At 35.0% G+C, this 115,343-nt stretch carries 116 protein-coding genes, 2 pseudogenes and 1 riboswitch (2 of these 119 cut by a window edge); of the genes and pseudogenes, 89 read left to right on the top strand and 29 right to left on the bottom strand.

The window, feature by feature from the left end:
- Positions 1 to 172, top strand: the final stretch of a protein-coding gene (locus tag FHP05_RS05910) for a hypothetical protein (protein ID WP_147666326.1). The gene continues 365 nt to the left of window position 1, outside the view; the window shows 172 of its 537 coding nt (coding positions 366-537); its start codon lies off the left edge, out of view; it ends in the stop codon at positions 170 to 172.
- Positions 173 to 364: 192 nt separating this feature from the next.
- On the opposite strand, the gene msrA is transcribed toward FHP05_RS05910, so the two are convergent.
- Positions 365 to 895 carry a peptide-methionine (S)-S-oxide reductase MsrA gene (msrA, locus tag FHP05_RS05915; RefSeq protein WP_147666327.1) on the bottom strand — a complete coding sequence of 177 codons (531 nt, stop codon included), beginning with the start codon at positions 893 to 895 and terminating at the stop codon, positions 365 to 367.
- Between the two features lie 95 nt (positions 896 to 990).
- Here msrA and FHP05_RS05920 point away from each other — a divergent pair, with 95 nt between their 5' ends.
- The 27 genes from FHP05_RS05920 (at position 991) to FHP05_RS15295 (ending at position 33,931) form a co-directional block, all read left to right on the top strand.
- Positions 991 to 1,701, top strand: coding sequence for an MOSC domain-containing protein (locus tag FHP05_RS05920; protein WP_147666328.1), 711 nt, complete (start codon positions 991 to 993; stop codon positions 1,699 to 1,701).
- Positions 1,702 to 1,808: 107 nt separating this feature from the next.
- Positions 1,809 to 2,369 (top strand): DUF2179 domain-containing protein, encoded by a 561-nt coding sequence (locus tag FHP05_RS05925; protein WP_147666329.1) that lies wholly within the window; start codon positions 1,809 to 1,811, stop codon positions 2,367 to 2,369.
- Between the two features lie 158 nt (positions 2,370 to 2,527).
- A riboswitch (purine riboswitch) is annotated at positions 2,528 to 2,627 on the top strand.
- A gap of 168 nt (positions 2,628 to 2,795) precedes the next feature.
- Complete coding sequence (gene purE, locus FHP05_RS05930; RefSeq protein WP_147666330.1) at positions 2,796 to 3,287, top strand: 5-(carboxyamino)imidazole ribonucleotide mutase; 492 nt, start codon at positions 2,796 to 2,798, stop codon at positions 3,285 to 3,287.
- On the top strand, positions 3,274 to 4,404 hold the full coding sequence (gene purK, locus FHP05_RS05935) for a 5-(carboxyamino)imidazole ribonucleotide synthase (protein WP_147666331.1): 1,131 nt from the start codon (positions 3,274 to 3,276) through the stop codon (positions 4,402 to 4,404). Before purE ends, purK begins: the two co-directional genes overlap by 14 nt.
- Positions 4,401 to 5,696, top strand: a complete 1,296-nt coding sequence (purB, locus tag FHP05_RS05940; RefSeq protein WP_147666332.1) for an adenylosuccinate lyase — start codon at positions 4,401 to 4,403, stop codon at positions 5,694 to 5,696. Before purK ends, purB begins: the two co-directional genes overlap by 4 nt.
- A 43-nt stretch (positions 5,697 to 5,739) precedes the next feature.
- Positions 5,740 to 7,965, top strand: coding sequence for a phosphoribosylformylglycinamidine synthase subunit PurL (gene purL, locus FHP05_RS05945; RefSeq protein ID WP_147666333.1), 2,226 nt, complete (start codon positions 5,740 to 5,742; stop codon positions 7,963 to 7,965).
- A gap of 14 nt (positions 7,966 to 7,979) precedes the next feature.
- The gene (gene purF, locus FHP05_RS05950) at positions 7,980 to 9,353 is read left to right on the top strand and encodes an amidophosphoribosyltransferase (RefSeq protein WP_147666334.1); all 1,374 of its coding nucleotides are present in this window, start codon (positions 7,980 to 7,982) and stop codon (positions 9,351 to 9,353) included.
- Positions 9,354 to 9,366: 13 nt separating this feature from the next.
- Positions 9,367 to 10,383, top strand: a complete 1,017-nt coding sequence (purM, locus tag FHP05_RS05955) for a phosphoribosylformylglycinamidine cyclo-ligase (protein WP_147666335.1) — start codon at positions 9,367 to 9,369, stop codon at positions 10,381 to 10,383.
- Positions 10,380 to 10,943: a phosphoribosylglycinamide formyltransferase gene (gene purN, locus FHP05_RS05960; RefSeq protein WP_147666336.1), complete on the top strand. Its 564-nt coding sequence runs from the start codon at positions 10,380 to 10,382 to the stop codon at positions 10,941 to 10,943. Before purM ends, purN begins: the two co-directional genes overlap by 4 nt.
- Positions 10,944 to 11,050: 107 nt before the next feature.
- Positions 11,051 to 12,583 carry a bifunctional phosphoribosylaminoimidazolecarboxamide formyltransferase/IMP cyclohydrolase gene (gene purH, locus FHP05_RS05965; protein WP_147666337.1) on the top strand — a complete coding sequence of 511 codons (1,533 nt, stop codon included), beginning with the start codon at positions 11,051 to 11,053 and terminating at the stop codon, positions 12,581 to 12,583.
- 20 nt (positions 12,584 to 12,603) lie between these two features.
- Entirely contained in the window at positions 12,604 to 13,848 is a 1,245-nt protein-coding gene (gene purD / locus FHP05_RS05970) for a phosphoribosylamine--glycine ligase (protein ID WP_147666338.1), read from the top strand.
- Between the two features lie 210 nt (positions 13,849 to 14,058).
- Positions 14,059 to 15,798: an adenine deaminase C-terminal domain-containing protein gene (locus FHP05_RS05975; protein WP_147666339.1), complete on the top strand. Its 1,740-nt coding sequence runs from the start codon at positions 14,059 to 14,061 to the stop codon at positions 15,796 to 15,798.
- A gap of 66 nt (positions 15,799 to 15,864) precedes the next feature.
- The gene (locus FHP05_RS05980; protein ID WP_230973940.1) at positions 15,865 to 16,890 is read left to right on the top strand and encodes a DUF3048 domain-containing protein; all 1,026 of its coding nucleotides are present in this window, start codon (positions 15,865 to 15,867) and stop codon (positions 16,888 to 16,890) included.
- Between the two features lie 33 nt (positions 16,891 to 16,923).
- Positions 16,924 to 17,229 carry a YerC/YecD family TrpR-related protein gene (locus FHP05_RS05985; protein WP_147666340.1) on the top strand — a complete coding sequence of 102 codons (306 nt, stop codon included), beginning with the start codon at positions 16,924 to 16,926 and terminating at the stop codon, positions 17,227 to 17,229.
- A 425-nt stretch (positions 17,230 to 17,654) separates the two neighbouring features.
- A complete protein-coding gene (gene pcrB / locus FHP05_RS05990) occupies positions 17,655 to 18,368 on the top strand; it encodes a heptaprenylglyceryl phosphate synthase (protein ID WP_147666341.1) in 714 nt (237 codons plus the stop codon).
- A gap of 70 nt (positions 18,369 to 18,438) precedes the next feature.
- Entirely contained in the window at positions 18,439 to 20,664 is a 2,226-nt protein-coding gene (gene pcrA / locus FHP05_RS05995; protein WP_147666342.1) for a DNA helicase PcrA, read from the top strand.
- Positions 20,665 to 20,676: 12 nt separating this feature from the next.
- Complete coding sequence (gene ligA / locus FHP05_RS06000; RefSeq protein ID WP_147666343.1) at positions 20,677 to 22,680, top strand: NAD-dependent DNA ligase LigA; 2,004 nt, start codon at positions 20,677 to 20,679, stop codon at positions 22,678 to 22,680.
- Between the two features lie 30 nt (positions 22,681 to 22,710).
- The gene (locus FHP05_RS06005) at positions 22,711 to 23,937 is read left to right on the top strand and encodes a CamS family sex pheromone protein (protein WP_147666344.1); all 1,227 of its coding nucleotides are present in this window, start codon (positions 22,711 to 22,713) and stop codon (positions 23,935 to 23,937) included.
- A gap of 152 nt (positions 23,938 to 24,089) precedes the next feature.
- Positions 24,090 to 25,640 carry an L-glutamate gamma-semialdehyde dehydrogenase gene (gene pruA, locus FHP05_RS06010; protein ID WP_147666345.1) on the top strand — a complete coding sequence of 517 codons (1,551 nt, stop codon included), beginning with the start codon at positions 24,090 to 24,092 and terminating at the stop codon, positions 25,638 to 25,640.
- A 640-nt stretch (positions 25,641 to 26,280) separates the two neighbouring features.
- Positions 26,281 to 26,571 (top strand): Asp-tRNA(Asn)/Glu-tRNA(Gln) amidotransferase subunit GatC, encoded by a 291-nt coding sequence (gene gatC / locus FHP05_RS06015; RefSeq protein ID WP_147666346.1) that lies wholly within the window; start codon positions 26,281 to 26,283, stop codon positions 26,569 to 26,571.
- Positions 26,572 to 26,586: 15 nt separating this feature from the next.
- Positions 26,587 to 28,056: an Asp-tRNA(Asn)/Glu-tRNA(Gln) amidotransferase subunit GatA gene (gene gatA, locus FHP05_RS06020; RefSeq protein WP_147666347.1), complete on the top strand. Its 1,470-nt coding sequence runs from the start codon at positions 26,587 to 26,589 to the stop codon at positions 28,054 to 28,056.
- On the top strand, positions 28,056 to 29,486 hold the full coding sequence (gatB, locus tag FHP05_RS06025; protein ID WP_147666348.1) for an Asp-tRNA(Asn)/Glu-tRNA(Gln) amidotransferase subunit GatB: 1,431 nt from the start codon (positions 28,056 to 28,058) through the stop codon (positions 29,484 to 29,486). Before gatA ends, gatB begins: the two co-directional genes overlap by 1 nt.
- A gap of 226 nt (positions 29,487 to 29,712) precedes the next feature.
- On the top strand, positions 29,713 to 30,624 hold the full coding sequence (locus FHP05_RS06030) for a diacylglycerol kinase (protein WP_147666349.1): 912 nt from the start codon (positions 29,713 to 29,715) through the stop codon (positions 30,622 to 30,624).
- 396 nt (positions 30,625 to 31,020) lie between these two features.
- Positions 31,021 to 32,400: a 23S rRNA (uracil(1939)-C(5))-methyltransferase RlmD gene (rlmD, locus tag FHP05_RS06035; protein WP_147666350.1), complete on the top strand. Its 1,380-nt coding sequence runs from the start codon at positions 31,021 to 31,023 to the stop codon at positions 32,398 to 32,400.
- A 755-nt stretch (positions 32,401 to 33,155) separates the two neighbouring features.
- On the top strand, positions 33,156 to 33,422 hold the full coding sequence (locus FHP05_RS06040; RefSeq protein ID WP_147666351.1) for a type II toxin-antitoxin system Phd/YefM family antitoxin: 267 nt from the start codon (positions 33,156 to 33,158) through the stop codon (positions 33,420 to 33,422).
- Positions 33,409 to 33,558 (top strand): hypothetical protein, encoded by a 150-nt coding sequence (locus FHP05_RS15290; RefSeq protein WP_191126265.1) that lies wholly within the window; start codon positions 33,409 to 33,411, stop codon positions 33,556 to 33,558. Before FHP05_RS06040 ends, FHP05_RS15290 begins: the two co-directional genes overlap by 14 nt.
- Before the next feature lie 235 nt (positions 33,559 to 33,793).
- Complete coding sequence (locus FHP05_RS15295) at positions 33,794 to 33,931, top strand: Rossmann-fold NAD(P)-binding domain-containing protein (protein WP_191126266.1); 138 nt, start codon at positions 33,794 to 33,796, stop codon at positions 33,929 to 33,931.
- Positions 33,932 to 34,040: 109 nt separating this feature from the next.
- On the opposite strand, the gene FHP05_RS06045 is transcribed toward FHP05_RS15295, so the two are convergent.
- Positions 34,041 to 34,337 carry a YfzA family protein gene (locus FHP05_RS06045; RefSeq protein ID WP_147666352.1) on the bottom strand — a complete coding sequence of 99 codons (297 nt, stop codon included), beginning with the start codon at positions 34,335 to 34,337 and terminating at the stop codon, positions 34,041 to 34,043.
- 298 nt (positions 34,338 to 34,635) lie between these two features.
- Positions 34,636 to 34,944, bottom strand: coding sequence for a hypothetical protein (locus FHP05_RS06050; protein WP_147666353.1), 309 nt, complete (start codon positions 34,942 to 34,944; stop codon positions 34,636 to 34,638).
- Positions 34,945 to 35,492: 548 nt separating this feature from the next.
- Here FHP05_RS06050 and FHP05_RS06055 point away from each other — a divergent pair.
- Positions 35,493 to 35,924: a GNAT family N-acetyltransferase gene (locus FHP05_RS06055; RefSeq protein WP_147666354.1), complete on the top strand. Its 432-nt coding sequence runs from the start codon at positions 35,493 to 35,495 to the stop codon at positions 35,922 to 35,924.
- A 212-nt stretch (positions 35,925 to 36,136) separates the two neighbouring features.
- Here FHP05_RS06055 and FHP05_RS06060 read toward each other — a convergent pair whose 3' ends face one another.
- Positions 36,137 to 36,844, bottom strand: coding sequence for an SDR family oxidoreductase (locus FHP05_RS06060; protein ID WP_147666355.1), 708 nt, complete (start codon positions 36,842 to 36,844; stop codon positions 36,137 to 36,139).
- Positions 36,845 to 37,868: 1,024 nt separating this feature from the next.
- Here FHP05_RS06060 and FHP05_RS06070 point away from each other — a divergent pair.
- Entirely contained in the window at positions 37,869 to 38,744 is an 876-nt protein-coding gene (locus FHP05_RS06070; RefSeq protein ID WP_147666357.1) for a YitT family protein, read from the top strand.
- Between the two features lie 138 nt (positions 38,745 to 38,882).
- On the opposite strand, the gene FHP05_RS06075 is transcribed toward FHP05_RS06070, so the two are convergent.
- Positions 38,883 to 39,701 (bottom strand): ABC transporter ATP-binding protein, encoded by an 819-nt coding sequence (locus FHP05_RS06075; protein WP_147666358.1) that lies wholly within the window; start codon positions 39,699 to 39,701, stop codon positions 38,883 to 38,885.
- 880 nt (positions 39,702 to 40,581) lie between these two features.
- Here FHP05_RS06075 and FHP05_RS06080 point away from each other — a divergent pair.
- The 6 genes from FHP05_RS06080 to rlmD (FHP05_RS06100) all read left to right on the top strand — a co-directional run bounded on the left by FHP05_RS06080 (position 40,582) and on the right by rlmD (FHP05_RS06100) (position 47,532).
- Entirely contained in the window at positions 40,582 to 42,315 is a 1,734-nt protein-coding gene (locus tag FHP05_RS06080) for a sulfate adenylyltransferase (RefSeq protein ID WP_147666359.1), read from the top strand.
- 251 nt (positions 42,316 to 42,566) lie between these two features.
- On the top strand, positions 42,567 to 43,820 hold the full coding sequence (locus tag FHP05_RS06085) for an L-lactate MFS transporter (protein ID WP_147666360.1): 1,254 nt from the start codon (positions 42,567 to 42,569) through the stop codon (positions 43,818 to 43,820).
- Between the two features lie 432 nt (positions 43,821 to 44,252).
- Positions 44,253 to 44,411, top strand: a complete 159-nt coding sequence (locus FHP05_RS15300) for a hypothetical protein (RefSeq protein ID WP_191126267.1) — start codon at positions 44,253 to 44,255, stop codon at positions 44,409 to 44,411.
- A gap of 271 nt (positions 44,412 to 44,682) precedes the next feature.
- Positions 44,683 to 45,165, top strand: a complete 483-nt coding sequence (locus FHP05_RS06090) for a glutathione peroxidase (RefSeq protein WP_147666361.1) — start codon at positions 44,683 to 44,685, stop codon at positions 45,163 to 45,165.
- Between the two features lie 303 nt (positions 45,166 to 45,468).
- Complete coding sequence (locus FHP05_RS06095) at positions 45,469 to 45,741, top strand: hypothetical protein (protein ID WP_147666362.1); 273 nt, start codon at positions 45,469 to 45,471, stop codon at positions 45,739 to 45,741.
- A 408-nt stretch (positions 45,742 to 46,149) separates the two neighbouring features.
- The gene (rlmD, locus tag FHP05_RS06100; RefSeq protein WP_147666363.1) at positions 46,150 to 47,532 is read left to right on the top strand and encodes a 23S rRNA (uracil(1939)-C(5))-methyltransferase RlmD; all 1,383 of its coding nucleotides are present in this window, start codon (positions 46,150 to 46,152) and stop codon (positions 47,530 to 47,532) included.
- Positions 47,533 to 48,304: 772 nt separating this feature from the next.
- Here rlmD (FHP05_RS06100) and FHP05_RS06105 read toward each other — a convergent pair.
- Positions 48,305 to 48,583, bottom strand: a complete 279-nt coding sequence (locus FHP05_RS06105) for a DUF2383 domain-containing protein (RefSeq protein ID WP_210766926.1) — start codon at positions 48,581 to 48,583, stop codon at positions 48,305 to 48,307.
- Positions 48,584 to 48,910: 327 nt separating this feature from the next.
- On the opposite strand from FHP05_RS06105, the gene FHP05_RS06110 reads away from it, so the two are divergent.
- The 6 genes and pseudogenes from FHP05_RS06110 to FHP05_RS06135 all read left to right on the top strand — a co-directional run bounded on the left by FHP05_RS06110 (position 48,911) and on the right by FHP05_RS06135 (position 53,877).
- A complete protein-coding gene (locus FHP05_RS06110) occupies positions 48,911 to 49,333 on the top strand; it encodes a pyridoxamine 5'-phosphate oxidase family protein (protein WP_147666364.1) in 423 nt (140 codons plus the stop codon).
- Positions 49,334 to 49,466: 133 nt separating this feature from the next.
- Positions 49,467 to 49,762 (top strand): annotated as a pseudogene (locus tag FHP05_RS15525) (spore photoproduct lyase family protein); the annotation flags it as partial.
- A 70-nt stretch (positions 49,763 to 49,832) separates the two neighbouring features.
- Entirely contained in the window at positions 49,833 to 50,783 is a 951-nt protein-coding gene (locus FHP05_RS06120; RefSeq protein WP_230973941.1) for an AEC family transporter, read from the top strand.
- Positions 50,784 to 50,842: 59 nt separating this feature from the next.
- On the top strand, positions 50,843 to 51,250 hold the full coding sequence (locus FHP05_RS06125) for a YugN family protein (protein WP_147666365.1): 408 nt from the start codon (positions 50,843 to 50,845) through the stop codon (positions 51,248 to 51,250).
- 721 nt (positions 51,251 to 51,971) lie between these two features.
- Positions 51,972 to 52,637: a DNA alkylation repair protein gene (locus FHP05_RS06130; protein ID WP_147666366.1), complete on the top strand. Its 666-nt coding sequence runs from the start codon at positions 51,972 to 51,974 to the stop codon at positions 52,635 to 52,637.
- 28 nt (positions 52,638 to 52,665) lie between these two features.
- Positions 52,666 to 53,877, top strand: coding sequence for an MFS transporter (locus tag FHP05_RS06135; protein WP_147666367.1), 1,212 nt, complete (start codon positions 52,666 to 52,668; stop codon positions 53,875 to 53,877).
- Positions 53,878 to 53,942: 65 nt separating this feature from the next.
- Here FHP05_RS06135 and bioF read toward each other — a convergent pair whose 3' ends face one another.
- Genes bioF through FHP05_RS06150 form a run of 3 tightly spaced genes read right to left on the bottom strand, consistent with a single transcriptional unit; the run spans position 53,943 to position 56,345 of the window.
- Positions 53,943 to 55,118: an 8-amino-7-oxononanoate synthase gene (gene bioF, locus FHP05_RS06140; protein WP_147666368.1), complete on the bottom strand. Its 1,176-nt coding sequence runs from the start codon at positions 55,116 to 55,118 to the stop codon at positions 53,943 to 53,945.
- Positions 55,115 to 55,867, bottom strand: a complete 753-nt coding sequence (locus FHP05_RS06145) for a 6-carboxyhexanoate--CoA ligase (RefSeq protein ID WP_147666369.1) — start codon at positions 55,865 to 55,867, stop codon at positions 55,115 to 55,117. Before FHP05_RS06145 ends, bioF begins: the two co-directional genes overlap by 4 nt.
- Positions 55,851 to 56,345: a hypothetical protein gene (locus tag FHP05_RS06150; RefSeq protein ID WP_147666370.1), complete on the bottom strand. Its 495-nt coding sequence runs from the start codon at positions 56,343 to 56,345 to the stop codon at positions 55,851 to 55,853. The genes FHP05_RS06145 and FHP05_RS06150 overlap by 17 nt, the downstream gene beginning before the upstream one ends.
- 359 nt (positions 56,346 to 56,704) lie before the next feature.
- Between FHP05_RS06150 and FHP05_RS06155 the strand changes: the two genes are divergently transcribed.
- From FHP05_RS06155 to FHP05_RS06180, 6 genes are all read left to right on the top strand, one after another.
- Positions 56,705 to 57,160 (top strand): 8-oxo-dGTP diphosphatase, encoded by a 456-nt coding sequence (locus FHP05_RS06155; RefSeq protein WP_147666371.1) that lies wholly within the window; start codon positions 56,705 to 56,707, stop codon positions 57,158 to 57,160.
- Positions 57,161 to 57,390: 230 nt separating this feature from the next.
- Positions 57,391 to 58,119, top strand: a complete 729-nt coding sequence (locus tag FHP05_RS06160; protein ID WP_147666372.1) for an ABC transporter ATP-binding protein — start codon at positions 57,391 to 57,393, stop codon at positions 58,117 to 58,119.
- The gene (locus tag FHP05_RS06165) at positions 58,116 to 58,898 is read left to right on the top strand and encodes an ABC transporter permease (protein WP_147666373.1); all 783 of its coding nucleotides are present in this window, start codon (positions 58,116 to 58,118) and stop codon (positions 58,896 to 58,898) included. The genes FHP05_RS06160 and FHP05_RS06165 overlap by 4 nt, the downstream gene beginning before the upstream one ends.
- A gap of 185 nt (positions 58,899 to 59,083) precedes the next feature.
- Complete coding sequence (gene crcB, locus FHP05_RS06170; protein WP_147666374.1) at positions 59,084 to 59,455, top strand: fluoride efflux transporter CrcB; 372 nt, start codon at positions 59,084 to 59,086, stop codon at positions 59,453 to 59,455.
- Positions 59,456 to 59,463: 8 nt separating this feature from the next.
- Positions 59,464 to 59,841: a fluoride efflux transporter CrcB gene (gene crcB, locus FHP05_RS06175; RefSeq protein WP_191126281.1), complete on the top strand. Its 378-nt coding sequence runs from the start codon at positions 59,464 to 59,466 to the stop codon at positions 59,839 to 59,841.
- 277 nt (positions 59,842 to 60,118) lie between these two features.
- Complete coding sequence (locus FHP05_RS06180; RefSeq protein WP_147666376.1) at positions 60,119 to 61,630, top strand: malate:quinone oxidoreductase; 1,512 nt, start codon at positions 60,119 to 60,121, stop codon at positions 61,628 to 61,630.
- Positions 61,631 to 62,280: 650 nt separating this feature from the next.
- On the opposite strand, the gene FHP05_RS06185 is transcribed toward FHP05_RS06180, so the two are convergent.
- Positions 62,281 to 63,111: an MBL fold metallo-hydrolase gene (locus FHP05_RS06185; RefSeq protein ID WP_147666377.1), complete on the bottom strand. Its 831-nt coding sequence runs from the start codon at positions 63,109 to 63,111 to the stop codon at positions 62,281 to 62,283.
- A gap of 186 nt (positions 63,112 to 63,297) precedes the next feature.
- Complete coding sequence (locus tag FHP05_RS06190; RefSeq protein ID WP_147666378.1) at positions 63,298 to 64,182, bottom strand: fructose bisphosphate aldolase; 885 nt, start codon at positions 64,180 to 64,182, stop codon at positions 63,298 to 63,300.
- 247 nt (positions 64,183 to 64,429) lie between these two features.
- Here FHP05_RS06190 and FHP05_RS06195 point away from each other — a divergent pair, with 247 nt between their 5' ends.
- From FHP05_RS06195 to wrbA, 7 genes are all read left to right on the top strand, one after another.
- Complete coding sequence (locus FHP05_RS06195) at positions 64,430 to 65,191, top strand: AAA family ATPase (protein ID WP_147666379.1); 762 nt, start codon at positions 64,430 to 64,432, stop codon at positions 65,189 to 65,191.
- Between the two features lie 258 nt (positions 65,192 to 65,449).
- Entirely contained in the window at positions 65,450 to 66,487 is a 1,038-nt protein-coding gene (locus FHP05_RS06200; protein WP_147666380.1) for a PTS transporter subunit IIC, read from the top strand.
- A 190-nt stretch (positions 66,488 to 66,677) separates the two neighbouring features.
- Positions 66,678 to 67,130, top strand: coding sequence for a GNAT family N-acetyltransferase (locus FHP05_RS06205; RefSeq protein WP_147666381.1), 453 nt, complete (start codon positions 66,678 to 66,680; stop codon positions 67,128 to 67,130).
- A gap of 276 nt (positions 67,131 to 67,406) precedes the next feature.
- Entirely contained in the window at positions 67,407 to 67,862 is a 456-nt protein-coding gene (locus FHP05_RS06210) for a MarR family winged helix-turn-helix transcriptional regulator (protein ID WP_147666382.1), read from the top strand.
- Positions 67,863 to 68,120: 258 nt separating this feature from the next.
- A complete protein-coding gene (locus FHP05_RS06215; protein ID WP_147666383.1) occupies positions 68,121 to 69,062 on the top strand; it encodes a ring-cleaving dioxygenase in 942 nt (313 codons plus the stop codon).
- Between the two features lie 63 nt (positions 69,063 to 69,125).
- On the top strand, positions 69,126 to 69,728 hold the full coding sequence (locus FHP05_RS06220; protein WP_147666384.1) for an alpha/beta hydrolase: 603 nt from the start codon (positions 69,126 to 69,128) through the stop codon (positions 69,726 to 69,728).
- 241 nt (positions 69,729 to 69,969) lie between these two features.
- A complete protein-coding gene (gene wrbA / locus FHP05_RS06225) occupies positions 69,970 to 70,581 on the top strand; it encodes an NAD(P)H:quinone oxidoreductase type IV (protein WP_147666385.1) in 612 nt (203 codons plus the stop codon).
- Positions 70,582 to 70,813: 232 nt separating this feature from the next.
- Here wrbA and FHP05_RS15305 read toward each other — a convergent pair whose 3' ends face one another.
- The 3 genes from FHP05_RS15305 to FHP05_RS06235 form a co-directional block, all read right to left on the bottom strand.
- On the bottom strand, positions 70,814 to 70,981 hold the full coding sequence (locus FHP05_RS15305; protein ID WP_191126268.1) for a hypothetical protein: 168 nt from the start codon (positions 70,979 to 70,981) through the stop codon (positions 70,814 to 70,816).
- Between the two features lie 277 nt (positions 70,982 to 71,258).
- Positions 71,259 to 72,608, bottom strand: coding sequence for an MFS transporter (locus tag FHP05_RS06230; RefSeq protein ID WP_147666386.1), 1,350 nt, complete (start codon positions 72,606 to 72,608; stop codon positions 71,259 to 71,261).
- Between the two features lie 318 nt (positions 72,609 to 72,926).
- The gene (locus tag FHP05_RS06235; RefSeq protein WP_191126269.1) at positions 72,927 to 73,493 is read right to left on the bottom strand and encodes a cupin domain-containing protein; all 567 of its coding nucleotides are present in this window, start codon (positions 73,491 to 73,493) and stop codon (positions 72,927 to 72,929) included.
- Positions 73,494 to 73,977: 484 nt separating this feature from the next.
- Between FHP05_RS06235 and FHP05_RS06240 the strand changes: the two genes are divergently transcribed.
- The 6 genes from FHP05_RS06240 to FHP05_RS06265 all read left to right on the top strand — a co-directional run bounded on the left by FHP05_RS06240 (position 73,978) and on the right by FHP05_RS06265 (position 78,627).
- Positions 73,978 to 74,919 (top strand): WD40/YVTN/BNR-like repeat-containing protein, encoded by a 942-nt coding sequence (locus FHP05_RS06240; protein WP_147666388.1) that lies wholly within the window; start codon positions 73,978 to 73,980, stop codon positions 74,917 to 74,919.
- Complete coding sequence (locus FHP05_RS06245) at positions 74,912 to 75,775, top strand: hypothetical protein (RefSeq protein ID WP_147666389.1); 864 nt, start codon at positions 74,912 to 74,914, stop codon at positions 75,773 to 75,775. Before FHP05_RS06240 ends, FHP05_RS06245 begins: the two co-directional genes overlap by 8 nt.
- Before the next feature lie 282 nt (positions 75,776 to 76,057).
- Entirely contained in the window at positions 76,058 to 76,999 is a 942-nt protein-coding gene (locus tag FHP05_RS06250; RefSeq protein WP_147666390.1) for an ABC transporter ATP-binding protein, read from the top strand.
- Positions 76,999 to 77,745 (top strand): ABC transporter permease, encoded by a 747-nt coding sequence (locus FHP05_RS06255; protein ID WP_147666391.1) that lies wholly within the window; start codon positions 76,999 to 77,001, stop codon positions 77,743 to 77,745. Before FHP05_RS06250 ends, FHP05_RS06255 begins: the two co-directional genes overlap by 1 nt.
- 27 nt (positions 77,746 to 77,772) lie before the next feature.
- A complete protein-coding gene (locus FHP05_RS06260; protein ID WP_147666392.1) occupies positions 77,773 to 78,222 on the top strand; it encodes a LytTR family DNA-binding domain-containing protein in 450 nt (149 codons plus the stop codon).
- Positions 78,223 to 78,627, top strand: coding sequence for a DUF3021 domain-containing protein (locus tag FHP05_RS06265; RefSeq protein ID WP_147666393.1), 405 nt, complete (start codon positions 78,223 to 78,225; stop codon positions 78,625 to 78,627).
- A 54-nt stretch (positions 78,628 to 78,681) separates the two neighbouring features.
- Here FHP05_RS06265 and FHP05_RS06270 read toward each other — a convergent pair whose 3' ends face one another.
- On the bottom strand, positions 78,682 to 79,614 hold the full coding sequence (locus tag FHP05_RS06270; protein WP_147666394.1) for a DMT family transporter: 933 nt from the start codon (positions 79,612 to 79,614) through the stop codon (positions 78,682 to 78,684).
- A gap of 141 nt (positions 79,615 to 79,755) precedes the next feature.
- Here FHP05_RS06270 and FHP05_RS06275 point away from each other — a divergent pair, with 141 nt between their 5' ends.
- The 8 genes and pseudogenes from FHP05_RS06275 to FHP05_RS06310 all read left to right on the top strand — a co-directional run bounded on the left by FHP05_RS06275 (position 79,756) and on the right by FHP05_RS06310 (position 86,900).
- The gene (locus tag FHP05_RS06275) at positions 79,756 to 80,655 is read left to right on the top strand and encodes a LysR family transcriptional regulator (RefSeq protein WP_147666395.1); all 900 of its coding nucleotides are present in this window, start codon (positions 79,756 to 79,758) and stop codon (positions 80,653 to 80,655) included.
- Between the two features lie 214 nt (positions 80,656 to 80,869).
- Positions 80,870 to 81,826, top strand: a complete 957-nt coding sequence (locus FHP05_RS06280; protein WP_147666396.1) for an acetamidase/formamidase family protein — start codon at positions 80,870 to 80,872, stop codon at positions 81,824 to 81,826.
- Positions 81,827 to 82,191: 365 nt separating this feature from the next.
- Positions 82,192 to 83,556: a glycerol-3-phosphate transporter gene (glpT, locus tag FHP05_RS06285; protein ID WP_147666397.1), complete on the top strand. Its 1,365-nt coding sequence runs from the start codon at positions 82,192 to 82,194 to the stop codon at positions 83,554 to 83,556.
- A 196-nt stretch (positions 83,557 to 83,752) separates the two neighbouring features.
- Positions 83,753 to 83,965: pseudogene (locus FHP05_RS15750) on the top strand (ATP-binding cassette domain-containing protein); the annotation flags it as partial.
- Positions 83,966 to 84,421: 456 nt separating this feature from the next.
- Positions 84,422 to 85,126, top strand: coding sequence for a DUF4176 domain-containing protein (locus tag FHP05_RS06295; RefSeq protein ID WP_147666398.1), 705 nt, complete (start codon positions 84,422 to 84,424; stop codon positions 85,124 to 85,126).
- Positions 85,126 to 85,350 (top strand): hypothetical protein, encoded by a 225-nt coding sequence (locus FHP05_RS06300; protein ID WP_147666399.1) that lies wholly within the window; start codon positions 85,126 to 85,128, stop codon positions 85,348 to 85,350. The genes FHP05_RS06295 and FHP05_RS06300 overlap by 1 nt, the downstream gene beginning before the upstream one ends.
- 189 nt (positions 85,351 to 85,539) lie before the next feature.
- Complete coding sequence (locus FHP05_RS06305; RefSeq protein WP_147666400.1) at positions 85,540 to 85,848, top strand: hypothetical protein; 309 nt, start codon at positions 85,540 to 85,542, stop codon at positions 85,846 to 85,848.
- Positions 85,845 to 86,900: a hypothetical protein gene (locus tag FHP05_RS06310; protein WP_147666401.1), complete on the top strand. Its 1,056-nt coding sequence runs from the start codon at positions 85,845 to 85,847 to the stop codon at positions 86,898 to 86,900. Before FHP05_RS06305 ends, FHP05_RS06310 begins: the two co-directional genes overlap by 4 nt.
- Before the next feature lie 196 nt (positions 86,901 to 87,096).
- Here the strand turns inward: FHP05_RS06310 and FHP05_RS06315 are convergent, their stop codons facing one another.
- The 4 genes from FHP05_RS06315 to FHP05_RS06330 form a co-directional block, all read right to left on the bottom strand.
- A complete protein-coding gene (locus FHP05_RS06315; RefSeq protein ID WP_147666402.1) occupies positions 87,097 to 88,053 on the bottom strand; it encodes a tRNA dihydrouridine synthase in 957 nt (318 codons plus the stop codon).
- A gap of 931 nt (positions 88,054 to 88,984) precedes the next feature.
- Positions 88,985 to 89,179, bottom strand: a complete 195-nt coding sequence (locus FHP05_RS06320; RefSeq protein ID WP_147666403.1) for a twin-arginine translocase TatA/TatE family subunit — start codon at positions 89,177 to 89,179, stop codon at positions 88,985 to 88,987.
- A 113-nt stretch (positions 89,180 to 89,292) separates the two neighbouring features.
- Positions 89,293 to 91,044, bottom strand: a complete 1,752-nt coding sequence (locus FHP05_RS06325) for a GMC family oxidoreductase (RefSeq protein ID WP_147666404.1) — start codon at positions 91,042 to 91,044, stop codon at positions 89,293 to 89,295.
- A gap of 25 nt (positions 91,045 to 91,069) precedes the next feature.
- Entirely contained in the window at positions 91,070 to 91,894 is an 825-nt protein-coding gene (locus FHP05_RS06330) for a gluconate 2-dehydrogenase subunit 3 family protein (RefSeq protein ID WP_147666405.1), read from the bottom strand.
- A 233-nt stretch (positions 91,895 to 92,127) separates the two neighbouring features.
- Here FHP05_RS06330 and FHP05_RS06335 point away from each other — a divergent pair, with 233 nt between their 5' ends.
- Complete coding sequence (locus FHP05_RS06335; RefSeq protein WP_147666406.1) at positions 92,128 to 92,754, top strand: YktB family protein; 627 nt, start codon at positions 92,128 to 92,130, stop codon at positions 92,752 to 92,754.
- A 64-nt stretch (positions 92,755 to 92,818) separates the two neighbouring features.
- Here FHP05_RS06335 and FHP05_RS06340 read toward each other — a convergent pair whose 3' ends face one another.
- The gene (locus FHP05_RS06340; RefSeq protein WP_191126270.1) at positions 92,819 to 92,971 is read right to left on the bottom strand and encodes a hypothetical protein; all 153 of its coding nucleotides are present in this window, start codon (positions 92,969 to 92,971) and stop codon (positions 92,819 to 92,821) included.
- 282 nt (positions 92,972 to 93,253) lie between these two features.
- Between FHP05_RS06340 and FHP05_RS06345 the strand changes: the two genes are divergently transcribed.
- From FHP05_RS06345 to FHP05_RS06360, 4 genes are all read left to right on the top strand, one after another.
- Positions 93,254 to 95,047, top strand: a complete 1,794-nt coding sequence (locus FHP05_RS06345; RefSeq protein ID WP_191126271.1) for an SEC-C domain-containing protein — start codon at positions 93,254 to 93,256, stop codon at positions 95,045 to 95,047.
- A 76-nt stretch (positions 95,048 to 95,123) separates the two neighbouring features.
- Positions 95,124 to 95,411, top strand: a complete 288-nt coding sequence (locus FHP05_RS06350) for a hypothetical protein (RefSeq protein ID WP_230973942.1) — start codon at positions 95,124 to 95,126, stop codon at positions 95,409 to 95,411.
- A 687-nt stretch (positions 95,412 to 96,098) separates the two neighbouring features.
- Positions 96,099 to 96,290 (top strand): helix-turn-helix transcriptional regulator, encoded by a 192-nt coding sequence (locus FHP05_RS06355; protein WP_147666409.1) that lies wholly within the window; start codon positions 96,099 to 96,101, stop codon positions 96,288 to 96,290.
- Between the two features lie 5 nt (positions 96,291 to 96,295).
- Positions 96,296 to 96,769: a DUF3278 domain-containing protein gene (locus FHP05_RS06360; RefSeq protein WP_147666410.1), complete on the top strand. Its 474-nt coding sequence runs from the start codon at positions 96,296 to 96,298 to the stop codon at positions 96,767 to 96,769.
- Between the two features lie 233 nt (positions 96,770 to 97,002).
- Here the strand turns inward: FHP05_RS06360 and FHP05_RS06365 are convergent, their stop codons facing one another.
- A complete protein-coding gene (locus tag FHP05_RS06365) occupies positions 97,003 to 97,701 on the bottom strand; it encodes a Crp/Fnr family transcriptional regulator (RefSeq protein WP_147666411.1) in 699 nt (232 codons plus the stop codon).
- 272 nt (positions 97,702 to 97,973) lie between these two features.
- Between FHP05_RS06365 and FHP05_RS06370 the strand changes: the two genes are divergently transcribed.
- Positions 97,974 to 99,149 (top strand): TIGR04053 family radical SAM/SPASM domain-containing protein, encoded by a 1,176-nt coding sequence (locus FHP05_RS06370; protein WP_147666412.1) that lies wholly within the window; start codon positions 97,974 to 97,976, stop codon positions 99,147 to 99,149.
- A gap of 63 nt (positions 99,150 to 99,212) precedes the next feature.
- Here the strand turns inward: FHP05_RS06370 and FHP05_RS06375 are convergent, their stop codons facing one another.
- Genes FHP05_RS06375 through FHP05_RS06390 form a run of 4 tightly spaced genes read right to left on the bottom strand, consistent with a single transcriptional unit; the run spans position 99,213 to position 101,255 of the window.
- The gene (locus FHP05_RS06375) at positions 99,213 to 99,512 is read right to left on the bottom strand and encodes a metal-sulfur cluster assembly factor (protein ID WP_147666413.1); all 300 of its coding nucleotides are present in this window, start codon (positions 99,510 to 99,512) and stop codon (positions 99,213 to 99,215) included.
- A gap of 28 nt (positions 99,513 to 99,540) precedes the next feature.
- Complete coding sequence (locus FHP05_RS06380; protein ID WP_147666414.1) at positions 99,541 to 100,785, bottom strand: heme-copper oxidase family protein; 1,245 nt, start codon at positions 100,783 to 100,785, stop codon at positions 99,541 to 99,543.
- 4 nt (positions 100,786 to 100,789) lie between these two features.
- A complete protein-coding gene (locus tag FHP05_RS06385) occupies positions 100,790 to 101,008 on the bottom strand; it encodes a DUF2249 domain-containing protein (protein ID WP_147666415.1) in 219 nt (72 codons plus the stop codon).
- Between the two features lies 1 nt (position 101,009).
- Complete coding sequence (locus tag FHP05_RS06390; protein WP_147666416.1) at positions 101,010 to 101,255, bottom strand: DUF2249 domain-containing protein; 246 nt, start codon at positions 101,253 to 101,255, stop codon at positions 101,010 to 101,012.
- Between the two features lie 279 nt (positions 101,256 to 101,534).
- Here FHP05_RS06390 and FHP05_RS06395 point away from each other — a divergent pair, with 279 nt between their 5' ends.
- The 6 genes from FHP05_RS06395 to FHP05_RS06415 all read left to right on the top strand — a co-directional run bounded on the left by FHP05_RS06395 (position 101,535) and on the right by FHP05_RS06415 (position 105,831).
- Positions 101,535 to 101,774, top strand: coding sequence for a DUF2249 domain-containing protein (locus FHP05_RS06395; protein ID WP_147666417.1), 240 nt, complete (start codon positions 101,535 to 101,537; stop codon positions 101,772 to 101,774).
- A 372-nt stretch (positions 101,775 to 102,146) separates the two neighbouring features.
- Complete coding sequence (locus tag FHP05_RS15310; protein WP_191126272.1) at positions 102,147 to 102,284, top strand: hypothetical protein; 138 nt, start codon at positions 102,147 to 102,149, stop codon at positions 102,282 to 102,284.
- Between the two features lie 13 nt (positions 102,285 to 102,297).
- Positions 102,298 to 102,765, top strand: coding sequence for a cytochrome c oxidase subunit II (locus tag FHP05_RS06400; RefSeq protein WP_147666418.1), 468 nt, complete (start codon positions 102,298 to 102,300; stop codon positions 102,763 to 102,765).
- A gap of 25 nt (positions 102,766 to 102,790) precedes the next feature.
- The gene (locus FHP05_RS06405) at positions 102,791 to 104,482 is read left to right on the top strand and encodes a cbb3-type cytochrome c oxidase subunit I (RefSeq protein WP_147666419.1); all 1,692 of its coding nucleotides are present in this window, start codon (positions 102,791 to 102,793) and stop codon (positions 104,480 to 104,482) included.
- 156 nt (positions 104,483 to 104,638) lie between these two features.
- Entirely contained in the window at positions 104,639 to 105,277 is a 639-nt protein-coding gene (locus FHP05_RS06410; RefSeq protein ID WP_147666420.1) for an SCO family protein, read from the top strand.
- Positions 105,274 to 105,831, top strand: coding sequence for a hypothetical protein (locus tag FHP05_RS06415; protein WP_147666421.1), 558 nt, complete (start codon positions 105,274 to 105,276; stop codon positions 105,829 to 105,831). Before FHP05_RS06410 ends, FHP05_RS06415 begins: the two co-directional genes overlap by 4 nt.
- Positions 105,832 to 106,021: 190 nt before the next feature.
- Here FHP05_RS06415 and FHP05_RS06420 read toward each other — a convergent pair whose 3' ends face one another.
- The gene (locus tag FHP05_RS06420) at positions 106,022 to 107,071 is read right to left on the bottom strand and encodes a YkvI family membrane protein (protein WP_147666422.1); all 1,050 of its coding nucleotides are present in this window, start codon (positions 107,069 to 107,071) and stop codon (positions 106,022 to 106,024) included.
- Between the two features lie 368 nt (positions 107,072 to 107,439).
- Between FHP05_RS06420 and FHP05_RS06425 the strand changes: the two genes are divergently transcribed.
- Complete coding sequence (locus tag FHP05_RS06425) at positions 107,440 to 107,691, top strand: hypothetical protein (RefSeq protein ID WP_147666423.1); 252 nt, start codon at positions 107,440 to 107,442, stop codon at positions 107,689 to 107,691.
- 396 nt (positions 107,692 to 108,087) lie between these two features.
- Here the strand turns inward: FHP05_RS06425 and ric are convergent, their stop codons facing one another.
- Positions 108,088 to 108,780 carry an iron-sulfur cluster repair di-iron protein gene (gene ric, locus FHP05_RS06430; RefSeq protein ID WP_147666424.1) on the bottom strand — a complete coding sequence of 231 codons (693 nt, stop codon included), beginning with the start codon at positions 108,778 to 108,780 and terminating at the stop codon, positions 108,088 to 108,090.
- A 169-nt stretch (positions 108,781 to 108,949) separates the two neighbouring features.
- On the opposite strand from ric, the gene FHP05_RS06435 reads away from it, so the two are divergent.
- From FHP05_RS06435 to FHP05_RS06445, 4 genes are all read left to right on the top strand, one after another.
- Positions 108,950 to 109,444 (top strand): hypothetical protein, encoded by a 495-nt coding sequence (locus FHP05_RS06435; protein WP_147666425.1) that lies wholly within the window; start codon positions 108,950 to 108,952, stop codon positions 109,442 to 109,444.
- Between the two features lie 112 nt (positions 109,445 to 109,556).
- The gene (locus FHP05_RS15530; RefSeq protein WP_269144271.1) at positions 109,557 to 109,952 is read left to right on the top strand and encodes an HAD-IC family P-type ATPase; all 396 of its coding nucleotides are present in this window, start codon (positions 109,557 to 109,559) and stop codon (positions 109,950 to 109,952) included.
- Complete coding sequence (locus tag FHP05_RS15535; protein ID WP_230973944.1) at positions 109,906 to 110,052, top strand: hypothetical protein; 147 nt, start codon at positions 109,906 to 109,908, stop codon at positions 110,050 to 110,052. Before FHP05_RS15530 ends, FHP05_RS15535 begins: the two co-directional genes overlap by 47 nt.
- A 182-nt stretch (positions 110,053 to 110,234) precedes the next feature.
- Positions 110,235 to 110,924, top strand: a complete 690-nt coding sequence (locus FHP05_RS06445; RefSeq protein ID WP_230973945.1) for a Crp/Fnr family transcriptional regulator — start codon at positions 110,235 to 110,237, stop codon at positions 110,922 to 110,924.
- A 208-nt stretch (positions 110,925 to 111,132) separates the two neighbouring features.
- Here the strand turns inward: FHP05_RS06445 and FHP05_RS06450 are convergent, their stop codons facing one another.
- Both FHP05_RS06450 and FHP05_RS06455 read right to left on the bottom strand, forming a co-directional pair.
- Entirely contained in the window at positions 111,133 to 111,555 is a 423-nt protein-coding gene (locus FHP05_RS06450) for a DUF1801 domain-containing protein (RefSeq protein ID WP_147666426.1), read from the bottom strand.
- Positions 111,556 to 111,846: 291 nt separating this feature from the next.
- The gene (locus FHP05_RS06455; protein ID WP_147666427.1) at positions 111,847 to 112,419 is read right to left on the bottom strand and encodes a biotin transporter BioY; all 573 of its coding nucleotides are present in this window, start codon (positions 112,417 to 112,419) and stop codon (positions 111,847 to 111,849) included.
- 102 nt (positions 112,420 to 112,521) lie between these two features.
- Between FHP05_RS06455 and bioD the strand changes: the two genes are divergently transcribed.
- From bioD to FHP05_RS06470, 3 genes are all read left to right on the top strand, one after another.
- Positions 112,522 to 113,259 (top strand): dethiobiotin synthase, encoded by a 738-nt coding sequence (gene bioD, locus FHP05_RS06460; RefSeq protein WP_147666428.1) that lies wholly within the window; start codon positions 112,522 to 112,524, stop codon positions 113,257 to 113,259.
- Positions 113,228 to 114,595: an adenosylmethionine--8-amino-7-oxononanoate transaminase gene (bioA, locus tag FHP05_RS06465; RefSeq protein ID WP_147666429.1), complete on the top strand. Its 1,368-nt coding sequence runs from the start codon at positions 113,228 to 113,230 to the stop codon at positions 114,593 to 114,595. Before bioD ends, bioA begins: the two co-directional genes overlap by 32 nt.
- 149 nt (positions 114,596 to 114,744) lie before the next feature.
- Positions 114,745 to 115,343: the beginning of an NAD(P)H-hydrate dehydratase gene (locus tag FHP05_RS06470; RefSeq protein ID WP_147666430.1), read on the top strand. 889 nt of this gene lie beyond the right edge of the window; the window shows 599 of its 1,488 coding nt (coding positions 1-599); the start codon lies at positions 114,745 to 114,747; the stop codon falls past the right edge of the window.

Genomic DNA, 115,343 nt, shown 5'->3' on the forward strand with positions numbered 1-115,343 from the left:
CCGAAAAAGCGCGGAAATCGAGAAATCGGTCACCCAACTGGGAATGGATGCCCGAAACAGCGAGGAACATCCAAAATCGGTCATCCAACCAGAAATGGATGCCCGAAAAAGTGAGGAAGTCGAAAAAACGGTCACCCATAAGTCGGGAAGAATATGCTACCTCTTTTATTGATGAGGAGTATTCTCCCCAGATTGAACACCTTCTTGTTTTACTTTTTCGAAATCTAGGTTAAACTGTAATTGGGTCATTATTAATTCCGCCTACTATGTTTATCGTCGTTGAAAACATTGTATCATAGGAATTAATAAGGGCCTTTTTTTTATGACCTATTTTATTCTTTTTACACAATACAATTATACGGACTTAATCATTCGCCCACATCTTTTGTAAAAACGCGTCTCGACCTGATTTTTTTCTATCTTCTTCATATGTAGCTTTGCTTTTTAAATAAAAATTTTGATGTTCTTCTTCTGCTGGATAAAATGGACTTGCAGCTAAAATTTTTGTAACAATTGGTTTTGTGAATTTACCGCTTCGTACTAAATCTTGTTTTGATTCAATTGCAACTTGTTTTTGGGAATCATCATGGTAGAAAATAGCTGTTCGGTAAGAATCACCGCGATCATGAAATTGTCCATAATTATCAGTAGGATCAATTTGTTGCCAAAAAATATGTACAATTGTTTCATAAGAAATCACTGACTCGTCATATGTAATTTCGACTGCTTCATAATGCCCTGTTGTTCCTTTTTTTACATCATCATATGTAGGGTTTTCAACATGACCACCCGTGTACCCAGATAAAACCCTTTTTACGCCGTCCCATTGGTCGAAGGGTTTTACCATACACCAAAAACATCCTCCTGCAAATGTTGCTTTTTTTATATTTGTCATCGGATCACCACCATCAAAGAATGAAAATTTTAAAAAAATGAAGTAAAATAGAAATTAATTACTAACTATAACATAATTATAAGGGGTTTGACATAATGAATGAACCATTTGTACATAAGCTATTTAAAGGTAGGGTAAAAAAAATTGGAGACCCTAATGCTAAACATGCATTTGATAAACAGTGGGAAACAGGAATGTTTAAGAATGAAATAGAAGACCCTATCTATCTAACAGAAACAGGATTAATAGGTGATGATGTTGCAGACAAGAAGAATCATGGTGGGCCAGAAAAGGCATTGTTCGCTTATCCTGTGGGGCATTATAAATATTGGAAAGAAAAATTACAGAATGATTCCATCGATGTTGGTGGAATGGGTGAAAATCTTGCCATGCTTGAAATGGATGAGTTTACCGTTTGTATTGGCGATACGTATCAATTTGGTGATGCAATTATCCAAGTATCTCAGCCACGTCGCCCATGTTGGAAACCAGCTCGTCGTTATCGGGTGATGGATTTAGCGTTGCAAATTCAAAATAGTGGTAGAACAGGATGGTATTTTCGCGTATTACAAGAAGGAGAAGTCATATCGCGAATTGATTTGGAGTTATTAGAACGCCCTTATCCACAATGGACAATCGCTGCCTGCAATGAAGTTATGTATATTCGAAAAGATGATTTAAAGGCAGCATCTGAATTAGCAGAGTGTAAATATTTAGCAGTGAACTGGAAGAAATCCTTGAAAAAAAGACTTATAGGACGTGAATCATTAATTGATAAGCGAGTATTTGGGCCGAACAAACAATAACAGAAAACCTTAGTCGATATTAATCAACTAAGGTTTTTGTTCCTTTAAATAGGTATATACATGTTTAGAGTAGTTAAACTATAAGATATGGGGATGGGAGGAATCGTATGTTAGATAATGCATTTGCTATGGTAACGATTATATTAACCATTAATATTGTATATGTATCTTTTTTTACTGTTCGAATGATTTTAATGATGAAGGGAAGGCGTTATATTGCCGCTTTTCTAAGCATGATAGAAATTGTAATTTATGTGTTAGGACTTGGATTAGTTTTGGATAATCTAAATCAAATTGAAAATTTAATAGCATACGCAGTTGGATATGGTCTTGGTGTCATTATTGGGTCAATCATTGAAGAAAAATTAGCGCTTGGCTATATTACGGTCCATGTTATTTCATCTAATCCAGATTTAGATTTTACAAGAAGGCTCCGAGATAAGGGGTATGGTGTGACAAGCTGGTTTGCCTATGGGATGGATGGAGACCGTTTAGCGATGCAAATTTTAACACCGAGAAAATATGAATTACGATTGTATGAAACAATCAAATCAATTGACCCGAAGGCATTTATCATTGCATATGAGCCACAACATATACATGGTGGCTTCTGGGTGAAACAAGTGAAAAAAGGAAGTCTATTCCAATCAAAAGAAGGACAAAAGTAAAATTAATATTACTTAAAAAACATCTATTAGATAATAAAAATAACAAAAAGCGAAAAAAATAGAGGAAAGTAACTCAAAACCCGAACAATAAGGTATAAACTTGTAAAAACGTTCAAGAAAATGATTGACATGCATTACTTCCTTTTGTTATGCTTGAAACGTTAATTTGATAATAAACTCATATAATTTCAAGAATAAGGCTTGAAAGTTTCTACCCGTCACCGAAAATGCCGGACTATGAGTGGAGATGAATCATTATAGAACATATAGTGATTAATTTGATACGGTTTCAGGAAGAGAAAATGCTTAGAAACCGGTTTTGGGTATTATTCTATTCATCTTCTCTCATGGTAAGAGGGGGACGAATAGAATTTTTTATTTTAATATACAATTATACAATTTTTTAAGACAGAAAGCAGGGGTTTTATGACTTTGGTCGGTGTTATTATGGGAAGTATCTCAGATTGGGAAACAATGGAATATGCATGCAAAACATTGGATGAGTTAGAAATACCATATGAAAAAGAGGTTATTTCAGCACATCGTACACCAGACATGATGTTCGAATATGCGAAGACAGCACGTGAGCGTGGTTTAAAAGTAATTATTGCAGGAGCAGGTGGAGCGGCACATTTACCTGGAATGGTTGCATCACAAACAAACCTTCCAGTAATAGGAGTTCCTGTTCAGAGTCGGGCATTAAATGGAATGGATTCTTTACTATCTATTGTACAAATGCCTGGTGGTGTACCAACAGCAACGGTTGCTATTGGAAAGGCAGGTGCAACGAATGCAGCTATTTTAGCAGGGCAAATAATCGGTGCATATGATGCGGATGTTTATGAGAAATTAAAAGCATATCGTGAAAACTTACAAGATAAAGTTGCAGAAATGAGGGAAGACCTTGCCAATAAATAATGTCATTTTACCACCACAAACCATCGGAATTATCGGAGGAGGACAACTTGGCCGTATGATGGCTATTGCAGCACGCGAAATGGGCTATCAAATTGCTGTTCTTGATCCAACACCGAATTGTCCAACCGCACAAATTGCTGAACACCATATTCAAGCAGCCTATGACGATATGGATGCAATTAAGAAACTGACAGATATAAGTGATGTTGTCACATATGAATTTGAAAATGTTGATTTACAGGCAGCACAATATATTGAACAAGCCGGTAAATTACCACAAGGTGCCTTCGCATTAGAAATAACTCAAAATCGTGAAAAAGAAAAACAATTAATGAAGGATGCAGGTCTACCTGTACCAATGTTTAAAATTGTCCATGACGGAAAAGCTTGTCAACAATTAATGGAAGATATGCCATATCCAGCAGTAATTAAAACTTGTAGTGGAGGATATGACGGAAAAGGCCAATTAAAGCTTGAGTCAGAAGAAGACCTTCCAGCAGCAATGGAATTTGCTGATAAACATAAACATTGTATTATCGAACAGTGGATTTCTTTTGATAAGGAAATTTCAGTTGTCTTTACACGAAGAAAAGACGGAGAATTAGCGATTTTCCCAATTGGTGAAAATGATCATAAAGACCATATCTTGTATCAAACAACCGTACCAGCAAGTATTTCTAAAACTGTAAAAGAAAAGGCAACTCAAGCAGCGCGTGCCTTAGCAGAGAAGATTGATGTAGTTGGTACGTTTGCGATTGAAATGTTTGTTCGTGGGGATTCCGTTTATATTAATGAAATGGCACCACGACCTCATAATTCAGGACATTATACGATTGAAGCGTGTAATATATCTCAATTTAAGCAACACATCCTCGCCATTTGTGGTTTACCATTAATGGAAATTTCATTATTACAACCATCGATCATGATTAATATTCTTGGTGAAGATTTAGATGGGGCATTAAAGCAAATGCGAACATTTAATCAAGGATTTATTCATCTTTATGGTAAAAAGGAAGCGAAAGAAAAGCGAAAAATGGGACATATCACATTTACTGCTAAGGATACTAAAGCGCTAGTACGAATGATTGAAGGATACAAGGAGGCAATATCGTGATTGAGCGGTATACCAGAAAAGAAATGGGTCATATTTGGTCAGAAAAAAATAAATATGATGCTTGGTTAGAAGTTGAAATCTTAGCATGTGAAGCATGGAGTGAGCTTGGATTTATTCCAAAAGAAGACGTGAAAAACCTTCGTAAAAATGCGTCCTTTGATGTGAAACGAATCGCAGAAATTGAACAAGAAACACGTCATGATGTTGTCGCATTTACTCGTTGTGTTTCTGAAACCTTAGGAGATGAGAAAAAATGGGTCCATTATGGCTTAACTTCAACAGACGTTGTGGATACGGCTCAGTCCTATCGTTTGAAACAAGCAAATGAAATTATCCGGAAAGATTTACATGTTTTCATTGAAATTTTAAAAGAAAAAGCAATCGAACATAAACATACGGTGATGATGGGAAGAACACATGGAGTACATGCAGAACCTACGACATTTGGTTTAAAACTAGCTCTTTGGTATGAAGAGATGAAGCGTAATCTAGCCCGTTTTGAACTTGCAGCAAAGGATATTGAATTCGGAAAATTATCTGGAGCGGTTGGAACATATGCAAATATCGACCCATTTGTGGAAAAGTATGTTTGTGAATATTTAGGATTACAGCCTGCACCAGTATCTACACAAACATTACAAAGAGATCGCCATGCAGCATATATTGCAACACTTTCTTTAATTGCTACATCGATTGAAAAATTTGCAACAGAAATCCGTGGCTTACAGAAAACGGAAACACGTGAAGTAGAGGAGTTTTTCGCTAAAGGACAAAAAGGTTCTTCTGCCATGCCACATAAACGAAACCCGATTGGTTCTGAGAATATGACAGGAATAGCCCGGGTACTACGTGGGTTTATGGTAACTGCCTATGAAAATGTTTCATTATGGCATGAGCGCGATATTTCACATTCATCTGCAGAACGAATTATTTTACCAGATGCTACAATCGCCATCAATTATATGTTAAACCGCTTCTCTAAAATTATTAAAAATTTAACCGTTTTTCCAGAAAATATGAAAGGTAATATTGACAAAACACATGGTGTGATTTTTTCACAAAGGGTTTTATTAACGTTAATTGATAAAGGGATGTCACGAGAGAAGGCATACGACATCGTTCAACCAAAAGCGATGGAAGCCTGGGAAACAGAAACTCATTTTAAACAATTAATTGAAAAAGAAAAGGCAATTACAAATGTATTATCTGAAGAAGAAATAGTGAACTGCTTTGATTACACGTATCATTTGAAAAATGTAGATGCTATTTTTGAAAGAATTGGCTTGAACTAAATCCATTATCCATTCATGTAAAAAAATCATTGGAGGAATAAACATGGAAAATAAAACATATCCAACACCAGAACAAATTGAACAAGAAATGCACTTCTTAGAAATGGGCCTCACTGAAGAAGAATATAACCGCGTAAAAGAACTCCTTGGTCGATTACCGAACTATGTTGAAACTGGATTATTCTCAGCCATGTGGTCTGAACATTGTAGTTATAAATCATCCAAACCTTTGTTGAAAAAATTCCCGACAAAAGGAATAAACGTTCTTCAAGGTCCAGGTGAAGGTGCCGGGGTAGTCGATATTGGTGATGAACAAGCAGTTGTCTTTAAAATGGAAAGTCATAATAGCCCTTCTTTTGTTGAACCATTTGAAGGTGCTGCAACTGGAGTTGGAGGTATTGTTCGTGATGTGTTTTCCATGGGAGCAAAACCAATTGCACTAATGAATTCCCTTCGCTTTGGTAATTTAAATCAAGGTCGCTCCAATGAATTACTAACAGAAGTTGTTCGGGGAATTGCTCATTATGGGAATACCCTCCAAGTACCAACGGTTGGTGGAGAAATTCAATTTGATGATTGTTATGAAGAGAATCCACTCGTTAATGCAATGTGTGTCGGTTTAATTGATCATAAAGACATGCAAAAGGGAATTGCTGCCGGTGTTGGAAATATCGTTATTTATGCCGGAAGAGATACAGGGTTAGACGGAATCCATGGTGCAACATTTTCGTCAGGTGAGGTTGAAAGTGAGGCAGATAATACTTCTGCTGTAGCAATTGGTGATCCACATATTGAGAAACGTTTGATTGATGCTTGTTTAGAAGTGATTCATTCAGATGCATTAGTGGGGATGCAAGATATGGGAGCGGCAGGCTTAACTTCATCTGCAAGTGAGATGGCCAGTAGTGCCGGAACAGGAATGGAAATGAATTTGGATTATGTACCACAAAGAGAAAAAAACATGACCGCATATGAGCTGATGCTTTCGGAATCCCAAGAGCGGATGCTACTTGTCGTTAAAAAAGGTCGTGAACAAGAAATTATTGATACTTTTACAAAATATGATTTAACGGCTGTAGCAATTGGACAAGTTATTGAAGAAAAATCTTTTCGTCTGATTCATCATAATGAAGTGGTGGCAGATGTACCAGTAGATGCTTTAGATAAAAATGCACCTACCTATCATTTACCATCTGAAAAAGCAGTATATTATGAAAAATTCCAACAAATGGAGAGTGCCGTTCCAACTATTGAAAATCATGGAGAAATATTAAAGCAACTCTTACAACAACCAACAATTGCAAGTAAGGAATGGGCATACAATCAATATGATACAAATGCACAAGACAATACCATTGTTGGACCTGGTTCAGATGCAGCTGTTGTTCGAATAGAGGGAAAAGATAAAGCTATTGCAATTACAACCGATTGTAACTCTCGTTATATTTACTTGGATCCTGAAACAGGTGGAAGGATTGCTGTAGCAGAAGCAGCACGTAACATTGTATGCTCTGGTGCAAAGCCGCTTGCCTTAACAGATGGTTTGAACTATGGAAACCCAACAAATCCAGAAGTCTTTTGGCAAATGGAAAAAAGTATTGATGGAATTAGTCAAGCATGTGAAGCGTTACAAACACCAGTTATTAGTGGAAATGTCTCCATGTATAATCAATCAAAAGGAAAGGCAATTTTCCCAACACCGATTATTGGAATGGTTGGATTATATGAGTCACTTGAACATATTACACCGGATCATTTCCAAACATCAGGGGACCTTATTTACCTAATTGGAGAAACGAAAGCAGAATTTGATGGTAGTGAATTACAAAATGTTTTACAAGGGAAATACGAAGGAAAAGCTCCATCTCTGGACTTGGAAGTGGAGAAAACAATGCAAGAACAATTATTATCTGCTATTAAACAAGGAACTATTGTTTCTGCACATGATATAGCAGAAGGTGGCTTGGCTGTCGCATTAGCCGAATGTTTATTTGGTGATAAAATAGTCGGTGCTGAAGTCGAACTAACTGGTGATTTAACAACACAATTATTTAGTGAATCACAATCAAGAATATTAGTCTCTGTGAAGAGGGAACATCAAGAGCAATTTGAAAAAATGGTACAAAATGCGCACAAACTTGGTATGGTAACAGATTCAAAAGATTATATTGTAAAAACAAATGGGAAAACAGTAATTCGAGAAGATGTAGGGACACTTCAAGAATTGTGGAAGAACACAATCCCAACATTACTAAAAAATAAAGCATAAGTGAGGCATCCAATATGTTTGGTATATGGGGACATGAAAAGGCCACGGAAATCACATACTACGGACTTCATGCGCAACAACATCGTGGTCAAGAAGGAGCAGGAATTGTTGTTAGTAATGGAAAAACATTAAAACTTCATAAAGAAGATGGCTTAGTCAATGATGTATTTGAACGAGCTGATTTTGAAAAGCTAGCCGGTTATGCAGCAATTGGTAATATACATTATGTGACAAACGGTAATCGAGGGTTTGATAATGTACAACCCCACCTTTTCCATACGCAAAACGGAAGTATGGCAGTAACCCATGTCGGAAACATTATGAACAGCCACACACTACGGGGCGAGCTTGAGGATGAAGGTAGTCTGTTACAAACAACAACAGATACAGAACTTCTCGCACATTTAATAAAACGAAATGGAAAGGACATCAATGAACAATCCATTATTGAGGCTTTACAAAATCTAGTTGGTGCTTATGCATTTGTTATTTTAACAGAGGAGAAAATGTATGTAGCGCTTGATCCACATGGTATTAGACCTCTTTCTATCGGAAGGCTTCATGATGCATATGTCTTTTCTTCTGAAACATGTGCCTTTGACATTATTGGTGCGAAATATGAAAGAGACGTTCTCCCAGGAGAATTAATTACTATCTCCAAAGAAGGGCTAGAATCGATTCGTTTTGCTATAAGGGAAAAACGTGCATTATGTGCAATGGAATATGTTTATTTTTCTCGCCCAGATAGTGATTTGAATGAGGTGAACGTACATGCTTCCCGTAAACAAATGGGGATTGAACTGGCAAAAGAATCCCCTGCTGATGCGGATGTGGTAACAGGTGTACCCGATTCCAGTATTTCTGCTGCTATTGGGTATGCAGAACAATGTGGACTTCCTTATGAAATGGGATTAATTAAAAACCGTTATGTAGGAAGAACATTTATTCAGCCAACTCAGGAATTACGTGAACAAGGGGTGAAAATGAAACTTTCCCCCGTGAGAGGAATTGTTGAAGGAAAACGTGTCGTTATGATTGATGACTCAATTATTCGAGGAACAACCTCTATGCGAATTGTTCGAATGTTAAAAGAAGCCGGTGCAAAGGAAGTTCATGTCCGTATTGCTTCACCAACAGCTAGACATTCATGTTTCTATGGAATTGATATGTCAACAGAAGAAGATTTAATTGCTGCCAATCGCCCTGTTGAAGCAATTCGTGAATTGATTGGAGCGGATAGTTTGGCATTTTTATCTCCTGAAGGAATGGAAAAAGCGATTGTAAAAGACACATCTATCAATCAAGGTGTTTGCCAAGCCTGTTTTACAGGTAATTATCCGGTAACGATGAAAAGAAAAGGAATATTAAGTGAAAACAAAAGTAAGTAAAGGTGGGAAACCCATGTCCAATGTGTATAAAAGCGCTGGAGTAGATGTAGAAAAAGGGTATGAAGCTGTCGAGAGAATGAAAAAACATGTTCAAAAAACCACTCGTCCAGAAGTTCTTGGAGGACTTGGCGCATTTGCAGGAATGTTTGACCTGTCGTCATTTTCTTATAAAGAGCCTGTGCTTGTTTCTGGCACAGACGGTGTCGGCACAAAGTTAAAACTTGCATTTCAAATGAACAAACATGATACAGTCGGAATTGATTTAGTTGCTATGTGTGTCAATGATATTGTTAGTCAAGGTGCAGAGCCCTTATTTTTCTTAGATTATATTGCCTGTGGGAAGAATAATCCGGAAATGATTGAACAAATTGTTAGTGGAGTTGCAGAAGGTTGTGTCCAATCTGAATCATCATTAATTGGTGGAGAGACGGCAGAAATGCCTGGAATGTACAAAGATGCTGAATATGATTTGGCCGGATTTGCTGTTGGTATTGCTGATAAACAACAATTGATCACTGGAGAGAATATCTATGAAGGAGATGTAATTATTGGCCTTCCATCAAGTGGAATTCACTCTAATGGTTACTCTTTAGTACGAAAAGTGATTGCAGACCTTGATTTAACAAAAAGCTATGATGGATTTTCTAAGCCATTAGGTGAAGTATTATTAACACCTACAAAAATCTATGCGAGAGCCCTAAAAGAAGTGATGGCGACATCTGAAATAAAGGGAGTTTCCCATATTACAGGTGGTGGATTCTATGAAAATATACCTAGAATGCTACCAGATGGACTTGGAGCAAACCTTGAAAAATCAAGTTGGAAAGTGCCAGAAATTTTCACCTTTTTACAAAAGCATGGTGATATACCAACAGAGGAAATGTATGGTGTATTTAATATGGGGATTGGCATGATGGTTGTTGTTTCAAAGGAAGAAGCAACAAAAACATTAGAGAAAGTACAAAAACATGAACCAAATGCATCCATTATCGGGGTTGTTACAGAAGAAGAAGGGGTACAGTTTTCATGAAAGAAAAAGTAAAAGCAGCTGTCTTTGCTTCTGGAACAGGAAGTAATTTCGAAGCAATTATAGAAGAAAAAGACTTAGCTTGTGAAATTGCTTTATTAGTTTGTGATCAACCAGCTGCAACTGTCATTCAAAAAGCAAATAGATATCATGTACCGACTTTCGTCTTTCAACCAAAACAATTTACAAATAAATTATCATTTGAAACAGAAATTGTAAAAAAATTAAAAAAGCATAATATTACATGGATATTTTTAGCAGGGTACATGCGATTGATTGGACCAACTTTATTGAATGCTTATGAAGGAAAAATCATTAATATCCATCCGTCCTTATTACCTGAATTCCCAGGCTTAGATGCAATTGGACAAGCATATCGAGCTAAGGTGAAAAAGACAGGGGTAACGATTCATTATGTTGATGAAGGAATGGATACAGGCCCAATCATTGCCCAAGAAGAAGTGCCAATTTTTCCAGAGGATTCACTAGAACAACTGGAAAATCGGATTCACGAAGTAGAACATCGTCTATACCCACAAGTCATTCAATCATTAATAAAGTAGGGCTGTTTTTAAAAGAATTGTTGCTTTTGAAGGAATAATCGTATAAGTAGCAGCCCTTTAACAATATATGTGAAATCAGCCTAACATTAAATACAAGGAGTCTTACGATGAAAAAAAGAGCTTTAATCAGTGTTTCAGATAAAACAGGGATTGTTGACTTTGCAAAAGGTCTTTCACAATTAAACTATGAAATCATCTCAACAGGTGGTACATTAAAAAAATTACAAGATGCAGGATTACCGGCTATTGCTGTTGACCAAGTAACTGGATTTCCGGAAATCTTGGATGGTCGTGTAAAAACATTACACCCGTTTATTCATGGAGGATTATTAGCTAAAAGGGATCTGCCAGAACATCAAGAACAATTAAAAGAGCATAATATTCAACCAATTGATATGGTTGTTGTGAATCTTTATCCTTTTAAAGAAACATTACAGCGTGAAGGTGCAACAAAAGAGGATATGATTGAAAACATCGACATCGGTGGTCCAACAATGCTTCGAGCAGCAGCGAAAAATTACAATGATGTAGCTGTTATCGTTGATCCAACAGACTATGAAAATGTATTAGCTGCTTTACAAGAAGAAAATCTAGACCTTTCATTCCGTGAACGCCTAGCTGCAAAGGTTTTCCGTCATACCGCACAATATGATGCATTAATTGCTCAATACTTTATGAAAGAAACAAATGAAGTATTTCCAGAGTCATATACCGTTACCTTTGAAAAAGTTCAATCTTTACGTTATGGGGAAAATCCACATCAAGAAGCTGCTTTTTATAAAGATCCAATCACAGCACCGATGAGCATCGCATCTAGTAAACAATTACATGGAAAAGCATTGTCTTATAATAATATCCAAGATGCAAATGCATGTATTGAGATGGTTGCTGAGTATGATAAACCAGCAGCAGTTGCAGTAAAACATATGAATCCATGTGGAATCGGTGTGGCAGATACACTGGAAGTAGCCTTTCAAAAAGCTTATGATGCAGATCCAATCTCCATTTTTGGAGGAATTGTAGCATTAAATCAGGAGGTTACTGCTCCTGTAGCTGAAAAACTAAGTGAAATATTTTTAGAAATTGTTATTGCACCACATTTTACAGAAGAAGCATTTGAAATCTTAACAAAGAAGAAAAATATTCGTTTATTAGAATTGCCAATGGATGAAAACGTATCAATATCAAATAAATTAGTTAGTGTAAATGGTGGCGTACTTATTCAAAATCGTGATCTCGGTGCAATAAATGATGCTGAATTAATTGTTCCAACGAAACGAAAACCAACAGAAAAAGAATTAGAGTCATTGAAATTTGCTTGGAAAGCAGTAAAACATGTGAAATCCAATGCCATTGTTTTGGCGAAGGATGAACAAACAATTGGAGTTGGAGCAGGCCAGATGAATCGTGTTGGAGCAGCAAAAATTGCAATTGAGCAAGCTGGTGAAAAAACAGTTGGTTCAGTAATGGCTTCAGATGCATTCTTCCCAATGCCAGATACAGTAGAAGCAGCAGCAAAAGCAGGTATCAAAGCAATCATTCAACCAGGTGGCTCCAAGCGTGATCAGGACTCTATTGATATGTGTGATAAATATGGTGTCGCAATGGTCTTTACAGGAATGAGACATTTTAAACATTAATGGTAAAAGGGGAAAAATAAATGAAAGTACTAGTTGTTGGTCGTGGTGGTCGAGAGCACAGTATTGTAACCAAACTTGCTGAAAGCAAACAAATTGATGAACTGTTTATTGCACCAGGAAATGATGGCATGCTAGAACAAGCAACATGTGTTGCCATTGATGAAACAGACATCGATGGACTTGTACAATTTGCAAAAGACAAAGAAATTGATTTTACCTTTGTCGGACCAGAAAATCCATTATCATTAGGGATTGCTGACCGATTTGTGGAAGAGGACTTAACCATTTTCGCACCTAAAAAAGAGGCAGCAATGTTAGAAAGTAGTAAAAGTTTTGCCAAAGAATTTATGAAAAGACATCAAATTCCAACAGCAGACTATGCGACATTTACAGATGCTGAGGAAGCAAAAAGGTACGTAGAAGAAAAAGGCGCACCAATTGTTGTAAAAGCAGATGGTCTGGCAGCAGGAAAAGGAGTCATTGTTGCCATGACCAAAGAGGTAGCACTACAGGCGATTGATGATATGATGATTGATAAGGCATTTAATCATGCAGGCTCAAAAATTGTCTTGGAAGAATTTCTAGAAGGACGGGAGTTTTCCTATATTGCCTTTGTTCATAAAAAACGTGTTTATCCAATGATTCCAGCTCGTGACCATAAGCGTGCCTTTGATAATGATGAAGGTCCAAACACAGGTGGCATGGGTTCATTTGCACCCGTTCCAGATATTACGAAGGAAACATTAGCATATGCAACAGAAGTTATTTTACAGAAAACGGCAGATGGAATGGTTGAGGAAGGCCGGCCATTTACAGGAATTCTTTATGCAGGACTGATGATGACAGAAGATGGCCCAAAAGTAATTGAATACAATACTCGTTTTGGTGATCCAGAAACACAAGTTGTTTTACCTTTATTAAAGAATGATTTATTACAAGTCTTATTAGATATTTTACAGGATAAAGACCCACAGCTCACTTGGGAAGACAAAGTATGTGCAGGTGTTGTCTTGGCTGCCAATGGCTATCCAGGAAAATATGAAAAAAGTCATCCAATCCCAACGTTTAGTGGGGAAGATGTATTTACGGTGTATGCAGGAGTGAAAAAAGAGAACAATCAATACGTATCAAATGGTGGACGTGTCCTTCTTGTTGGATCGAAACAATCGACATTAGAAGAAGCGTTAGACAGTGTTTATCAATCAATGGGCCAAGCATTAAAAGGAAATACTGATTTCTTTTATCGGAAAGATATCGGTAAATAAGTTTATTTTACAAGGGTAATTTCTATCTAGTTGATGGAAATTATCCTTTTTCTATTATAGTATGGAATAGAAAATAGCCGAATAGAGGATTGACTTCATGATTTCTATTGTCATGAAACCGTCATTTTCGTATTTTAAAAGATTACTGTGATAAAGTGTTTTATGTTAAAATGGAAGAAATAAATGAATGAATAGAAAGTTGGTTTATTTATGTTAGAAAATGGTTATTGGAGAAATCGGGATATGAGAAATCATGTCCGCATTATTGATGGAACACTTGCGCCTACACTTGTATTGAAAAATGCAACGTATTTAAATACATACACAAAGAAATGGCTTGAAGCAAATATATGGATTTATCATGAACGAATTGTTTATGTTGGAGAAAACTTACCTGAAAAAGATGAAGGAATAACATATATGGACTGTAAAGGGCAATTTCTTGTTCCTGGCTACGTCGAACCACATGCACATCCTTTTCAATTGTATAATCCAGAACAATTGGCACTGCATGCAGCGCAATTCGGTACAACCACTTTAATCAATGATAATTTAATGTGGCATTTTTTAATGGATGAAAAGAAAGCGTTTTCTTTCATTGAAGAATGCGGTGATCTCCCGGTTAGTATGTTTTGGTGGGCTAGATTTGACGCACAGACCGAGTTACAGGATGAGGAGAAGGTGTTTAATACACCATCCGTATTGAAATGGCTGGAACATCCTTTGGTTGTCCAAGGTGGTGAATTAACAGCATGGCCTTCCCTTTTAGCTGGTGATGATCGCCTATTATATTGGATTCAAGAGGCAAAACGCCTCGGTAAACCAGTTGAAGGGCATTTTCCAGGAGCATCTGAAAAAACACTAACAAAATTAAAATTACTCGGTATCAATGCTGATCATGAATCAATGACAGGAAAAGATGTACGAAAACGGCTAGAGCTAGGGTATCAAGTCGGATTAAGGTATTCATCAATTCGTCCAGATTTACCAAAACTATTAGAGGAAATGCTGGAAGAAGGAATAAACACTTTTGATAGCTTAACAATGACAACAGATGGGGCAACACCAGTATTCTATGAACATGGTTTACTAAATGTTTGTATAGAAATTGCTATTGAGAAAGGTGTTCCGATTGAAGATGCTTATCGAATGGCATCATATAATGCGGCAAAGCATTTTCATTTAGAAGAAAGTCTTGGAAGTATAGTTCCAGGGCGAATTGCGCATATCAACTTTTTAAAAGCGAAAGATAACCCACATCCAGTAAGTGTGCTTGCAAAAGGGCAATGGATTGTAAAGAACGGAGAAAATGTACCAACTCCACCACGAATTAATTGGGATAAATATGGAATAAATGCATTGGAATTGGGTTGGGAGTTACAAGAAGACGATCTTCAATATTCCATTCCAGTTGGGTTGGATTTGATGAATGATGTCATTATGAAACCTTACCCAATTGAAATTGACATGACACCAGAACAATTACCAACTGATAAGAATGATGCATTTCTTACCCTGATGGATCGCAATGGAAAATGGCATGTAAATACAACAATTCGAGGATTCACGAAGCGTTTAGGAGGACTTGCAAGCTCATACTCTAATACAGGAGACATTATTTATATTGGAAAAAACAAACAAGATATGCTATTAGCAAGTAAAAGATTAAAGGAAATTGGTGGAGGTATTGTCGTTGTTCATAAAGGTGAAGTGTTGATAGAAATTCCGTTAAAATTGGATGGCGTTATGAGTTTAGAAAATATGGAAAAATTAATCGAAAAACAGAAAGAATTAACAACTTGTTTAAAAGAATTCGGTTATTTATATGATGACCCTATTTATTCCATCTTATTTCTATCATCCACACATCTACCATATATTCGAATTACCCAACAAGGAATTGTGGATGTGATGAAACGAGAAATTCTCTTTCCTGCTACAATGAGATAGCATATAATGAGAAGGTAATTCATCATATTTTTAATAAAATATCAAAACAGCAGGGAGTAGGGAATTTTGAAAAAATGTATTATTTTCGCACTTGCAATGGTATCAGTCATTCTTATTTCTGTGGGTTGTTCAAAAGATGACGAAGATAATAGCTTTTCTACAGATGAAAAACGGGCAACATCTGGAACATATCCTTTTACAGGCTTGGAAGGAAAAGGAATAGATAACAGGATGATTGGTGTAATGGTTAATAACCATCCAAAAGCTCGACCACAAACAGGGTTAAGCAAAGCAGATATTGTATTTGAAATATTAGCGGAAGGTAATATCACCCGTTTTCTAGCCTTATATCAGAGTGAATATCCAGATGTTGTTGGGCCTGTACGTAGTGCTAGAGAATATTATTTTGACTTAGCGGATCGCTATGATGCAATGTATATCCATCATGGCGCAGCAAACTTTATTAATGATATGATAGAAGAACGTGGTATTGACCGTATTAATGGTTCACACTATGATAATGATGGGAAACTATTTAAACGAGCGAATTCACGTAAAGCACCACATAACTCTTATTTGCAATTTGGAGCAGTAGCAGATGTTGCTAGTGAAAAGGGGTATGAATTAACAAAGGAATATGCGGAGCTTCCGTTTTTAACCGAAGATGAAATGGATAATTTATCAGGTGAACGAGCGACAACCGTTGAGATTACGTACTTTAAAAGTCCATCAACAACTGTTTCCTATGAGTATGATGAAACAAATGAAGTATATTATCGTTTGAATGATGGTGAACAAACAGTTGAACTAGAAACAGATGCATCAATCCAATTAGATAATATTTTTATTGTTGAAACAACACATGAAGTAATCGATTCTGAAGGAAGAAGAGCAGTTGATTTAGAAAGCGGTGGTAATGCCTACTTATTACAAAAAGGTACAATTCAAAAAGTGGAGTGGGAAAATAAAGATGGGCGTATTTTACCTATAAAAGATGGAGAGACGGTTAGTTTTGTTCCGGGAAAGACATGGATCAATGTTGTCCCAACAAATCCAGGATTAGAACAAGCAATTACAATAATAAATGAGTAATCTCAGATGCAGTAGAGCAGAGGAGGGATGTTGTTGCAAATTGATAAATTACGAGGAAAGCAGCTAGATCAATTATTTGATGCAATTCTTTCCCTTGAAGATCGGGAAGAATGCTATAAATTTTTTGATGATATTGCAACAATGAGTGAAATCCAATCATTAGCCCAGCGCTTTCAAGTAGCTAAAATGCTAACAGAAGGCGAGACATACAATGCGATTGAAAAGGAAACAAAAGCATCCACTGCAACGATTTCGCGTGTACGCCGTTGCATTGATTATGGAAGTGATGGCTATAAACTTGTTATTGATCGGATTAAAGAGAAAGAAGATAATGAATAAGGTAATGAATCAATACGAATAAGAATAAAACTCCATTAAAATAAAGGTTAGGTTTTCAACGCCTAGCCTTTTATTAATAAATGACTCTATCATACTCCATCATGCATGCCCTTAATAAAGGTCATGATGGCCATAAGGTAAGCGAAAGGCAGCTTGGAAAGTCCTTCATCAAGGTTTTTAAAGGGCAAATGATAAGCGAATAGGTTACTACGTATATTTCTTTCGCTCATGTTACTTGGTCCATTTAATATTTACACAATTATTCGGACATGACCAGTAAATATACGTCCAAATGCCTTACTTCAGGAGAATAAGTACATTTTTTAAAGTGCATTGTGTAACTCCTCTATTTTCCTACAACATCTAATCATAACATCCCTACCATTTCTCTAAATTCCTGCGACAATTTTTGCTATAATAAATGAATGGATTATTTAAACTGGAGGGCTATACCTTTGAATATAAATATACATGAATGGAAACATGTTTTTAAATTAGATCCCGCAAAGGAAATTACGGATGAACAATTAGAACAAATATGTGAGTCAGGAACAGATGCAATTATTGTCGGTGGAACAGATAATGTTACCCTAGACGGTGTACTTGATTTGTTAGGAAGCATTAGACGTTTCACAGTTCCTTGTATTTTAGAAGTTTCGAATATGGAATCTATTACACCAGGATTTGATTATTATTTCATTCCAATGGTACTAAATAGTAAAGAGAAAAAATGGATGATGGACATCCAACATCAAGCTATTAAAGAATATAAAGACATGATGAATTGGGACGAGATTTTTGTTGAAGGATATTGCATTTTAAATAAGCATGCAAAAGCTTTTCAAAAAACAAATTGTGATATGCCACAAGAAGAAGATGTGCTAGCATATGCATATATGGCGGAGAACATATTCCATCTACCTATTTTTTATGTGGAATATAGCGGAACATATGGAAATCCACAATTAGTGGAACAAGTAAAAGCGGAATTAAATGAAACACTCCTATTCTATGGTGGAGGAATTACGAATGCCACCCAAGCAAAGGAAATGAAACAATATGCAGATGTGATTGTTGTGGGGAATAGTATTTATACGGATTTTAAAGAAGCATTAAAGACAGTTAAAGCAGTAAAATAATATATGTCTCTAAATGATGTTCATTCTGATAGAAACGAAGGAAATACTTTTCTATAAGGTGGTGTTAAAGGTGAGTCTGACAACAGACAACCTATTAAGCGGATTAAATAAACAACAAAAGAAAGCTGTCAAAACAACCGATGGGCCATTATTAATTATGGCGGGGGCAGGTAGTGGGAAAACAAGAGTACTAACACATCGAATTGCCTATTTGATGCATGAGAAGGATGTTGCACCCCGAAATATTTTGGCAATTACCTTTACAAATAAAGCGGCACGAGAAATGAAGGAACGTGTAGCGAAATTAGTCGGTCAAGAAGGGGCATACATGTGGGTATCGACTTTTCACTCTATGTGTGTACGTATATTGCGTCGAGATGTGGACCGAATTGGCTATAATCAAAACTTTTCCATATTAGATAGTGGGGACCAATTAACCGTTGTAAAACAAGTATTGAAAGACTTAAACATCGATCCGAAGAAATTTGATCCACGTGCAATGCTTAACCAAATTAGTGCTGCAAAAAATGAGCTAATTACCCCAGAATCATTCGAAAAAGATGCAAATAACTTTTATGAACGGCAAGTTTCTCGTGTGTATACTGCATATCAGAGCATACTTAGAAAAAATCATTCCATGGATTTTGATGATTTAATCATGCAAACCATCCATTTATTTAAGCGTGTTCCGGAAGTGTTGACATATTATCAACGAAGATTTCAATATATTCATGTGGACGAGTACCAAGATACAAACCATGCTCAATACTATTTAGTAAAACAACTTGCTAATCGTTTTCAGAATTTATGCGTTGTTGGTGATTCAGATCAATCAATTTATCGCTGGCGAGGCGCAGATATTAAGAATATCCTCTCATTTGAAAAGGATTACCCTGCTGCAAAGACGATTTTCTTGGAACAAAATTATCGTTCTACTAAATCGATACTAGATGCTGCAAACCATGTGATTCAACATAACACAGGAAGAAAACCGAAAAATTTATGGACCGAGAATCCAGATGGACAAAAGATTAATTATTTTCGCGGGATGACAGAGCAAGAAGAAGCATTTTTCGTTATGGAAACAATTCAACAACTAACAAGGAAGAAAGACTATCAACCAAGTGATATTGCCATTTTATACCGTACAAACGCCCAATCACGTGCGATGGAGGATGCTTTTGTAAAAGCGGGTATGCCATATCAAATGGTTGGTGGCCAGAAGTTCTATGAACGAAAAGAAATTAAAGATATGATTGCTTATTTACGTCTGATAACTAATCCAGATGATGATATTAGTTTTGAGCGGGTTGTTAATGTTCCAAAACGTGGAATTGGAAAAACATCTGTTGACCGTTTACGTGCCTATGCAAATGAACATGATATTTCTTTGTTTGAAGCGACAAGAGATGTTGATTTTACCGGGGTAACAAAGCGAGCTGCAAATGCATTAGAATCATTTGCTAATCTGATACGAACATTAAGTCAACAACAAGAATATTTAACAGCAACAGATATGGTAGAAGAAGTATTGACTCGTTCAAGTTATGAAGAAATGCTACAAAATGAGCGAAGCATTGAAGCACAAAGCCGTTTAGAGAACTTAGAGGAATTTAAAACTGTTACACATGATTTTGAGGCGAAAAATGAAGATAAAACCTTAATTGCATTTTTAACAGATTTAGCACTCATTGCCGATATTGACCGAGTGGATGAAGATGATCCAACAAACGAAGAGAAAGTGACGATGATGACATTACATGCTGCAAAAGGGCTTGAATTTCCTGTTGTATTTTTAATTGGAATGGAGGAAAATGTGTTTCCACATAGTCGTTCCATGATGGATGATGAGGAAATGGAAGAAGAGCGTAGACTTGCATATGTTGGGATTACAAGAGCAGAGAAGCTTCTTTACGTCACACATGCCCAAATGCGGACACTTTATGGCAGAACAAATATGAACCCTATTAGCCGTTTTATCAATGAAATTCCAGAAGAATTAGTCGATGGAATGAAGGAAGTTAAAGAGCAGATGTTTGGTTCTTCATTTGGCGAAAGTTCTATAAAACGAACTAAACAACCTTTAAAAAGAAGAGCAAAACAAATAAATCAAACAACAGGAGCAGAAAATACAGCTTGGCAAGCAGGGGATAAGGCTGTCCATAAGAAATGGGGAGTCGGCACCGTTGTTAAAGTAGATGGAGAAGGTGACTCCATGGAGCTTGATGTTGCTTTCCCAGCACCAACTGGTATCAAACGATTATTAGCAAGGTTCGCTCCGATTACGAAACAATAGGAGGTGCTTGGAATGAATAAACAACAAGCACAAGAAAAAATAGCTGCATTAAAGGAGTTATTGACCCAATATAGTCATGAATATTACGTATTAGATAAGCCGAGTGTTCCTGATGCAGAATATGATGAGAAGTTACATCAATTGGAAAAGATAGAAGCTAATTTTCCAGAATTAATCACGCCAGATTCACCAACCCAACGCGTCGGTGATAAACCATTGGACTTCTTTGAAAAAGTGCGTCACACGGTTCCAATGCTGAGTCTGGGAAATGCTTTTAGTGAAAGTGAACTGCGTGATTTTGACCGTCGTGTAAGACAAGCCATTGGGGAAGATGTTAGATATGTTTGTGAGCTGAAAATGGATGGCCTAGCAGTTGCCTTACGCTATGAAAACGGCCATCTTGTTCAAGGCTCGACCCGTGGAGATGGAACAACTGGTGAGAAGATCACAAGCAACTTGCGAACCATTCGCAGTATTCCATTAACCATCGAAGAAAAGAATACGATTGAAGTACGTGGAGAAGCATTCATGCCACACCGTTCTTTTATACAACTAAATAAACAACGCGAAAAAGAAGGACAAGATCTATTTGCTAACCCCCGGAATGCAGCGGCAGGTTCTTTACGCCAATTAGACCCGAGAATAGCTGCATCACGTAATTTAGATGTGTTTTTGTATGGTATTGGCGAATGGGAAGGAAAGCCAGTTGCAACACATAGTGAGCGTCTAGAATATATGAGGCAACTTGGCTTTAAAATAAACCCAGAATGGAAAAAATATGATTCAATCGAGGAAGTTATTGAATATGTAGAATATTGGACAGAACACCGTCCCCATTTAAACTATGAAATTGACGGGATTGTAATTAAAGTAGATTCGATTGAGGCACAAGAACAATTAGGCTATACGGCAAAAAGTCCACGATGGGCCATTGCTTATAAATTTCCAGCAGAAGAAGTGATGACTACTTTACGTGATATTGAATTAAGTGTTGGACGCACAGGTGTTATCACACCAACAGCCATATTGGATCCAGTAAAAGTAGCAGGGTCTACTGTACAACGAGCATCCCTTCATAATGAAGATCTTATTCGGGAAAAAGATATTCGAATAGGTGATACGGTTGTGATTCGAAAGGCTGGAGATATTATTCCAGAAGTGGTACAAGTCATTGTAGACAAACGATCAGGTGTGGAAGAGGAGTTTTTCATGCCAACAACATGCCCTGCCTGTGAAAGTGACCTAATTCGTATAGAAGAAGAAGTAGCCTTACGTTGCATTAACCCAAACTGTCCGGCACAGCTTCAAGAAGGTTTAATCCACTTTTCTTCTCGAAATGCGATGAATATCGAAGGCCTAGGTGAAAAAATAGTTGCCCAATTGTTTCGGGAAAAGTTAATCCAAACCATTCCTGATGTATATCGCTTAGAAAAAGAAAAATTATTAACACTAGATAGGATGGGGAAAAAATCAGCCACAAATCTTTTAGAAGCAATTGAAAAGTCCAAGGAAAATTCACTTGAAAAACTCTTGTTTGGCCTGGGAATCCGATTTATCGGTGTTCGTGCAGCCCAAATTTTAGCAATGGAATTCAACACAATGGAAAATATCCAGAACGCAACATATAAAGATTTCATTGCTGTTGACGAAATCGGTGATAAAATGGCGGATGCCCTCGTGCAATATTTTTCCGATGAAAAAATTATTTCCATGTTACATCAATTAAGTGATTTAGGTGTAAACATGACATATAAAGGTAGACAACCAAATGATGCGTCAAAGGATACTATATTCTCTGGGAAAACAGTTGTATTAACTGGTAAACTCGAATATTTCACAAGAAAAGAAGCGAAAGAGCAAATTGAAACACTTGGTGGGAAAGTGACCGGAAGTGTTAGTAAAAATACAGATATTGTTATTGCTGGAGAAGCAGCAGGCTCAAAATATGAGCAAGCGAGAAAACTAAATATTACTATTTGGAATGAAGAACAATTGAAAGAAGCACTTGAACATTAATTTTATAGTGAATGCAGAGGTGAGAACTTTGTGAAAAAATTATGGATTACTTTAATATGTCTCCTATTGGTGTTAACAAGCTGTGCACCAGGGGATAAAAAGAAAGAAGAAATTGTTCATGATGAAAAGGAAAAGAAAGAATTATCGATTGTGCCTAGTTATAAATTATCAAAAGAAAACTATCGAATGATTCTTCCTTACAAACCTGGTGCCGCTAGAGGGGTTATTGTCGATCAAATAGCGAATCGGGTAGATGTTGACGAGGTTGAAGAAGGGTTAAGACGGCACTCGAAGGCATATTTTGATCCGGAAAAACATATTTTTCGAGAGGGTCAATTTTTAACAAAAGATTTAGTTATTGATTGGTTGGGAAGAAAATTAACGAAGAAGCAGCTAGAAAAAGAGGTACAAGAAGATATTGATTACCTGAAAGAAAATCAAATGACCGTTAATGAAGAAAAAATCAGGAAAGAGTATACACAGGGGTTAAACCCTCCAGTAAAGAATAAAAATGACGAAAAAGAACAAAAGAAACAACCTAAATATTTATCCCATATTGTGGAGCAAAACTATTTAATTACGAAGGATAAACAAGCGCAAGTAGCAGGTATTTCTATTGGACTTGCAATGAAATCTGTTTATCATTTCTATACAGAAGACAAAGAAAAAAAGCGAACCTTTCATGAAGTAGAAATAACAAAAAAAGAAGCATTAGAAGAAGGATATAAACTTGCAGAAGAAATTCTAAAAAGAATGCGAAAAATGGATGGGTTACAAGATACCCCAATTATGTTTGCAATATATCAAGAAGAAGATAGAGAATCTCCAGTTCCGGGTAATTTTATGGCAAAAACACTTGTTGATAAAGGAAAAAATGATATTGGGAAATGGGAAATGATTAAGGAAGAACATATCCTTTTTCCTTCTAAACAAGCAAGTGATAAATATTTCGAAGACGCGGAAGTAGTTAAACAATTCACGAATAACATAGCAGATTATTTTCCGAATTATGTTGGGATGATCGGGAGAGGGTTTTATGTTAATGAGGAGCTACGTCAACTTGTCTTAGAAATTCCACTAGAATTTCATGGAAAAGGAGAAGTGCTTGGATTCACTCAATATGTATATGGACAGATCAAAGAACTCTTGTCTACCAATTATGATTTAGAAGTAAAAATTAAGTCAAACAGTAAAATGGAAAGTGTTCTTTATCGTGAAGCGGGAAAAGAAGAGCCGAGAGTGCATATTTTTCAATAGTTTGATTTGAATAATTGAACCATTTTACATTTTCCGTTAGAATAGGGAGTGGGCATCCACTCCCATTTTTAAATAAGGAATGGGAGTTTATTAAAGAATTGTGAAAGCGTACCCATTTTCTTAACTTCAATTAAAACAAGGAGGCTTTTAACATGGTAGTAGCATACAGACACGAACCTTTTACAGATTTTACTGTAGAAGAGAATAAACAGAATCTATTAGAAGCTATTAAACAAGTAGAAAAAGACTTAGGTAAGGAGTACCCATTAATAATCAATGGAGAGAGAGTTACAACGGAAGACAAAATTACTGTTGTAAATCCTGCAAATAAAGAAGAAGTAATCGGATATGTCTCTAAAGCAAACAAAGATCTAGCTGAGAAAGCAATGAAAGTTGCAGATGATAGATTTGAAACATGGCGTAAAGTAGATCCGAAATTTCGCGCAGACATATTATTCCGCGCAGCAGCAATTGTTCGTCGTCGTAAAGCAGAATTTACGGCACACCTTATTAAAGAAGGTGGAAAACCTTGGAAAGAAGCGGATGCCGATGTTGCAGAAGGAATTGACTTCATGGAGTATTACGGACGTCAAATGCTTCGTTTAAAAGACGGTGTAGAAATAAACAGTCGTCCAATTGAATATAATCAGTTCCATTATATCCCATTAGGTGTTGGTGTTGTTATTTCACCATGGAACTTCTTATTTGCAATTATGGCTGGTACAACAGTTGCAGCAATGGTAACTGGAAATACTGTATTATTAAAGCCTGCAAGTACAACACCAGTTATTGCATATAAATTTATGGAAGTACTAGAAGAAGCAGGAATGCCAAAAGGTGTTGTAAACTATATTCCAGGATCAGGTGCTGAAGTTGGTGACTATTTAGTAGAGCATCCACGTACTCGTTTTGTAAGCTTTACAGGTTCCCGTGAAGTAGGAACAGGTATCTTCGAACGAGCAGCAAAAATCCAAGAAGGCCAAATTTGGTTGAAGCGCACCATCTTAGAAATGGGTGGAAAAGATACGATTGTAGTTGATAACAATGCAGACTTAGAACTTGCTGCACAATCTATCGTTCAATCTGCATTCGGTTTTTCAGGACAAAAATGTTCTGCATGTTCTCGTGCTGTGATTCATGAAGATGTTTATGAACAAGTGAAAGATCGTGTAGCAGAACTTACAAAAGAATTGACAGTAGGTAACCCAGCAGAAGCTACAAACAACTATATGGGACCAGTAATTGACCAAGCAGCATATGATAAAATTACAGGCTATATTGAGATTGGAAAAGAAGAAGGTAAACTGATTGCTGGTGGAGAAGGAGACGACTCGAAAGGTTGGTTCATTAAGCCAACAGTATTCGCAGATGTTGATCCAAAAGCACGCATCATGCAAGAAGAAATCTTTGGACCAGTTCTTGCACTAACAAAAGCAAAAGATTTCGATGAAGCAATTGAAATCGCAAATAACACAGAGTACGGTCTAACAGGTGCTGTAATTACAAATAACCGCGAACATCAAGAACAAGCAAGAGAAGACTTCCATGTTGGAAACTTGTACTTCAACCGTGGCTGTACAGCAGCAATCGTTGGATACCAACCATTTGGTGGCTTCAATATGTCTGGAACAGATTCTAAAGCAGGTGGCCCAGACTACTTAATCCAACACATGCAAGCAAAAACAACATCTGAAATGTTTTAATGAATAATAGTATAACAAGGGGCTAAGACAAAACCCCCAGTAAATATAAAAAAGAAGTCAGGCAGTTTCCTAAATAGACTGCTTGACTTCTTTTCATTCATAAGAAAACGTCGGCTTGAAAATTAAATCATATCATTGCTAAAGACATTGACTTGCACTCCAGATGGCTACTTTTCGTGAACACAGCTTCAACCTCCTCAGAAAGCGGGGATTTTAGATATTAAGCGCTATTTTTATGCTGTTTTTTCTAATTTAGTATAGATTAGGCACTATTCATGCCCGTATTCCCTATATTCTTCCAAACCAGTCTAGATAAAACGCTATCCGTGCCCAAATTTACCATACCATTCCAAAATCAGTATAGAAAGTAGATTAGGATCCGCATTCATGGCGGGAAACTTGAAGGATATTCCTCCATTGATTATTGAAAAATACATGGGTAATACTAAAAAGATACATTTATTTATATTGCATAATATCTCATAGATACAATAAAAGGCTATGCATCAACACTTTCACGAATATATATACTTTCATTTATTAAGGTAAAATGGTATTATCAAAGATGTTACAATTGTTTTTTAGCATATTTTTAATATGTTAATGAGATATATGTAGATTATATTTGGAGGTGTAGATAATGAGCAAAGTAACAGAAGAAAAAGTAAGACAATATGCTGAAATGTTACGCCTTGCGATAACAGATGAGGAAGCAACACGCTATACAGAACACCTAAACGCAATGGTGGATTATGTTCAAGTTTTAGATGAAGTAGATACAGATGGTGTAGAACCAATGGTACATGGGATTGATTTACAAAATGTATTGCGTAAAGATGAGCCGAAAAAATGGATTACACAAGAAGAGGCATTAAAAAATGCCCCAGATAAAAAAGACGGTCATTTTCGTGTACCAGCGATTATGGATTAAGGAGGGACAACATTTATGTCATTAATGAATCACAGTATAAAAGAACTCGAAGAAATGCTACATAATAAGGAAATTACAGCGAAAGACCTTGTTGATGCATCGATTGATCGAATTAAAGAAGTCGATGACAAGGTGAAAGCATTTATTACTGTAGATGAAGAAAATGCTCAGAAACAAGCAGAAAATCTAGATAAAGAAACGGAAACAGATTATAAATTATTTGGTATTCCTGGTGCGGTGAAAGACAATATCGTAACAAAAGGAATGCTTACTTCTTGTGCAAGCCAATTTATGAAAAATTTCATAGACCCATTATATGATGCAACAGTAGTTAAAAAGTTGAAAGATGAAAAATCAATCAACATGGGAAAATTAAACATGGACGAGTTTGCAATGGGTTCTACAACAGAACACTCAAGTTTCCATACAACACATAACCCATGGAATACAGGGTATGTACCAGGTGGTTCTAGTGGTGGATCAGCTGCAGCAGTAGCAGCCGGCGAAGTGTTGTATGCACTTGGAACAGATACAGGTGGATCCATTCGTCAACCAGCCTCATTTTGTGGAGTAGTTGGGATGAAACCGACATATGGCCGTGTATCCCGTTTTGGTGCAGTTGGATTCGGTTCTTCTTTAGACCAAGTTGGACCAATTACAAGAACAGTCGAAGATAATGCTCGTGTATTAGAGGTTATCGCTGGTCAAGATAAAATGGATATGACTTCTGCACCGTTAGAAGTTCCATCTTTCACAGAAGGATTAACAGGTGATGTAAAAGATTTAAAAATCGCTGTACCAAAAGAATATTTAAGTGAAGCAGTGGATCCAGAAGTAAAAGAAGCTGTTATGAATGCTCTAAAAGTATATGAATCCCTAGGTGCAACATGGGAAGAAGTATCTTTACCACATTCTAAATATGCTGCAGCAGCATACTATGTTATTTCATCTGGTGAAGCATCTGCAAACCTCGCCCGCTTTGACGGTGTACGTTATGGTGTTCGTTCAGAAAAAGCAAAAGATATGATTGATATGTTTAAACTTTCCCGTGGTGAAGGATTCGGTGATGAAGTGAAAAAACGGATGTTTCTTGGAGCTTTTGTATTAAGTGCGGGAAACTATGAAGTATATTACAAAAAAGCACAACAAATTCGTGCACTTGTCAAACAAGATTTTGATAATGTATTGGAAAAATACGATGTGATCATGGGACCAACAACTCCGACACCAGCCTTTCAACTGGGAGAAAAAGACTTTGATCCAATGGTTGTTTATGCACGTGATTTAACGACAGTACCGATTAACTTAGCAGGAGTACCAGCTATTTCTGTTCCGTGTGGTTTTTCTAAAAAAGAGGGTTTACCATTTGGTCTACAGATTATCGGGAAACACTTTGATGAACAAACAATTTATCGTGTTGCACATGCATTTGAACAAGCAACAGATTTTCATAAAAAACAACCTCAACTTGGAGGTGCAGAGTAATGAATTTTGAAACGATTATCGGAATTGAAGTACATGTCGAATTAAAAACAAACTCAAAGATTTTCAGCCCAAGCCCGAATGAATTTGGTGCAGAACCAAACGCAAATGTAAACCCAATCGACTTAGGCTATCCTGGTACATTACCAGTTCTAAACGAAGAAGCAGTGAACTACGGAATGAAAGCTGCTATGGCATTAAACTGTGACATTGCAACACATACGAAATTTGACCGTAAAAACTACTTCTATCCAGACAACCCAAAAGCATATCAAATATCTCAATTTGATCAACCAATTGGAGAAAATGGCTGGATTGAAGTTGAGGTTGGCGGAAAGAAAAAGAAAATTAGAATCAATCGTGTTCACTTAGAAGAAGATGCGGGAAAACTAACCCACGGTGAAGACGGATACTCACTTGTTGACTTTAACCGTCAAGGGGCACCATTGATTGAAATTGTATCTGAAGCAGATATACGTTCACCTGAAGAGGCATATGCTTATTTAGAAAAACTAAAAAATATTATCCAATTTACTGGTGTATCTGATGTAAAAATGCAAGAAGGGTCACTTCGTTGTGATGCGAATATCTCTCTACGTCCAAGAGGCCAAGAGAAATTCGGTACAAAAGCAGAATTGAAAAACTTAAACTCTTTCGCCCACGTGCAAAAAGGGTTAGAGTTTGAAGAAAAACGCCAAGAAAAAATTCTATTAGCTGGTGAAGAAGTACAACATGAAACACGCCGTTTTGATGAAAAAACTGGGGAAACCCTTTTAATGCGTGTAAAAGAAGATGCGGAAGATTATCGATACTTCCCTGAACCAGACCTTCCACCGTTATACATTAGTGATGAATGGAAAGAACGCGTTCGTAATTCCATTCCAGAATTACCTGATGAGCGAAGAAAACGTTATGTGGAAGAACTTGGTTTACCAGAATACGATGCTGGCGTATTAACAGGTACAAAGGAAATGTCTGATTTCTTTGAAGCAACGATTCAACAAGATGTAGATGTAAAACAAGCATCGAACTGGTTAATGGGAGAAATCTCTGGTTATATGAATAAGCATCAGAAGGAATTACCAGAACTTGCAATTACACCAGAAGCACTTGGGAAAATGATCAAGTTAATTGCAGATGGCACTATTTCTTCTAAAATTGCGAAAAAAGTCTTCGCTGAATTAGTTGAAAAAGGTGGAGACCCAGAGAAAATCGTTAAAGATAAAGGCTTAGCACAAATCTCAGATGAAGGTCAATTAACAGAGATTATTACGAAAGTATTGGATGAGAATGAACAATCCATCATTGACTTTAAAGATGGTAAGAAACGTGCACTCGGTTTCTTAGTTGGACAAGTTATGAAAGCAACAAAAGGGCAAGCAAACCCACCAATGGTAAATAAAATTTTAGTACAAGAAATCAACAAACGCTAAAATTTATCCATATGAAAAAAAGGTTACTACAAATTTGTGGTAGCCTTTTTAATTTTTGTAAATCAAAAAGGGAGGTTTTGATTCAATCATAAAGGATATTTGTAAACATTGTTTTGAAATAAAAGGGACATAAATTTCTTTTCATTTGAAGAAATTAAGTATATCATGGAAGTTAGAGTAGAAGCAGATAATGAAAAAATATATATGTAGTGAGGGAGGGGTCGATGTGAAAAAGGCACGTATCATATACAATCCAACAGCGGGTCGCGAACTGGTGAAACGAAAACTACCAGATATTTTGGAACGACTTGAACGGGCTGGATACGAAACATCGGCACATGCAACAACAGGTGAAGGGGACGCTACAAAAGCGGCAAAACATGCAGTTGAAGAAAAGTTTGATTTAGTTGTGGCAGCAGGTGGAGACGGAACTATTAATGAGGTCATTAAAGGAATAGCAGAACAACCGAATCGACCGAAATTAGGCATTCTACCAGCAGGAACGACAAACGATTTTGCAAGAGCATTACATATACCGAAAGATCTTTTACAAGCTGCAGATGTGATAGCTGAAGGGGACAGCATGCATTTAGATGTAGGAAAAGTAAATGAGCAGTATTTCATCAATATCGCTGGTGGTGGAAAATTAACAGAGCTTACTTATGACGTTCCAATCAAACTAAAAACGATGCTCGGCCAGCTAGCCTATTATTTAAAAGGAATTGAAATGTTGCCTTCCTTAAAACCAATCCGAGCAAAAATTGAATACGATGGAAATATGATTGATGAAGATATTATGCTGTTTTTAATATCCAATACGAATTCTGTTGGTGGCTTTGAAAAACTTGCACCCGACGCCAAATTAAATGATGGATACTTCGATGTCATCATCTTAAAGAAAACAAACTTAGCAGAATTCATTCGCTTAGCAACACTTGCCATTCGTGGAAACCACTTAGAAGATGATCATATCGTCTATGTTCAGGCAAAAAATATCAAAATAACACCAGCCGATGAAATGCAATTAAATATTGATGGTGAATATGGCGGTCTCCTGCCAGGCGAATTCACCAATCTACAACAACATATCGAATTCATCGTACCGGAATCATTTATTAAACAACAGGAAGATTACTGATAAAGTAGTCTTCTTTTTTAATCTTAAGGTGTAGATGTTATATTGTACCAGGCAACAATAAATGATCTGACTATGACTAACTCAAGACTGAAAGAACATAATAAACGTGTAATCGTGCCCTAGATAGGAGAAAAAATAGAAGTAGGGCATGATAAACGGCTAATCGTGCCCTAGATAGGAGAAAAAATAGAAGTAGGGCATGAAAAACGATTAATCGTGCCTTCGAATGAAGTTTTAAGGGAAAAGAGTAACAATAAATAAATTGATATGAAGAAATAACATAGAAATTCCTAAAAACGTACAACAGTATCTTATTACTAATATAAACATTCTCTTTCTTTAAAAAGATATGTTAAGATTATAGTCATGAAAACGAACGAAAAGGAAGATTAATAAATGGCTAAACGAAAAGCACCAGTTAAAAAAAATGAAGAAATCACTCTAACATTTGAGGATTTGACACATGAAGGAAATGGTGTCGGTAAAATAGATGGCTACCCACTATTTGTTCCATATGCATTACCAGGGGAAAAAGCCGTTGTAAAAGTGGTGAAGGTAAATAAAAACTATGGCTTTGGCAAATTAATCGAAGTGAAAGAACCAAGCTCAAATCGCGTCGAACCTCCTTGTGATGTATTCTATAAATGTGGCGGATGCCAAATTCAACATATGAGTTATGAAATGCAATTGAAAATGAAACAAAAACAAGTGAAAAATGTGATGCATAAAATAGCCCACTTAAGCGATGTCCCTGTTCATCCAACCATTGGCATGGAGGATCCGTGGCGCTATCGGAATAAAGGAGCACTCCCTGTTGGAGAAAAAGATGGTGAATTGATTACAGGATTTTATCGCATGCGAAGTCATGATATCATTAGTGATATGGAAACTTGTGTTGTTCAAGATGAAGTGAATGACCGAATGGTAGAAGCAGTACGTCGAATTGCTAATCGTTTTGGAATCACTTCCTATGATGAAAAGAAGGATAAAGGAACTTTACGCCATATCATGGTTCGAACCGGAAGAAAGACAAGTGAAGTCATGATTATTCTCGTTACACGGACGGAAAAATTACCACATCAAAAGGAAATCGTTAAAGAATTAACAGAAACATATCCAAACATTAAATCAATTATCCATAATATTAACAATCGCCGGACGAATGTCATTATGGGAAATAAGACAAAAGTCATTTGGGGCGAACCGTATATTTACGACACAATCGGTGATATTCGGTTTGCTATTTCAGCAAAATCTTTTTATCAAATCAATCCATATCAGACCGAAAAATTATATGAAAAAGCATTGGAATACGCGGAGATAACGAAAGATGATATTGTTATTGATGCTTATTGTGGTATTGGAACGATTTCCCTTTTTATGGCCCAACAAGCGAAGAAAGTGTACGGTGTGGAAGTTGTGCCAGAAGCAGTAGAAGATGGAAAAAAGAATGCCACATTAAATAATATGACGAACGCAGAATTTTTCGTTGGTGAGGCAGAAAAAATAATGCCTTGGTGGAAAAAACAAGGATTACAGCCAGATGTCATTGTCGTCGACCCTCCACGAAAAGGTTGTGATGAAAAACTTCTGCAAGCAATGATTGATATGGAACCAAAGCGAATTGTTTATGTTTCTTGTAACCCATCCACCTTAGCACGGGATTTGCGCATCTTAGAAGATGGCGGCTTTCAAACGAAGGAAATCCAGCCGGTTGATATGTTTCCACAGACGATGCACATAGAATGTGTATCGCAGTTAGTTAAAAAAATGTAGATCAAAAATAAACAATTTCTTGTCATAATAAACTCTTGCTAATCCCACCACTAATTCTGTCATAATAAACATTTGTTTTTTCAATAAGAAATCCAATATTCTCTCGGGTTTTCCTCATTAGGAGCCCGGGTTTTTTCATGTCTTTTCCAATATCTTTTCAATCCAGTTATGTTCCTAACCCATTGATATTACAGGGATTGTCCAGTATCCTACACAATATAATTCCAATAATAATTCAATACTCATTCACTATTTTTATCTTTCCTCTCGATCTCTTTTCTCCATTATTTTCTTCCCTCTGATCTAGCAAAACTTTATTCCAACTCCGAAAAAAAGGTGAAAAAGCAGCCGAAAATAGCCCGGAAAACGGCCATTTTTGAACCAAAAAAGTGTGAAAATGGGGGTCCGGAGCAAAACTTTATTTTAACTGAAACGGTGGAATGCGGGTTGGAGGGGTGGAGGAAATCAAGTGTTTAATATTTTTGTAGAGGAATAAACGTTGATATAACAGCCTTTTAAGAAAAAACATCTATTTTGCCAACTCGACGGAATGGATTTTTTTACGTTTGTGGGAACAAATTGTCACATTGAAAAATATGACAATGTTTAGTAGACAGAAGCAATGTCTATTTAGGGAGTAGATAGAATGCATATTGTCCTCAATTTTAATGGTCACCCGTTTGAATATATACACAAATTATACATAATTATGATATAATGATGACATAATTATGTTTTATACTGGAGGGGTTATTATGCCAGAAATAAGACCAATTAAAGACTTAAGAAATACAAATGAAATTTCTGAATTTTGTCATGAACGTAATGAACCCATATATATTACGAAAAATGGTTATGGTCATTTAGTTGTCATGAGTATGGAAACGTATAAAAAAAAGTTGGCAAAAGCAGAGCTATATGAAAAGTTAGCAGAAGCAGAAAGGGATCTTAATAAAGAAGATGAACTTTTGGATGCTGAAGTAGTGTTTGAAAGGATCAAAAAAAAGTATGGAAGAGAATAATTATTCTGTTTATTTTACAAAGGTTGCGGCGAATGACTTAGATAACATATACCGTTATATTTCTGAAGAACAGAAGAAAAAAGTGTTTATTATGCGGATTTTATATGGAAAACGAAAATATGAAGATTTGCTTTGAAGAATAGAATGAAATTTTTTCGATGCTATCTGATTTCTATTCGTTTGATAATTTATATTTCCATTTAATGAATAAATAAACTTATAACAATCATCTGAACGCCATTTGCTTTCTTGACTGAAATCTTTTTTTAATAAAAAAACGCCGTTATCACTCTCAAGTAATAATTTTGATTGAGTCACATAATCACCTGCTTAGTATATATATAAATTGTATCATAATGAGGGGGAAATAAATGAAGCACGCATTAATTGTTGGTGGAGCTGGAATGTTATCCAATGTGTCTCTCTGGATTTTAGATAAAGGATACCATGTGTCAATCATTGCAAGGAATCCTAGGCGAATAAAGAATCTGATAGAAAGGACAGATTAAAAAAGTCAATGGGATTTTTTCATGTTGTAGGTAGCAGTTCTGATGGTAATGAAAGGTGGAAATGATTAACAAATGTATCAATAATCTCTGTACTATCAAGTATTATAGACTAACTTCTGTATTTTTTACTTCCCTTGATAATATCCGTTACTGCTTTTAGAAATAAAACAGTAGCGAAAAGCGTTGTAACCATGTTAAACCATGGGAAACTGAAAGGAGCAATCCATTCTGTAAAGAGTTTTGATTCTACAAGCCACTTTGCCCACACCGTATTATTTAGGTTCGGTTCTAGATTTGTTCCATCGATGGCGAAGAAAATAAATTGCGCAATGAAAAATATGCTAAGGCTAGTAATCCACCACCATCTTTTTCGGTTAGCTCGTTCTTTTACTTGTTTATCTGTCATTTAACATATCCTCCTTTTTGTATCTCGTTTTGAAACCATTGGTAAAAAGCTATCTAAAGGTTATGAAAGCGTGATTTTATTGTTTGTATTGTTGCCCTACTGCTGATTTATTGAGAGACTTCATAATTTTTATCGTGTCTCTCATAACAAAGCGGTTGTTGTCTTCTCATTCTTTTTTTATCTGTCTATCTTATGGGGAACATATCATTGATAATCGCCTTATTTAATTATTGAATGTTTGTTGAAAAAATAATTCTTCAATAAGTAATAGTCTCTTAAGTTAGAGGTGATTAATTATTTAAGAATTTATCTGTTTAATCCATAAGTATCTATTCCTTCTAAAAGTTATATACCATATTATAGTGAGGAATTTAAAATTACTTAATCCACCACACTTAAATTTTAGAATTTCGTTATTTTGGCTTTCAAACTCTAATTTTTCACTTCTACACCAATCAATTTGTAGGTACAGTGTATGTAAGCCTGGATTTATTGGATACTCAAAAGTTCCTCTCGGTCCAATAGAACCAACTTCCTCCTCATCCAATATCACTTTATATTTTCTGAGTCTATCAGCCCAACCTGCTTCTCGTTTAATTTCAATCATTCCATTCCTCCTTTATTATGACGTTTTGTAATTCGTTGTCTTTATCTTATTAAATAGTTAATGAAAAAAGCAAGGAACAAGGGGAGGCTAAATGTTCTTTCACTAATCTAATAGTTTTCCTCACTGTATAAAATGATAGCATTACAGTGGAATGATGTATTCTAGAAAACACCTTAAGTATGGTTCTAGAACTTTTTAAATATCTCTCATGTTGACTTGCTAGGATTACAAATGTAGTATTTTATTACAGTTGTAATCCATGGAGTTGAAAGGGGGATAAATGATCACAAATAACAATTGATAAACGGGGAAAAACAGGTATAACTAAGTCGACTTTAATAGAAAGAAAGTATCAATGTGAGAAAAACAAATCCATACAAGTCTGACATGTATGATCCTTCTACATAATGGCTTTTTTTCAAAATAATTTTATGTTCGTGAGGCCTTTAGGTGGGTAAGTTACGCCAAGCTTCGAATTCAGTGCGACTAAGGTCCGGGTGGAATGAAAATTCCATTTGAAACAAGTCTTCTTTATAAAGGATGATAACATGGACATTAGAAGGAATAAAAAAACAGAAATAAATAAATTAATAAAAATATGGTATGAAGGTTCTTTAAAAGCACATGACTTTATTGATAAGGACTATTGGAAATCACATCGAATGCAGATGAAAGAAAAATATCTTCCATTGTCTGAAACCTATGTTATGAGCAATGAAAAAGAAGTTGTCGGTTTCATTTCAATGGTAGATAATTATTTGGCTGCCTTGTTCATTGATGTTAAGCACCAAGGTGAAGGATACGGAAAGAAATTGTTAAACTTTATAAAAGGGCAAAGGGACAATATACAATTAAAAGTGTACACGAAAAATAATAAAGCAATTCATTTTTATTTGAGAAATGGTTTTGTAATAAAAGAAGAATTATTAGATGAACAGACTGCCGAGGGAGAGTTTTTAATGGAATGGGAAAAGGGTTAAATTCTTCAAATGAATGATAAATTTCCGTAATACATTTCTTATTTTATTATGAAATCGCTACGAATTATATCGAACGAAACATAGTGCATGGTGATTCCATTGTTGTTTGCTAAAGAAACTAACTTTAATGATCTAATCCAAAAAGGCACTCCAAATTTCAGAGTGTGTAAATTTGGAGTGCAGTTCTATCTATAGAATTCTAATATTTATTTTTAAACCGGACGAACGGTTATTTCGTTCACATTCACATAATCCGGCTGTGTTATGGCATATACCACTGCTTTTGCTATATCTTTTGTTTCTAGTTTTTTTCGTTCGTTATTCCATGAACTTTCGTTGGTTAGAGTCGTATTTACCATACCTGGAGAAATATTGGTTACACGGACACCGGTTTTAGCTAGTTCTTTTTCGAGTCCAGTGGAAATTGCACGGACCGCAAATTTCGTTGCGCTATAAACAGTACTTACCTTTGTTACTTCAAAGCCTGAAACAGACGCTATATTAATAATATGGCCACTTGAACGCTCCAACATAGAAGGTAATACGCTGTGAATGCTGTAGAGTACTCCTTTAATATTGACGTCAATCATTTTCTCCCATTCTTCTACTTTTCCTGAACGGATTGGGGATGAAAGCATTTGACCTGCATTATTCACTAAAATATCAATATGATGGAATGCTTCTTCAGCTTTTTTCACTAGGTTCTCAACATTTTGCTTATTTGTTACATCTGTCTGTATTGTTAACACTTCTCCGTTTTTTTGTTCTTTAATTTCCTTTTCTACTTGTGCCAGTTTCTCAGTATTGCGAGCAGCCAACACAACATTGGCGCCTTCTTTAGCCAGTTCCTTTGCGATACCAGCACCGATTCCACTACTTGCACCTGTAATAATTGCTGTTTTTCCTTGTAATTTATTCATCCTTATAACCCCCTATGTAAATAAGAAATAACGTTCATTACTATCTCAATTAAATTTAGTGATAATAAACGATTGAATTATAACAATAAATATATCATCTTATGAGTATCGTAACATAAATTCTCACATGAACCATTGAAGTAGATAAAAAATTCAAGGCTTTTTCCTCACAATTCTCAACTACTTATAGGATTAAAAAAATAATTCCTTTTCTAATTAATTATATAATTTCTCGCTGGTTTCATGTTACAATATCGATATCTAAGCTAACTAACTAGCAGGTTACTTGAAAGGACATTCATTTCCTTTTTTGTGGATATATATTTTTTTACATAAACTATATAGAACGGGGTTTATTATTTATGAACTGGGTTAGATTTTTTATATATCAATTCATCTTATTTATCGCACTTCTTCTACTGAATGTTTATTCTGATTCATACATCAGTAAACCGTTTACTCGTGTTGATTTAATAGCGATATGCATTAGTACTCCTATCTTTGTGCTAATTGTCGTTCTAATTGGTAAGTTATATATGCGTTTCAAAACCAAGTTACGAAACAAGATTTTACTTTCAATAACAGCTTTTGTTTTAGCGATTATATGTATAGCAATAATAGAGAATATTTGGTTTGAATTAAAAGGTGAGATGTTATTTAACTAACGATTGTAGGAAAAAAGGAATAATCTACCTTATAAAGAGCGATTACTTTATTTAAGTTTTTTACATTTATCAATTGATGATATTTATTTCGCTGTTGATATAAATGATTATGGGTGGAGAATTTGCCTATAAAAGGATGCATGGGGATTGTTGAGGGGCGAATTCTTTATCTATAATTACCATGCACTCATCCATTCACCTAAGTTTTTGCAGTATTCCTCATTTGATTTATAATAAATATATTGAAAAATAACCATACATTATTAACAAGAATTAAAAGCATAATATGAACAAAGTGATTTAACTGGTGCAATATTATTTGAAACTAATTGATTCAAATATTGGAAAGAGGAAATCAAATGAGTAAAAAAGCGAATCAAAAAATGGCAATCATACTAAAAAAAGTAGGACGAGCATTATTAATAATTATTGGTGGATTCATCACTGCATACGGACTTGAGTCGATATTGATTCCGAACAATGTATCAGATGGTGGTGTGACAGGTTTAAGTATTGTTGGGTCACAACTAACGGGACTACCTTTAGGAATTCTCATTGTGATACTAAATATTCCATTCATCTTTTTAGGTTATAAACAAATTGGGAAAAGTTTTGCTGTTTATTCCATTATTGGTATTGCTTCACTAGCATTTGGAACTAGCATAATGCACCATATACCTACTATTATTCGCGAAGATACGTTATTAGTTACTGTAATTGGTGGTATTGTTATTGGTTTTGGGATGGGCTTAGCATTACGTAATGGTGGTGCATTAGATGGAATTGATATGCTAGCTGTACTACTGTCTCGAAAATTCCCTTTTGGAACAAGTGATCTTATTTTATTCCTGAACTTGTTTGTGTTTATTATTGTTTCAACTGTATTTGGTCTCCGGGGGGCTTTCTTATCAGGAATTGCTTATTTTATTGCTTCTAAGGTGATTCAAACCGTTGAAGAAGGTTTAAGTGGTTCCAAAACATTTAAAATTATTACAAATAAACCCGAATTAATGGTAGAGACCATACGTGATCGTTTAGGGCGTAGTGCAACATATAACCAAGTGGAAGGTGGTTATTCAAACGAACAGTTCAAAGAAATTACTTGTGTCATTAACCGTTTAGAGGATAGTAAAATGAAAGAAATTATTTATGAAATTGATAAGCAAGCCTTTGTGACTGTATATGATGTGGCAGAGGTAAAGGGTGGTAATTTTAAAAAGCGTGATATTCATTAGTTTTATATAATGGATTTAAAGTTGTAATAAGGCAAGTTAAATTAACCTTAATCTGGCACGTTAATCATGGAGAGAACAATTAAGGTTGAATCAGTGAATAAGGACGTAACTCGAAATGTTTCGTGAAAGGTTATAGTATTAAATGTTTATGTTTTCTAAGTTTGCCATTCTAATATTATTTTTTATCGTTATCCACGGACGATTTTCTTCCCAACGAATTTTTACCGGCATTTTGTATGTTTCGGATAACAATTCATCTGTTAAAACCTCTTGTTTTGGTCCTGAAGCAACTATTTTTCCGTCACGAATTAACAATACGTGCGAAATTATATCGGTAATTTCTTCGATATGGTGTGTCACGTAGAGCAAATGGCAATTATATTTGGCTATTTCATTCATGACATGTAACACTTCTTCACGTGAAAGTAAATCTAAACCTGTACAAGGTTCGTCTAGTATGAGTATGCTAGGGTTACTCATTAATGCTCGAGCGATAAGTATTCTTTTTCTTTCCCCTTGAGACAATAATATATATTTTTTTCCGCGTAAGTAATCTAAACGCAGTGATGACAATAGATTATCGGCTTTACTCCAGTCTTTTTCGTAAACTTTATCATATAACCCAAAGGAAGCAAATTTTCCACTCACAACGATTTCCTCTACTGTTTGATTTTCTAAAATGTGTGTAAATCTCTCTAATGAGCTACTCACAAACCCAATGTCTTTTCTTAGTTCTGGTAAGTTTGCCTTTCCGAATTCATTCCCAAGAACAGTAACTTTTCCTGTACTTGGAAAATGATAGCCTGCAACGATATTTAATAGAGATGTTTTTCCAGATCCATTCAAACCGAGAATGGCCCAATGTTCATCTTTCTTAAGCTCCCAGTCAATATGACTTAAAATGTCCTGGCCACTTCTTTTCCATGATACGTCTTTAAAAGTAACAATATTATTCATGGCTTTTCACCCCGATATTTAATATGAATAACTTAATCAAGTATTTTATATGAAAGGAAATAGTATGTTATGAAAAGGCACTATGAAGTATCTGAATATTCATTATACATATATTATACACATTTTACAAAGGGTTAATGCTATGTAAAAAGAGTACTAAAGGGATTGGGGGTTATTATGGCCACTTAAATAAGATTCTGGAAAAGGAGAACACTGGATATTGATCATCAAATATGTTAAAAAAGAAAAACTTTTATGTTAGAGAAAAACAATTTTATTATAAAATTCGACAATTTTCATACAATGAATTTCGACAGTAAAAGGTTATAATCTATGAACATTTTTAATTTGAAAAATGATTCATTTATAATATTTATGATCATGATATGGAAAGAGGTCCTATACATATCTTGAAATGATTGTATGCGTTAGAAATGAGGAAGATGGTTGAAAGATCCTTCATTTTCGCACTTATTTATTCAAGACGATTTACAACAAATTCCGTCATATAATACATGGATATTTCTCATCAATTATACATATTTAGGGGTTGACTTTATGGAAAGTTGTGTATATATTGATATTTAAAATTATTTATAACATTCATCTCAGCTTTTCCCACTGCACTCATTTCACATCCAAAAGTAGTTTTTTACAAAATCACATCAAATGAAATCCATATAAATGTAAGCGTTTTCTACAACTTGTAATAATCTCAAATGATCGGACATATTTTTAATTATTATTTAAATAACACAGTAGTATTTCCTAAATTAACGGAAAATACTGAATGTTATCTCGTGTCAATTTGTTAAGGCGTATTTTTTATTGAGCTATTTTGGATGGATGGGAAAATGAATGATTTAAGGAGGAAGATAGTATGAGTAAAGATGTTCAAGTCTTGGGGCAGGAAGTATTTGCGAATTATCCGCAACAACCACATGGGGGGAAACTTGTCAATCGTGTTGTGACAGGTAAAAAGTTGGAAGAGGAGAGGTTTCGTGCAAAACAATTACCCATGATTATGATTGATTTGGAAGCAGTCATCACGTTAGAAATGATTGCTACTGGGGTACTATCTCCAAACGAGGGGTTTATGAATGAAGCAGATTATAATTCTGTACTTGAAAAAGGACGACTTGCCAATGGAGTAATCTGGCCAGTCCCATTGAGTTTTGCTCCAATTGGAGATCGAAACAAGACAGTGGTTCAATCTTTATCAGCTGGAGACGAAGTAGCGCTAGTAGATGAAACAAAGGAGCCCATTGCAATACTAAATATTGAAGATATATTTGAATACGATAAACAAAAGCGTGCTAAACATTTATTTGGTACAACGGATCGAAATCATCCAGGAGTGGATTCCATTTTTAGGCGTATGGGGGATATCGCTTTAGGTGGACCAATTAATTTATTACGTCGTGTGGATTGGGGGCCTTTTGAAAAGTTACGTTTAGAACCGAAAGACACATGGCATTTATTTTATGAAGAGAAAAAGTTCCGTTCAACAGCGGGATTCATTACGGGGGCAAACCCATTACATCGTGGGCATGAATACATGCATCGTAATATGTTAGAAGAAGTGGATGGTTTATTACTTCAACCACTTGTAGAAATGGCTAAACGAGAATATACACGTCATGAATTCCGTATGTTGTCTTATCGCGCCGTTTTAGAAAATTATTATCCAAAAGAGCGTTCCATTCTTGCGCCATTGCGAGTTACTTATATTTTTGCGGGCCCTCGTGAGACGATTTTACATGCATTAGTGATGAAGAATTACGGTTGTACACATGCAATAGTTGGACGTGATCATGCAGGTATTGGTGACTTTTATTCCAAGTATGCCAGTCATGACATATTTAAAGATTTTTCTCCTGAGGAATTAGGGATAGACGTGCGTTTATATTATGAAGTCTTTTATTGTACACGGTGTGATAATCCTGCCACCGTTCAATCTTGTCCACATGATGAGAAGTATCGTATCAATATTTCTGGAACGGGTATTCGGGAATTATTGCGTCACGGTATATTACCACCGAAGGAAATTGTTCGTCCTGAATCAGCTCGAATAGCCATGCAAGGAGTTCAACCTAAAGGACTAGACGAAAATAATATGTCGATTAACCCAGTAGGAAAGACGATAAAGAGCATTTTTCCATTTTATTTAGAAAACACATCCTTAGGTGGTACAAATCGTAAAAATCCTTTGAAAGTTGAAGAATTAACAATTGATGATTTACAAAGGGCGATTATGGATGTTCGGTTAAATGCGAACAATATATACAACGATATTTATAAAGAATTTGCTTATGTCACTGATATTAATCGTTCACTACAACCTGAATGGATAACAGAAGCCCGTGAGACACTACAATTTCAACAAGAATCCGTAGTGGCAGATTTAGAGGAAAAAATAGAGCAAGCTCCCGAAAAAGCATCGGATGAGTTTATGTATCAGGATAAAGCGGAAGCACAACGTGAGTTAGAAGTTGCGAAAAAAATTCTTGATGATATACCAGCAGGTCTAACGGAAGAAGATTTAAAATATAGGGTATGGAACATTTTACCGTACCATCGTTATCGTGGTAGCGATGAAGAAGATGAGGAGTAACTACTAAAAACATTAGCAATTCATGGTTAAATTCTTAATTTCATAAATATTATTCATACTATTAGAATCCCACCAGTATTACCGGGGTTAAAGGTGGGATTCTAATACTTTTATAGATTTTTGTCTTCTAAAAAGAAGTGAATGATAAAAGAATATGAAATCCATTTGCTAGTAATATATGAGTTCTTAAACATTCTTTTTGTATTTACGTTTAAATTTTAATAAATGGGGTTAATTTGGAGGTGTAGTTAGTGACTCAGACGCAAGATAAGTCACGTGCATGGATAGCAGTAATCTCGGGTACTATCGTTAACCTTTGTCTAGGAGCGTTATATGCATGGAGTGTTTTTTCAGTAGAACTGCAGAATCAGCTAGGTTTAACAGCGACACAGACATCCCTTCCTTACAGTGTAGCAATTATTTTATTTGCTTTATTTATGGTGCCTGCAGGTATTATGTTGGATCGTTTAGGGCCACGATTACTTTTAGTTATTTCTGGGGCTTTAATCGGTATTGGTTTTATTGTCGCTGGGATGACGTTAAGTGTTGTAGGACTAGTTATTGGGTTTGGTATTATTGCGGGAGCAGCAATGGGCTTTGGGTATGCTGCACCAACTCCAACAGCAGCAAAATGGTTTCAACCACATAAACGTGGAACCATTACGGGGATAGTTGTATCTGGTTATGGATTGGCAGCAGTCTATGTATCTCCCTTAGCGAATTATTTGATCCATAACTTTGGAATTGCAAATGCATTCTATTATTTAGGTGCTTTTTTCACAGTTCTAATTATCCTCTCTGCTCTCGCAATGAAATTACCACCTGAAGGATGGATTTCTCTTGGAGGCGAACCACCGAAAAAGTCTAATACGGACTCGGTGGAAAGTGAAATTGCCTCAACATCAGAAACTGCAGCATATAAAAAAGAGTTCAAGCCTGGTGAAATGATGAAAACTATTCAATTTTGGTCACTTTGGATTATGTATGCTTTTTCTGCTTCAGCAGGATTAATTATTATTGGTCATGTAGCTAAAATTGCCCAAATACAAGGAGGATTACAAACCGGTTTCCTTTTTGTCGCTCTTCTTGCTATTGGTAATGCTGGTGGTAGGATCATCTTTGGAATTATTTCTGATAAAATTGGTCACTCCAATACGCTTATTTTGGTGTTTGTTCTTCAAGCAGTAAATATGTTTGCCTTTGCAACCTATACGACGTCCATGATGTTAATTGTAGGAGTAATCATAACTGGTGCAACCTATGGATCACTTTTAACCCTATTTCCAGCAGCAACTTGGGATTGGTACGGGTTAAAAAATGCCGGAACAAACTATGGCCTTATCTTTACAGCTTGGGGTGTCGGAGGACTTGTTGGACCAATTATGGCTGGTCGGGTAATTGATGCAACTGGTGGTTATGGAATAGTGTATATCTCTTCAGCCGTTCTTTTACTCATAGCGGCTGGCTTATGTCTCATCACAAAAGCACCAAAAGTAAGAGTGTAGATCTTAAGATAATATTTATTTCCCCCCTTTAAATAGCTGTAAAGGGGGTTTTTTTATGATTATGATGTGAAATTCATCATATTTATTGGGATCATTCACAGCGAAAGAGGTGGTACCTATGTTAATTAACCAGTATTTATCTTGTCGGCAAATGATTATAATAACACGGTACAAATTAGTGAAGAAAATAATACTTCCCCCTTTGCAAGGTATGAACAGATACGAAATACTATCTACAATGGAGTAATGAAAAAAGTCAATCTACGTTTTAAATATAGGGTTTAGAACGGATATTTTAACAACAAAATTGTATAATATTTTTAATTTCTTTAAAGTTTTAGGGTGAATTATTTACAATAACTTTATAATAGAATCCAAGAATCTATATTATAATGGGAGTGTATTGAAATTTGGTCAAGAGAGGTGATTACGATGAACTTAAAGAAATTATCTTTAGGGGCGTTTACAGTAATCCTTTCCACTGGGTTATTGTTTGGCTGTGCTGATGAAGATCAAGATTCAGAACCGACAAATGAAGAACCGACCGAAGAACAACAAGAAAATGAATCCGATGAAGAAAAAGAAGAATAATCGTTTAAAATTTGAAGCCTTCTCTATCATGAGAGGGCTTTGTTTTTTAGTGATACCCTTTTTGGAAGGGTAACTTTCTAATAATATTTAATTATGCTACAATCCTTAATCAAAGACGGATTTTTTTATTATGAGTTGATCATATTTTCGTTGAATAGATTAATGAATTTAATCTGAAATATATTAGGTTAATGATAAAGGAAAAAGTGAAGTTGTGAAGAGGTAAGTAAAACCAGAATTGTAATATTTCAATGAAAAAGGGAGGATTTATTTGCAAACGGTATACGATTTTAATGTAAAGACGATAGATGGTAAAGAAGCATCATTAAGAAATTTTGAGGGTAATACTCTGCTCATTGTAAATACAGCAAGTAAATGTGGATTCACTCCACAATTTGAAGGACTTCAGAAGCTGTATGAGGAGTATAAAGAAAGAGATTTTATTATTCTTGGTTTTCCATGTGATCAATTTAAAAATCAGGAGTTCAGCGATATACAGGATACAATAGATTTTTGCCAAAGTAATTATGGTGTTACGTTTCCAATTTTTGCAAAAATCGATGTTAACGGGGACAATGAACACCCTTTGTATACTTACTTAAAGAAACAAAAAGGTGGAATCTTGTCAAAGAATATTAAATGGAATTTCACGAAATTTCTAGTAGATCGAAATGGACAAGTAGTAGAACGATACGCTCCTACAACTAGACCTAGTAAAATAAGAAAAGATATTGAAAAATTATTGAGAAAATAGCTTGCGATTTTTCGAATTTTTTTGATAGAACTCTCTTTAAAGGATAGTTCAATATATGTGGATAGATTATATTATGTCTGTATCAAAGGAATATACTGATTTAAAAGCAATAATATAGCAGCACATATTTACCCTTGTAGCTGCAAGAGAAAGCAACAACCTTTTTAAACAAGTGAGGTAAGCTAAAGTGCAACAAAATAATACCGTCGAGATGAGGGATTCCCCTGATTAAAAAAATGATATTAGAAGAGGTAAAAATGCTAAGGAAATATTAAATGTTCAAATACCTTCCTATAAATAGCTATGGATGCCCGCAAAAGAGGGAAATCTGGAAAATCGGTCACCCAAACAGGAATGGATGCCCGCAAAAGAGGGAAATCTGGAAAATCGGTCACCCAAACAGGAATGGATGCCCACAAAAGAGGGAAATCTGGAAAATCGGTCACCCAAACAGGAATGGATGCCCGCAAAAGCCGAAAATCTGGAAAATCGGTCACCCAAATAGGAATGGATGCCCGCAAAAGCCGAAAATCCGGAAAATCGGTCATCCAAACAGATATTGATGTCAAAATATAATTAGATTCTGCAAGGGATCATAGGAGAATCATAAGTTTTTATACTAAAATTGGCAGATGTAAATTTGTTTAATTCATATGTTGTATATCAGAAACTAACGTATGAACTAGATATAGAGGAGATTTAATGATTTTTTTATTTTCATTCAAAAAAGGAAATGGATCTTATGAGAAATAATGAATTTAATCATGATATTTTATTGAAAGCAATGTAAAAAAACACAAAAAATCAAGTGTGCACTTTTTTTTAGAAAAGAATTCTATTTGATAGATGATTAAAATAGGAAAACAACTTGAATGGTCATTTTAGCTATGGTAATATAACTATCTCATGTTAGTAGTTTAATAGAAAAACACTTTAAAATACAGTGTTCATATAGAAAATATTAATTTTCTAAGGGGGAAAAATATGGCATATCGTTATAATGAAAATACATTTGTTGTTGACATTGATCATTTAGATGTGAGAGGAACTGGGCAAGCAGTTATTGAGTGGGAAAATAAACACGGAAAAATAAAGAAGAACAAAATAAATATACCTTACACACTTCCTGGTGAAAAGGTTCAAGCTACACTTGTCCCACCATATCGTCGAAGAGTGGCACAGGTTGATCATATTATCAAAGCACATCCAGAACGAATTGAACCAGAATGCCCACATTTTCAAAGTTGTGGTGGTTGCTCATGGCAACATTGGACATATGAGGCACAACTTAGACAGAAAACGAATCAAGTGAAATTCTTATTAGAGGAGCAGGGTTTTGATACATCTCTGGTTGAAGAGACGATTGGAGCAGATGATGAATGGCATTACCGGAATAAAATGGAATTCACATTTGGTATAGATGGAACACTTGGCCTACATGAAAAAGATAACTTCCGTAAAATTATTTCATTGGAAACATGCCTGCTTGCTAGTGATGCTATGATAGCTGCAACATTGGAAGTAGCTGATTGGGCGAGAGAACATCAATTAGCAGGATATAATAAAGAAACACATGAGGGATTGTTACGCCATTTAATGGTTCGTTATTCACGGACTACCGGAGAAATGATTCTTGCTTTATTTGCGACAGAAGCTCCTGATGCTGTAAAAGCTTCCCATGATTTAATTTATCGCATAGGTAAAAAATTCCCACAAGTAAAAAGTTTTATGTGGCTAAAAAACAACAATATTTCTGATCGAGCACAGGCCGAAGAATCCTATAACTTATTAGGAAGGGATTTTATTTATGATGAATTAGCAGGTTTTCGCTACCGTATTTGGTTCGATACATTTTTTCAAACAAACCCTAAACAAGCAGAAAAATTAGTGGAACTTGCGTTAGAAATGGCGAAACCTAAACAAACGGAAAAAATGATTGACCTATTTTGTGGGGTAGGAACATTTTCCTTACCATTTGCAAGACGTGTTCGTGAACTAGTCGGAATCGAAATTGTAGAAACATCCATTGAATCAGCAAAAAGAAATGCAAGCGATAATGGAGTTAATAATACGCACTTTCTCGCAAAGGATGCACGCCATGGGTTGATCGAAATGATTGAAAAATTCGGTAGTCCGAATTTATTATTATTGGATCCACCACGTTCTGGTGCTGGTGGTAAGGTGATGCGCCGAATTGCCCGGTCAAAACCGGAGCGAATTGTGTATGTATCATGTAACCCATTATCATTAGCAACAGATATAAAAGAACTGATTCCATTTGGCTATACATTGGAAAAAGTTCAACCTGTGGATCTTTTTCCGCAAACATATCATGTGGAGTGTGTGGCGTTGCTGTCAAAGGAATAAACATTGATACATCAACGTTTCTAAGTTTCTAAATGAAACATCTACTTTGTCTACTCGGGCAGAATAGGTGTTTTTTTGTTTTGGTAACATATTAAGTTGTTGTGAAAAACAGATCGGTTGAATGGACAGAATGAATATCAGTTTAGTGAATGGATAAAATAGATGTTGGAAAATTTAGAATGAATGACAGTTATTTCTATTTTTATATGTGACGGTATAAAATAAGAAAATATCACAGATTAGTCTGAGCGTAATTATGCTTTAATAAAATCACAATTATGTTAAGAGGAGATTCTAGTAAATTTCAAGATATAAAAGAAATACAGGTAAATTGGTGGGATAAGGATGAAGACTTTTAATAAACAAAACACCAAAAACCTTAGAAAGTTGATATTGAGTAAAATGGAAACATTTTTAAAGAGAAGACCAAAACTTTCACGTTTAGTGTTAGAAGTCAGCCAATCAAAAGTAGATAAAGCGTTAGTGAAGACCTCCACACAACTTGGTATAGTTAACTGGAAATGTTTTTTTCTATGTTTGTTGTTATGCATTTTAATCATGGACAAAATTGCAAAGACCCAGTACATGGGTTTGCAATAAAAAATATATAAGCACTTTTAGGTTCTTCATGGAAATTACTAATCCTTTTAGAATTCCACCTGTTGTTACTGCATAAGCTGGTGTAATGAGCTATGTCATTTAGCCAAATTATCTTTAATGACCTGAAGGCTTTCTGGATCTAAATCATCTTTAATAATTTCTACTGCCTGGTTCACACCCATTCCTTGTCACTGGGATACTTTTTCATGTTCATCATACTCTCTTTCATTGACAGCATTATCCCATTATCTTCAACGGCTTTACCACCGAGATTTTGAATGCGTTCGGCCGTTCTTGCAGCATGCTGTTTATGTTCTTGTTGAATACGCTGTGGCTCATCTTTGAGTTTTGGATCTTGGGTATGTTTAATGAAATGTTCATAAGCATGGATTCCCATATACTCCCCTTTTAAAAAGGCATTTAACTCTTTCACGACATCCTTTTGATTCATTGGCATAACCTCCCCATAATAGCAAGCTAAGTTGCTATTTATTTTTTAGGTTTGAAACTGATAAATATACATCAGAAGTCTTCAATGTTATTTGAATAAGCAACTTATCTATTGAATTTTTGGTGGATTGGACTGATTACATAAAAAAACTGTATATGATTATCATTTTGTGGGAAGTTCTATGTAATCCATTACCTAAAAGAAAATGGATAATCAGACTGGGTTAATTGACCTCATTAAAGAAATACTTTAAAACGTGTGTGTCGTTTATATTTTTCAACATGTATACAAATACTATTACCACCAATATAAAAGGAGTGTATGTAGTTGAACCAAACAGAAATCAGAGATAAAATCGAGGAAATACTTAATGAAAGCCATACTGGTACAATGGCAACTGTAAAAAATAATAAACCTCATTCCAGATATATGACTTTTTTCCATAGGGATCTTATCCTTTATACACCGACAGATAAGAATGCAGATAAAACAGAGGAAATTGATGCCAATCCATATACACATGTTATTATCGGTTATGAAGGAGAGGGGTTTGGTGATGAGTACATTGAGTATCAAGGAAAGGTTACATTTAATCATTCAGAAGAGTTGAAGAAAGAGCTTTGGAATGACGACATGAAATCATATTTCGATGGTCCGGAAGACCCTAATTATACTTTACTGGAGATTCATCCTATTGGCGTACGATTAATGAATAAAAAAGGAGAACCTCCAATTGAATTAGAAATATAAAAAGGGTAGCTGTTCATCGCCTATAAGCAATGACGTAAATAATTAATAGTTCTGTTATTAGGAGGAAAAAATAATAAATACTTAGGTAGCAATTTGAAACTACGGACTTTGGGGAGATGATAAATCCGGACTGGAAGGGTATTTGAAAATGTTCGAAAAGCTGGAGGCTTCTCTCCCGGTATTAGCCAGTAGGGATTTAACATTCGAAATGATACAGCATCGTTTTACGAAACCTGCTAAACGGGTAATCCAAGAAAAATATCTAATGACAAAGCTGGAATTGGATGAATCTAAACGGAAAATGAAATGGGGTGACACGGGATATATAAATATGTTTATCAGGATAAGCATCAGGAAACAATCAAAGATACGATAGGAGGCTATGTAAGACGCTTCTTCCCTGATGCGAAAATCGAGTACTTTAGTTAAATCCCCAAATACAGTACCTTCTCTCCTCTTGGTTCATAAGCTAAAGCATTAGGGAAAGGAGAGAAGGTACTTGCTTTCCACAGGTGCTTTTTTACAAGCGATGATTCCGCTCTATATCATGGCCTTGATTGGTTTTGTAACCCGAAGAATAAAAATAATTCATTCGTATGCCAATCAAGTCATCACACAAATAATGCTATATATCACCCTACCAGCATTGATTTTATACTCGCTTAATACAAACCTTTCAAAAGAAATGCTTACAGATTTTGCCTGGCTGATTACCATGTCTATTTTTATACTGAGTATATCTGTTTTTATTGGCATATTGCTCAGGAGAAAAGCTGCGCTGCCCATGAAGCAAAAAATTGTCTATGAAAGTTTAATTATTTTTGGCAATCAGGGTTTTATTGGATTTGCCATCAGTTATATTTTAATGGAAGAACAAGGAGTTATTTACTTAACACTATTTAATATCTGTTATTTGATTTTAATTTGGACATATGGAATATACCTTTTTACCAAGAGCGAACAAAGCGTAAACTGGAAAGCGTTATTTTTTAATCCCGGTATTCTGTCCACCCTGATAGGGCTGCTTATGTTGTTTCTTCCGTTTAGCTGGCCTATCCCGCTTTTGGATACGTTTGAAAGTATAGGAAAGATGACCATTCCATTATCGATGATCTTGATAGGGAGTTTGCTGGCAGACTTACAATGGCATGAGTTACGCCAATACAGTAAAAATATTTATATTTGGATTGCAGCCGGCTGCAAATTATTCATTCTCCCATTATTTTTGTTTGTTTTTCTCTTTTTTCAAGTACCATATCCATTAGTCATCATTGCAGTGTTAACATCTGCAATGCCAAGCGCATCCACAACATCTGTCTATGCGCAAAAATTTGGAGGAGATGCTTCCTTTGCGTCATTTGGAATACTGCTTTCAACCCTGCTTTGTATTATTACAATCCCATTGCTTTATACTTTGCTACAGTGGCTGCACTCCTTTTTCTACCTTTAATATGTATGGAATCCCTATTATAGCCAATAATATTGGGAAAAGTATTGAAGGAGAATTCGATGATATATTTGGAAACGGATATGGAAGGTAAGGAAATGTCTTTTGGCGATGCACAAAGAACTCTAAAGAAATACGGCTTTAATATGGGGGGTAACTGGGAGTACGACAGTGGGATTTTTGATGGTGTGATGCACCGGGAAGGTGGCGAAACGATTTATGTTCGAATGCCTTTTCAAGTGCTCAAAGGGGAACTGGACCGAAAAGATGCATGGATAGAATTCCAAAAACCCTTTGTAATCAAACATGTTGTTAACGTTGGGTTAGACCACGACACGAATTCACTGCTTACTGCTAGTGGTTTCAACCAATTTCAAGAACCCCTTGATAAGGACGGCTATATTCACGATAAAAGCAAATGGCAGGAATTTGGCGAGGAAGCAATTGGGAATATATTAAATAAGTTATAATTTTTAATCCTTTAGTCACCTATAATTTAATATTTTTTGAATGAGCGTCTTCCTGACCCGGACCTACTGGCAAATGAGATTAAGCATTGAAGCTGGATTAGAGAGTTTCAAGGAGATGATTACGTTAAATGGTAGAACAGAAGATGAAGATTAATTAGAAGAACTAAGCTTTAGGCTGATATATGTATTTAAGCACTCTATTATGGAGTGCTTTTTCTTTGAAAATTGACTAAGTATCATTGAATCCATTAGAATGTGAATGTATTGAAAGGATATACTTCTGGCAATCGGGTTACTGAATTTGAACAAAAATACGCACCCCTGTCAAGAAACAATTAGTTTCTTGAGACAGGGGAGTAGTATTTTGGGATATAACTTTCTGTGTAAACTGGGAACCCAAATGACGCCGCTGTTTTAATAACTGAATTTCTTCATCTTGTCATTAGCTATTGAAAGCATATGCAGATTCGCCCACACACGGTATGGATACGTACCATTGTCCATAACCAATCCAAACTCTATCCGAACCGTTACTGCTAGAAGCCGTCCCGCTCCTCTAAGCCTTGCAATCCAGTCAGAAAACATGTTCGCAATACTTAGGAACCCTTTTGGGATTAATTTAACAATGGAATTCAGTAAATTCTGGTTCCTTTCTCCTCCGTGTGCTTAACAAGTCGAGTGATTTGTTTATGAGATAATAAATAACGATGAGGTGATTTTTATGCAAAATCAACATGTTATTTCATTAAAAGTGTTATTTGAAGCAAATAGAATTGAAGACAATGCTGTTCAAATGGAAAAATACATGCATGGGAAGTTTTCGTTTATTGGATTAAAAGCGAAAGAGCGAAGAGATATATCTAAAACGTTCATGAAAGAAGTTGATTTCCACCAAGAGGATGTTGAATCCATTATTCGTACATTATGGGAGATGCCAGAGAGAGAGTATCAATATGTAGCGGTTGATTATTTAGTGAAAAACAAAAAATGTTTAACCGATAGCCACTTAGAATTATTAGAATATCTCATAACGACAAAATCATGGTGGGATACGATAGATGCAATTGCAAGCCATTTAGTTGGTATCGTTTTTCAGAAAAACCCTCATTTAATAATAGATTGGGGAGAGAAATGGCTGGATTCAGGTAATATTTGGCTACAGCGAACAATGCTTCTTTTTCAGCTGAAATATAAGGAAAAAACAGATAAGAAATTATTGGCTTCTATTATTTTACGATTGAAGGATATTGATGAATTTTTTATTCAAAAGGCAATTGGCTGGTCATTGAGAGAATATTCTAAAACAAATCCGGAGTTTGTATCCACTTATATTGAGAAACAAGAACTATCTAATTTAGCTATTCGTGAAGGTTCAAAATATATTTAGGATATAAGGTAGGTTAGGAGCTGGTTTAATGAATACTAGATGGGGAGAATGGAAATCACTCGCCATATTACTTGCATCAATAGGTATTGCAGGTGTCGGGGATTTTATTTATCTTGTCGCTATTAATATTATTGTCTATCAAATGACTGGTTCTGCTGCTGCAGTAGCTGGTTTATGGATTATCAGTCCAATTACAAACATCATTACGAAGTTCTGGACAGGAAGCTATATCGATTATCGAAGCAAACGCAAAATAATGATTATTACATATCTTATCAGGGCAATCTTTATTGCGCTTATTCCATTCGCTCCGAATATGGTTGTGATTTACAGTATACTTGTTTGCCTTAGTGTTGCAAAGGCCTTTTTCGGACCGGCTTCCATGACATATGTAACGATGCTTGTTCCACAATCAAAGCGAAAGCGCTTTAATGCGATTCGTTCCTTTACAACTTCAAGTGCATTTATTGTTGGACCTGCTATAGGTGGTACCCTCATTCTTCTGACATCTGTTAATATGACACTTTGGTTGAATGCATGTTTATTTATTTTGGCTGCAATTCTATTAATTTTTCTACCACAGGGTGAAACAATTTCCAAAGAGAGCATCCCTAAACTAACATTAAAACAAGTGATAGCTGACTTTACGGTTGTGGCAGATTTTATATCGAAAAATAGATACATATCATTTGTTTACATGGGATATATTTTAATTTTGCTATTTTCTTATGCGATGGATGCGCAAGAAGTGGTTTTTACGCAACAAGTAGTTGGATTATCAGAGATAGAGTACAGTCTCTTGATTAGTATTACAGGTATTGGGTCTGTTATTGGAGCAGTTATTTTATCATTTTTCTCACATAAGTTTTCGCTTCGATATTTGATTGTAATAGGTATCGGGATGTCTAGTGTTGGATATATTATTTATGCATTCTCTTGGTCATTTGGTTCCATTGCAACAGGATTTATAATCTTAGGTTTTTTTAATGTTTATGCAAATACTGGAATTACAACATTTTATCAAAACAATATCCCAGTCAATGTTATGGGAAGAGTAACAAGTATTTTTCAGTTGATTCAAAGCAGTCTTCAGGTTGTATTTATCCTCGCTGTTGGAATTGCTGCCGATATTATCCCTTTACGCACGACAATTATTGTATCCGCTATTTCTATGTTCTTCACAACTGTGATATTTTCCATAGCTGTTTTTCTCCCTCGGAAGAGGAGATTTTATGTATAAATAAACGAAAGAATCGATATAAGATAGCTGGAAAAAAGGAGAAAAGTACATCGTCTTTCCCCCCTTTAAAAATGGAAATTACCGGAACCCTTTGAAGGTGGATTCAATCTTTTAAAGGCATATATGATTGTGTCTATATGTTCATCTGTATGTGTTGCCATTAAAGTACAGCGTAATCGGCTGGTGTTGTCCGGAACAGTTGGTGGTCGAATAGCAGGAATAAAAATATCATTTTCATCTAGTTTCTGTTGGAAATCAACTGCTTCTTTTGCATCACCAATAATGATTGGAATAATCGGGGTTATCCCATCTGGAACATGATACCCCATCTTTGTTAATGATTTTCGTATAAACATCCCTAGTTCTAATAGACGTTTTTGTCGTTCTGGTTCTGTTTGAATAATATGAAGGCCCATTAATGCTGCAGCAACAGAGGCTGGAGCAAGTGCTGTTTGAAAAATAAAAGGGCGTGCTTTTTGGACAAGGAATTCAATCGTTTTTTTATTAGCACAAACAAATCCACCCTCACTCCCTAATGCTTTACTCAGTGTTCCAACGGTCACATCTACATCGACATGAAAATAATTAGCACTACCACGACCTTTTTCCCCAATAACACCTGTTGCATGTGCATCATCAACGATAAGTAATGCATCATATTTCTTTTTTAAAAAACTTAGTTTATCTAATGGTGCAAGATCACCATCCATACTAAATACACCATCTGTAACGATTATTTTTTTCTTATGGGTCTGGTATTGAGTTAGTTTAGTTTTTAAATCCTCCATATCGTTATGTTTATAAATGACGATTTTAGCTTTACTAAGACGACAAGCATCTATAATACTTGCATGGTTTAATGCATCACTGAAAATAATAGTTTCATGATCACTTAAGCTACTAATCACACCCATGTTAGCTAAAAACCCACTGGAGAATAAAAGGCATGCATCTTCTCCTTTAAATTGAGCAAGTTCATGTTCCAATTTTCCATGAATTGGAAGGTTTCCAGTAGTCAATCTTGAGCCACCACTACCTGTCCCATATTGTTCTATAGCTTCCTTTGCTTTCTGAATCACACGTATATCTGTCGCAAGCCCTAAGTAATTATTAGAAGCGGCTAAAACCTTCTTCTTTCCATTGATAGTTGTTTCTGTTGTGTTTTTATCAATTTTAATTAAGTTTCTTTTCAAAGGGGAGGATTGAATATTTTCATACTCCTGTTGAATCCAATTTTTCATACTTTCTCTCCTATTAAGACAGGTGTTTTTTCTAAATAATGGACGTATGTATCAAGATTAAATTTTGTAGCATCTACAATAAATACGCGACCGCCACAATCCGAACCTTTTTCTTTCATATTTGGAATGCGATAATAAGTATTTTGAAAAGAAATGTAGCCTGTTGTATATTTGGGGTCATCCGAGCAACATAGTTCACAGATTGTTCCGGCGCTGGCTACTTTGGAAGCTATGGCCATCGCTTCTATCAGTTTTTTGGGTTGATGTGTATGATTTTCTATTAACCATTTATGTTTATACGCTTCATCCCAATCGATATGCGATACGCGCACACCACGTTCTAAATTTGTATCTAATCTTTTTCCAGAATGTATATCGACAATGATTGCTCCTCTCGTTACATCATCCTGAATAATCCAATCATATAATGAAAAAAGTATTTCTTGTTTTATTGGTAAAGAAGCTTCACGTAATACATTTTTTGTTGAATGTGTATCTGTATTTTTTATTTCTTTTATATGCAGAGGAGCCACCATTTGAATATCATCTCTTGGAATACTATCGATTTTTAATGATATAAAATCAGCCTTTCCACGAGAATGATTGGTTGCTCGTTGGATTAATTCCATAGCAGTAGTTTCTATGTCTATCTTCTTAACAAGCCTTTCAGCACCCGAAATATGTTGTCCACCATTTTCATGGGATTCTCCACTGCTTGCACGCATTCGAATACTATACCACTTTTTCATAATGATTGCTTCCTTTCCGTTGGTAGATTGATTGCATCATCTTCATTAAAGGATAACTGGCTATTGCGGTAAATACCATACCAGGGATTGCTGGGATAATTAATGGTAGTGCAGGTACCTGTAACGTCCAAGCGAGGACAATTCTAGCTGCCAATGTTCCAAGTGGTCCAGCAATAATAAGTACAGGTAAACGGTTACCAAAAATAGCAACCACTCCGCCACCAATCACGCGGAATGCCATTGCAATTTCAATATTAAACAATGTATGAAATCCAAGCATGAATAAAATAAAACTGGATAATATACCGGCGATAATATAACGTTTAAAGCCAAATACAGCACAAATGGCAATTGCAATTGGTGCGGATAATTGAAATTCACTCCCCGGAATGCCAGTAGGGATTTTAAAAGAACCAGTAATAGTGATAAAAGCTGCTAGTAAACTGATTTCTACAAGTAGATATACTTTTTTATGCATTATCGTCTCCTTTAGATTCCCATATTAAGTGTTATATCTTATGCTTTGTGTTAAAAAACAAGCAAGATCTAATATTTGTCTCCAAATGTAGTATGTTTCTTTGTAATTCTTGAGAACTATCATAATATATGTTAACTAAAAAGTAAATAGGTTGACAAATAGTTGTAAGAAGTTAATTTTTTACAAAATATATATGATATTAGTAAGCTGTTATTATTAGCTTAGTAGTGTAAAATGTGAGTGAAAAGTTTTGATATAGTTACTGTGATATTAAAACCTAATTGAAAGCCTTACAGCATTAGAATGGTTATATTTAATAAATAGAAGGCAAAAACCTAATTTTAAAAAGGATGATACAAATGAGTAGAAGTGAAAAAGCAATATTTACAAATATGTGTATGATCTATGATGATAATGGAAGAGTTCTTGTACAAGATCGCGTGAATTCTAACTGGCCAGGTGTTACGTTTCCAGGTGGTCATGTGGAAAAAGGAGAGCCATTTTCCCATTCTGTCATACGGGAGGTATATGAAGAAACAGGTTTAACCATTAAATCGCCTGTACTTTGTGGTGTGAAACAATTTCAAACAAAAGATGATGAACGTTATGTTGTTTTATTTTATAAGACCAATCAATTTGGAGGTGAATTGAAGCCTTCAAAAGAAGGGAACGTCTTTTGGATTCAAAGGGATGAACTTTGTCATTATAAATTAGCTAATGATTTTGATGAAATGGTAAAAGTGTTTGAATTAGAAAATCTGAGTGAATTTTATTATCATAAAGAAGGTGGGCATTGGCATGTCAATTTGTTTTAATGAATGAAGAAATACCTTCTACATATGATAATGTTATTCATTTAAAGCTTTTGACAAGTAATCAAATACCAAACGTTCTATGTTATTTTTTTAAAGCAGCCTCTATTTATCATTTAGAGCATCAAATTGTACATAGGAACACTTTTTGGTAATGATAGAGTATCATGATTTTTAAAAATGGTTTTGCGTGAGAAGTACCCGAATCAATGATGATATACAAGGAGTAAAAAATGACAGAAACGAATCAGGCTATTCAACTGAATCAAGTGAATTATTCCATTACTGGTGAATTAATCCTAAAAAATATAACGCATTCATTTCCTACCGGTAAAATTACAACGCTTGTTGGTCCATCAGGAGCAGGGAAGACAACGCTCTTTCGTCTATGTAACGGATTAATTTCTCGTGATTCTGGAGAGATTTTTATCAATGGAAAAAGTATTGATGACTATGATCCTTTAGTTTTACGACAGACTGTTGGAATTGCGTTACAAAGTGCAACGATGATTAGTGGAAGCATATTCGATAATTTAGCATTACCATTGACTTTAAAGGGAGAACAGTTGTCTGAAGAAGATGCAAACAAATTATTAGAACTTGTAGGACTTGAAAAAAGCCTTCTATATCGAAACAGCAAAGATTTATCTGGTGGACAGCTTCAGAAAGTATCGATTGCTCGAACACTGGTAAATGAGCCGAGTATTTTATTGCTTGATGAAATAACCTCTTCTCTGGATAGAGTATCACAGCAAGATATTGAAAAACTCATTAAAAGGATCAATGAAAATTACGGCACGACCATTATTTGGATTACACATAATTTAAAACAAGCATACACAATAGGGGACTATACAGTTGTCATGATGGATGGGGAAGTGATTGAGTCTGGACCAAGCGACCTTCTTCATAATCCAAAAACAAATCGAACAAAGAAATTTGTAAGAGGAGAAATAGAATGAACTTTTTAACATTATCATTATCCTTAGTTTTTGTATTTATCCCAATTGTGCTTTCCAAAGTGTTAAAGCTAGAGCTTGAAAAAGATACAATAATTGCTACGGTAAGGTCCGTTGTTCAGCTACTAGCTGTTGGATACGTACTTAAATTTGTATTTGATTCTGAGAATATGATTTATATTTTATTAATGATTATTCTTATGATTGTCGCAGCGACACATAATGCTCGTAAAAAAGGAACATCCATTAAGGGAATTACATGGAAACTTGTTGTCACGTTTATAACCATTGAAGTCGTGACACAGACGATACTGCTTGGTTTCGGAATTATACCTCCAACAGCACAATATCTTATCCCGATAAGTGGGATGATGATAGGGAATTCAATGGTGCTTTCCATCTTATTTTTAAATCGTTTTACAGCGGAAATCGAATCAAATCAAGATGCAATTGAACTTATTTTGTCACTTGGTGGAACTCCGAAACAAGCGATTCATACCCAACTTGTTAATTCCATTAAAGCAAGTACCATTCCAACAATTGAAAGCCAAAAGACAATTGGTCTTGTTCAACTTCCAGGAATGATGAGTGGTCAAATTATTGCAGGTGCTGATCCAGTTCAAGCAGTTCTATTTCAATTACTCATTCTGTTTTTGTTGTTAACAACGGCGGTCGTCTCCAGTGCTTTACTTGGTTTTTTATCGTATCCATCATTATTTAATGAGCGCAAACAATTACTGAAAAAAATAACAACAAGTACTTCAGATACTGAGAAAAGTTAGGCGGAACATGAATTACATATTTGGAAAAAGGGCTTATCATACATTGAACGAATCATTGATGCTTGTTAGATTAAAAAACTATGAGCTAGAAATGTGGTTCACCTTTAACCGCCGATGGCTAATGGTTCTTGACAGTGATTTTTATTGACAAGAGCCATTTTGTCATTTGGAAGGAGTGTTGGTACATGGTTTATCTTTATATTGGAATTGCTGGATGTATAGGAGCGATTTTAAGATATTTTATTAGTTTTGGATTATCAGAACAAGGGACAATTTTTCCCTATTCTACATTGATGGTGAATCTTTTAGGGAGTTATCTTTTGGCATTTCTCACTACACGAGTTTTTACAGCATTTCCCATTCCCGTTAATTATCAGATGGCAATAGGTACAGGGTTGATTGGCTCTTTCACAACTTTTTCTACATTAAGCGTAGAGACAGTGGAGTTATTTCGAAGTAACCATATTGGGTTAGGAGTTATCTATATGTTGATTAGCTTATTTGGAGGATTGTTCATGAGTAGTTTAGGATTTACTAAGATGAGTGTGGAGGAATAAGCATGAGCTTGTTACATGTAGTATTAGTAGGGATTGGAGGATGTTTTGGGGCAATATCTCGCTTTTTTGTTTCACAATTTATTAAAAAGAAATATTCCTTCCGTATTCCAGTTGCAACATTAATTGTGAATTTATTAGGGTCTTTCTTGTTAGGTATTATTGTTAGTATAGGGTTAAACAATAAAATGATATTATTCCTAGGTACGGGTTACATGGGAGCATTTACTACATTTTCAACACTTCAGTTGGAGAGTATACAGTTATATTTGAGTGAAAGAAGATGGAAATTTTATGTTTATAATTTTATTACCTATGGAGGAGGAATTATATTGGCATTCTTAGGAATGGTAATTGGAGGGGGCTGTTTTTCGTTTTTCAGCTCTTAAGCATAAAGTAAGAGATAATATTCCTTCCATTATTTGTGCTTTATTTCTTATAATAAGCAAGGCCTAATGGCTAGACTTTCCACTTCTTAATAATTTACAACTGTCATATACTTATACTAGTAGATATTTAAATTGATTAACAATTATGATACACTATTATTAGACAATAATTGACACAGAAAGGGTGTACATTGGTTGCACTTTGGCTTGCCAGTGCTGCCTAAAAAGGGAACGTCTATATCCTTTCTGCAAATCATAGAGTATAAGGAAGGTAAAAATGAATAACAAACAAACTACAGCAGATGTTATCTTAATTGGTGCTGGAATCATGAGTGCGACTTTAGGTACACTCTTGAAGGAATTAGCGCCGGACTGGAAAATTGAAGTATTTGAGAAGCTTGACGAAGCGGGAAAAGAAAGCTCTAACGAATGGAATAATGCAGGAACGGGGCATTCAGCGTTATGTGAGTTAAATTATACTCCTGAACAACCAGATGGTTCTTTAGACATTTCAAAGGCTCTAAAAATTAATGAACAGTTTCAAGTCTCAAAACAGTTTTGGTCCTACCTTGTAAATAAAAATCAACTAGAAAATCCGCAAGAATTTATTATGCCATTACCTCATATGAGTTTAGTACATGGGGAAGATAATGTAAAGTTTTTGAAAAAACGATTTGAAGCGCTATCAGAAATTCCTCTATTTCAAGGAATGGATTTCTCTGATGACCCGGAAAAATTAAAAGAGTGGATTCCACTTATCATGCAAGACCGAGCAGTCAATCAACCAATTGCCGCAACGAAAATTGACTCTGGAACCGATGTCAACTTTGGTGCACTAACACGTAAATTGTTAGATAACTTAAAAAATCAAGATGTTAATATAAATTATAACCATACGGTAGAAGATATAAAACGTAATGAAAACGGTGTTTGGGAAGTAAAAGTGCGAAACTTTGAACGTGGTACACTTGAGTATCACACTGCAAACTTCGTCTTTATTGGTGCCGGTGGAGGAAGTCTGCCTTTACTACAAAAGACGGCTATTCCAGAAAGTAAGCATATTGGAGGATTCCCAGTAAGTGGATTATTCCTAGTATGTAATAATCCAGAAGTCGTAGAAAAACATCATGCAAAAGTATACGGAAAAGCTGCAGTTGGTGCTCCACCAATGTCTGTTCCACATTTGGATACACGCTATATCGAAGGGGAAAGATCATTATTATTTGGACCGTTTGCTGGTTTTTCACCAAAATTCCTAAAAACTGGGTCCAATCTAGATTTAATTGGTTCTGTTAAACCAAATAACGTGTTAACAATGTTAGCATCAGGTGCAAAAAATATCCCATTAACAAAATACCTTGTTCAACAACTGATGTTATCTAAAGAACAACGTATTGAAGAATTACGTGATTTTATTCCAAATGCTAAAAGTGAAGATTGGGATATTGTTGTTGCAGGTCAACGTGTTCAGGTAATTAAAGATACAGATGCAGGTGGTAAAGGAACGCTTCAATTTGGTACAGAATTGGTTAGTTCAGCTGATGGATCAATTGCCGCATTACTTGGTGCTTCACCAGGTGCGTCTACTGCTGTTCACGTTATGTTTGAATTGATCAATACATGTTTCCCACAACAAGCACAGGAATGGGAAGCAAAAATCAAAGAGATGGTTCCTTCTTATGGTATGAAACTAGCTGAAAACCCAGAACTCTTTAATGAGATTGATGCTTCAACAGCGGAGGCACTTCAACTAAACAAAACCAAACCATTAGAAACGGTGGATCAATAAACAGTTATTGTTTTGTTGAATTTTAATTTAAATGACTTCAAATTAGTCGCGGATTATAATTCTTTTCTATTAGAAAAGGCTTTTCACAGTTTGTGGGAAGCCTTTTTTACGTGTCCCAAAATAAGTAGGGATTCCCACCAAAATGATATGACTGACTCAATTAAATGTTCCTAATTTAGATCTGGATATATATTTATTTCGGTATTGGATATTGATAATACTATAACTAAACAAGTTATAAAATTTATAGTAATATAAAGAATATGCTTGTAAAGTAATGTACGTTTCAAATTGGGATAACTTTATCTTAACAGAAAATTCCGAAATTGCAAATAATATCTAAGGGATTTTATAAAAAATTATTATAATAAATTTGTACCAACATTTTTATCCATTCTACTTGCAAATGATCGGGACATTCCTTCCATTTTCAATATTTATGGAATAAAATGCTGGAAATTGATGTTTGTTAAAATCATGCAGTCATTCTCTTTCTTTTATGATTGAGGTAGCTATGGATTTTATCGGTTATCCAATCAAAGTAAAGGTTACATAATTTGTAGGTATGTAAGACTTTATTGCAGGTATTTTGCGAACTTTTAAGTAGATTATTATAGGAATAAGATCACACATGTTCTCAGTTCGATCAACTAAACTGTAATGGAACCTTTTAAATGTTCTTGAATAATCGAATTTACAATGTGTATGGAATTCCATTCGCCTAAAGAAAGAGAGGTGATGGGATATTTTTTAAGGAAAATGGTACTGCTAATATGCTTTGGTGACAATCCATCTTCATAGAGTTTGATTACTTTCCCTTGGAGATGTAATAAGTAATCCAGCTTTCTTTGTAAAGCGGTACGTCCATCTTTTAAATAACCAGCATGGCAGCAAAATACATCCTCAAAGTCATAGGTTAGTACTTTCTTTAAGGAATGAATGATAGTTGGAATGCTTTCTTCGCGTAAAGCAACTTTCGTCTTTTCTTGAACATATAAATCTCCAGTAAAAAGTTGACCGGTTTCACGATTTAGAAATGCAACATGATCGATTGCATGACCTGGTGTTTCAATCACGTCCCATGTTGCGTTAAGTGATGAAAAGGTTTTTCCAATATGCTTTGCTTGAAAAGGTTTTCGCTTCCCCCAAAATACTTTTCGATACAATGGATAATCTGCTTTCTTTTTGCAATAATCAATCATAATATCATTCATATAAACAGGTAGCTGCATTTCTTTTTGTAAAAATGCTGCACAACCTGTATGATCTTCATGATAATGTGTAATTACCACTTGATCTAGATCTTGTTGTTTGAAAAAAGACTTGAATTGTTTTTCTAGTGATTTTGCCCCCGTATCAATTAAAACACCATCTAGAGCAAAACAATGAACATTTAATTTTATCCCTTGGAATGCTATCATACCATTTCCTATTTGAACCCCATTTATTGTCTGCTGTGTAAAATCCTTCTTTAATAACATAAAATCTCTCCCATATTTTCTGAATTCATTAAATTATAACATAAAATGAATAAGTATTCAGTTGTGAGAAATTGGTTAATTACATCCACAATAGAATAGCTATGTGTATAAAAGGGTAGAAGAAATATATGCTATTTAAAGAAAAAAGCGAATGGTTATTAAAAACCACTCGCTTTAAGCCTTCATTTAGATAGAAGCTTCATAAATAGATTTAACTGCTTTTTGTAATGCGGTATTAAATTCTTCGTCTGTTTGGTTAACATTTAAATCTTGGCTCAATGCTCTAGAGAAGCTAGCAATTAGGCCATCATTTTGTTTTAGTTTAGTGTTTGCTTCATCTGTAGAATAACCACCAGAAAGTGCAACAACACGGACAACTCTTGGGTGATCAATTAACTCTTTATATAGATTTGCTTTTGTAGGAATTGTTAATTTTAACATAACATTTTCATCTTCACTTAAGTTGTTAAGGTGTTTTAGGATTTCAGCATTTAATAGTTCTTCGCATTTTTCTTTTTCAGGGCTGTGAATATCAACTTCTGGTTCAATGATTGGAACGAGACCAGCTGCAACGATCTTCTTACCAATTTCAAACTGTTGATCAACAATAGCTTTGATTCCTTCTTCATTATAGTTTTTAATAACGGAACGCATTTTTGTACCGAAAATATGACGTTCATTTGCACGGCGAAGTGTTTCATCTAAATCATGAATTGGCTTCATCATTTGCACACCATTTGATTCTTCAGCAAGTCCTTTATCCACTTTTAGAAAAGGAACAACACCTTTTTCTTCATATAAGAAATCACCAGTATATTTACCTTCGATTGTGCGATCCATAGTTTGTTCGAATAGAATAGCACCAAGTATGTATTCGGAATCAAAAGCAGGAGATGTAATAATTCTCGTTCTCATCTCATGTACTAAATCAAACATTTCGTCCTCATTTGAATAAGCATCAGCTTGAATACCATAAGCTGCTAGTGCTTTTGGTGTACTACCACCACTTTGGTCTAATGCTGCAATGAAACCTTTTTCGTTTTTAATCTTTTCATATTGTTTTTGATTCATTATTTCCACTCCTTTATCATGACTAGTTTATCATTGTCACCATAAATATAGTATACATAAGAATGCGTTTACGCAACTTTAACCATCTATATTGTAGCATGAAAAGGGTAAAGGTTATAGTCATGTGTGCGATTTCATGATAAGAACCTTTATGTTAAGTCTTTGTGTGTTGATACAAATACAGGATATCCTCATGACTGTTTACTTCTTGCATGGTAAAATAATCTGTAAACGAGGTGTTATCAATATGAAACTTAATTCTGATACACAATATATTAAAAGTATTGATTTGAAAAAAGACCAGATTCCCTCATACAATCAATTTCCATTTAATTTGCCAGTCATCCAAATGTTTAAAAAGCTTACATTCCATCCGAACGTGACATATATTGTTGGTGAAAATGGAATGGGGAAGTCTACATTATTAGAAGGAATTGCTGTTGCACTGGGTTTTAACCCTGAAGGGGGGTCGCGTAATTTTAATTTTTCCAGCTATGATTCGCATTCTATTCTTGATGAATATTTGCGTGTGGCTAAGGGAATGTTTTTGCCGAAAGATGGCTTCTTTTTCAGAGCTGAGACATACTATAACCTAGCTACCGATATTGAAGAATTAGATAATGAACCATTGGGCGGGGCAAGAGTGATTGACCGATTCTGCGGAAAGTCGTTACATGAGCAATCACATGGGGAGGCGTTTTTTGCGACGTTCATCCATCGCTTTGAAGGAAATGGTGTGTATATTTTGGACGAACCGGAAGCGGCACTATCTCCATTACGACAAATGTCCACGCTTAGCCGGATACACGATTTAGTCCATCAAGGTGCCCAATTTATTATCTCGACACACTCACCTATTATTATGGCGTACCACGATGCAAAGATAATGGAGTTAACGGAAAATGGCATGGCAGAGCGTAGATTAGAGGAGACTGGTCATTACCAAATGATGAAGCAATTTTTTGATAATAAAGATCGGATGTTGCATCATTTGTTTCAAGACGGATGAAAAAAGAGTTGAGGTAAATAGATAGTTTAAGATATATGATTGGGTTAATACAATATTCAATGACTCTTAATAAAGGAAGATGTAGATAAAAAGAATAATTTATAGACCAAATCGGCCTTCACATTGTGAGATGGAGGGCTTTTTTAATTTTTTTATCTATTTTCACGCTAATAAAAATTATTCCGAAATTTGTATTGATTATATTTAGAATTTTGCTATAATATTGAACCAATATATAAAAATTGGAGGGAACTTGGAATGACAAAGGATTTTTTCAACAAATTGTTAAATGGTATGAGTATTGGTATTGTAGTTGCTTTAATTCCGAATGCATTACTAGGAGAATTGATGAAGCTAGTTATTCCTTATTTCTCTCCACTTGAACACTTACTGGATATCACCGTAATGGTGATGAGTTTACTTCCAGTCTTAATGGGAGTGATGGTTGGTGTTCTATTTAAAATGACTCCCATTCAAATAGCAAGTGTAGGAATTGCAGCAATGATTGGTAGTGGAGCTATTGTGAAGACGGGTGACGCATTTACGCTTAACGGAATTGGTATTGTTGTTAATACAGGTATCACAGTTGCTTTGACCGTATTATTTCTACAGTGGATTGGGGGTAGGCTAAAGGGATATAGCATTTTATTAATTCCGACACTGAGTATTTTAGTGCCAGGGTTGTTTGGGTATATGTTACTTCCATATGTGAAGTCACTCACACTTGTAATAGGAAGTGGTATTGACTATGTGACATCATTGCAGCCGATTATAATGGGGTCAATTATTGCCGTTGTTTTCTGTTTGATTATTCTTTCACCTATTTCAACTGTCGGGGTAGCAACTGCCATTATGTTATCTGGAATCGGTTCAGGTGCAGCTAATCTTGGAATTGTAGCGACAGGTGTAGGTCTTGCAATTGCAAGTTACAAGTCAAATTCACTAGGAACTGCATTAGCCCATGTATTAGGATCACCAAAAATTCAAATGAGAAATTTTTTTATGAAGCCTAGAATTGCTTATCCAATGCTCATTACTTCAGCTATTCTCGGTGCTTTGGCTGGTGTGTTTAATATTCAAGGCACACCGTATAGTGCAGGATTTGGTTTATCTGGATTGGTAGGTCCATTAAACTATATTAATCTGACAGATACAGGATGGACAATGGGAAATATATCAATTATGGTTAGTGTGTTTTTTATTATCCCAGTTATGTTAAATTATGCTCTTATTTATATCTTTTCTAAGAAATATCAGATTATTACAAATGACGATTATAAATTAGATTTTGAATAATATTGTGGTGTATTTGAATCCCAATATAAAAACGGTGTGATGATAAAAGAAGATAAAAAATAGACTATTAAAGACTGAATCTTTCAGGATTTGGTCTTTTCTAGTATTTTTTAAAAAACATTCTTTATTAAAATTTTCTTCCATAAAAGATGTTGATGCATTATATTTGGATATAGAAAGGAGTGAAAAAATGGAATTACACACAGACAGATTAAGGGTCATTCCTTGCACAAATGAGCTTTTATCAACCATTTCAACAGAGGACTATGAGATTGGTCCCCATATAAATCTGTATGTAGAGAAATTAGAAGAGGACTCCGCTTTATTAGGTTGGGGTGTATGGTTTGTTTTTGACAAAGGAGACAGAGTGATAGGAGATATTGGTTTTAAAGGAAAACCAAATGGCGAAAACACGGTTGAAATAGGATATGGAATTGTCCCTATCGCACAAAATAAAGGTTATGCAACAGAAGCAGTACAAGCATTAATAGATTGGGCATTTTCAACTGGAAATGTGGAAAGAATTGTTGCAGAATGTAGGCATGATAATCTTCCATCCATTAGGGTGCTAGAAAAGTTACAAATGACTAGAGTTAAGTTAGTGAATGGACTATTAAAGTGGGAATTAACATCAAATCCATGAGGTGTTTTTAAAGGAATGTTATGTTGTATCAATGGGAAATATAACACATTCATTCGGCATGCTATTATTTAGGGCTTGCGAACAAATGTACCATGATTTGGTAAAATACATACATTATAAATGAACGATGAAAATCAAAGATTCGAGGGAATTTATGGGGACAAATTTTGTGAGAAAAAATCTGTTTATAAATGAAATAAGTTCAACTAGTTGACAAAGGAAAGTTACCCATTATATAATTGTCTCGAATTCGAGATAATAAAAAGGATGATAGTCATGAATAATCAACACAAAAATGAACAAGAAGAACAATTATCTTTAAAGTTATTTATTGTTTTGACTCGAGCTTTAGAATCAATTAAAAGACGTGTTGAGGAAGATATAAAATGTTTAGGACTAAATCCCACTGAATTTGCAGTTCTTGAGTTGATTTATAGTAAAGGTGACCAACCAATCCAAAAAATTGGCCAAAAGGTCTTAATTGCTAGCAGTAGTATTACGTATGTGGTAGATAAATTGGAGAAGAAAAATTTATTAAAGAGAAAACCTTGTCCAAAGGATCGTCGTATCACATATGCAACAATAACAGAAGAAGGAACAAAGTTTATGGATGATGTTTTTCCTAAACACAAACAGGCAATTAAAGAGATATTTGCTGGTTTAGACGTTAATGAAAAAAAGGTTATGATTCAACAGTTAAAAAAATTAGGATATTACGCAGAGAGTCTTTAATTTTTTTAAATATTTATCTCGATTTCGTAATATATTAATTAAGGATAATTTCATTCGATAATCATATCCTTTAAGTTCCAGTTTATCTTTGCGGCGTTACGAATACCCCTGCTTCTTTAGGTGGGAAAAGTTATGCCAAACTTCGAAATAAGTGTGACTAAGATTCAGGTGAAATAAAAACTCTATCTGAACGAAGTCTTCTTTATATTTCATATCACGTAATACACTTCTTAATGGAAAAAGTAGGAGGGAAATGATTTGATGAGTAAAACAAGTGGAATTCATCATATTACGGCAATAGTAGGTCATCCACAAGAAAATATAGATTTTTATGCTGGTGTCTTAGGATTGCGTTTAGTAAAACGAACAGTAAACTTTGATGACCCAGGTACTTATCATCTCTACTTTGGTAATAAGGGAGGTAATCCTGGGACAATTATTACCTTTTTTCCATGGGCTGATGCATATCCAGGGAAGATTGGTGACGGTCAGGTAGGTGTTACCTCGTATGTTGTTCCTAAAGGAGCTATGGAATTTTGGGAACAACGATTAAATACATTTCATATTTCCTATACGAAAATAGAACGCTTTGGTGAATATGTTTTGAAATTTGTTGATCCACATGGGCTTCAGCTAGAAATTGTAGAAAGAGAAGAAGGGGAAATGAATCCATGGGCTTTTGGTAGAATAACGCCAGCAGTAGCAATTAAAGGTTTTGGTGGAGCCACTTTGTATTCCGCCCATCCGAACAAAACAGCGGAATTATTAGAAAAGCTAATGGGCCTCGAACGTATTGGAGAGGAAGGAGACTATATTCGTTTCCGTTCATCAGCTGATATTGGAAATATCATTGATTTGAAAGTAACTCCAAAAGACAGAGGACATATGGGAGTTGGAACAGTTCATCATATTGCATGGCGAGCGACGGATGACAATGATCAATTGAAATGGCAGAGAAAAATGGCAGCAAATGGGTATCGTGTCACTCCTGTCCAGGATAGAAATTATTTTAATTCTATTTACTTCAAGGAACATGGAGAGATTTTATTTGAAATTGCAACAGACCCTCCTGGTTTCTCACATGATGAGTCAGAGGAAACGATGGGAGAAAAACTAATGTTACCAGTGCAATATGAACAATATAGAGAACAACTTGAACGTCGTTTGATACCAATTAGAATAAAAGAATTGGATTCATAATGTCAAAGGGAATTTTCTGTTGTAAATATGTAAAGGGTAATCAGTGTTTAAGGGGGATAAGGAATGAAGCATATATTCAATAAGGGAACAAATCCTAAAAAGACAACATTCCTATTACTTCATGGCACGGGGGGAAGTGAATCCGATTTATTACCAATTGCACAAAGAATCGATGAAAAAGCTTCCATATTAAGTGTTCGAGGTAATGTATTAGAAAATGGAATGCCACGTTTTTTTAAAAGATTAAGAGAAGGAGTATTTGATGAAGAAGATCTGATATTCCGTACGAAAGAATTAAATCAGTTTCTTGATGATGCAGCTAAAACATATGATTTTGACAGAAATAATGTGACTGCCGTCGGTTATTCGAACGGAGCGAATATTGCTGCGAGTCTGTTATTTCACTATCAAGATGCGTTAAAAGGCGCTATATTACATCATCCAATGGTTCCTAGAAGAGGAATGGTACTGCCAGATTTATCAGGGAAATCTGTGTTTATCGGTGCCGGTGTAAATGATCCAATTTGTTCGTCAGAAGAATCTTTAGAACTTCAAGACTTATTTGAAGCAGCAAATGCTGATGTGCAGATTCATTGGGAAACCAGGGGACATCAATTGACAGGAACAGAAATTGAAGCTGCACGTAAATGGTATATGTCTTTATAGAATGAAGTACTTTTTGAAAGAAAGAATGACAGTTTTTTTACTTTAAAGTCTCGAAAGCGAGATGTATGAATTAGAAATGATAATAAAATTCCTATAGATGGGAATAAGAAAGATATAACGTATTGAATTGCTCAATTTCTATAAAGGTGGTGGTTATAGCAGATAATACTTTCAAACAAAAAACATAATTATTATATATTCTTATACACATTTATTTAGAAAATCAGAGGAGATGGATAAAATGGAAAATGTAAAATTAGCGGTAATATTTTATAGTATGGGTGGAACAAACTATCAGTTAGCAAAATGGGCTGCAGAAGGTGCGAAGGAAATCGGTGCTGAGGTAAAAGTATTAAAAGTAGAAGAACTAGCACCAGAATCTGTTATTGAAGCAAATGAAGGATGGAAAGCAACTGTCGAAGCAACGAAAGATGTTCCAGTAGCAACATCCGAAGATTTAGAATGGGCAGATGCGATTATATTTAGTGTTCCAACACGTTTTGGAAACATTCCATCACAAATGAAACAGTTCCTTGATATACAAGGTGGCCTATGGGCAAGTGGTAAAACAGTCAATAAAGTAGTAAGTGGGATGACTTCTGCACAAAATCCACATGGTGGTCAAGAAGCAACATTATTATCTTTATATACTTCCATGATGCATTGGGGTGCGATTATTGCTGCTCCTGGCTTTACTGACCCAGCAGTAATTGGTGCAGGTGGAAATCCATATGGAACAAGTGTATCAGTCAACCAAGATGGAGAAATGGTAGAAGATGTGGAAGCTGCTGTGAAGCACCAAGCAAAACGTACGGTCACAGTTGCTGAATGGGTGAAAAAAGGAAATCAATAAGTATTTTATATTTCTAAAGGAGCCAATTGAAATTCGATTGGCTCTTTTCTCTTTTAGTACAATCAAATATCAGCAAATACATCAAAATACAATAACTAAATAGATTGAGGTGGATAATTTTAAAACACTCAAGAATAAAAATAGAAATACGATATGTTGAAGTGGGAATTATAGCTAAACAAATCAAGGGAAAAATGTATTTAATTTGATATCATAGGTGAAATTTTGACAATTACATCTCTTGTAATTTTAAAAATGCTAAACATGTCAGTCCAATTGATAATAAAATTATTGCACTATTTACCTCGATGTTTCCTAATACACTCAAAACTAGTGTGCTTATACCTGCTCCTAATGCTACCGCAATTAGTATAAGTTTAGTTAAGTTTTTTATTTTCATTGAAATCTACCTCCTTCTATATATTTTATAAACGATATTGCAATCATTGTGTGTATTATTTCACATTCTTTCTATATATATTTTAACATGATGAACAGGACTTTACTTTTTACGGCAAAAAAATGAATAATTTTCAAAGTAGCGTGAATGATATTTTAGTTGTACTCGAATATTATTAGGATTAAACGAAAAAATCCAGGTCTCCATTTAAGACCTAGATGTTTTAATGTTTAAATTTACAAATCTTTAGTAGTAATATAACTACTTATTGTTTGACTTATACACGTTGACTAGCTTTTTTCGGTAGTTTTACAGTTAAGCCAACAATACCAATACAAACAACAAAGGAAACAATAATAACCATGTGAAAATGAGCATCATCGATATGCTTGCTAAATGCCATTCCAAGAAAACTTCCAGATAAAATGGCACCTAAGTAACGGCTTGTTTGAAACAGGCCAGATGCTGTACCTGTTTTTTCCTTATCGACATGTTCATAAAGAGCCATCTGTGCAGAGATATTGTTAAATCCATTGCTGATACCAAGAATAGCCATGATAAAAATTAACCACAAAAGTGGAGATGCATCATTGTATGTTATTAATAGACCTGTTCCAACAAGAAGGAGTGTCGCACCGATAATCATCGACAACTTGGATCCTTTTCTGTCGATTAATCGCCCAACAAAAGGTGTGATAAAGACACTAAATCCTGCAAGTGCAAGCATGATTAATCCTGTATGTTCTTCGCTGTAACCACGAACTTGTTGTAAGAGAGTAGGGAGCCCGAAAAAATAATTATAATACACTGCGTTTATTAGGATAAAGATGAGGTAAATTAAGTTTACATTTTTATTTCTTTGAAGTGCTTCTACATCAATAAAGGGCTCATGTTTTCTTTTCTCGATAAGAAAAAATAAAATTCCAGCTATGACACAGATAAATAATGCTGACCAGCGAATTTGTTCTGTAAGAGAAAGTAAGAATAGAATCAATCCCAGAATAGAAACAGTAAAAAGCAGGATTCCTGTGACATCAATCCGTTTTAAATCAATATTTACTTTACTTGCCTTTGGTAAAATGAAAATTGCCATGACAAAAGCAATAATAATAATTGGGACATTAATCATAAATATGGCTGGCCAGTCCCACTCTGCAATAAGAAAACCACCGATTGCCGGTCCGAATGCTGCTGAGGTGGATGAAAAAACTGAAATAATAGCAATTGCCCGTGCTTGTTTTTCCGTAATATGGGAACGAATCATACTCATTCCACTTGGAAATAAAGTAGAACTGCCAATTGCTTGCAGTGCTCTACACCCAAGTAAAAAGCCATAATTAGGAGAAAAGGGAGCCAAAAAGCAAGCAATTACTACTAATACTAGTCCAGTCATAAATAATCGTTTCGCCCCGAACATGTCACTTAATTTTCCCATCACTGGTTGTCCAGCTGCACTAGCAAGATAAAATATTGAAATTAGCCATGAAGCATCTGCAAACGTTAAAGCGAAATCATGTTGCATTTGCGTTAATGCAACGGAAATCATGGAGGAATTTAAAGGATTTAGTAAGGTTCCAAGTCCAATCGTTATTAATAATAACCAAGGGCTGTGTTTTATTTTCGTCATTTCATCACCCGAATTTTCATATATGTATTCTGTACTACATACTATCTTTTCCCTGTTTTTGTAAATCTTACCTTATATACATAATTTATTTATTATTTCTATTATTACATTAAATTATTTCTAAAAAAGTGTTTTATTTAAGATAAAGTGTAATAAATTCAAATTATATAACTTAGTAGGAAATTACATTGTTCAATGCTAATTTTAGAATGGTAATAAAAAAGGAAGAAGCTCACATACAAGATGTACTCTATATTCTTAGTATGTGAGCTTTAATTTTAATTGCAAATTTTGCAAAACGTTTGTGCGTCTTATTGATTATTGTCCATGTTTTTCATGTTCTATGTCATCTGCCTTTGTTTGATGAATAGTACCAAATGGATGCTCTGGTGGAGCATAGATGCTGTAAAGTTTAAGTGGTTTGTTTCCAGTGTTTACTAGGTTATGCCACTTTCCAGCTGGTACCATGATGGCATCATTATTATATACATATCTTTCAAAACTTAAATCATCTTTCGTATCGCCCATCTGAACAACTCCTTGGCCCTCCTCAATACGTAAGAATTGATCAGTATTAGGGTGTACTTCTAGCCCAACATCCTCTCCGACATCAATACTCATCAATGTAACTTGTAAATGTTCACCAGTCCATATTGCTGTGCGGAATGTATTATTTCTTTTAGCAGCCTCCTCAATATTGATAACAAATGGATTATTTCCATAGTCTTTTAATCTGTTTTCATTTGTGGGTGATGCATACCCATGCAGTTTGGCATATTCTATTTCATCGGCAAAAGTCCAGGACCTCATTAATCTGCTATCCCCATTATACATCGGAAAATAGATGTAATAAGGACATGGATATACATGTGGAATATAGTACAAGTTGCTCATTCCTTTCTCAGTTTTATAACATATTCTATGTGATGGAATTGGGAGTGTGCCCGGGGTATCATATAGATCTAGCTTACCTCTTAATGGAAAATTCCTATTTGATAATAGTAAGTAGGAATTTTAAAAAAAACAATCTTTTTGGGTGACCGTTTTTCTGTTCTTTTTGTGTTTGTGGTCATTAAAAACAGTTTGGATACCCAATTTCGTATTTAATTTGTATTTTCGGTCATCAAAAATCATTTGGTTGCCCAATTTTCTTCTTTTCATGTATTTATGGTCATCCAAATCCATTTGGATGACCGATTTCGTGTCTTTTTTGCATTTTCGGTCGTCCAATCTTATTTGATGTTTATGGTATTATATACAGGTGTAATAAATAAGTGCGACTAAGGTTCAGGTGAAGTAAAAACTCCATCTGAACCAGGTCTTCTTTATTATCTTATAAATTTAAAATAGGTTTAGGGGGGAACATACATTGAAAAAACTTATAATAGGTATCGCAGGTATAATGATAGCAGGTTTAACCTTTGCGACAATATATAACCAACAAATTACCCAAAATCCTCCTCCATCTGAACAACCGATTGCGGGACAAAATCATCAAGAACTACAAAAGGAACCGGAACAACAAGTAGAACAGTTACAGCCGATATATGTTGAAGATGAAACAATTGGTTATGCTCTTCAAAATAATGAGCTACATATTACATTCGATAAGGGAGAAAATTGGCTTACAGTTCCAGTTGAGAAGGATAAATTATTTGCTGGGGAGTATAATGGGGACAAAGAAGAGCTCATTAATAACAGCTTTATTCTTACGGAAAATCGAGTGGCATTGTTATATATGGATAAATTAACGGAATATGAAAATAAAATTGTAGTAACATATTCGCTTGATCAAGGTACAACATGGGAACATGCTGATGTTACAAAGCCTTATCCAGCTATTCGCTTTCGAAAAGTAGCCTTTTTAAATGATACATTCGGTTATGTCATCCTATCTGGTGACCGAACAATGTCACAAGAGTTATCAAGTGTGTTTTTAACCCATGACGGTGGAGAAAACTGGGAGGAAACCAGTCAATCGGGTGTAACGAGATTGCTTTCGGACGGTGGATTTATAGATGAAAAAACTGGATTTTTATCCTATGGAACGATTAATCCGGAAGAACCAGATTTCCATGTAACCCAAGATGGGGGAGATACATGGACGGAAGCGATGATTCATATTCCAGAAAAGTATGATAAAATCTTTGTTACTGCTGAAATGCCTGTTAAAGAGGGAGACCATTTGGCATTACTCGTTAATCAAGGTCCTAATGGTGATTATAAAGGTGGCAAAGTGAAAGGGAAATTTATTTCAAAAGATAATGGTAAAACATGGTCTTTTTTGACGGAGGTAAAGCCAGATGAATAACAATCATCATAAACGAATAAAAATAATTGGTTCATTCTTATTCCTTCTCGCAATCGGTTTCTTTTGTTTGCAAATAGCATATTTATTCGTACATACTAGATTGCAAGTTGAGTATGTAGATGATCGGATATTTTACATCGTGAATATAATTTGTGTAATTTGCTTAGCCACTTCATTATTGTTTTTGTTTTCACTTACCAGAAAATGGAAATGGGTTGGGGCAAGTATTGTAGCTGTGTTTATTATTGCTAATGGAGTACTGCTCGCTGACAGTCATTCAAAAATCAAAAATATAACAAGCATATCACCTGATTTTAAACATGTTTTAACGATAAAAGAGAATATAAAAACGAATGAGGCGGTTTATTACAGAAATTATTACGGAATTCTTGCTCTACCAAAAGAAACATTACCCTATCAAACAGATGGAAGATTTAAAGTGGAATGGTTAGCAAATGATATTGCAGCGGTAACATATCTTACAGAAAATGGAATCATACATCAATATATCGGTACATATGGTGACCGTGGTGGGGGACTTTCTTATTATTATGTTGGAGCTGAAATACAAGGTGTATGGAAAGGAAATAATGTAGAGATGATAAGCAATACAGACGGAATTTCTGTTACACAAAATGGCCAAACGGAAACATTTGACTGGGATCATATCGTTCAGTTTGGCACACTTGCTATCGTATTGACTGAAAATAATCAAGCAAAGTGGACGATATCATTAAATGAAAATTTCACAGTAGACTCGTCCTCTGCAACACCACCATCCGGAGAAATTAATTTATATCGGGCGACAATGGAAGACAATAAACCAATTTTATTGAATTATAAGGGTGCACACTAGCTTCAACAGAAAAGTTCAACACCTCAAGCCGAAGTGGCATCCTCATCGGTTGTCTCGTCCATACTTAGGTGCATTTATTTTCACCTCTCCCTAAGTGGAAATTACAACCTCATGGCCCGAAAAGTAGGGTTTTCAAAAAAAACCTCCCAATAAGATGTGTGATGTTTCATTCATCTTATTCTACTTTCCTGTTGTTTCATTCATGGATAGATACAACTTATTCCAATTTTAACCTAAAAGACAGAAATCACTGCCATAATAAAGAAAAAAGGTGGTGGTAATATGTTATTGCAAATCGAACAGGTGACAAGTTGGTATGGAAAAAACGAGGCTTTAAAACAAGTTTCTTTATCGATATCTAAAGGAAGTTGCTATGGCTTAGTCGGTCCAAATGGGGCAGGGAAATCTACTTTATTAAAAATCTTAGCATCTATCATTCTGGATTATCAAGGAAAAATCCAAATAGCCAATCAACCAAACGGTAGTCAAAAGGACCAAATCGGGTATGTGCCCCAAGAGATATGTTTGGAGCAAAATCTATCTGCAATAAGTAATCTATATTTTTTTGGTAGGTTATATGGATTAAGAGGAAAGGAACTTAGAAAGCGTGCAGCAGAAGTATTAGAAGAAATCGGATTATCTGAGCGTGGGAAAGACAAAGTGATGAAATACTCTGGGGGAATGAAGCGACGATTAAATATTGGTTGTGCATTAATGCATGGACCGAAACTCATTATTATGGATGAGCCAACTGTGGGTATTGATCCACAATCCAGAAGTTATATTTTTCAAATGATTGCGCGATTAAAGAAAAAGGGTTGCACGATTATATATGCTACACATTATATGGAAGAAATCGAAAAATTATGTGATGGGGTTGCCTTTATTGACCAGGGGAAAATCATTGAACATGGAGCGGTTAATGAATTATTGCAGAAGCATGCGATACCGTCTGTTTTTGTTAAAGGCAATCAAGCATTACCAGAAGAACTCGATAGGTTTGGAAAAGTAACCAATCATCATGGTGGCTATCTGATTACAACAAATACACCCATACCTGTTATGGAAGCAGTGTTACATCGATACCAGGATGAACCAGAGGAGCTTATACAATTGGAAATTGTTCGACCACGACTGGAAGATGTGTTTTTTTCATTGACTGGAAATGAATTACGAGACGATAAAAAAGCATTACAAGAGCAAGCCATGGGAGGTAAATGGTGATGGGGGCTGTATTTATATTAGAGATGAAAAAGAATTTACAAGATAGAGGACTGTTATTTTGGATGGTTATTTTGCCAATTATTTTAACTGTTTTATTTATTACGGTATTTACTTCAGGAGCGGAGAAGATAGCGAAGCAAGAGATTATTACATCAATTATTCCGGGATATACCGTCATGTTTGTCTTTTTTATTATTATTTCGATGGTATCAACATTTATTAAAGATAGAGATTTAGGAATGACAGCTCGTTTAGCTAGTACACCACTTTCGTCAAAAAATTACTTGCTAGGAAAATGGATTCCGTATATGTTTATGGTATGTATTCAAATTATTATTCTATTTGGTTTTGGAAAAGTTGTATATGATGTACAAATGAAGCAACCAATCCTTTTATTTTACTTATCCATTGCATTAGCATTTACCGTGACAGGTCTCGGTTTGGCGATGGCATTACTCGTAAAAACGGAAAATATGGGGATTGCCTTGACACAAGTTATTGCTTTAGGTGGAGCCTTATTAAGTGGTTTATGGGTACCAATTGAGATGATGCCAGAGATTTTACAAACGGTTGCAACATTTTTACCACAATACTGGGCACATCAATCCTTTCAAGATGCCATGCATGGTACATTAATGTTAGAAGATTTCTTTACATCACTGCTTGTATTAATGGCATTTGGTTGTGGAGGCTTTTTATTAGCAATGGTACGCTACCCATATTTTTTAAAACAGGCACGTGGTTAAGGTTGCACTTTAAAATGGAGGGTGAAGGTGAAAGTAAATATTGAAATTGATGAGAAATATAAAGAAACATGTATTACCATTCAGACGAATGAATGGACAGAAGAATTGGAAGAAATCATTCAAGTCATTAATAGAAGAAAGAAAGAACGATTATTTGGTGTAGAAGAAGAACAAACGGTGTTACTTGATCCAAATGACATTGATTTCGTATATGCTCAGAAGCGAAAAGTATTTGCCTCATGTAAAAAAGGAGATATTGAAATCAAAAAGAAACTTTATGAAGTAGAAGAGATTCTTGTTCCCCATGGTTTTATGCGCTTTTCGAAGTCTGTCATTGGAAATTTAAATCAAATTCAACGGTTTGAACTGTCTTTTAACGGAAATCTTTGTGTTTACTTTCATTCAGGAAATAAAGAGTATATTACAAGAAAATTTGTGGCGAAAGTCAAAGAAAAGTTAGAAATGGGAGGCAAGTAAATGAGCAATAAAATATGGAATAAAGTCATGATGGGTATTGCGACTGGTGGATTGTTTACATTTATTGCCTTGACCATTATTCGATTTACACAAATTAAAACAACAATCGAAGAAATTTGGTTATATATGCTTGCAAGTTTAATTATTGGTATTTATTTTGGATTGTCCTCCTTTATTTTCGAAAAAGAGAATTGGAGTCCATTAAAACAAACAGTTATCCATTTTAGTTCCTCTATCATTGGGTACTTTTTAATTGCTATTCCAATCGGTTGGATACCGTTTCGGTTTTTCTCCATAATCGCAGGTATTATTGTATTTGTCATCATTTATATTCTGAATTGGACTGGATTCTATTTATATTACAAAAGAATAGAAGCTTCGATGAATGAGCATTTGCAAAAGTAAAAAGGTGAGGTAGGATGTGGAAGTCAAAATCCCCATTCTACCTCATTGTATTTTCTAAATAGGTTTTGTATATTCTTTTCCGGCAAATATCTTTTTCCAGTTAATTTTAGTAGATATTACACCAAATAAAATAAGTGCCGCACCAAAGTAACCTTTTGTCGTTAGGATTTCGCCAATAAATACGAAGGCGAATAATGCTGCGAAAACCGGCTCCAATGAAAATATAAGACCAGTCCGTGTTGGTGTCGTATATTTCTGAGCAATGGTTTGACCAATAAATCCGATGGCACTACAGAAAATACCTAGTGCCAGTACAGCAATCCATGCTTCTGTTGTATTTGGAAGCTTTGGTTCTTCGAAAATGAATGAAAAAACAAATCCGAATAACCCGGCAAATCCAAGCTGTACAACCCCAAGATTAATGGAATCAACGTGTTTAGTTATTCTATCTGTAACAATGATATATAGTGCATAGAATAATGCTCCTAAGGTGATTAAAAAATCACCGTTATTTAACTTTACTTCTCCGTTCAACGTTAAGAGAGCAATTCCAATAACAGCAAGAGTGATTCCGAAAATCACTTTCGGTTCAGGCTTCCTTTTGAAAAAGATTGCTAGTAATAATGGGACAAATACAACAGCTAAACTAAATATAAAGCCAGCATTTGAAACAGATGTGTAATTCATCCCGATGGTAACGGTAGATAGGGTTGAAAATAAAAAGAATCCTAAAAGAGCCCCATATTTGAGTGTTTTAAAATCCGTTTTTATTAAACGCTTATAAAAGATTGCGCCGGCAAATATAAAGGCTATTCCGAATCGTAAGCCGACGAGATTAAATCCTTGAATTGTGTTAATCCCCATTTTCATAAACAAATAGGACGATCCCCAGAGCATTGTTACAACCACCATCATTAAGTCTGCTTTTAACTGATTATTATTGTTTCCTTGTCCTATATGAAAAATATGATGCTTTCCTTTCTTCATTTTTTATCACCCGACTGTAAAATTTGATTAATAACTAGTATAAATGTAAACTTGGGATAAGAAAAGTGAATGTTTTTAAGTTTTTGCATGAAAAAAATTCATGTAAATGATATCAAGGTAGTATGATAGGGATGTGAAAAAATGTCATTGGTGAAATTTGATATATTTAATAAAGTTGTTGAGCTAGGAAGTTTGACAAAAGCAGGGGAAGAACTTAGCTTATCTCAGTCTGCAGTTAGTCATGCCATTGCAAGTCTAGAGTCGGAATGGGGATTTTCCATTTTGAATCGAGGACGAGCTGGCATTACATTAACTAGTAATGGTGAACGTGTTTTAAGATATGTAAGAGAAATACTGAAGTGGAATAACGAAATGGTGCAAGAAATAGCCGATATTAATGGTTTAGAAATAGGTACGATTCGCATTGGTACTTTTTCTAGTGTATCGGTTCAATGGCTACCAGAAATTCTAAAGGAATTTAGTAATCATTATCCTTCGATTGACATTGAATTATTTGAAGGGGATTATGATGAAATTGAAGAATGGATTTTTAATGGAGAGGTTGATTTTGGATTCCTATCGATCCCAACATCCTATCAATTTGAAGTGATTCCATTAAAAAAGGATCGTATGCTATGTATTCTCTCAGAAGACCATCCACTTGCAAAGAAAAGTAAAGTAAGCTTTGGGGAAGTAGAGAAAGAACCTCTTATTCGAGCAAAGCAAGGAAGCGATAATGATTTAAGGAGAATATTGAAAGAAAACAATGTTACTCCTAATGTGAAATTTGAGTTGGAAGATGACCAGGCAATCTTCTCCATGGTACAACATGGGATGGGGATTAGTATACTTCCGGAAATGGCTTTATATCGACTACCAGCAAAAATCCGGGTACTTAATTTGGAACAAGAAAACTATCGCACGATTGGTATTGCAGCAAAGTCCTTTAACAATCTAGCCCCAGCAACAAAAAAGTTTATCGAACATCTGAAACCGTGGTCTAGACATGTACCAGAAAAACTTCCAAGAATTAAGGAGTAAAGCTAGAGAAAAAAATAGATGATATTTATAATTTTCGGAGGTATTCTATCACAGGCTAACTGGCTTTAAAACTCCAACTTCAAGAATTTATTATAACCAAATCTTCTTTATAATTATTTATAAGGATGAATAGTCACAATTCTGTGAACTACCTTGCAAATTATTTACTTTGTGCTTTAATGGAGTAAATACGACAAGCAAAGGAGAGGGATTAATGACCATTCACCATCATAATCATCCATATATGACCATCCATGATTTTCATTCACACAGTCATATTGGTTGGGATAATTCCATCAAACCAATTGCTGAAGTTGATTCTGGACAAACAATTACCTATGAGATTGTAGAAGCTTCTGGTGGGCAATTTCATAAAAATTCTACTGCAGAAGATGTTAGGAATGTTGATTTTTCAAAGTTGAACCCTGTGGCAGGTCCAATCTATGTCAAGGGTGCTGAACCAGGGGATACATTAGAAGTTGAAATGATTGATTTTCGACAGTTAGAGTGGGGTTGGACAGCAATTGTCCCTGGATTTGGATTATTAGCTGATGATTTTCCAGATCCAGCATTAAAGATTATCGATTTAGCTAACCGTAAAAAGGCAGAATTTCTACATGGGATTGATGTGTTTGTTAAGCCATTTCCAGGAACCATTGGTGTTGCTATGAAAGAACCAGGAAAGCACAGTATCGTACCTCCACGTCATAATGGTGGTAATATGGATATTCGGCACTTAGTAAAAGGAACGAAACTTTATTTGCCAGTTCAAGTAGAAGGAGCATTGTTTTCAATCGGTGACACACATGCAGCACAAGGGGATGGAGAAGTATGTGGAACAGCAATTGAAGCATCCATGGAAACAACGATTCGTTTCAAATTGCATAAAGGTAAAACAATTGCTGAACCTCGTTATGAAATCCCAGGACCACCAACTCCAGAAGCAGATAGTATGGGGTACTATGTGACCACTGGACATGGGCAGGATTTATATAAAGCATCGCAAAATGCGATTCGCTATATGATCGAACATATTGTTAACACATATGGTGTAACAGATGAAGAGGCATACATGTTATGTAGTGTTGCTGTAGATTTAAGAATTAGTGAAATTGTGGATGCACCGAATTGGCTTGTTTCTGCATTTTTACCAAATTCTATTTTTAAATAAATTTCTTTAAATATTATCTTGCGGGGAGGGGGGTATGATTTTCCCTCTCTTTTTATCTTTAAAACCTCCCCTTTAATTACCATATTGTATGCGTTGACATACGAAAAAATAAGAGTTAGTCTATAACAGACAAGTTAATTGATAATGGAGATTAGGAGATCACACTAATGAACATCTTTCGGAATGGAAGATGTGTATTTCAGTGTGGTCTTTTTTGCTTTCGGTTAATTGTCCCTTTTCGTGAATTTAAGATAAGAAATATATCTTTAAAGGATTGGAGGGTAGTTCACTAATTGTCGAATAGCATTTTTATTCGGTGGCAAATTAATGAAAGAAGATATTTTTAACAACAAGGAGGAGCTTTTATGCTTAAGTTTTTCAAACCTGCTCCAGCTGTCGAAAGATTACCGGAGGAACAAATTGACAAGGAATACAAAAAACTTCGACTGCAAGTTTTTATGGGAATTTTTATTGGTTATGCGGCTTATTATCTAATAAGGAAGAACTTTTCTCTTGCGATGCCCTATTTAGTGGAAGAGGGCTTTTCTAAAGGGGAATTAGGGATTGCTTTATCTGCTATCTCCATTGCATATGGAATCAGTAAATTTGTCATGGCAACGGTCTCGGATCGAAGTAATGCCCGTGTGTTTTTAGTTACGGGATTAGTATTATCGGCAATTATAAATTTATTAATGGGATTTATTCCATTTTTCACTTCAACCATTACGATTATGTTTATTATGCTATTTTTAAATGGTTGGGTTCAAGGAATGGGTTGGCCACCATCTGGTCGTGTACTTGTTCATTGGTTTAGTGTGAGTGAACGTGGTGGAAAAACAGCTATTTGGAACGTTGCACATAATGTTGGGGGAGGATTAATGGCCCCACTTGCAATTGGGGGAGTCTCCATTGTAACTACCTATTTTGGTGCTTCATATCTTGGTTATGAAGGAGTTTTTATCTTTCCTGCATTAGTAGCTCTTGTAATTGCTGTAATTGCATATATGTTAATACGTGATACACCACAGTCTGTTGGGCTTCCTCCGATAGAGGAACATCGAAATGATTTTCCAAGTAAATCTAGAAAAACTTTTGAAACAGAATTAACAACCAAGGAAATTTTATTTAAATATGTATTAAATAATAAATGGGTGTGGGCGATTGCATTTGCAAATATTTTCGTTTACTTTGTTCGTTATGGTGTATTAGACTGGGCACCTACTTACTTAAGTGAAGAAAAAGGATTTGATATGAACGAATCAGGACTTGCTTATTTCTTATACGAATGGGCAGGTATACCAGGAACTCTATTAGCTGGATACATTTCTGATAAAGTATTTAAAGGTCGTCGTGGACCAGCAGGTGTTGTATTTATGTTAGGTGTATTAATAGCTGTACTTGTTTACTGGTTTAACCCTGCTGGGAATCCATTAATTGATAATATTGCTTTAATTGCTATTGGTTTTCTGATTTACGGACCGGTTATGTTAATTGGTCTACAAGCACTTGATTTTGTACCTAAAAAAGCAGCTGGAACTGCAGCTGGATTAACTGGTTTCTTCGGTTATATTGGTGGTGCCGTATCAGCAAACGCAATTATGGGATTTGTTGTACAACATTTTGATTGGGATGCAGGATTTATTTTACTATCCGTTTCATGTGTTCTTGCGGTTCTTTTATTTGCAGTTACATGGAATGTACGTGGTCAAGAAGTTGTAAAAAAATATTAAAATAAACAAAAGTAATAGTCTGCCAATACATATGTGTTGGCAGATTTTTTAAATGAAAGACAGAAATATCATGTATTAGTAAGACTGAAATACATGATACCAACGTCTTGTCTGTACTATTATAATCTGATTAGTTATAGCTGGATATATTTAATTGTAACTAATAATTGATTAATAATTAGTACGTTATCCCAAAAATTTAAGTGGTGGTGAACGTCAACATGTTTCTTTATCACGTGCGATTTTACTCAAACCAAAATTGCTGTTGTTAGATGTACCACTATCTGCACTTGACCAAAATACAAAAAAGTCAATGAGTCAGCTACTTATTGACTTGTATCAAAATGAAAATATGACAATCATTCATGTAACACATGATATTTCAGAAGCAAAGCACCTCAAGTGTTAAAGCGATAGGGTTTGGCTGGTTTGGAGAGCGAAGAGAAAATACCAGAAAGGAGCCAAATTAGGGTCAATTTTTGTTGGGGTTGTTTTTCATATCGAATGATATGCTTTACCTAGTATTGACAGCTATATGAGAATTTAGACTAGGAAGCTGTTTTTTTGTTTTTTACTCTCCCTTGAGGCTTTCTTATATACTAAGAGAAATTGTTCCAGATTAGTTCTGGTTGTATAATTTTGAATCGGCAGAGCCTAATGGATCGTTCTCATCTTTCCTATTTTGTAACTCCTTTTTTTACTTGTACCCTCCACATAATCATCCAGACATATGCCAATAGCAAAATATACCCAGTACAAAACTAGGTAAAAGGTAGTATTGTAATTATATAAAATTGGAATTAATATTTATATATAGAAAAGTGCGCGTTTTTAGCATAATGAAGAGAGCGAGTGATACAAATTCATGAATGAAGAGTTTAAAAATCAGTTACGAAAACTTGCTTTGCAAAAAGTAGATCAAATCACCCAGTCATTAAAAGAGGAAACCCGTTTGAAATATGGTCATGCTATAAGGGATTTTTTTAATCAGTTTATAGAGGATGAAACTGTATTTCAACAGCTTTATCATGCTTACAAAAAACGTACATCCTTTGACCTACATCGGAAACACATTACCCTCTCCTATACATATGAAGATACATCACATACCATTGCCTTTTTAGATAAACGTTTTTCCTTAGACGAGACAACATTTGTTCAGTTATTATCGAATACGATTGAAATTACACGGGAAGTACTCCCATTAGGATCTATTGTAGAACTAGACCCAGCTTATTTTAAACCCGACAAAGAAAACACATCCCCTTCCAAAGTAGTGATCACAGGGAGATTCATCGCTCCACAGGGTTATCATAGCTATTTTCCATATGTAGGGGTCGTCTACCCAGTGGGAGAAGTGAAAATAGGATCACAAATTTATTTTACAACCCCTTTAATCAAAAAGGTCATTCATCAAGGATATACAGATGAGATGGAGGATGCTTTTGTCTTTTTAATGAAGCAGGAATTTATTGTAGAAAAGAATATGAACTCGATTGAATTTTCGAATCAAGATATGAAAAAACTCCAGCAAGAAATGAAGGAGAAGAAAAAAGTAGGTGAATCATAATGGGATTATATGACTATAATTTTTGCCATAACCTATTATACGGTGGTTGGGATTCCGGAATTATTAATAATTTACAAGATGCATGTAGAGAAATTCAGCAAAACTTTGAACAAATGGACTTAGAAAATGCCTCTGTTGAAGAAGAAATGAGGGAGATTGTTAATGAAATGATTACCGAATTAAATCGGCTAATTAATGACATTCAATCTACTCATTTCAGATAGATTCATAGAGCTAACTCTATAAGTGGGTCAGGAGAAATTCTTCATTAGAAGTGTATGGAAACCCAAGATTATTGCTTATGACATACACGGAAATTCAAGCTGAAATTATCAGCTTAGGTGGTGTAATGGGCGGTATACTTAGATTTTCCCTTGATTGAAGTTTTATATAAGGAAGGGATGTGTATAGGATTGGCAAAATCAGAAATTAAACTCGATATAGCGGATCTTGAATCAACATTAGACCGATTAGATAGTAGTATAGAAGAATTTACAAGTTATACGACGTCATTTCGTTCTCATACGAGAGATAGATTAAAAGCTTTTAATTCGGACTTTATAGATAAGGTAGATGCACTACTGGCTAACATGAATGACGATATGAATAGTGATTTAATTGACCAATTGAATGCTATCCATCAAAGTGGGAAAGCACTACTTAACAATATGAAGGAAGTAGATGAGGAAATTAGTGCGAAAATCGGAAGTGGCTCATCATGAAACGAGATCTGCAAATAAATTATGGTGTTTTAGATGAAATTATCGAGCAACTCCGAAAATACGAAAATAACCTTGAAACAATGGAAGAGTCGCTCACAGATGTTTCCACTTATATTCAAACGTATAAAGGGGAAAGTATTGATGCTTGGGATGAAAGAATCACCGGTTCTAAAGAGAAAATAAAAGATTACCAAGCCCAAGTCAGTGATCTCTTATCCTTATTTGAAAACTATGTAGCCGACACAACGGCGTATATTTCCCCGATTTCTAGAAACGCGATGATGCGGGTTGATAGGAATGATATATGGTTTAATTTAAAGCAAATGGATGGTGGAATTTCTAACAACGTACCCAAAGCATTTATGAAAACGTATGATTCTCCTACTTCTATCTTTAATTTTTTAGATGACCCAACAGACGCAGAAAAAGAAGCAAGTCGGATAAATCAAGCAAAGATAGAAAATATTAGGCAAGACATCCAACAAACAAAAAACAACCTCGAATATAAGATGGATGAACTATGGGATCTCTACACCTCCAAGGTGAAAAGATTTGAAAATGTTGATGATGAATACAATGATAAAGCCGCAAATGTAAAGGACAAATATACAGACTTTTTCGAAGGTGTATGGGATGTAGTTGAGTGGGGCTCAGAAAAAGTATGGGGCCTTGTGAAAGGACTTGCCGTTGGTTTATATGAAATCGCAAAAGGCCTATTAATACTTGTCCTTGATGCAGGAATTGTTGTCCTTTCCGATATCATTCCTGATATAATAGAGCCAGAAGGATTGAAACAGGCCGCCAATGATCGAGTGGAAACCTACAAGCAAACAATGAAACATATCATCAGTGATCCGATGAGTGTTGTGGAAAGCATCGGGCAATCTGTTTTCGATGCAGCCGAAGATGAAGGTATTATGTATGTCGCAGGTTATGAGTTGACTTCTTTGTACCTGTGGTCTCAGGCTGGAAGAGAAGAAAAAGGAGTTACTGCATCAGTAGGCTTTAATTCCCCCATTACGTATGGGATTCCTCACATTTTTGCAAAATAAAACACCATCCTTGTCATTTAATTCTAACAATTAATAATTCGCATGTAGCTATCGCCATCACCACTTTTCTCTCCTTCATAAGTTCATTATAATAATGATTATAAAATAATGCCCGATGAAATAGATATGGTTATAGTCGGATTAAAAAGAGTACCAGGTACACAAACAATTCCGAATCGTTCATGCACCTAGTACTCTAATACTCAAATTCATCTAACAATGCGCGTACCTCATCTGTTGACTCTGTCGTCATCAAATCATTCCTTAACTTACCCGCTCCTCTAAACTCTTTAACATATATCTTAAAAAAGCGGCGAAGTGGTTTAAATAAACGTGGCTCTAATTTTGAATATTTATCAAAAAGTTCCAGATGCAATCTTAAGAGATCAAGCAATTCCTTATAACTATGTTCTTTCGGCTCTTTTTCAAAGGCAAATGGATTTTTAAAGATACCTCGTCCAATCATCACACCATCTACACCATATTTCTCGGCAAGTTTTAATCCTGTTTGCCGATCAGGGATGTCACCATTAATTGTCAATAGGGTATCTGGGGCGACTTCATCACGTAATTTTTTAATCTCAGGAATTAGTTCCCAATGCGCATCTACTTTACTCATTTCTTTTTTTGTACGTAAATGAATAGATAGATTAACGATGTCTTGTTCAAATACATGTCTTAGCCAGTCACGCCATTCTTCTATATTTTCATAACCAAGTCTTGTCTTTACACTGACGGGCAATCCTCCTGCTTTTGCTGCGTCTATGATTTCTGCCGCTACATCCGGTCGCCGAATGAGACCACATCCTTTTCCTTTCGGTGCCACATTATGTGCAGGACAGCCCATATTGATATCTATCCCTCGAAAGCCTTCTTTCGCCATCCCAATACTCATTTTCCTAAAGTATTCAGGCTTATCTCCCCATATATGAGCCACAATTGGTTGTTCATCTTCTGTAAAAGTTAGACGCCCACGTACACTAAATTCCCCTTCTGGATGACAATAACTCTCTGTATTTGTAAATTCTGTAAAAAACACATCAGGTCTGGCCGCTTCACTCACGACATGGCGAAAAACAACATCTGTCACATCTTCCATTGGTGCAAGTATAAAAAACGGTCGTGGTAAATCACACCAAAAATTGTCTTTCATTTTCATCCTTAAATCCTTTCATTATAGGTTTATTCGTGTATACCCTTTAAACAAAATGTATACACGATATTTAAACACTATTTAATTAGCCATTATTAATGATAATCAATAACAGCCCTAAGCTCTTATCAAAATGAGCGACATTTCATCTATTAAACTTAACCAATATTTACTTTAATGTTTACCATTGAAAAGTGCAACGAAAAACGACTGAAAGAAAGGGCACTAATAAAGTTATAAAAAATAATGTCTCTTACTCGTTTATCAAATGATAAATTCTTTCTTATTTCAAGTCAACAGAACCAATAAAGATAGTTGCCCAATTACTTAGGTGTTACTCCTTGGAATCGTTCCATCCATCCTTTTAGTCGGCTATGAGAAAAAGATCCTTTTCAGTGTATCCTTCGCTAAATTTAAAATGGTGTGACTTATGTTTCCTTGTATGTATTTGGTGAAGGAAGAGTAAAAGAAATGTAAGCGATTGAGTGTACAGTAAATTATTATTACTGAATTTACCATCTTAAGGTTGAGTGTCAAATATAACTATAATATGTACCAGAATCAAATATGGGTATACTTTTACTTATATCTCCTTGAATATATGAATTCCGTAATAGGCAGCGTAAATATAAAACCAACTACGACTAGAAAAGGATAATTTTCAATACCACTTTTCATAAATCTATGCCTAAGCATGCCCTTTTGTTCTCTGTGACAGTATGTATGGAAAAAACTTAGGTGAATCACCAGAATGATTAGCTACATAAAAAGACAAGAAAAATAGTATAAAACAAAAAGAAGATAACCTAAGTAAATTATTTCATACACAAAAAGCGGCATTAACAACGATTGCTTGATGGGAACCGTTCAAATAGCGGGTTATAATGGCTTCATTTGTATTTTTAGCTTTTATAATAAAATCTCTCATGCATTAGTCATGAGAGATTTTGTTATTCTCCGCCTCTTTATCAGGATCACTTATTAAATCATTTGCAGACTTTTTAAATTCATGTAATGTTTGTCCAGCCGCCTTTCCTATTTCCGGTAGTTTTCTTGGTCCGAAGATAATCAGTGCCAATGCGAAAATAAGAATTAATCCAGGAATTCCAATATTAGCTAATCCCATTAAGTTCACCTTCTTATTTTAGTTGATTAGTGTATGGATAGTGTAACCTAATTATATTCATTTATTCTGTATAGCAACAAATAAGAAGTTCCTTCAAAAAAGTTTTGTAATCCTTAACCAACATGTTTATGTTTTTCATTTCTTTTTACTATTTGTCCACCGTTTTCAAGATATTTTTGAATTCCTTCTGAAGCACGGTAGGCCAAGGCTCCAACAGTTGCTGTTGGATGATGTCCACCAAAATGGGGGAATGCAGATGCTCCAACGACAAATAGATTATCCATATCCCACATTTGTAAATAGTTATTGACGGCCGATGTTTCTGGATTATCACCCATAATTACTCCTCCAGCATAATGTCCACCTTGATAGATATGGTCGAACTCTTCTGGAATATCATCCTCATCTACAATATCTGCACCCATTTCTTCCATAATTTCTTTACATTTTTCTACACCGAATTTGGCAATATTCCTGTCTTGATCCGTATACTTATTTGTTACACGAAGAAGGGGATCGTTGAAATCATCTTTATATGTTGGATCTAAATCAAGGTAATTATGCCACCAGGACATGATAGCTGGAGTGTACCATAATTGTAGAGTTCGATTTGCATAGAATAAAGAGTTCTTTTTAAACTCTTTCCCCCACCTAGGTGTCCCTTTTGGCACATGGTTACTTGCTATTGCTCCATCTCCATACTGTCTTAATTCAATTGCACCACCATTAATAAAGTCTAACTTAGAATGGTCGAAATTGTCTCCTGCAAAATCTCGCATCGTTCCTCCTAATGCCCCCGCTCCCATGTAGAGATTGAATTTCTTATCCTTGAAAAATCCTCTCGCTCCAAGAAATGTAATGTTAAATTGTCCATTGAAATTCTTCCCGATGACACCTTTTCTTGTTTTCGGGTCATATGGTTGTCCGATGTCAGATAGCATTAAAAGGCGGTTATTTGTAAAGGTAAAGGCAGATAATACAACGACATCGGCTGGTTGTTCATATTCCTGTCCTGTTCTTGTATCAACATACATGACCCCGGTGGCTTTCTTACCATTATGTAGGACTCGTCTTACATATGACTCGGTTCTTAATTCGAAGTTACCAGTCTTTTCTGCAGTAGGAATAACAGTAACAAGTGCATCAGATTTCGCACCAAAATCACAACCATAATGGGTACAGAATGCACAATATTGACATTGATTTATAACCTCACCATCTGGATTCTCATATTTCTCAGATAAGTTCCCAGCTGTTACTTGATAAGGATGATAGCCTAGGTTTGTTGCTGCTTCTTTAAATAATCGAATTGGTGGTGTTTCTTTCAGTGGTGGTGTTGGAAATTTTTCACTAGAGCGTTTGGGTCCAAGTGGATCAGGTTCACCTGATAATCCCGCTGTTTTCTCAAATCGATCATAATATTTTTCCATTTCATCATAAGTAATCCCCCAATCTTGAATGGTCATGCCATCGGGTATTTTATCCTTTCCATATCTTTCAACCGTTTTACTATAGATTTCAAAATCATATGGTAAATAACGGTAAGTCGATCCAGCCCAATGAACACTACCACCACCTAAATCTGTTCCAGCCATCATCTCATCTCTAGTTCGGACTGGTAATGCAACGTCATCCGGTGTATTACGAGAGGTAACAGTTTCATGTTTTAAATTTTGCATCATTTCATATCGGTTTGTAAAACGAAGCTCATCTTTAACACCGGTATAATCTGAAAGAACTTTCTTTTCTCCTCGTTCTAGTGCAACTACTTTTTTTCCGGCTTTTGCTAGTTCAGCAGATACTATTCCACCTGCCCATCCTGTACCTACAACGACAACATCTACTTTATCTAATTTCTTTGCCATTATACTACCTCCAATTTCATTACATTCATCCCTGATATTCTCTTAAACTTTGTGGTTCCATGACAATAAAATCTTCACTATCAATTTCATTAATATAAGCCATTCGTGGTCCAGGATATTCCTTCATCTTCCAGCCCATCATATTCTTATTTCCTCCATAGAGTGGGTCAGCATATACCCCTTCTAATGTAGTTTGGCGAAGTAGGTTGAAGAAGGTCTGGGAAGAAACACCTTTCATTTCTATTTCATTATTTTCAAATGCTTGTAAAATTTCATTTTGCTGTTTTTCTTCCAAATCAATAAAACTTTTATCAAATTTTTCCTTACTTACCTGATCCATTTTTCGTAATCCCTGTAAAAATATCTCGCCCCGATTTTGCCTAGATTGGTATCTAGGTGTGGGGGTTGGTGCTTGGGTAGATGTGTTCGGACCTGATTTATTCTGTTCACTATCCTTGCGTTGATATTCATGTGTTTGTTTATTTTGTAAAAACGGGTCTTTCATATATGCCTTTGCGTTTGTCCCCCAAGATCCAGCTAGTTGTTTATCAATGAAATAAGGTACACTCAATTTAATGGCACCTGGTCCATGATCATCTTCAGGGAAAATACGTTCTGTTGCTGCTTTTAAAGTGTTAAAGTCTTCTTCACGACTAAAGAACATGCGTGCTTCTTGTAATGTTTGCTGTGTATGGTCTCTTTTTTCCTTTGTGGGTGTGCTTTCCTTTGTCTGAAATTGATTTGTTATAAGTCCACCTAATAGAGAACCACCAACAACACCACCAGCAACCAATCCTGTATTTTTAAGAAAATGACGTCTACTTAGAGACTCTTCATCTTTATTAACCATCACTCACCCTCCTAAAAAGTTACTTATCCATATATTTCCCAGGTTTACCGAAATTATGAATTATAAGTAGGGGACATCTAAAAAAGATATCAAATGGAAACAATAGAGATGATTGATGAAATCCTGTATTTTTTATTTTGCCTGTATCGTGTTAAAATATGTCCATACGGAAAATAAAGAAAATTCGATAGAAGAGTTTGTTTACAACTATCAAAATAAATGAGGTGTGTTCAATGGAATTTACTGGTTTTGAACAAAAAGATTTTGATACTTTTCAGATAGATGGTTTAGAAGAAAGAATGGAAGCAATCCGTGAAAATATTCAACCAAAGTTCAAAGCAATCGGTGATGTGTTGGCCCATTATCTATCAGAGGATATTGGGCAAGAAATGTATGTACATATCGCAAAACATGCAAGAAGAACAGTTAATCCACCAAACGATACATGGGTGGCTTTTAGTTATAACAAAAGAGGATACAAGAAACATCCGCATTTTCAGGTAGGTCTATGGGATGATCGTGTTTTTGTTTGGCTAGCCTATATCTATGAGCTACCAAACAAAAAAGAATTTGCCAACATATTTATAGATGAACAGGACATGCTTGAAGAACATATCCCGAGTGATTATGATTTTTCAATGAATCATATGAAAAAATCAGATGAACAAATTGGAAAAGTAGACTTAAAAGAAAAGCTTGAACGATTTTCAAATGTAAAGAGTGCGGAACTATTAATTGGAAAGCAATTTCAAGCAAATAATCCTATTTTACAAGATGGAGAGAAGTTTCTGAATGAGATAAAAGCTATCTTTGATACACTGATTCCAGTATTTAAAATGTCATTACGAGAGATGGGATAGAAATAACGAAAAGCATGTTCGAAGAATTTCTTCAAACATGCTTCTTTCTGTTCTGTTATAATGGTTAGGAAGATTTATTTGTGTCTGTGTCATTTTTAATTTTCTCTAATAAAGCAATTATTTGTTCATTTTGTTCAATGATTGTGTTGTTTTGCTTGCGAAATTTCGTAAAATCAAATAAAAAGACGATTAAAATAAAGACAATAAGTATTCCCATGATTTGGCACCTCTTATGGTTTGGATTTATATAAACATACCAGAGATTCAAAGATACCTCTCTACGAAAATATGTTCATCCTAGCAGATTCTCTTTTCTCATATTTTACCAAAGTGTATTAAAACATACAGCTTTTTATTTAGCTATTAAAGAAAATAGATTATTGTGATAGGTCTCTAGGACCATTATTTTGGCATCCCATTTTATAATAGAAAGTAATTTGATACAATAAGGGAGTATGTGTGAAATCATAGTTTTAAATTTTATAAGTAGGTGAATGAAGTGAAAGTTAACAGAAATGACCCATGTCCATGTGGAAGTGGGAAAAAATATAAGAAATGTTGTTTGAAAAAGGAAGAATCTTTACAACTTGTACAGCATCAAAGAGATCAATATTATCAAACACAACAAGTACTTGTAAATCAATTGCATAATTTTATTTTTGAGAAGATTACATATAGCGAAAGTATTCAATTACAATCTCAATTTACGAAAAGGACCAATCGTACACTTTCCAAAGATATTGAACAAAGCTTTTTTAGAAATTGGTTATATTACTTCTATCGATTTGAAAATGGATTGCGTGGAATAGAGTGGTTTTATAATGAAAACGAAAAACGTCTAACTGATGATGAAAGGGAATTGGCGGAAAGTTGGACATTAATACCACCTCGTCTATTACAATTGGTTGATAAAACGAGTGATGTATTTGTGTTTGAAGATATGCTAACAAATGAACAATTTCCAATGTCAAATGATAAAGAAAACATGCCACAGTTTAGTCCATGGCTTAGTACATTAAGCATGATTCATAAATTTCAAGGGCAGTTTTTTTTCCAAGGTCTTCGTCCGATTATCGGACCAGAAACAATGTATGAAGCAATAGAGAAAGTAAAAGAATACCAGTTAGAAACAAAACAAAGTTATGAACAAATATTGATGGAATTCTTTCCAGAAATATTAACCATATTACTAAAGGAAAAATCAGAAGATGAAGCGGGAACCCATTTGGAATATACGCTTTCCTATCACGTTGAAAATGAAACAAATGTTAATGAACATTTACGAAATCAAGACCAACTGCATATTGATAAGTGGAATGAAAATGAGAAAAAACTTAGTTGGTATGGAAATTGGCGCGCATATACAGATAGTGAATTAGAAAAGCCAGTTAAAGTTGTTGATGTGTACGGGACAATTACATTAACGAATAACCAACTCCAAATTCATAGTATGGATAAAGCACGTGTAAATGAAATGAAAGACATGTTGCTTGGAATAGAGCAAGAACTAGAGTTCATAGATGAAAAGGAAGAAGAAGTGACAACAGTTGGTTTACGTGTGAAAAATATGGTTGTCTCCATCGAACAAGATACACCACGTTATTTCGCTCTATATGCACAACAGGAACTGGATCATGAAATAGACGTTCCGGTACCGATGTTTGACCATCTATCTATTCGTCAATTAGTGAAGAACGATAGAGAAGATGATGCTCTAACATGGTTGAAACAAGCAGAATATATGATGTATCATACCATTCTACATCAATTTGGAATGGTTGAGATTACAGCTGACTTTAACACGGTTCGTAAAGAATTAGGACTTTCTTTATCTCCATTTGTAACAGGTGGGGACAAACGAAAATCAAACTATGAAGATATCGAACCAGAAAAGACAGAGAGTCAAGTACTAGAAGATGACATTCCATTTTTAGAGGACTTAGGTTTTACACCTCAATCTGCTGATACATTTTATGTTACAGACATGCTTCATTTTTACAAAGAAAAAGCAGTAGGAAAGTCTGAATCAACTATCCGAAAGTATCGTAATAGCCTATCAGACTTAAGAGAAATATTAGCAGGAAAGTCTGTAATCAGTTGGGAACAATGTAATGTTGATATTTGGAGAGAAGTAATAATGGATGATTACTTTACGTTAAATCCTGATTGTACGAAGACAGCAAGACGCGACTTTATAAGCACAGTCAAAGCATTTTTGAAATGGTTAGAACAAAAATATGAAGAAACATCTTTTGATGATGTATTGGAATTTGTAGATGGAATAAAAAATTAAATGTCTTTGTTGGTGAAACCTTTCTAACACAATGACCGTATACCTAGTAAGCATGTTTTTCTAGGAGAGGTTATCTTTGGGAATTGCAGGAATTTTATTAGATATATTCAATCTATTTGTTTACTTGCCGTTTTTAAAAGTCGATGAAGAAGAAATTGGAAAGAATATAAGACACTTAAAGAAACAAGATTGGTTTCAAAACTATTTACAACACGAGGAATTTAGAAACATCATTATTCATGATAAAGACGTTCGCCAGTTGATTGGAAAATTCAATGAAAAGAAATTGCGTCTTCCTGCATATCAATTGAAGTGCCAAAGAAAACTACGAAATATGATCATTAAAAAATTAGAGGAAGTCTGAATGGAAAGCCACCCCAGAAGTATCTTGGGTGGCTTTTTGGTGCGCCCAAATCCCGATAAATCGCTGAAAATTCCAATATCAGCGTTCAAATCCTGATAAATCCGCGGAAACCCCGATATCTGAAGTACAAGGATTAACACAGTCACCAATTCACATTCTGAACTTGAAAGAAGTATATATGGAATAGAGTTTCATTAATCATGTGTTTTATCTTTAAGGCAATCCTAATACTCCTATCTCTTTAGGTAGGAGTTACATGTTGCCATACTTCGAACTAAAATGAATCGCAAACCATATGAAAAAATAGATATGGGGATACATCATCGATTATATTACTATAAATTGTGTTTTCCGTTATTTCAATCACACTGTCACTATATTCTCCAATAACTAGTAATGATTAAATAATCCCATTTACAACGTTTTTTTTGCATCAGCAACTTGAGTTGTCATGGGGCTTTCAGAAATGCGTGAAAACAGGAGAGGATATGCCTACGCTTTATTCTTTGTATTCGATTTAATATATTGGTATTAATTATCTTCATACCCTAACTTTCAAATTACGAATTAAAATGCAATATTTATATTGCACTTTTTTGGTACCTAATGTAATATATAATTAACATTAGGTAATATATAATTAACATTAGGTAATATATATGTGTCATTTAATTAGTGGGTGATATTTTGGTAAATAAAATAAAAGTCGCAAGAGCAGAAAGAGGTTTAACACAAGAACAACTTGCAGCAAGGGTAAAAGTGACAAGACAGACGATTGGATTAATTGAAAAAGGGAAGTATAATCCAAGTTTGCAACTATGTCTTTCCCTAGCAAAGGAATTAGGAAAAACATTAGATGATTTATTTTGGGAGGAATGATAGGGATGAAATCTTTTTTAAATGTATTTTTACCAGATGATGAATATAAACGGACGCGGATCCTGTATTTTATGGCAGAAGGAACATTTATCAGTGTAACTCTATTGATTTTGTTTGCATTTATTAATAATACCTGGTTGCAATTGGAAATTGGTGATTTTAGTTTTTTTGCTTTTATAATTGCCATTTCAAATGTTCTATATATATTTATCCGCTATATATTGTCTGGAATTGAATATTCGGATGTTGTTACTGAAAAAAGATATAAGAGAGAGGTTAGGAGTATCGGTCGAAATGGATTGATATTTGGTGCAACATTTCTCTTGGTGTTAGGAATTTCATCGGGAATACCTTCAAATTTAGAAGAGATTTTAGATATTGTAGGTCCTGCTATATTAGGAACAATCTTCTATTTTCTTATTAGCTATATTTCATTAAAACGTTCCTATAAGAAAAACAAGGATTTATTAGATGATTGAATTTTTATAAAACGGATGTGCTTGCACAAATTCAGCTAATACGAAATATAATAGAATGAAACAATAAAAAACTAGGTTGCAGGAAGAACTAGGACCCAATTATCAAATTCAGTTCGTACTAGCAATAGTTACGGAATTGTATCATTTCTAACATGAAGGGGATTTACCCAAAATGTATTTTTATTAAAAAAGCAGTGGGATTGTTACTTCCTACTGCTTTTTTACCAATGTAGCTAATATATAATTTCCTCATGCAATTTTGGAAAGTCAATGACAATATGGCCATCTTTATCATTTAAAACCATTTTATTCTTTCTTAAATTAGATAAAGTTCTACTTACGGATTCACGGCTTGATCCAATCATATTTGCAAGTTCTTGATTTGTAAAGGGAGTAGTAAGTACAATTTTTCCTCCATCAAGTTTCTCTCCATGAGATTGTGTGAGGCGAAGCAATAATTTTATAATTTGCTCTCGTGTATCGTTCATAATTTTCTCCCCGAGACGTGTCTGTAAGTCGGCAATTAATACACTTAAAACTTGTAGAAGTTTCATACATATATCGGGCTGTGTAATTAATAATTTTCTAAAATCTTCAATAGGGATATAAGCAAGCATTGTTTCTTCATAAACAACAGCATGTGCTGGGTAATTTGCATCTTTATTGAAAAAACCTTGATGTGGGAACATATCTCCAGCTTTCAGTATATTCATAATTTGTTCTTTTCCATTAAAATCTGTTTTATAAATTTTGACCTTTCCCCAGTTGATAAAATATATGTTTGTCATTGGGTCATCTTGAAAGAAAACGTGCGTCCCCTTTGGCTGTGTACGATATTTAGTCAATTCTATAATTGGTTCCATTTCTATATCAGATAAGTCCTTAAAAATGTCAAATTTACGTAACAATCCTTCGACCATTTGCTTATTCATAAGAAAACCCCTCTTCTTTCATTTTACATCAGCACGATATGAGTCATTTATTTTTGCGGCGTAACTTATCCCGCCCCCTCTAGGATAAGTTACGTCAAGCTTCGAAAAAAGTGCGACTAAGGTTCAAGTGGAGTAAAAACTTTATCTGAACTTTAGTCTTCTTTATAAATTCGGAATGATGATATATTGCTACCATTATCATACCACTTTATGAGCAAACTTTAATAACGAAGTGATAAAAGTCACTGATATTTTAAAATTACTCCACTAAAATGAAATTATGGCTAAAAAAAAGTGGAGGGACTATCGTGTTTAATCGTGATTATAACCAAAATCCATTTATTGTAATATGGGAATTAACGAGAGCATGTCAATTGAAATGTTTACATTGTCGAGCAGAGGCTCAATATCATCGGCATCCATTAGAATTAGACTTTGAAGAAGGAAAAGCATTAATCGATGATATTTATGAAATGGATAATCCGATGCTCGTTTTCACAGGTGGGGATCCACTTGAGAGACCTGATGTATTTGATATTGCAAAATATGCTATTGATAAAGGTGTAAGAGTTTCTATGACTCCTTCTGCTACACCAAATGTAACGAAAGAGGCAATGCAAAAAGCAAAAGATATCGGTTTAGCAAGATGGGCTTTTAGTATTGATGGTCATAATGCGGAAATTCATGATCATTTCCGTGGAACTACTGGTTCGTTTGATTTAACGATGCGGGCAATTAAATATTTACATGAATTAGAAATGCCATTACAAATTAACACTGTAATTTCAAAGTATAATTACGAATATCTAGACGAAATGGCAGAGATGGTAGAAAATTTAGATTGCGTATTATGGAGTGTCTTCTTCCTTGTTCCAACTGGAAGGGGAAAATTAGATGACATGATTTCACCTGCAGAACATGAACGAGTTCTACGCTGGCTGTATCAGTTATCCAAACGTGTTCCATTCGATATTAAAACAACAGCAGCGCAGCATTATCGCCGTGTTGTTATTCAAAGTAAAATGAGAGAGGACAAGGCGCTTAGTGATAAGAATCATATTTTTTATGAGGATGCTTTAATGCATGGAAAGACAGGGCAAATTGATGGTTTAGGTCGTGCACCTAAAGGGGTCAATGATGGAAATGGATTTGTCTTTATTTCTCATACCGGGGATGTTTATCCGAGTGGTTTGTTACCAATTAAGGCGGGGAATGTTCGTCAAACCCCATTAGCTGAAATTTACCGTGAATCAGAAGTATTTAAAAACTTACGGAATCCTGATAAATATAAAGGAAAATGCGGAATTTGTGAATTTCGCCATGTATGTGGTGGTTCACGCTCCAGAGCATACAATGTCACAGGAGATTACATGGAAAGTGAACCATACTGTGTCTATATTCCGAAAGCAATGCGTGAACAGCAAAAAGCAGCAAGAAAGTCCATTTAAAATAAAATTATCCATAAAAAAAGCCGTTCCTGATAAAAACAGAAACGACTTTTTTTAATGGAATCAACCGAAATGTAGTTTCTCTTTCGCACGTTCACTCATTTTATCTGGGCTCCAAGCTGGTTCCCATACTAAATCTACTGTGACATCATCGATTCCTTTCAGTTGGTTGACTCTGAATTTGACACCATTTGTAATACTGTCATGTAATGGACATCCCGGTGTGGTTAGTGTCATCGTTATTTTTGCATGATTACCTTCGACTTGTACATCATAAATTAACCCAAGATCCACAATATTAATCCCTAATTCGGGATCAATTACTTCAAATAATGCTGCTTTTACACTTCCAAGAAGAGACATGTGAAAACTCCTTTCCTCGAATTAATGTTTAGATAAAGAATATTTTTAAGACGGATATAGCATATAAAACAGATGTAATGGTGAGTAATCCTTGAAATAGAAAGACTACTATGCCAATGCTATATAAACCACCTATGGTTAATCCAATAATACTGATGATAAATAGTGTGAAAAGAATAACACTTGCTTTCTCATTAATCATTTCTTTTAATGTGGGTACTTTCTCTTTTCCAATTCTCTCTGAATATTTATATGTCCACCATAAAAATGGGATAATTTTATATAAATAACCTAAGATACTTGCTATGACCCACCCCATAATATAGAAGAAAACAACCCAACTCCACACTGTTGGACTCTTCACTTGTGCAATGCTTAGAATTGCTGCTATAAGATGAACGAAAAATCCAATCCCAATGGCAAATACAGCAAATGCAAAGGGTTTATCTAATTTTCTACGTAATCGTTTTGTTAGGATTTCACGAACATCTAGTCCAAAGAAGGTAAACCCGCCACATAATAAAATCCATCCAACAGTTTGAATAGAGTGAGTCTCTAACCAATACGACCCAATCAATAAAACAAGCCCAATAACATATGTTAGAAAGGCGGGTTTTGCCCATTTCATGGAAAATCCATGGGATAGACTAAACATCGGGACTAATTTATAAGAGAAACCGAAGATTAGTAAAGTAAACCATCCCGCAACACCTAAAGTAATATGTGTAAAAAGCATCGGATCCTGACTGACAAAAGGTGTAAAAGAAAAATTCCATGCTAAAGTAAATCCAGCAATGATTGCAAGAAAAAGTGCACTCAATGCACCTATTACAAAATAGGACATGACATTTTTCTTTGATTGGGCTTGTAATGTTTTTAACATCTGGAACAAAAACATGAGAATACCAATAATTGCAATGGCCCCACCATAAATAGCATATGAAGCATGAACTCCTAGTAGGATTGCAAATGATGTGATTCCCAGAGCTGTAACGATAAATTGAACAGCTCCAAACTTTTCATTCCAAATAGGTGTTAGAAAAGCAACTGGTACTAATTGATACATCGCACCCATAGCAATCATGACAGCGAATCCTAATAGTAGGAAGTGGGAACCAGACCAAATCGGTGGAACTCGGAATTGGCCATTAGCGATAAAGTCATGACCAAAAAATAGGGTTGATTGGGCGACGACAAATGCTATGATTCCAAATATGATAAAAGATAACGGAAGTTTTATATTTGTTTCAGATTTCATCGTCATTCCTGGCATCATTTTACTCACCATTCTTTGTTATGGTAATTTTATAACTTCCATCTTCTAATGGTTCCGTTTCATGCAAGTATCCTCGCTCGTCTAATTCCTCGTATAAAAACATTGGACGCCGATCATTAATAATGGCCATTGTATCTCCGTTTTCCATTTTCTCTAATGTTTTTAATGTACGCATCATTGGTGCAGGTGGCTCTAAACCACGATTATCAATTGTCTTCATTTTATTTACTCTCCTTTTTTCGATAAATGACTTTCCAATGCTTTCGTTCTATCTTCTCTGATTCATGTGTGAACCCTTTTCTTTTTAAAACGGCATGTAAAGGAATAGGATTAAATGGAGCATGTAGAATAAAAGCTTGCCCCACCTCTAATTGCTTCACGGCTCCCATGATTTTGTCGAACGGTTCCTTTTTTAAACGAAGATCTTCTCGGACATCTAATTCTAGAATGTTTTCATTCTTATTCATTTCATCACCCCGGTATGAATTTAATGGAACTACTATTCTCTATGATAATCATTTTCAATTACTAATGTTGTGATGCAAATCACTAATCGAGATAGTCTAATTCTTTCCTATATAATATGTTGTTAATGCTGTCGCCGTTTAAATAGAAATTAGCTGTAATATCTTGATAATAATAGTTAAAATGATGTACAAAATCACAAATATAATGTGAGGTAGCTCACATTAAATAAACTTGTTGCCATTTATAATGAAGTTAATCACGATGAAGGAGGCAATAAAATGGAAAATGTAGAATACGCAGTAAAAATTCATGCACCAAATATAGAGCCGAGATTTCGCCACCAACATATTTTCGATGAATTCGACGGAATGACTTCTGGACAATTCATGGAATTATCAAATGATCATGACCCAAAACCTCTTCATTATCAATTCATGATGGAAAGAAAAGACCAGTTCAGCTGGGAATACTTAGAAGATGGTCCAACATTATGGAGAATAGCAATTGGAAAAAAATAATACAAACCTGAAAAAAGCCAAACGATCATTCGCTTGGCTTTTTTTATTCGACTGTTTTTTTAGAGAATAATTAAATTTTTCTTTATTATTTTTCTGCAGTATGATTCGTGACTTAAGTCATGGGCTGAAATAATCAAAAACTATATATTTAAAGTAAATAATAGAAACTATGTATCCAAATATACTTTATAGAGTAGTATTTCAGAAATAAAATATATTTAAAAATTACTTTTGAAATATATTTTTGTGAACAAAAGATGAACACTTTGCTATAAATCACACTCTTTCAGTGATAAAGTTCACTAAATCTTAAATGAATATCTACTACACTGAAGATGGAATTAGAAAATAAGGGAACAGGGGGTCAATTTCATGAAACAATCAAATACCAAAGACATTCAAGAGGAAAACTCTTTAAAAGGAGCGTTATTTTCAACGATTGTTTTTGTAGGCGGCGGTATTTTGTTCTTTATCGTTCTTTTATTTTATTTCTATATGATTAGAGTATAAGGGGGAGAAAATAATGAAGATGCATCGTTTTGAAGAAATATGGCTTATCTTTGCTGTTGTTATTATAGTAGGGTCGATGGTCATTACCGGGTATCAAGCATTTGCTTTAGGAATGGGTCCTCCAAGTGGAAAGGAAGTCATTGATCCACAAAAAGTTGATGAGACAGCGCCATTTGACAATCCGGGAGTTTTCGAAGTTGGAGACAAGGAATATGAGGTTGTGATGACGCTACAGGCCTTTAGCTTTGATCCAGGTGAGATTGAAATTCCAGCAGGTTCAACTGTTCATTTTAAAATGACATCAAAAGATGTTGTGCATGGAGTTCAAATTGTCGATACAAACGTAAATGCGATGGTCCCACCAGGTCATATTCAAACTATTACACAGAAATTTGATGAGCCTGGAGAATATTTAATTTTATGTAATGAGTATTGTGGAACTGGCCACCAGTTGATGAGTGCAACCGTTACTGTGAAATAAAGGAATTTAAGGGAGGAGGATTTATATGGAATCGGCAGTAAATCAATCATTTGTTCAGAAGACAAGTGAAAGAACAATGAAGTTTTTAGGTACAAATCCGAAAGACGCGAAATTATCATTAACATTTTTTGCTGTTTCATTTGTAGCATTATTGATCGGTGGATTTTTAGGACTTCTTCAAGGGTTAGAACGTGCAGGTGTAATTACTATGCCAGCATGGTTTGACTACTATCAAACACTGACAACACACGGGATATTATTAATTCTCATTTTTACTGGAGCATTTTTAATTGGGTATCTTTATGCAGGGGTCTCCCATACATTAGGTGGCTTACTTCCTAAAGTAAGAAAAATGGGATGGATCTCCTTTACATTAATTGTTATCGGAACAGTCGTTGTAGCATCTCAAATATTGATTGGTGAAGCATCTGTTCTTTATACATTCTACCCACCAATGGCAGCATCACCGTGGTTTTATATTGGATTAGTATTTGTTGTTTTAGGTATATGGGTTGCTGCATTTGGTGTATTTATCAACGTAGCGAATTGGCGTAAAAGAAACAAAGGACAACACGTACCATTATTCTCCTATTTCGCCACAGGTATTTTCATATTATTATTTGTTGGTACATTAGGAGTAACATATGAAGTACTAACATTAATACCTTGGGCTTTTGGATGGACAGACACAGTTAATGTAATGTTAAGTAGAACATTATTCTGGAGTTTTGGTCATACACTTGTAAACGTATGGTATTTAACAGCCGTATCTGCTTGGTATGTAGCAGTACCAAGAATTATCGGTGGTCGTCAATTTAGTGATACATTAGCACGTGCAGTTGTATTTTTACTTGTTGTTTTAAACGTACCAGGTGGATTCCACCACCAAATTGTTGACCCTGGTTTTTCAGAAGGGCTTAAATTCATGCACGTATTCATGAGTTTATCTATTGGTTTCCCTTCTTTAATGACAGCTTTTGCGATGTTTGCAATGTTTGAACGCGCAGGAAGAAAAAAAGGTGGAAAAGGTCTATTAGGTTGGTTTAAGAAATTACCATGGAAAGATGTTCGCTTCCTAGCACCATTTATTGCAATGGCTACATTTATTCCTGCCGGAGCAGGTGGAATTGCGCAAACAAACTTCCAATTAAACCAAGTTGTTCATAATACACTATTTATTACAGGACACTTCCACTTAACAGTTGGAGTATCTGTAGCACTGACATTCTTTGGAATTGCTTACTGGCTTGTACCACACCTATCAAAACGTGTGATGACACCGCTAGTAAACAAATTAGCTATATGGCAAGTTGTTTTATGGACTGTAGGTATGGCATTTATGTCTGGAGCAATGCACACTGTAGGTTTATTCGGAGCACCACGTAGAACATCATTTACAACCTATAATGAAAGTGCACAAGCCCTTGGATGGGATCCATATTTAATCTTGGTAGCAGTCGGTGGAACACTATTACTTGTTTCTGTTGTAATGGTTGTATGTATCGTATTCCACTTAATGTTTAAGGCACCAAAAGGAGAAACAGAATTCCCTGTTGCAGAGGTAGAGGATGACGCAGCACCAACACCAAAATGGACAGAACGTTGGAGTGTTTGGATTGTGCTTATGATTGCTGTTATCTCTATGGGATATGTTATTCCACTTGTTGACTTAGTGATGAATGCGCCACCGGGATCACCACCATTTAAAACATGGTAGCCATTTACTGGAGATAGCCAACATAAATGGCTGTCTCCTTTCCTTTTTTATATAAAAGTTGGATTATAGGCAGATTATGCTCATACAAGTTATGTTATCAAGTAGTAAAACCCCACTGATTGAAGTTTCACTTTATTATAGAAAGGTGTGGTGAATATGTCTAATAAGAAACGAACCACCATTTCTACCGTAATTGTGCTTGTGTTTGGTTTTATTTTGTTTTATATAGGTACTGATGGTTTTCAAGCATATACAGCGGAAACGGTAAGGACAAATGCACTCATTGAAAATAGCCCGAAATTCCCAGAAGTAACATTAGAAGATAGTAAGAAAAGAACTTATCCATTTTCGGAATTTGAAGGAAAATATGTATTCATTACATTTATTTATACAGCCTGTTCAGATGTATGCCCACAGCTTGAAGTGAATGTAGCAGAGGTATACAAAAATATTCCGGAAAAATTTATTGGAGAAGATATCGTATTTTTAAGTATTAGCTTTGATCCAAAACGGGATACACCTGAAGTCTTAGAAAAATACCGTTCTTACTTTAATAGTGATGGAGAAACTTGGAGAATGGCTCGAATTAATGATCAAGAAGAATTAGATTCTCTCTTAAATCAATTTGGAGTAATCGTAATCCCTGATGAACAAGGAGATTTTCAACATAATTCTGCATTTTATTTAGTTAACCCAGAGGGATATTTAACAGATGTATTAGATTTTACCGAAACAGATGAAGCAGTAGAAAAAGTCACAGAAATTCTGGAAAAAGAAGCGGGGGATACACAATGAAACAAGCAAAGTATGGATTAATACTACTTCTATTTCTAATGGTCCCGCCTGTAATTGAATTATCGGAATCAATCATGAGCATTCATATGCACATGCAAATGCCATTATTGGGGATAGCTGGTATGCTGATGGTTCCTTATTTCAAAGAAAAATTTCCTCGCTTTTTTGAAAAATGGAATGCCAATGGAATTCCTGGTATTTTATTATTTATGATTATTATCATTTATTGGTTGTTCCCCAGAACAATGGATGAAGCTTTAACTGTACCATATGTAGAAGTATTTAAGTTTATCAGCTGGCCATTTTTGGCTGGAGTTCCCTTACGAGATAGTTGGGGGAAATTAAGTGAACGTGCAAAAGGTATCTTTTTAATTGTGATTGGCATAATTTATACCGGTATGGGATTTCTGTACTTATTTGCCGAAGACCAGTTATGTAATAATTATTTAGTTATTGAACAACGTGCATTAGGTTGGGGTTTCTTATTCATTGCACTAAGTATACTTCTCTACTATGCTCAGGATAAATTAATTGATCATTCTAAGTATGAGTGATTTGACCATTCAAGGACCTTTCCATCATACCCTTATGGTGCTAACACTCAGTTTGGGATGAAGAAAACCACCATTGATTGAAGTATGACTTTATGACATAACATTTCTTGACATATCTTGGTTTTAATTAAGAAAATATCCTATAAGTAATAGGTGTTCCTATCTACTTATAGGATAGATTTTTTCTTTACTATTTTAATTTTCGTAATGTAATCGGTGCAAGTATTAAGGCAATCATTAGGAAAAAACCGAGATATCCAATTAAAGAATACAATTTAGAAACCAATTGAGTAAATCCTACAAAACTAGCCGCAAATCCAATTAGGACAATGATGACCGTTGCAATGTAGAAAGATTTCGCTTCTAGATCAAAAAACCTGGCTACAAAAGCATAGAACATACTAATTCCTGTATTAAGGATCATCCCAAGTAGAATAATAAACATGAAGAGTCCTAATATAGGTGAGATATCGTTGGCAATTTTTAATAATGGCATATCATATGATGTAACAACATCAACCTTCGAATAGATTGCTAAGTGGGTTAATCCAATTAAGACACCAATTCCTAAACCACCGAGTAGACCACCTAGAGCCGCAACACGCTCATTTTTCTCAGAAGCACCCATGACGATGGACATGCCTGCACCAACAGCAATATTAAAAGATACATAGTTGATAGAGGAGACAAACCAATTTGGTAAGGATGTGTCTATTTTTTTTGCAATGAATTCCAATTCAGTGAAACTCATTTCCATTGTAAATAGACTATAGATGGAGACGATGACGATAACGAAGATTAATAACGGAGTCACACTACCAATTACTGAAATTACTTTGTTTACATTCAACATCATCGTAAGTATAATTATGATCGCAATGATTATACTACCGGTGCTAGGAGAAAGCCCAAATTGTTGATTTATTAAAGAACCCGCACCTGCAATCATAGAAACACCGACACCAAACAGTGTAAATAAAATAACTGCATCCACAATTATTCCGAGATAACGCCCACTTATTGTATAAATGGCATCCCGATAGGAAACAGTTTGTAATCTACTACCTATTTTAGTTAAAACCATCCCTAGATAAGCAAATAATACAGTGGATAATATAATACCAACCGTACCCATATGGCCAAAACTAGTAAAATACTGCAATGCTTCTTGCCCAGAAGCAGACCCTGCTCCAATAATAATACCTATAAAGGCACTTGCAATTCTTAGAACCCTATACAAAAGATAATAACCCCCCATTATTTTCTACAATAATTTGTATGATTTCTGGTGGTATGTCTTTTTCTCCGCTTTAAAAGGGTTTTTAAAATGCAAACACTACTTTATAGGTTATATGATTACGTGACAAAAGTAAACGCTATTACATAGAAATAATAAAAAAAGACTATTATTCTAGCCAAAACAATCATTTTAATAATGTTCAGGAAATACATATCTTGGATGTACTAGTTTTCTTACGTATGTTCATAGGATGAAAAAATTACATGATTTTAAGTCATGTTTTTTTTTATGAATTAATACTGATTTAAAGGATTCCAGATGCCATATTTGTAACTTTACGGTCATTAATCAAGAAAAGATCATCCTTTTTGGATGAAGAAATAATTCATTTGTTTGTCTTAATTGGCTTTATTTATATTTTTCCGATGTTATTACAAAAATACGCGCCAGAATACCAACTTGTTTCACCTGCGCAATATGTGTTAGGAGTCATCCCTTTTCTAATGTATTTTGAGGCAAGGTATGAAAGGGAAAGAAGTGGAATACGTCAAGATAGACATTTATCCATGAAAAATCGTTTTTATTTAAAAATGGAAAATATGAAACCGGATGATCGATGATATTAGGAAATCATTCCCTTTCTGAAGTGAAAATAGAAAACCATAAAAAAAACCCCCTAAACATAAGATAATTTTAGGGGAAAAAGATTATGCATTTAAACAGTAAAAAAAGGATATATGCAAACTTAAAGATACAGTATTGCTGTTCGTTTGAGGTGTAGTAAAACTGGTCTTTAAGTTTGCATGAACATCTATAGAGGAAGGGAGGTTCCCCTATAGATGATATACGCGTTAGTGATAAATAATGGATTTATTTTAGCGTTACTAAAACCCCTGATTACTAGGTGGGAGTTATGTCGCTAAAATAAGTGTAACTAAGGATCAAATGGAGTAAAACTCCACTTGGATTTTTCAAGTTTTACTTAAAGGAAACAACCTTTTAGAAAAAGGCTTTTATTAAAGACGTTTAAATAAAATATTGTTTTCTAGATGAATATGTTGGAATGTATTTTCTTCCAACTCGGCTAACCGAGCATACGTCATTCGGTATGATCCACATGCATCAACAGGAATTTCAAATCCATTTGTAATAGATCTCATTTGTTTTATTAAATCTCCTGTAGCATCATGCTCATCTTCTAAGTCACCATTTGCTACTCTTATTTTTTGTAGTAATTCATCACTCGGATTTTTTTCATACTCTTTGATTAATGGGAATACTTCATTGTCCTCTTTAATCGTATGCTCTTCCATTTCAACTTTGAATTCGTTATACAAACGATGTAACTCTTTTAAGTGTGGATGTCTTGCACCGTGCACACGGAAAATCTTCGTTACAAATTCACCTAATGCTGGAAGTTCCTGTTCCAAATATGCGTGATGTGTATTAGTTATATGATCAACGAGTTTGGATAGTGGAACTGCATCCCAATCAATAATGTCATGATCTTCTTTTTTCCATTCTTTATATGCTGTATTTAACTCAGTTAAAATCTCTTCTTCTGGAAGGTTTTGATCCTTAAATGATTCTTTAAGGGGTTTGTCACCACCACAGCAGAAATCAATCGTATGTTTCTTAAATAAATCACTAGCTTGTGGAAATGTTTTTACAATGGATGCTGGTGTATGCTCAGCTGTAAATGTATTCATTAAATTGCCCTCCTTGTTATCGATTATCTTTATCATAATGCAAATTACCTATTATTTCTGTGATAGAACTCACTAATTTGAAGGGAAAACTAAAAAAACATTTAATTTGTGAATCCCACTGATATAATGAATAAAATAGGGTATTTCAAAAAAAATGAGGTGCTTTCCTTTGAATAAAACAATAAAAACAAAATTATTTTTACTAATATTCCTTCTTGTAATACCAGTAATATTTTTTATGATTGAAAGCAAGATAAATCCCGTCACAACATATTTCAATAGTATTATTTTTATTTTAGCAACTTTTGTTGTGACGATTACTATCTATCTCGTTTTGAGTATTGTAATAGGAAAATATCCTTCTTTTCTGGAAACAGGAATATGGAAAAATCCACTTTTTATTTTAATATTTGGTTCTTTTATGCTTTTAATATTAATTATATTGATGATATTAGTATCTAATAATATAGACTTTAATCCAATGACGAATAAGATGGTGACATTCATATGCAGTTATCCTGTTGTATTTGTTTTAATTTTAATGGTAGATGCTTTCTTAAAAGGGATGTCAAATATAGAACGTGAGAAGCGACTATTTATGAGTTCTATGGCAACTGTATTTGGAGTAGCTATTTTTATTTTACTTGGAATGCTTGGTATATAGAACAGGTGATGTGTATATCATCACCTTGGCTTTGTACCTAATCTGTAAAATAAATGGAAGACTTCTCATCCAATTTGATTTTTATTTGTACATGTTTGTATAAGCTGAACAGGTGGTTAAAGGAGATCGGTTAATTGTCCATGTGGGTGGGAAAATTCCGGTGGAGGAGAATTTTGTCGCTGGAGAAGCTTCAATTAAAGAAGCAGCCATTACAGGAGAGTCTGTCCCAGTATGGAAAAATACGGATGCCGATGTGTTTAGTGGTACGATAGTAGATAATGGTTATGTGGAATTAATTGCTAAAAAACTCGGTTTAGATGGGTTTTATGCAGAATTATTACCACAAGAAAAGATCGAATATGTGAAAAAGTTGAAGGAAGAAGGACATATTGTAGCAATGGTAGGGGATGGTGTAAATGATGCACCTGCTATTGCAACTGCTGATATTGGGGTAAAGTGGTATGGCTATACCCATGGAAACAGCAGATATCATTTTAATAGCAGATAGATTAGAGCAATTTTCCCATGTGTTTTCTTTATCGAAGGCAAGCATGCGTAATATGAAGCAAAATATTTGGATTGCAGTTGGTACTGTTGTACTTTTTTAATTGGAGTTTTAAACGGAACAGTTCATTTAGCATCAGGAATGTTTATACATGAAGCAAGTGTGTTAGACGTAATTCTTAACGGTATGAGATTAATGATTTTTAAAAGGAAAAAAGAGAAGCAAAAAAAGGAAACATTTAATGCGGAAAAAATATCATTTTAACGGAATGAGAGGAGAGATTTTGTGACAAAACATTGTTCACTTCATAGTCAGGAGGCATGTGTTTCACTTGTCCCGATATTTAATCATTTGGAATCCGAACAAATGAAGGAAATTATGCAAGTTGTCCAAAGCATCTCAGTAAAACGGGGAGAAACTTTATACCATGCTGGGGATAAATCAAATGCATTATATATTGTGCATCAAGGGCAAGTAAAAATCTACCATCTAACAGAAGCAGGAAAGGAACAACTAGTCCGGATATTATTGCCGGGAGATTTTACAGGGGAACTAGCTTTGTTTCAAGACTCTATCCATGAATCATTTGCAGAAGCAATGGTTGACACAGAAATATGCATGATCCGAAGACAAGATTTACACCGTTTATTATTAAAATATCCGACCATTTCTCTTGAAATTTTAACAGAGTTTGCGAATCGACTAGAAACATCCGAAAAGCAATCAACCCGTTTTGCTACAGAAAAAGTAGAAACAAGAATTGCACTATTTCTAGCAGAATGTTTAGAGAGAAAAAGGGATGAAGGAAATGATATTGAACTCCCAATGAGTAAAAAAGATATCGCTTCCTATCTAGGAACAACACCCGAAACACTTAGCCGCAGATTAACCCAATTTGAGGAACAAGGCTATATTCAACAAAAAGGACAGAGGAAAATTGAAGTTTTAGATTTAGATGGGCTGTTATTCGTTTAGTTCGTTCGATTTAAAAATAGGTATGTACCTTTTCGTTATCGCTTTTCAATGTCTGGTAGACAATTTGCCATTAGGAATAGGAAAGGAATAGTCATATTAAATTATATGGTTAGGGAATTTTTTCGGTGGGTTCTTCTAGATTACCGGACGTAATAAATATAGGACGAGGAATTGCTACATTCCTTGTCCTAGTATATATGGAGGGTTATTATTCTGGATAGAGATTTTTTAAAAAAGATACGGACTGATTGATTAATTCTTTTAAAATATCGACATTAATATCAGCTACTTTATTGATGTAAACACATGCTTTACCAGTTTTATGTTTACCGAATTCCTTTAATAGCGCTTCTCGCTTTGAATCTCCCGTAGCAAAATATAAACTGAATCTTGCTTTCCGAGGGGAAAAACCAACTAATGGTGCATCACCTTCATGACCTGACTTATATTTATAATGATACTTTCCAAAACCAATAATGCTTGGTCCCCACATTTTCGCTTCATATCCAGTTGTTTCCGTGAAAATATCTAATAATTGATAGGCATCATCTCTTTTTCGCGGGCTCTCCACAGATTCAATAAACTCAATGACACTGTTATCTGTTTCTTTCGTTTTTAATTCATAGGTCATTATCATTCTCCTTTCCTAAGAGAAACTGAATGTATACATTACAGGTGAGTATTCTCTATTAATATTACAATAGCTAATATTTAGAAAGAAATAAAGAAATCGCTGAATTTTTCATTTTTTAATTAGTACGACTAAATGTCCACATGGATGAAAAGATGAGCAAAAATCGATATTTCTTTCCTGAAGCTTACATTCTTGTAGGAGGTATTTTATCTGTTAGGGAAATAGGTATTAAAAAGTAGTCCCACCTATAAAGGTTGAGACTACTAAATCGTTATTGCACCTATTAAATTATGCAGCTTTTTGTTTTACTTCCGGCCTATAATTTAACGCCTTTTTTAATTTTGGAACCATAATAAGTGCAAAAATAGTTACACCGATATCAATTGGTAAGTAAGCACCCATCCATGACCATGCTACTATATAACTAAATCCTTCAGGCGCCTCAGCCCAAAATGTTAAAGCAAAATATGTGTAATTCGTTCCGATAATATAATTAACGATAATAGCGAGCATACCTGCACTGATGTAATGAACACGGGACACACTTTCTTTTTCGAGGAGTTTACCCACAACATAAGCAACGAAAATAAAAGAAATAACATAGCCAAATGTTGGACTTAAAATACTCCCAATTCCACCTCTAAATTGCGCGAAAACTGGCGCTCCAATTAATCCTAATAATAGATATAATCCCATTGCAAGACTACCTAATCTACTTCCTAACAATCCACCTGCTAAGATTGCAAATAATAGTTGCAGTGTAATTGGAATCCCTCCAATCGTAAGAAATGGCGCCACATTAGCGCCAACAGCCATTAATGCAGCAAATAAAGAACAAATAATCATGTCTTTAATTTTCAAAGTATTCCCTCCTATTTTAATATTGTTCACATTACATTTATATGTTAACATAAAAAATAATAGGTTAATATATATAAAATATTTTTTAAGGAGGAGGGTAAAATGACATCCATTTTCGTTACTGGTACAGATACCGGTATTGGAAAAACAGTCGTTACTTCTTTGCTTGTCCGATTTTTGAATGACCATGGAAAAAAGTTTATTCCTTATAAACCAATTCAATCTGGTGCAGAATATCATGATGGGGAGTGGGGAGCGCCAGATCCATATGTCTACAGCATAATAAATAAATTGGATGCACTAAAGGATCAGTGTACATACCTTTTAAAAAAAGCTTGCTCACCCCATTTAGCTGCTAAGTATGAAAATGTCCAAATTGATTTTTCATTAATTGAAAGAAATATACAGCTTCTGGCTAATCAAGCGGATGGAACAATTGTAGAAGGTGCAGGTGGATTATTTGTTCCATTAACAACGGATGGATACTGTGTGATTGATTGGTTAGAAAAATTACGTATCCCAACCGTTTTAGTAACACATGCGGGTGTTGGTTCAATCAATCATACCGTGCTTTCAGTGGAAGCACTCCAATCTCGTGGTATACCAATTGCAGGAATCATTATGAATCATCTCCAGGAAGATGATAAAGAGGTTACTCATGATAATAAACAGATGATTGAAAGATTAACAGGGATTCCGATAATTTGTGAGGTACCTTTTATTGCTGGTATGACAGAAGAATCTATGGAAAATGTAAATGCTTGTTTTCAAGATTGGAAAATTGAAATTATATTGGAGGCGTTTAAAAATGGATTCACAACAATTAATGGAACTAAGTAAGAAACATATGTGGCTCCCGTTCACACAAATGACAGATTACGAGCGTGATCCGCTTATCATTGAATCAGCAGATGGAGTCATATTAAAAGATATTGACGGAAAAGAGTACTTGGATGGTTATTCTTCCTTATGGTTAAATGTTCACGGACACTCGAAAAAAGAGCTAAATGATGCAATTAAGGAGCAATTAGATAAAATCGCGCACTCCACATTATTAGGTGCGGCAAATGTTCCTTCTATTTTATTGGCAAAGAAATTAGTCGATATCGCACCTAGTGATCTAACCCGTGTTTTCTATTCAGACAGTGGTGCAACAGCGGTAGAAATAGCTGTAAAGATGGCTTATCAGTATTGGGAAAATAAAGGGATAAAAGGCAAAACAAAGTTCGTTACACTAAGTAATGGCTACCATGGTGACACAGTCGGTACAATGAGTGTTGGATCCATTGAATTGTATCATAAAGTATATACATCCTTACTTTTTGATGCACTAGTCATCCCTTATCCAGTCATTTATCGTCATTCTTCCCAAGATGAAGAAGTAGTAAAGGAAGAAAGTATCCAAAAGCTCCGCAAACTTTTTGAAGAACGTCATGAAGAAATTGCAGGGATGACAGTGGAACCGATTATGCAAGGTGCTGGTGGAATGAATGTTATGCCAAAAGGATATTTAAAAGAGGTAGAACAATTATGTCGCGAATTTAATATTTTATTAATAGCTGATGAAGTTGCAACAGGTTTTGGTCGAACAGGAAAAATGTTCTCCGTTGAACACGAAGACGTTAAACCAGACTTAATGACGGTAGCTAAAGGATTAACAGGAGGTTATCTACCAGTAGCAGCAACTTTGGCAACTGAAGAAATTTATAATGCATTTTACGGAGAATATAGTGAAATGAAGACATTTTTCCATGGACATTCTTATACAGGAAACCAGCTCGGTTGCGCCGTAGCACTAGCTAATCTAGAGATATTTGAAAAAGAAAATTTGGTAGAAAAGACAAATGAGAAAGCGAAATATATTACAGAACTTTTAGAAGAGGTAAGTGAGTTAGAAAATGTTGGGGATGTAAGGCAACATGGTCTTATGTGTGGAATTGAGTTGGTGGAGGATAAAAAGACAAAACAGTCATTTCCATCTGAACAACGAATAGGTTATCATGCAACATTAAAAATGCGTGAATTGAGTATGCTTACCCGCCCAGTAGGAAGGGATACTATAGTCTTCATGCCACCACTTACTACTACGAAAGAACAATTAAAAGAAATGGTAGATATATTAAAACAGGGAATTATTTTAGTGACAGAATCTTTGGATGATGCCTTGATAAAGTAAATGAAAAGCTGAAGTTCTATGGACATGAACTTCAGCTTTTTTCATTCTCTCTAGCTCTAAAAGATTAATCATGCTTCGTTTTTAATTGTTATACTATAAGTAGAATCCATTCGAATAATTTTTTTTAATTATAATAGGATGTGAATAAGATGTATATACATCAAGCAGAACAAATTAAAAAAATTGATAATCAAGCATCTGAACAAGGTTTTTCTCTGTTTTCATTAATGGAAAATGCTGGTCGAGGGCTTTTTGAAAAAATATCTCCTCTATTAAAAAAAGAAAATCAAACCCTTATTTTATGCGGGCGTGGAAATAATGGGGGAGATGGAGTTGTTTTGGCACGTTATCTTAAGCAAGCAGGATTTCATGTTTCGTTAGTTTTTCCACTTAGTGAACCAAAGACAAAAACAGCAAAACAACATTTGGATTATTATTTACAGCAAGATTTTACCGTTGAAAAATGGAATACAAATGATAGATATGATGTCATTATTGATTGTTTACTTGGAATCGGTACGAAATTGCCATTACGTTCAGATGTGAAGAACGTCGTTTCGTGGTGTAATCAGCAAGATGCTTTGCGTATTGCAGTGGACATTCCCTCAGGTGTACAAGCTGATCGAGGCGATCTCGTAGTAAGTGAAGAAAGTGAGCAACCAAATATACAACTGAATCATGCCTTTTTAGCGGACTATACCTTTTCGTTACATGGGTATAAACCTTCAATATTTCTCTTACCATCAGG

Source organism: Cerasibacillus terrae (assembly GCF_008039555.1).
In the GTDB taxonomy this organism is placed as follows: Bacteria; Bacillota; Bacilli; order Bacillales; family Amphibacillaceae; genus Cerasibacillus; species Cerasibacillus terrae.

Coding starts and splice junctions, on each gene's coding strand:
- msrA (WP_147666327.1), bottom strand. CDS start 895: ATGACAAATATAAAAAAAGCAACATTTGCAGGAGGATGTTTTTGGTGT.
- FHP05_RS05920 (WP_147666328.1), top strand. CDS start 991: ATGAATGAACCATTTGTACATAAGCTATTTAAAGGTAGGGTAAAAAAA.
- FHP05_RS05925 (WP_147666329.1), top strand. CDS start 1,809: ATGTTAGATAATGCATTTGCTATGGTAACGATTATATTAACCATTAAT.
- purE (WP_147666330.1), top strand. CDS start 2,796: ATGACTTTGGTCGGTGTTATTATGGGAAGTATCTCAGATTGGGAAACA.
- purL (WP_147666333.1), top strand. CDS start 5,740: ATGGAAAATAAAACATATCCAACACCAGAACAAATTGAACAAGAAATG.
- purF (WP_147666334.1), top strand. CDS start 7,980: ATGTTTGGTATATGGGGACATGAAAAGGCCACGGAAATCACATACTAC.
- purM (WP_147666335.1), top strand. CDS start 9,367: ATGTCCAATGTGTATAAAAGCGCTGGAGTAGATGTAGAAAAAGGGTAT.
- purN (WP_147666336.1), top strand. CDS start 10,380: ATGAAAGAAAAAGTAAAAGCAGCTGTCTTTGCTTCTGGAACAGGAAGT.
- purH (WP_147666337.1), top strand. CDS start 11,051: ATGAAAAAAAGAGCTTTAATCAGTGTTTCAGATAAAACAGGGATTGTT.
- purD (WP_147666338.1), top strand. CDS start 12,604: ATGAAAGTACTAGTTGTTGGTCGTGGTGGTCGAGAGCACAGTATTGTA.
- FHP05_RS05975 (WP_147666339.1), top strand. CDS start 14,059: ATGTTAGAAAATGGTTATTGGAGAAATCGGGATATGAGAAATCATGTC.
- pcrB (WP_147666341.1), top strand. CDS start 17,655: ATGGATTATTTAAACTGGAGGGCTATACCTTTGAATATAAATATACAT.
- ligA (WP_147666343.1), top strand. CDS start 20,677: ATGAATAAACAACAAGCACAAGAAAAAATAGCTGCATTAAAGGAGTTA.
- pruA (WP_147666345.1), top strand. CDS start 24,090: ATGGTAGTAGCATACAGACACGAACCTTTTACAGATTTTACTGTAGAA.
- gatC (WP_147666346.1), top strand. CDS start 26,281: ATGAGCAAAGTAACAGAAGAAAAAGTAAGACAATATGCTGAAATGTTA.
- gatA (WP_147666347.1), top strand. CDS start 26,587: ATGTCATTAATGAATCACAGTATAAAAGAACTCGAAGAAATGCTACAT.
- gatB (WP_147666348.1), top strand. CDS start 28,056: ATGAATTTTGAAACGATTATCGGAATTGAAGTACATGTCGAATTAAAA.
- rlmD (WP_147666350.1), top strand. CDS start 31,021: ATGGCTAAACGAAAAGCACCAGTTAAAAAAAATGAAGAAATCACTCTA.
- FHP05_RS06040 (WP_147666351.1), top strand. CDS start 33,156: ATGCCAGAAATAAGACCAATTAAAGACTTAAGAAATACAAATGAAATT.
- FHP05_RS15290 (WP_191126265.1), top strand. CDS start 33,409: ATGGAAGAGAATAATTATTCTGTTTATTTTACAAAGGTTGCGGCGAAT.
- FHP05_RS15295 (WP_191126266.1), top strand. CDS start 33,794: ATGAAGCACGCATTAATTGTTGGTGGAGCTGGAATGTTATCCAATGTG.
- FHP05_RS06045 (WP_147666352.1), bottom strand. CDS start 34,337: ATGACAGATAAACAAGTAAAAGAACGAGCTAACCGAAAAAGATGGTGG.
- FHP05_RS06050 (WP_147666353.1), bottom strand. CDS start 34,944: ATGATTGAAATTAAACGAGAAGCAGGTTGGGCTGATAGACTCAGAAAA.
- FHP05_RS06055 (WP_147666354.1), top strand. CDS start 35,493: ATGGACATTAGAAGGAATAAAAAAACAGAAATAAATAAATTAATAAAA.
- FHP05_RS06060 (WP_147666355.1), bottom strand. CDS start 36,844: ATGAATAAATTACAAGGAAAAACAGCAATTATTACAGGTGCAAGTAGT.
- FHP05_RS06070 (WP_147666357.1), top strand. CDS start 37,869: ATGAGTAAAAAAGCGAATCAAAAAATGGCAATCATACTAAAAAAAGTA.
- FHP05_RS06075 (WP_147666358.1), bottom strand. CDS start 39,701: ATGAATAATATTGTTACTTTTAAAGACGTATCATGGAAAAGAAGTGGC.
- FHP05_RS06080 (WP_147666359.1), top strand. CDS start 40,582: ATGAGTAAAGATGTTCAAGTCTTGGGGCAGGAAGTATTTGCGAATTAT.
- FHP05_RS15300 (WP_191126267.1), top strand. CDS start 44,253: ATGAACTTAAAGAAATTATCTTTAGGGGCGTTTACAGTAATCCTTTCC.
- FHP05_RS06095 (WP_147666362.1), top strand. CDS start 45,469: ATGGATGCCCGCAAAAGAGGGAAATCTGGAAAATCGGTCACCCAAACA.
- rlmD (WP_147666363.1), top strand. CDS start 46,150: ATGGCATATCGTTATAATGAAAATACATTTGTTGTTGACATTGATCAT.
- FHP05_RS06105 (WP_210766926.1), bottom strand. CDS start 48,583: ATGAATCAAAAGGATGTCGTGAAAGAGTTAAATGCCTTTTTAAAAGGG.
- FHP05_RS06125 (WP_147666365.1), top strand. CDS start 50,843: ATGATATATTTGGAAACGGATATGGAAGGTAAGGAAATGTCTTTTGGC.
- FHP05_RS06130 (WP_147666366.1), top strand. CDS start 51,972: ATGCAAAATCAACATGTTATTTCATTAAAAGTGTTATTTGAAGCAAAT.
- FHP05_RS06135 (WP_147666367.1), top strand. CDS start 52,666: ATGAATACTAGATGGGGAGAATGGAAATCACTCGCCATATTACTTGCA.
- bioF (WP_147666368.1), bottom strand. CDS start 55,118: ATGAAAAATTGGATTCAACAGGAGTATGAAAATATTCAATCCTCCCCT.
- FHP05_RS06145 (WP_147666369.1), bottom strand. CDS start 55,867: ATGAAAAAGTGGTATAGTATTCGAATGCGTGCAAGCAGTGGAGAATCC.
- FHP05_RS06150 (WP_147666370.1), bottom strand. CDS start 56,345: ATGCATAAAAAAGTATATCTACTTGTAGAAATCAGTTTACTAGCAGCT.
- FHP05_RS06155 (WP_147666371.1), top strand. CDS start 56,705: ATGAGTAGAAGTGAAAAAGCAATATTTACAAATATGTGTATGATCTAT.
- FHP05_RS06160 (WP_147666372.1), top strand. CDS start 57,391: ATGACAGAAACGAATCAGGCTATTCAACTGAATCAAGTGAATTATTCC.
- FHP05_RS06165 (WP_147666373.1), top strand. CDS start 58,116: ATGAACTTTTTAACATTATCATTATCCTTAGTTTTTGTATTTATCCCA.
- crcB (WP_147666374.1), top strand. CDS start 59,084: ATGGTTTATCTTTATATTGGAATTGCTGGATGTATAGGAGCGATTTTA.
- FHP05_RS06180 (WP_147666376.1), top strand. CDS start 60,119: ATGAATAACAAACAAACTACAGCAGATGTTATCTTAATTGGTGCTGGA.
- FHP05_RS06185 (WP_147666377.1), bottom strand. CDS start 63,111: ATGTTATTAAAGAAGGATTTTACACAGCAGACAATAAATGGGGTTCAA.
- FHP05_RS06190 (WP_147666378.1), bottom strand. CDS start 64,182: ATGAATCAAAAACAATATGAAAAGATTAAAAACGAAAAAGGTTTCATT.
- FHP05_RS06195 (WP_147666379.1), top strand. CDS start 64,430: ATGAAACTTAATTCTGATACACAATATATTAAAAGTATTGATTTGAAA.
- FHP05_RS06200 (WP_147666380.1), top strand. CDS start 65,450: ATGACAAAGGATTTTTTCAACAAATTGTTAAATGGTATGAGTATTGGT.
- FHP05_RS06205 (WP_147666381.1), top strand. CDS start 66,678: ATGGAATTACACACAGACAGATTAAGGGTCATTCCTTGCACAAATGAG.
- FHP05_RS06210 (WP_147666382.1), top strand. CDS start 67,407: ATGAATAATCAACACAAAAATGAACAAGAAGAACAATTATCTTTAAAG.
- FHP05_RS06220 (WP_147666384.1), top strand. CDS start 69,126: ATGAAGCATATATTCAATAAGGGAACAAATCCTAAAAAGACAACATTC.
- wrbA (WP_147666385.1), top strand. CDS start 69,970: ATGGAAAATGTAAAATTAGCGGTAATATTTTATAGTATGGGTGGAACA.
- FHP05_RS15305 (WP_191126268.1), bottom strand. CDS start 70,981: ATGAAAATAAAAAACTTAACTAAACTTATACTAATTGCGGTAGCATTA.
- FHP05_RS06230 (WP_147666386.1), bottom strand. CDS start 72,608: ATGACGAAAATAAAACACAGCCCTTGGTTATTATTAATAACGATTGGA.
- FHP05_RS06245 (WP_147666389.1), top strand. CDS start 74,912: ATGAATAACAATCATCATAAACGAATAAAAATAATTGGTTCATTCTTA.
- FHP05_RS06250 (WP_147666390.1), top strand. CDS start 76,058: ATGTTATTGCAAATCGAACAGGTGACAAGTTGGTATGGAAAAAACGAG.
- FHP05_RS06255 (WP_147666391.1), top strand. CDS start 76,999: ATGGGGGCTGTATTTATATTAGAGATGAAAAAGAATTTACAAGATAGA.
- FHP05_RS06265 (WP_147666393.1), top strand. CDS start 78,223: ATGAGCAATAAAATATGGAATAAAGTCATGATGGGTATTGCGACTGGT.
- FHP05_RS06270 (WP_147666394.1), bottom strand. CDS start 79,614: ATGAAGAAAGGAAAGCATCATATTTTTCATATAGGACAAGGAAACAAT.
- FHP05_RS06275 (WP_147666395.1), top strand. CDS start 79,756: ATGTCATTGGTGAAATTTGATATATTTAATAAAGTTGTTGAGCTAGGA.
- FHP05_RS06280 (WP_147666396.1), top strand. CDS start 80,870: ATGACCATTCACCATCATAATCATCCATATATGACCATCCATGATTTT.
- glpT (WP_147666397.1), top strand. CDS start 82,192: ATGCTTAAGTTTTTCAAACCTGCTCCAGCTGTCGAAAGATTACCGGAG.
- FHP05_RS06295 (WP_147666398.1), top strand. CDS start 84,422: ATGAATGAAGAGTTTAAAAATCAGTTACGAAAACTTGCTTTGCAAAAA.
- FHP05_RS06300 (WP_147666399.1), top strand. CDS start 85,126: ATGGGATTATATGACTATAATTTTTGCCATAACCTATTATACGGTGGT.
- FHP05_RS06310 (WP_147666401.1), top strand. CDS start 85,845: ATGAAACGAGATCTGCAAATAAATTATGGTGTTTTAGATGAAATTATC.
- FHP05_RS06315 (WP_147666402.1), bottom strand. CDS start 88,053: ATGAAAGACAATTTTTGGTGTGATTTACCACGACCGTTTTTTATACTT.
- FHP05_RS06320 (WP_147666403.1), bottom strand. CDS start 89,179: ATGGGATTAGCTAATATTGGAATTCCTGGATTAATTCTTATTTTCGCA.
- FHP05_RS06325 (WP_147666404.1), bottom strand. CDS start 91,044: ATGGCAAAGAAATTAGATAAAGTAGATGTTGTCGTTGTAGGTACAGGA.
- FHP05_RS06330 (WP_147666405.1), bottom strand. CDS start 91,894: ATGGTTAATAAAGATGAAGAGTCTCTAAGTAGACGTCATTTTCTTAAA.
- FHP05_RS06335 (WP_147666406.1), top strand. CDS start 92,128: ATGGAATTTACTGGTTTTGAACAAAAAGATTTTGATACTTTTCAGATA.
- FHP05_RS06340 (WP_191126270.1), bottom strand. CDS start 92,971: ATGGGAATACTTATTGTCTTTATTTTAATCGTCTTTTTATTTGATTTT.
- FHP05_RS06360 (WP_147666410.1), top strand. CDS start 96,296: ATGAAATCTTTTTTAAATGTATTTTTACCAGATGATGAATATAAACGG.
- FHP05_RS06365 (WP_147666411.1), bottom strand. CDS start 97,701: ATGAATAAGCAAATGGTCGAAGGATTGTTACGTAAATTTGACATTTTT.
- FHP05_RS06370 (WP_147666412.1), top strand. CDS start 97,974: ATGAAATTATGGCTAAAAAAAAGTGGAGGGACTATCGTGTTTAATCGT.
- FHP05_RS06375 (WP_147666413.1), bottom strand. CDS start 99,512: ATGTCTCTTCTTGGAAGTGTAAAAGCAGCATTATTTGAAGTAATTGAT.
- FHP05_RS06380 (WP_147666414.1), bottom strand. CDS start 100,785: ATGCCAGGAATGACGATGAAATCTGAAACAAATATAAAACTTCCGTTA.
- FHP05_RS06385 (WP_147666415.1), bottom strand. CDS start 101,008: ATGAAGACAATTGATAATCGTGGTTTAGAGCCACCTGCACCAATGATG.
- FHP05_RS06390 (WP_147666416.1), bottom strand. CDS start 101,255: ATGAATAAGAATGAAAACATTCTAGAATTAGATGTCCGAGAAGATCTT.
- FHP05_RS06395 (WP_147666417.1), top strand. CDS start 101,535: ATGGAAAATGTAGAATACGCAGTAAAAATTCATGCACCAAATATAGAG.
- FHP05_RS15310 (WP_191126272.1), top strand. CDS start 102,147: ATGAAACAATCAAATACCAAAGACATTCAAGAGGAAAACTCTTTAAAA.
- FHP05_RS06400 (WP_147666418.1), top strand. CDS start 102,298: ATGAAGATGCATCGTTTTGAAGAAATATGGCTTATCTTTGCTGTTGTT.
- FHP05_RS06405 (WP_147666419.1), top strand. CDS start 102,791: ATGGAATCGGCAGTAAATCAATCATTTGTTCAGAAGACAAGTGAAAGA.
- FHP05_RS06410 (WP_147666420.1), top strand. CDS start 104,639: ATGTCTAATAAGAAACGAACCACCATTTCTACCGTAATTGTGCTTGTG.
- FHP05_RS06415 (WP_147666421.1), top strand. CDS start 105,274: ATGAAACAAGCAAAGTATGGATTAATACTACTTCTATTTCTAATGGTC.
- ric (WP_147666424.1), bottom strand. CDS start 108,780: ATGAATACATTTACAGCTGAGCATACACCAGCATCCATTGTAAAAACA.
- FHP05_RS15535 (WP_230973944.1), top strand. CDS start 109,906: ATGGCTATACCCATGGAAACAGCAGATATCATTTTAATAGCAGATAGA.
- FHP05_RS06450 (WP_147666426.1), bottom strand. CDS start 111,555: ATGACCTATGAATTAAAAACGAAAGAAACAGATAACAGTGTCATTGAG.
- bioD (WP_147666428.1), top strand. CDS start 112,522: ATGACATCCATTTTCGTTACTGGTACAGATACCGGTATTGGAAAAACA.
- bioA (WP_147666429.1), top strand. CDS start 113,228: ATGGATTCACAACAATTAATGGAACTAAGTAAGAAACATATGTGGCTC.